The organism is Ruegeria sp. SCP10 (genome assembly GCF_040329495.1).
Lineage (GTDB): Bacteria > Pseudomonadota > Alphaproteobacteria > Rhodobacterales > Rhodobacteraceae > Ruegeria.
In genome coordinates, this window is sequence record NZ_JBDZYF010000003.1 from 288,358 (window position 1) to 401,784 (window position 113,427).

Annotated in this window: 108 protein-coding genes, 1 pseudogene and 1 riboswitch (2 of these 110 cut by a window edge); of the genes and pseudogenes, 47 read left to right on the top strand and 62 right to left on the bottom strand. The window is 56.7% G+C overall.

The window, feature by feature from the left end:
• From ABLN87_RS10440 to ABLN87_RS10455, 4 genes are all read left to right on the top strand, one after another.
• On the top strand, positions 1-458 hold the 3' portion of the coding sequence (locus tag ABLN87_RS10440) for a DUF4198 domain-containing protein (RefSeq protein WP_353009863.1). The gene continues 313 nt to the left of window position 1, outside the view; 458 of the gene's 771 nt are visible here — the last part of the coding sequence; the start codon falls outside the window, past its left edge; the stop codon is at positions 456-458.
• A complete protein-coding gene (locus ABLN87_RS10445) occupies positions 455-790 on the top strand; it encodes a hypothetical protein (RefSeq protein WP_170535336.1) in 336 nt (111 codons plus the stop codon). The genes ABLN87_RS10440 and ABLN87_RS10445 overlap by 4 nt, the downstream gene beginning before the upstream one ends.
• Before the next feature lie 2 nt (positions 791-792).
• Positions 793-1,686, top strand: a complete 894-nt coding sequence (locus tag ABLN87_RS10450; RefSeq protein ID WP_353009866.1) for a metal ABC transporter substrate-binding protein — start codon at positions 793-795, stop codon at positions 1,684-1,686.
• Between the two features lie 69 nt (positions 1,687-1,755).
• The gene (locus tag ABLN87_RS10455) at positions 1,756-3,249 is read left to right on the top strand and encodes a cryptochrome/photolyase family protein (RefSeq protein WP_353009868.1); all 1,494 of its coding nucleotides are present in this window, start codon (positions 1,756-1,758) and stop codon (positions 3,247-3,249) included.
• Positions 3,250-3,317: 68 nt separating this feature from the next.
• Here the strand turns inward: ABLN87_RS10455 and betA are convergent, their stop codons facing one another.
• The 5 genes from betA to choX all read right to left on the bottom strand — a co-directional run bounded on the left by betA (position 3,318) and on the right by choX (position 9,312).
• The gene (gene betA / locus ABLN87_RS10460; RefSeq protein WP_353010258.1) at positions 3,318-4,961 is read right to left on the bottom strand and encodes a choline dehydrogenase; all 1,644 of its coding nucleotides are present in this window, start codon (positions 4,959-4,961) and stop codon (positions 3,318-3,320) included.
• Between the two features lie 11 nt (positions 4,962-4,972).
• The gene (gene betB, locus ABLN87_RS10465) at positions 4,973-6,424 is read right to left on the bottom strand and encodes a betaine-aldehyde dehydrogenase (RefSeq protein ID WP_417750394.1); all 1,452 of its coding nucleotides are present in this window, start codon (positions 6,422-6,424) and stop codon (positions 4,973-4,975) included.
• A 33-nt stretch (positions 6,425-6,457) separates the two neighbouring features.
• Positions 6,458-7,480, bottom strand: a complete 1,023-nt coding sequence (choV, locus tag ABLN87_RS10470) for a choline ABC transporter ATP-binding protein (protein ID WP_353009871.1) — start codon at positions 7,478-7,480, stop codon at positions 6,458-6,460.
• A gap of 2 nt (positions 7,481-7,482) precedes the next feature.
• Entirely contained in the window at positions 7,483-8,313 is an 831-nt protein-coding gene (choW, locus tag ABLN87_RS10475) for a choline ABC transporter permease subunit (RefSeq protein WP_170535328.1), read from the bottom strand.
• An 81-nt stretch (positions 8,314-8,394) separates the two neighbouring features.
• Entirely contained in the window at positions 8,395-9,312 is a 918-nt protein-coding gene (gene choX / locus ABLN87_RS10480) for a choline ABC transporter substrate-binding protein (protein WP_353009875.1), read from the bottom strand.
• A 113-nt stretch (positions 9,313-9,425) separates the two neighbouring features.
• Here choX and betI point away from each other — a divergent pair, with 113 nt between their 5' ends.
• On the top strand, positions 9,426-10,010 hold the full coding sequence (gene betI, locus ABLN87_RS10485; RefSeq protein ID WP_353009878.1) for a choline-binding transcriptional repressor BetI: 585 nt from the start codon (positions 9,426-9,428) through the stop codon (positions 10,008-10,010).
• 185 nt (positions 10,011-10,195) lie between these two features.
• Positions 10,196-11,995, top strand: a complete 1,800-nt coding sequence (locus ABLN87_RS10490; RefSeq protein WP_353009880.1) for a vanadium-dependent haloperoxidase — start codon at positions 10,196-10,198, stop codon at positions 11,993-11,995.
• Between the two features lie 39 nt (positions 11,996-12,034).
• Here ABLN87_RS10490 and ABLN87_RS10495 read toward each other — a convergent pair whose 3' ends face one another.
• The gene (locus ABLN87_RS10495) at positions 12,035-12,454 is read right to left on the bottom strand and encodes a VOC family protein (RefSeq protein ID WP_353009882.1); all 420 of its coding nucleotides are present in this window, start codon (positions 12,452-12,454) and stop codon (positions 12,035-12,037) included.
• 108 nt (positions 12,455-12,562) lie between these two features.
• Between ABLN87_RS10495 and ABLN87_RS10500 the strand changes: the two genes are divergently transcribed.
• A complete protein-coding gene (locus ABLN87_RS10500; protein ID WP_353009884.1) occupies positions 12,563-13,273 on the top strand; it encodes a helix-turn-helix transcriptional regulator in 711 nt (236 codons plus the stop codon).
• Here the strand turns inward: ABLN87_RS10500 and ABLN87_RS10505 are convergent.
• The 4 genes from ABLN87_RS10505 to ABLN87_RS10520 form a co-directional block, all read right to left on the bottom strand.
• The gene (locus tag ABLN87_RS10505) at positions 13,270-13,734 is read right to left on the bottom strand and encodes a GFA family protein (RefSeq protein WP_353009886.1); all 465 of its coding nucleotides are present in this window, start codon (positions 13,732-13,734) and stop codon (positions 13,270-13,272) included. The two genes, ABLN87_RS10500 and ABLN87_RS10505, sit on opposite strands and share 4 nt — an antisense overlap.
• A 38-nt stretch (positions 13,735-13,772) precedes the next feature.
• Complete coding sequence (locus tag ABLN87_RS10510; RefSeq protein WP_353009888.1) at positions 13,773-14,144, bottom strand: VOC family protein; 372 nt, start codon at positions 14,142-14,144, stop codon at positions 13,773-13,775.
• Positions 14,145-14,215: 71 nt separating this feature from the next.
• Positions 14,216-14,509, bottom strand: coding sequence for a DUF1330 domain-containing protein (locus ABLN87_RS10515; RefSeq protein ID WP_353009891.1), 294 nt, complete (start codon positions 14,507-14,509; stop codon positions 14,216-14,218).
• Position 14,510: 1 nt separating this feature from the next.
• On the bottom strand, positions 14,511-15,614 hold the full coding sequence (locus ABLN87_RS10520; RefSeq protein WP_353009893.1) for an NmrA family NAD(P)-binding protein: 1,104 nt from the start codon (positions 15,612-15,614) through the stop codon (positions 14,511-14,513).
• Positions 15,615-15,697: 83 nt separating this feature from the next.
• Between ABLN87_RS10520 and ABLN87_RS10525 the strand changes: the two genes are divergently transcribed.
• Entirely contained in the window at positions 15,698-16,366 is a 669-nt protein-coding gene (locus tag ABLN87_RS10525; RefSeq protein WP_353009895.1) for a helix-turn-helix domain-containing protein, read from the top strand.
• A 25-nt stretch (positions 16,367-16,391) separates the two neighbouring features.
• On the opposite strand, the gene ABLN87_RS10530 is transcribed toward ABLN87_RS10525, so the two are convergent.
• Positions 16,392-17,162 (bottom strand): helix-turn-helix domain-containing protein, encoded by a 771-nt coding sequence (locus ABLN87_RS10530; protein WP_353009897.1) that lies wholly within the window; start codon positions 17,160-17,162, stop codon positions 16,392-16,394.
• A 121-nt stretch (positions 17,163-17,283) separates the two neighbouring features.
• Between ABLN87_RS10530 and ABLN87_RS10535 the strand changes: the two genes are divergently transcribed.
• On the top strand, positions 17,284-17,724 hold the full coding sequence (locus ABLN87_RS10535) for a hypothetical protein (protein ID WP_353009900.1): 441 nt from the start codon (positions 17,284-17,286) through the stop codon (positions 17,722-17,724).
• Positions 17,725-17,761: 37 nt separating this feature from the next.
• Here the strand turns inward: ABLN87_RS10535 and ABLN87_RS10540 are convergent, their stop codons facing one another.
• Positions 17,762-18,334: a hypothetical protein gene (locus ABLN87_RS10540; protein ID WP_353009902.1), complete on the bottom strand. Its 573-nt coding sequence runs from the start codon at positions 18,332-18,334 to the stop codon at positions 17,762-17,764.
• A gap of 288 nt (positions 18,335-18,622) precedes the next feature.
• Between ABLN87_RS10540 and ABLN87_RS10545 the strand changes: the two genes are divergently transcribed.
• Positions 18,623-19,474, top strand: a complete 852-nt coding sequence (locus ABLN87_RS10545) for a MipA/OmpV family protein (RefSeq protein ID WP_353009903.1) — start codon at positions 18,623-18,625, stop codon at positions 19,472-19,474.
• Between the two features lie 68 nt (positions 19,475-19,542).
• Here ABLN87_RS10545 and ABLN87_RS10550 read toward each other — a convergent pair whose 3' ends face one another.
• Both ABLN87_RS10550 and ABLN87_RS10555 read right to left on the bottom strand, forming a co-directional pair.
• Entirely contained in the window at positions 19,543-20,706 is a 1,164-nt protein-coding gene (locus ABLN87_RS10550) for a helix-turn-helix domain-containing protein (protein WP_353009906.1), read from the bottom strand.
• Positions 20,707-20,889: 183 nt separating this feature from the next.
• A complete protein-coding gene (locus tag ABLN87_RS10555) occupies positions 20,890-22,017 on the bottom strand; it encodes an aminotransferase (protein ID WP_353009908.1) in 1,128 nt (375 codons plus the stop codon).
• A gap of 221 nt (positions 22,018-22,238) precedes the next feature.
• A riboswitch (cobalamin riboswitch) is annotated at positions 22,239-22,442 on the top strand.
• 112 nt (positions 22,443-22,554) lie between these two features.
• Between ABLN87_RS10555 and ABLN87_RS10560 the strand changes: the two genes are divergently transcribed.
• Positions 22,555-23,778, top strand: coding sequence for an aromatic ring-hydroxylating oxygenase subunit alpha (locus tag ABLN87_RS10560; protein ID WP_353009910.1), 1,224 nt, complete (start codon positions 22,555-22,557; stop codon positions 23,776-23,778).
• A gap of 5 nt (positions 23,779-23,783) precedes the next feature.
• A complete protein-coding gene (locus tag ABLN87_RS10565) occupies positions 23,784-24,863 on the top strand; it encodes a hybrid-cluster NAD(P)-dependent oxidoreductase (protein ID WP_353009913.1) in 1,080 nt (359 codons plus the stop codon).
• Positions 24,864-24,910: 47 nt separating this feature from the next.
• On the opposite strand, the gene ABLN87_RS10570 is transcribed toward ABLN87_RS10565, so the two are convergent.
• Positions 24,911-26,380, bottom strand: a complete 1,470-nt coding sequence (locus ABLN87_RS10570) for a multicopper oxidase domain-containing protein (protein ID WP_353009915.1) — start codon at positions 26,378-26,380, stop codon at positions 24,911-24,913.
• 53 nt (positions 26,381-26,433) lie between these two features.
• Here ABLN87_RS10570 and ABLN87_RS10575 point away from each other — a divergent pair, with 53 nt between their 5' ends.
• Positions 26,434-26,892 carry a MarR family winged helix-turn-helix transcriptional regulator gene (locus tag ABLN87_RS10575; RefSeq protein ID WP_353009917.1) on the top strand — a complete coding sequence of 153 codons (459 nt, stop codon included), beginning with the start codon at positions 26,434-26,436 and terminating at the stop codon, positions 26,890-26,892.
• 30 nt (positions 26,893-26,922) lie between these two features.
• On the opposite strand, the gene ABLN87_RS10580 is transcribed toward ABLN87_RS10575, so the two are convergent.
• Genes ABLN87_RS10580 through ABLN87_RS10610 form a run of 7 tightly spaced genes read right to left on the bottom strand, consistent with a single transcriptional unit; the run spans position 26,923 to position 34,610 of the window.
• Positions 26,923-28,068 (bottom strand): iron-containing alcohol dehydrogenase, encoded by a 1,146-nt coding sequence (locus ABLN87_RS10580; protein WP_353009919.1) that lies wholly within the window; start codon positions 28,066-28,068, stop codon positions 26,923-26,925.
• Positions 28,065-29,444, bottom strand: coding sequence for an aldehyde dehydrogenase family protein (locus tag ABLN87_RS10585; RefSeq protein WP_353009920.1), 1,380 nt, complete (start codon positions 29,442-29,444; stop codon positions 28,065-28,067). Before ABLN87_RS10585 ends, ABLN87_RS10580 begins: the two co-directional genes overlap by 4 nt.
• A gap of 3 nt (positions 29,445-29,447) precedes the next feature.
• Positions 29,448-30,809, bottom strand: coding sequence for a glutamine synthetase family protein (locus ABLN87_RS10590; protein WP_353009923.1), 1,362 nt, complete (start codon positions 30,807-30,809; stop codon positions 29,448-29,450).
• A 57-nt stretch (positions 30,810-30,866) separates the two neighbouring features.
• The gene (locus ABLN87_RS10595; protein ID WP_353009925.1) at positions 30,867-31,898 is read right to left on the bottom strand and encodes a TRAP transporter substrate-binding protein; all 1,032 of its coding nucleotides are present in this window, start codon (positions 31,896-31,898) and stop codon (positions 30,867-30,869) included.
• A 53-nt stretch (positions 31,899-31,951) separates the two neighbouring features.
• The gene (locus tag ABLN87_RS10600) at positions 31,952-33,277 is read right to left on the bottom strand and encodes a TRAP transporter large permease (protein ID WP_353009928.1); all 1,326 of its coding nucleotides are present in this window, start codon (positions 33,275-33,277) and stop codon (positions 31,952-31,954) included.
• A complete protein-coding gene (locus ABLN87_RS10605; protein WP_170535278.1) occupies positions 33,274-33,843 on the bottom strand; it encodes a TRAP transporter small permease subunit in 570 nt (189 codons plus the stop codon). Before ABLN87_RS10605 ends, ABLN87_RS10600 begins: the two co-directional genes overlap by 4 nt.
• Positions 33,840-34,610 (bottom strand): N-formylglutamate amidohydrolase, encoded by a 771-nt coding sequence (locus ABLN87_RS10610; RefSeq protein WP_353009931.1) that lies wholly within the window; start codon positions 34,608-34,610, stop codon positions 33,840-33,842. Before ABLN87_RS10610 ends, ABLN87_RS10605 begins: the two co-directional genes overlap by 4 nt.
• Before the next feature lie 155 nt (positions 34,611-34,765).
• Between ABLN87_RS10610 and ABLN87_RS10615 the strand changes: the two genes are divergently transcribed.
• Both ABLN87_RS10615 and ABLN87_RS10620 read left to right on the top strand, forming a co-directional pair.
• Positions 34,766-35,623 (top strand): MurR/RpiR family transcriptional regulator, encoded by an 858-nt coding sequence (locus tag ABLN87_RS10615; protein WP_353010262.1) that lies wholly within the window; start codon positions 34,766-34,768, stop codon positions 35,621-35,623.
• Between the two features lie 326 nt (positions 35,624-35,949).
• Positions 35,950-36,363 carry a CHAP domain-containing protein gene (locus ABLN87_RS10620; RefSeq protein ID WP_353009934.1) on the top strand — a complete coding sequence of 138 codons (414 nt, stop codon included), beginning with the start codon at positions 35,950-35,952 and terminating at the stop codon, positions 36,361-36,363.
• A gap of 101 nt (positions 36,364-36,464) precedes the next feature.
• Here the strand turns inward: ABLN87_RS10620 and ABLN87_RS10625 are convergent, their stop codons facing one another.
• From ABLN87_RS10625 to ABLN87_RS10640, 4 genes are all read right to left on the bottom strand, one after another.
• Positions 36,465-37,598 carry a CobW family GTP-binding protein gene (locus ABLN87_RS10625; protein WP_353009936.1) on the bottom strand — a complete coding sequence of 378 codons (1,134 nt, stop codon included), beginning with the start codon at positions 37,596-37,598 and terminating at the stop codon, positions 36,465-36,467.
• Positions 37,599-37,755: 157 nt separating this feature from the next.
• Positions 37,756-38,433 (bottom strand): hypothetical protein, encoded by a 678-nt coding sequence (locus tag ABLN87_RS10630; RefSeq protein ID WP_353009938.1) that lies wholly within the window; start codon positions 38,431-38,433, stop codon positions 37,756-37,758.
• 6 nt (positions 38,434-38,439) lie between these two features.
• The gene (locus tag ABLN87_RS10635; RefSeq protein ID WP_353009941.1) at positions 38,440-39,840 is read right to left on the bottom strand and encodes a selenium-binding protein SBP56-related protein; all 1,401 of its coding nucleotides are present in this window, start codon (positions 39,838-39,840) and stop codon (positions 38,440-38,442) included.
• Positions 39,841-39,907: 67 nt separating this feature from the next.
• Positions 39,908-40,699 (bottom strand): IclR family transcriptional regulator, encoded by a 792-nt coding sequence (locus tag ABLN87_RS10640; RefSeq protein ID WP_353009944.1) that lies wholly within the window; start codon positions 40,697-40,699, stop codon positions 39,908-39,910.
• Between the two features lie 236 nt (positions 40,700-40,935).
• Here ABLN87_RS10640 and xylB point away from each other — a divergent pair, with 236 nt between their 5' ends.
• From xylB to ABLN87_RS10655, 3 genes are read left to right on the top strand one after another with little or no spacing between them, the layout of a single operon-like run.
• A complete protein-coding gene (gene xylB, locus ABLN87_RS10645; protein WP_353009947.1) occupies positions 40,936-42,393 on the top strand; it encodes a xylulokinase in 1,458 nt (485 codons plus the stop codon).
• On the top strand, positions 42,390-43,322 hold the full coding sequence (locus ABLN87_RS10650; protein ID WP_353009950.1) for an aldose epimerase family protein: 933 nt from the start codon (positions 42,390-42,392) through the stop codon (positions 43,320-43,322). Before xylB ends, ABLN87_RS10650 begins: the two co-directional genes overlap by 4 nt.
• A complete protein-coding gene (locus ABLN87_RS10655; RefSeq protein WP_353009953.1) occupies positions 43,319-44,620 on the top strand; it encodes a cytochrome-c peroxidase in 1,302 nt (433 codons plus the stop codon). The genes ABLN87_RS10650 and ABLN87_RS10655 overlap by 4 nt, the downstream gene beginning before the upstream one ends.
• On the opposite strand, the gene ABLN87_RS10660 is transcribed toward ABLN87_RS10655, so the two are convergent.
• Together ABLN87_RS10660 and ABLN87_RS10665 are read right to left on the bottom strand one after the other, a co-directional pair.
• Positions 44,621-46,132, bottom strand: coding sequence for a CRTAC1 family protein (locus ABLN87_RS10660; RefSeq protein WP_353009956.1), 1,512 nt, complete (start codon positions 46,130-46,132; stop codon positions 44,621-44,623).
• The gene (locus tag ABLN87_RS10665) at positions 46,122-47,339 is read right to left on the bottom strand and encodes an ROK family transcriptional regulator (protein WP_353009961.1); all 1,218 of its coding nucleotides are present in this window, start codon (positions 47,337-47,339) and stop codon (positions 46,122-46,124) included. The genes ABLN87_RS10660 and ABLN87_RS10665 overlap by 11 nt, the downstream gene beginning before the upstream one ends.
• Positions 47,340-47,493: 154 nt before the next feature.
• Between ABLN87_RS10665 and xylF the strand changes: the two genes are divergently transcribed.
• From xylF to xylA, 4 genes are all read left to right on the top strand, one after another.
• Positions 47,494-48,513 carry a D-xylose ABC transporter substrate-binding protein gene (gene xylF / locus ABLN87_RS10670; protein ID WP_353009964.1) on the top strand — a complete coding sequence of 340 codons (1,020 nt, stop codon included), beginning with the start codon at positions 47,494-47,496 and terminating at the stop codon, positions 48,511-48,513.
• A 62-nt stretch (positions 48,514-48,575) separates the two neighbouring features.
• On the top strand, positions 48,576-49,874 hold the full coding sequence (locus ABLN87_RS10675; RefSeq protein WP_353009967.1) for a sugar ABC transporter permease: 1,299 nt from the start codon (positions 48,576-48,578) through the stop codon (positions 49,872-49,874).
• Positions 49,874-50,677 (top strand): ATP-binding cassette domain-containing protein, encoded by an 804-nt coding sequence (locus ABLN87_RS10680; RefSeq protein WP_353010263.1) that lies wholly within the window; start codon positions 49,874-49,876, stop codon positions 50,675-50,677. The genes ABLN87_RS10675 and ABLN87_RS10680 overlap by 1 nt, the downstream gene beginning before the upstream one ends.
• Before the next feature lie 10 nt (positions 50,678-50,687).
• Positions 50,688-51,995, top strand: a complete 1,308-nt coding sequence (gene xylA / locus ABLN87_RS10685; protein WP_353009970.1) for a xylose isomerase — start codon at positions 50,688-50,690, stop codon at positions 51,993-51,995.
• A gap of 84 nt (positions 51,996-52,079) precedes the next feature.
• Here the strand turns inward: xylA and ABLN87_RS10690 are convergent, their stop codons facing one another.
• From ABLN87_RS10690 to ABLN87_RS10725, 8 genes are all read right to left on the bottom strand, one after another.
• On the bottom strand, positions 52,080-52,412 hold the full coding sequence (locus tag ABLN87_RS10690) for a GNAT family N-acetyltransferase (RefSeq protein WP_353010265.1): 333 nt from the start codon (positions 52,410-52,412) through the stop codon (positions 52,080-52,082).
• Positions 52,413-52,568, bottom strand: a complete 156-nt coding sequence (locus tag ABLN87_RS10695; protein WP_353009972.1) for a hypothetical protein — start codon at positions 52,566-52,568, stop codon at positions 52,413-52,415.
• Positions 52,569-52,646: 78 nt separating this feature from the next.
• A complete protein-coding gene (locus ABLN87_RS10700; protein ID WP_353009975.1) occupies positions 52,647-53,642 on the bottom strand; it encodes an ABC transporter ATP-binding protein in 996 nt (331 codons plus the stop codon).
• Positions 53,639-54,673: a Gfo/Idh/MocA family protein gene (locus tag ABLN87_RS10705; protein ID WP_353009978.1), complete on the bottom strand. Its 1,035-nt coding sequence runs from the start codon at positions 54,671-54,673 to the stop codon at positions 53,639-53,641. The genes ABLN87_RS10700 and ABLN87_RS10705 overlap by 4 nt, the downstream gene beginning before the upstream one ends.
• Positions 54,670-55,509, bottom strand: coding sequence for a carbohydrate ABC transporter permease (locus tag ABLN87_RS10710; protein ID WP_353009981.1), 840 nt, complete (start codon positions 55,507-55,509; stop codon positions 54,670-54,672). The genes ABLN87_RS10705 and ABLN87_RS10710 overlap by 4 nt, the downstream gene beginning before the upstream one ends.
• A 10-nt stretch (positions 55,510-55,519) precedes the next feature.
• A complete protein-coding gene (locus tag ABLN87_RS10715) occupies positions 55,520-56,434 on the bottom strand; it encodes a carbohydrate ABC transporter permease (protein ID WP_170421115.1) in 915 nt (304 codons plus the stop codon).
• Between the two features lie 68 nt (positions 56,435-56,502).
• On the bottom strand, positions 56,503-57,756 hold the full coding sequence (locus tag ABLN87_RS10720; protein ID WP_353009984.1) for an ABC transporter substrate-binding protein: 1,254 nt from the start codon (positions 57,754-57,756) through the stop codon (positions 56,503-56,505).
• A complete protein-coding gene (locus ABLN87_RS10725; RefSeq protein ID WP_353009987.1) occupies positions 57,753-58,676 on the bottom strand; it encodes an N-acetylmuramic acid 6-phosphate etherase in 924 nt (307 codons plus the stop codon). The genes ABLN87_RS10720 and ABLN87_RS10725 overlap by 4 nt, the downstream gene beginning before the upstream one ends.
• 160 nt (positions 58,677-58,836) lie before the next feature.
• On the opposite strand from ABLN87_RS10725, the gene ABLN87_RS10730 reads away from it, so the two are divergent.
• Genes ABLN87_RS10730 through nagA form a run of 4 tightly spaced genes read left to right on the top strand, consistent with a single transcriptional unit; the run spans position 58,837 to position 62,634 of the window.
• Positions 58,837-59,724: a BadF/BadG/BcrA/BcrD ATPase family protein gene (locus ABLN87_RS10730; protein ID WP_353009990.1), complete on the top strand. Its 888-nt coding sequence runs from the start codon at positions 58,837-58,839 to the stop codon at positions 59,722-59,724.
• Positions 59,711-60,466, top strand: coding sequence for a GntR family transcriptional regulator (locus tag ABLN87_RS10735; RefSeq protein WP_353009993.1), 756 nt, complete (start codon positions 59,711-59,713; stop codon positions 60,464-60,466). Before ABLN87_RS10730 ends, ABLN87_RS10735 begins: the two co-directional genes overlap by 14 nt.
• A gap of 12 nt (positions 60,467-60,478) precedes the next feature.
• The gene (locus ABLN87_RS10740) at positions 60,479-61,507 is read left to right on the top strand and encodes an SIS domain-containing protein (RefSeq protein WP_353009996.1); all 1,029 of its coding nucleotides are present in this window, start codon (positions 60,479-60,481) and stop codon (positions 61,505-61,507) included.
• Entirely contained in the window at positions 61,504-62,634 is a 1,131-nt protein-coding gene (nagA, locus tag ABLN87_RS10745; protein WP_353009999.1) for an N-acetylglucosamine-6-phosphate deacetylase, read from the top strand. Before ABLN87_RS10740 ends, nagA begins: the two co-directional genes overlap by 4 nt.
• A 42-nt stretch (positions 62,635-62,676) precedes the next feature.
• On the opposite strand, the gene ABLN87_RS10750 is transcribed toward nagA, so the two are convergent.
• The 5 genes from ABLN87_RS10750 to ABLN87_RS10770 all read right to left on the bottom strand — a co-directional run bounded on the left by ABLN87_RS10750 (position 62,677) and on the right by ABLN87_RS10770 (position 67,852).
• A complete protein-coding gene (locus ABLN87_RS10750; protein ID WP_353010001.1) occupies positions 62,677-63,501 on the bottom strand; it encodes a metallophosphoesterase in 825 nt (274 codons plus the stop codon).
• Positions 63,502-63,571: 70 nt separating this feature from the next.
• On the bottom strand, positions 63,572-64,831 hold the full coding sequence (locus tag ABLN87_RS10755; protein WP_353010004.1) for an extracellular solute-binding protein: 1,260 nt from the start codon (positions 64,829-64,831) through the stop codon (positions 63,572-63,574).
• Between the two features lie 102 nt (positions 64,832-64,933).
• Positions 64,934-65,869 carry a carbohydrate ABC transporter permease gene (locus ABLN87_RS10760; protein ID WP_353010006.1) on the bottom strand — a complete coding sequence of 312 codons (936 nt, stop codon included), beginning with the start codon at positions 65,867-65,869 and terminating at the stop codon, positions 64,934-64,936.
• Positions 65,862-66,782, bottom strand: coding sequence for a carbohydrate ABC transporter permease (locus ABLN87_RS10765; protein WP_353010009.1), 921 nt, complete (start codon positions 66,780-66,782; stop codon positions 65,862-65,864). Before ABLN87_RS10765 ends, ABLN87_RS10760 begins: the two co-directional genes overlap by 8 nt.
• On the bottom strand, positions 66,782-67,852 hold the full coding sequence (locus ABLN87_RS10770) for an ABC transporter ATP-binding protein (protein ID WP_353010011.1): 1,071 nt from the start codon (positions 67,850-67,852) through the stop codon (positions 66,782-66,784). The genes ABLN87_RS10765 and ABLN87_RS10770 overlap by 1 nt, the downstream gene beginning before the upstream one ends.
• Before the next feature lie 129 nt (positions 67,853-67,981).
• On the opposite strand from ABLN87_RS10770, the gene ABLN87_RS10775 reads away from it, so the two are divergent.
• The gene (locus tag ABLN87_RS10775) at positions 67,982-68,875 is read left to right on the top strand and encodes a LysR family transcriptional regulator (protein ID WP_353010014.1); all 894 of its coding nucleotides are present in this window, start codon (positions 67,982-67,984) and stop codon (positions 68,873-68,875) included.
• Here ABLN87_RS10775 and ABLN87_RS10780 read toward each other — a convergent pair.
• From ABLN87_RS10780 to ABLN87_RS10795, 4 genes are all read right to left on the bottom strand, one after another.
• Positions 68,866-69,684 (bottom strand): sulfotransferase domain-containing protein, encoded by an 819-nt coding sequence (locus tag ABLN87_RS10780; RefSeq protein WP_353010017.1) that lies wholly within the window; start codon positions 69,682-69,684, stop codon positions 68,866-68,868. The two genes, ABLN87_RS10775 and ABLN87_RS10780, sit on opposite strands and share 10 nt — an antisense overlap.
• A 210-nt stretch (positions 69,685-69,894) precedes the next feature.
• The gene (locus tag ABLN87_RS10785; RefSeq protein ID WP_353010020.1) at positions 69,895-70,488 is read right to left on the bottom strand and encodes a GNAT family N-acetyltransferase; all 594 of its coding nucleotides are present in this window, start codon (positions 70,486-70,488) and stop codon (positions 69,895-69,897) included.
• A 70-nt stretch (positions 70,489-70,558) separates the two neighbouring features.
• Positions 70,559-71,224, bottom strand: a complete 666-nt coding sequence (locus ABLN87_RS10790) for a hypothetical protein (protein ID WP_353010023.1) — start codon at positions 71,222-71,224, stop codon at positions 70,559-70,561.
• Positions 71,225-71,259: 35 nt separating this feature from the next.
• Entirely contained in the window at positions 71,260-72,204 is a 945-nt protein-coding gene (locus tag ABLN87_RS10795; RefSeq protein WP_353010026.1) for a homocysteine S-methyltransferase family protein, read from the bottom strand.
• A gap of 188 nt (positions 72,205-72,392) precedes the next feature.
• Here ABLN87_RS10795 and ABLN87_RS10800 point away from each other — a divergent pair, with 188 nt between their 5' ends.
• Positions 72,393-73,004, top strand: a complete 612-nt coding sequence (locus tag ABLN87_RS10800; RefSeq protein WP_353010028.1) for a TetR/AcrR family transcriptional regulator — start codon at positions 72,393-72,395, stop codon at positions 73,002-73,004.
• Positions 73,005-73,046: 42 nt separating this feature from the next.
• Here the strand turns inward: ABLN87_RS10800 and ABLN87_RS10805 are convergent, their stop codons facing one another.
• From ABLN87_RS10805 to ABLN87_RS10825, 5 genes are read right to left on the bottom strand one after another with little or no spacing between them, the layout of a single operon-like run.
• Positions 73,047-74,057, bottom strand: a complete 1,011-nt coding sequence (locus tag ABLN87_RS10805; RefSeq protein WP_353010031.1) for an Ldh family oxidoreductase — start codon at positions 74,055-74,057, stop codon at positions 73,047-73,049.
• A 12-nt stretch (positions 74,058-74,069) separates the two neighbouring features.
• Positions 74,070-74,699, bottom strand: coding sequence for a DUF3726 domain-containing protein (locus tag ABLN87_RS10810; RefSeq protein ID WP_353010033.1), 630 nt, complete (start codon positions 74,697-74,699; stop codon positions 74,070-74,072).
• Positions 74,696-76,384 (bottom strand): hypothetical protein, encoded by a 1,689-nt coding sequence (locus ABLN87_RS10815; protein ID WP_353010035.1) that lies wholly within the window; start codon positions 76,382-76,384, stop codon positions 74,696-74,698. Before ABLN87_RS10815 ends, ABLN87_RS10810 begins: the two co-directional genes overlap by 4 nt.
• 4 nt (positions 76,385-76,388) lie before the next feature.
• Complete coding sequence (locus ABLN87_RS10820) at positions 76,389-77,363, bottom strand: membrane dipeptidase (RefSeq protein ID WP_353010266.1); 975 nt, start codon at positions 77,361-77,363, stop codon at positions 76,389-76,391.
• A complete protein-coding gene (locus tag ABLN87_RS10825) occupies positions 77,363-78,808 on the bottom strand; it encodes an aldehyde dehydrogenase family protein (RefSeq protein WP_353010037.1) in 1,446 nt (481 codons plus the stop codon). Before ABLN87_RS10825 ends, ABLN87_RS10820 begins: the two co-directional genes overlap by 1 nt.
• Before the next feature lie 100 nt (positions 78,809-78,908).
• Here ABLN87_RS10825 and ABLN87_RS10830 point away from each other — a divergent pair, with 100 nt between their 5' ends.
• From ABLN87_RS10830 to ABLN87_RS10850, 5 genes are all read left to right on the top strand, one after another.
• Positions 78,909-79,781 (top strand): LysR family transcriptional regulator, encoded by an 873-nt coding sequence (locus ABLN87_RS10830; protein ID WP_353010040.1) that lies wholly within the window; start codon positions 78,909-78,911, stop codon positions 79,779-79,781.
• Positions 79,782-79,897: 116 nt separating this feature from the next.
• Positions 79,898-81,148 carry a sarcosine oxidase subunit beta family protein gene (locus ABLN87_RS10835; RefSeq protein WP_353010041.1) on the top strand — a complete coding sequence of 417 codons (1,251 nt, stop codon included), beginning with the start codon at positions 79,898-79,900 and terminating at the stop codon, positions 81,146-81,148.
• A 12-nt stretch (positions 81,149-81,160) separates the two neighbouring features.
• Positions 81,161-81,448 (top strand): sarcosine oxidase subunit delta, encoded by a 288-nt coding sequence (locus tag ABLN87_RS10840; protein WP_353010043.1) that lies wholly within the window; start codon positions 81,161-81,163, stop codon positions 81,446-81,448.
• Positions 81,445-84,405 (top strand): sarcosine oxidase subunit alpha family protein, encoded by a 2,961-nt coding sequence (locus ABLN87_RS10845; RefSeq protein ID WP_353010045.1) that lies wholly within the window; start codon positions 81,445-81,447, stop codon positions 84,403-84,405. Before ABLN87_RS10840 ends, ABLN87_RS10845 begins: the two co-directional genes overlap by 4 nt.
• Positions 84,398-84,970, top strand: a complete 573-nt coding sequence (locus tag ABLN87_RS10850; protein ID WP_353010047.1) for a sarcosine oxidase subunit gamma — start codon at positions 84,398-84,400, stop codon at positions 84,968-84,970. Before ABLN87_RS10845 ends, ABLN87_RS10850 begins: the two co-directional genes overlap by 8 nt.
• Before the next feature lie 7 nt (positions 84,971-84,977).
• Here ABLN87_RS10850 and ABLN87_RS10855 read toward each other — a convergent pair whose 3' ends face one another.
• Positions 84,978-86,012: a GlxA family transcriptional regulator gene (locus tag ABLN87_RS10855; RefSeq protein WP_353010050.1), complete on the bottom strand. Its 1,035-nt coding sequence runs from the start codon at positions 86,010-86,012 to the stop codon at positions 84,978-84,980.
• Positions 86,013-86,178: 166 nt separating this feature from the next.
• Here ABLN87_RS10855 and ABLN87_RS10860 point away from each other — a divergent pair.
• Positions 86,179-86,620: pseudogene (locus ABLN87_RS10860) on the top strand (helix-turn-helix domain-containing protein); the annotation flags it as partial.
• 19 nt (positions 86,621-86,639) lie between these two features.
• Here ABLN87_RS10860 and ABLN87_RS10865 read toward each other — a convergent pair.
• Positions 86,640-87,311, bottom strand: a complete 672-nt coding sequence (locus ABLN87_RS10865; RefSeq protein ID WP_353010053.1) for a GntR family transcriptional regulator — start codon at positions 87,309-87,311, stop codon at positions 86,640-86,642.
• 103 nt (positions 87,312-87,414) lie between these two features.
• Here ABLN87_RS10865 and ABLN87_RS10870 point away from each other — a divergent pair, with 103 nt between their 5' ends.
• Genes ABLN87_RS10870 through ABLN87_RS10890 form a run of 5 tightly spaced genes read left to right on the top strand, consistent with a single transcriptional unit; the run spans position 87,415 to position 92,270 of the window.
• The gene (locus tag ABLN87_RS10870; RefSeq protein ID WP_353010056.1) at positions 87,415-88,017 is read left to right on the top strand and encodes an amino acid synthesis family protein; all 603 of its coding nucleotides are present in this window, start codon (positions 87,415-87,417) and stop codon (positions 88,015-88,017) included.
• Positions 87,989-88,816: an alpha/beta fold hydrolase gene (locus ABLN87_RS10875; protein WP_353010058.1), complete on the top strand. Its 828-nt coding sequence runs from the start codon at positions 87,989-87,991 to the stop codon at positions 88,814-88,816. Before ABLN87_RS10870 ends, ABLN87_RS10875 begins: the two co-directional genes overlap by 29 nt.
• Positions 88,813-89,748: a flavin reductase gene (locus ABLN87_RS10880; protein ID WP_353010061.1), complete on the top strand. Its 936-nt coding sequence runs from the start codon at positions 88,813-88,815 to the stop codon at positions 89,746-89,748. Before ABLN87_RS10875 ends, ABLN87_RS10880 begins: the two co-directional genes overlap by 4 nt.
• 6 nt (positions 89,749-89,754) lie before the next feature.
• Positions 89,755-90,792: an LLM class flavin-dependent oxidoreductase gene (locus ABLN87_RS10885; protein ID WP_353010064.1), complete on the top strand. Its 1,038-nt coding sequence runs from the start codon at positions 89,755-89,757 to the stop codon at positions 90,790-90,792.
• 14 nt (positions 90,793-90,806) lie between these two features.
• On the top strand, positions 90,807-92,270 hold the full coding sequence (locus tag ABLN87_RS10890) for an aldehyde dehydrogenase (RefSeq protein WP_353010067.1): 1,464 nt from the start codon (positions 90,807-90,809) through the stop codon (positions 92,268-92,270).
• A 25-nt stretch (positions 92,271-92,295) separates the two neighbouring features.
• On the opposite strand, the gene ABLN87_RS10895 is transcribed toward ABLN87_RS10890, so the two are convergent.
• The 3 genes from ABLN87_RS10895 to ABLN87_RS10905 are packed head-to-tail and all read right to left on the bottom strand — an operon-like array spanning position 92,296 to position 96,048.
• Positions 92,296-93,834 (bottom strand): sensor histidine kinase, encoded by a 1,539-nt coding sequence (locus ABLN87_RS10895; protein WP_353010070.1) that lies wholly within the window; start codon positions 93,832-93,834, stop codon positions 92,296-92,298.
• Positions 93,819-94,511: a response regulator transcription factor gene (locus ABLN87_RS10900; protein ID WP_353010073.1), complete on the bottom strand. Its 693-nt coding sequence runs from the start codon at positions 94,509-94,511 to the stop codon at positions 93,819-93,821. Before ABLN87_RS10900 ends, ABLN87_RS10895 begins: the two co-directional genes overlap by 16 nt.
• A gap of 13 nt (positions 94,512-94,524) precedes the next feature.
• A complete protein-coding gene (locus tag ABLN87_RS10905; RefSeq protein WP_353010075.1) occupies positions 94,525-96,048 on the bottom strand; it encodes a DUF4173 domain-containing protein in 1,524 nt (507 codons plus the stop codon).
• Positions 96,049-96,448: 400 nt separating this feature from the next.
• Here ABLN87_RS10905 and ABLN87_RS10910 point away from each other — a divergent pair, with 400 nt between their 5' ends.
• From ABLN87_RS10910 to ABLN87_RS10930, 5 genes are read left to right on the top strand one after another with little or no spacing between them, the layout of a single operon-like run.
• A complete protein-coding gene (locus ABLN87_RS10910; RefSeq protein WP_353010077.1) occupies positions 96,449-99,679 on the top strand; it encodes an adenylate/guanylate cyclase domain-containing protein in 3,231 nt (1,076 codons plus the stop codon).
• 25 nt (positions 99,680-99,704) lie between these two features.
• Positions 99,705-100,583: an encapsulin gene (locus tag ABLN87_RS10915; RefSeq protein WP_353010079.1), complete on the top strand. Its 879-nt coding sequence runs from the start codon at positions 99,705-99,707 to the stop codon at positions 100,581-100,583.
• Between the two features lie 13 nt (positions 100,584-100,596).
• Complete coding sequence (locus tag ABLN87_RS10920; protein ID WP_353010081.1) at positions 100,597-101,427, top strand: DUF3237 domain-containing protein; 831 nt, start codon at positions 100,597-100,599, stop codon at positions 101,425-101,427.
• Positions 101,420-103,543 carry a hydroxysqualene dehydroxylase gene (locus ABLN87_RS10925; protein WP_353010083.1) on the top strand — a complete coding sequence of 708 codons (2,124 nt, stop codon included), beginning with the start codon at positions 101,420-101,422 and terminating at the stop codon, positions 103,541-103,543. The genes ABLN87_RS10920 and ABLN87_RS10925 overlap by 8 nt, the downstream gene beginning before the upstream one ends.
• Positions 103,544-103,547: 4 nt before the next feature.
• The gene (locus ABLN87_RS10930) at positions 103,548-104,618 is read left to right on the top strand and encodes a polyprenyl synthetase family protein (protein WP_353010086.1); all 1,071 of its coding nucleotides are present in this window, start codon (positions 103,548-103,550) and stop codon (positions 104,616-104,618) included.
• A gap of 9 nt (positions 104,619-104,627) precedes the next feature.
• Here the strand turns inward: ABLN87_RS10930 and ABLN87_RS10935 are convergent, their stop codons facing one another.
• From ABLN87_RS10935 to ABLN87_RS10945, 3 genes are all read right to left on the bottom strand, one after another.
• Entirely contained in the window at positions 104,628-105,092 is a 465-nt protein-coding gene (locus tag ABLN87_RS10935; protein ID WP_353010089.1) for a hypothetical protein, read from the bottom strand.
• Positions 105,093-105,211: 119 nt separating this feature from the next.
• The gene (locus tag ABLN87_RS10940; protein WP_353010091.1) at positions 105,212-105,901 is read right to left on the bottom strand and encodes an RES family NAD+ phosphorylase; all 690 of its coding nucleotides are present in this window, start codon (positions 105,899-105,901) and stop codon (positions 105,212-105,214) included.
• Positions 105,898-106,407: an MbcA/ParS/Xre antitoxin family protein gene (locus ABLN87_RS10945; RefSeq protein WP_353010093.1), complete on the bottom strand. Its 510-nt coding sequence runs from the start codon at positions 106,405-106,407 to the stop codon at positions 105,898-105,900. Before ABLN87_RS10945 ends, ABLN87_RS10940 begins: the two co-directional genes overlap by 4 nt.
• A gap of 143 nt (positions 106,408-106,550) precedes the next feature.
• Here ABLN87_RS10945 and ABLN87_RS10950 point away from each other — a divergent pair, with 143 nt between their 5' ends.
• Complete coding sequence (locus ABLN87_RS10950; RefSeq protein WP_353010095.1) at positions 106,551-107,336, top strand: ABC transporter permease subunit; 786 nt, start codon at positions 106,551-106,553, stop codon at positions 107,334-107,336.
• 12 nt (positions 107,337-107,348) lie between these two features.
• Here the strand turns inward: ABLN87_RS10950 and ABLN87_RS10955 are convergent, their stop codons facing one another.
• The 4 genes from ABLN87_RS10955 to ABLN87_RS10970 form a co-directional block, all read right to left on the bottom strand.
• Positions 107,349-107,987, bottom strand: coding sequence for a hypothetical protein (locus ABLN87_RS10955; RefSeq protein WP_353010098.1), 639 nt, complete (start codon positions 107,985-107,987; stop codon positions 107,349-107,351).
• Positions 107,984-108,760 (bottom strand): ATP-binding cassette domain-containing protein, encoded by a 777-nt coding sequence (locus ABLN87_RS10960; protein WP_353010268.1) that lies wholly within the window; start codon positions 108,758-108,760, stop codon positions 107,984-107,986. Before ABLN87_RS10960 ends, ABLN87_RS10955 begins: the two co-directional genes overlap by 4 nt.
• A complete protein-coding gene (locus tag ABLN87_RS10965) occupies positions 108,760-109,833 on the bottom strand; it encodes an ABC transporter permease (RefSeq protein WP_353010101.1) in 1,074 nt (357 codons plus the stop codon). Before ABLN87_RS10965 ends, ABLN87_RS10960 begins: the two co-directional genes overlap by 1 nt.
• A 113-nt stretch (positions 109,834-109,946) precedes the next feature.
• Positions 109,947-110,963, bottom strand: coding sequence for a sugar ABC transporter substrate-binding protein (locus tag ABLN87_RS10970; protein WP_170535148.1), 1,017 nt, complete (start codon positions 110,961-110,963; stop codon positions 109,947-109,949).
• 179 nt (positions 110,964-111,142) lie between these two features.
• Here ABLN87_RS10970 and ABLN87_RS10975 point away from each other — a divergent pair, with 179 nt between their 5' ends.
• The gene (locus ABLN87_RS10975) at positions 111,143-112,342 is read left to right on the top strand and encodes an ROK family transcriptional regulator (RefSeq protein ID WP_417750395.1); all 1,200 of its coding nucleotides are present in this window, start codon (positions 111,143-111,145) and stop codon (positions 112,340-112,342) included.
• 133 nt (positions 112,343-112,475) lie between these two features.
• Positions 112,476-113,427, top strand: partial view of a Gfo/Idh/MocA family protein gene (locus ABLN87_RS10980; protein WP_353010104.1) — the 5' portion only. It continues 50 nt past the right edge of the window; 952 of the gene's 1,002 nt are visible here — the first part of the coding sequence; the start codon lies at positions 112,476-112,478; the stop codon falls past the right edge of the window.

Consider the following 113,427-nt stretch of genomic DNA (forward strand, 5'->3'; position numbering starts at 1 on the left):
CGATGGAACCCAAACCTTATTGGGAACCCGCTGAAGATGCTTTCATCATTCACTACACCAAAACCTATGTAACGGCTTACGGAGATGATGAGGGTTGGGATTCCGAGCTTGGTCTCAAGACCGAGATTGTGCCCCTGTCTAAACCGTTTGGTCTGTGGGAGCACAATGTCTTTCAGGGTATCGTCAAGATGGATGGGACGCCCGTACCTTATGCCGAAGTTGAGGTAGAGTTCTTCAACAATGGCGCCGGTGCAACCGCGCCGGATGAGTTGATGATCACGCAGACAGTCAAGGCAGACGCAGATGGTGTCTTTACCTATGCGGCGCCATCCGATGGCTGGTGGGGTTTTGCTGCGCTCAATACAGCGGACTATACCTTGCCTCAGGACGGTGAAGACAAGGCTGTCGAACTGGGCGCAGTTCTGTGGGTGCTTTTCGAGGAATGGACAGGTCAGTGATCCGAACACTTGGTTTAGCCGCCCTATGCGCCGCTGCCCCCTTGGCTGCGGCTGCGCACAAACTTGTCGTTTTCGCCTCGGTCGATTGCAAAATGGTAACGGTTGAAGCGAAGTTTTCGAACGGCAAACCCGCCCAAAAGGGTGAGGTGCGCGTATTGGATGGGCAGAATGCTTTGCTGCAAACCCTCTCGGTTGACAGTGACGGCATGGCGCATATCCCCCTCAGCAGCGTTGATCATTCAACCGGTCTGGTGATCGAGGTTGATACCGGGGGCCACGATAACTACTGGATTGTCACGCCCGAAGATATCGCACGGAAATGCGGGAGTTGATCATGAAAAGGATGCTCACGTGTGGTGCGCTGATGGTTCTGGGTCTGCTCGTGGCCACGTTTGCTACCGCACAAGAACGGTCAAAAATTGTAGCAGTTAACTATCCGTTGCAGTATTTTGCCGAACGCCTTTTAGGGGATGCCGCAGATGTGGTGTTTCCCGTACCCGCAGATGTCGATCCCTCATTTTGGCGGCCCTCTATCGCCGATATCAGTATGATCCAATCGGCAGACCTGATCCTTCTGAACGGTGCCGCCTTTGCCACTTGGATTGATCGCGTGTCTCTGCCGCGATCCCGGTTGGTCAACACCTCTGCCACGCTTGAGGACCGATTCATCGCTACCGAAAGTATCACCCACAGCCATGGTGAGGGTGGAGAACACTCGCATGAGGGATTGGCATCCTACACCTGGCTTGATCCAACTTTGGCGATTACGCAGTCGGAGGCAATTGCGAAGGCCGCAACTCAGCGTGCGCTGGCCCCGCCTGAAGAGATTGCTACCCGGCTCAATACACTCCGCGCTGAGTTGCTGGCGTTGGATCAAACAGCCCAATCGCTGCTTGCGGGTGGTACAAATGTCACCCTGATCGCGACGCATCCAAGGTATCAGTATTTCGGTCGCCGCTACGGTCTGGAAATCGCATCGCTTGAGTGGGAGGCTGGGGCCGCTCCAAATTCGGAGCAATTGGCCGAACTGCTTGATCTCAAACAACAGACAGGTGCAGAGGTATTGATCTGGGAAGCAGATCCACCAATGGCAGCGTTGCGGGCTGTGGAAGAGCTGGGGATGCAGAATGTGGTCTTCCCACCTCTTGTCCATAGGCCGGAGGGTGCAGATTTAATGAACAGCTACGAAGATTCGGTTCTTGCCCTATCGACGGCATTGGCGAACTGACACAACATTCTACGCCTGTACAGGTGTGCGCCAGCTAGGACCAATGACTTTCTAGCTTGGAGATATGGATTGACCGCGGCGACACTCATTCTTCCCAATCAGCTTTATGCCGACCATCCAGGATTAGTCGACGCTTCGGCACGCGTGATCTTGTTTGAGGATCCTCTGTTCTTTGGCGACGCACAGTACCCGGCAAAGATGCACAAGCAAAAGCTTTGGTTGCACCGTGCAAGCATGTCCCGATACCACCGCAACCTGCTGGATAAAGGCCTGAATGCCAAAATCTTTTCTTATGAAATGCGAACAGATGCGTGCGGTCTCTTGTTCCAGGGGCTGTCGCAGGACGGTGTCAGTTCGGTTGTGATGGCTGACCCGGTAGACTTCATCGCAGAGAAGCGCCTGCAAAAGGCCGCGCTTCATGCAGGTATCACGCTTGAAATTCGTCCATCTCCCGGATTTCTGAATACTAAGGCAGACAATGAAATCTGGCGAAGTGGTCACAAACGCTGGTTCATGGCCGACTTCTATAAGCATCAGCGGCGCCGGCTGGATGTTTTGATGGAGGGCGATGAACCAATCGGTGGACAATGGAGCTTTGACCACGACAACCGCAAGAAAGTTCCCAAAGCCCTTCTGGGATGTTTGCCTTGGATCGACTGGCCGGAACATGGCGCGCTGGATTGCGCTGCAAGAGAGAGTATAAATACAGATTTCCCAAATGCTTATGGCTCACTGGACAGGCTGTATTACCCGACATCTCATGAGGCTGCCGAGATTTGGTTGAACCAATTTCTCGAGCGCCGTTTTGATCGGTTCGGCGACTATGAAGATGCAATTGTCGAAGGCGAAAACTGGCTTTGGCACGCGGTCCTGACGCCCGCACTGAACATCGGGTTGTTGACCCCAAAACAAGTAATCGACGCAACTCTTGACTATGCGCAATCCCGAGACATCCCGCTCAATTCCATTGAAGGTTTTGTTCGTCAGATCATTGGTTGGCGAGAGTTTATGCGTGCCACCTATGAAGACCTTGGCGTACGTATGCGGACGACCAACCATTGGGCACACAGCCGAAGGATGCCGACAGCGTTTTATGATGGCACAACAGGGATAGGCCCAATCGATGATACCATCACGAGGGTTCTTCAGACCGGATATTGCCATCACATTGAACGGCTGATGGTTTTGGGTGGGTTTATGTTTCTGTGTGAAATTGATCCAGACGACGTCTACCGCTGGTTCATGGAGATGTTCGTGGACAGCTACGATTGGGTCATGGTCCCAAATACGTATGCCATGAGCCAGCACGCAGATGGCGGGCTAATCACGACCAAGCCCTATTTCTGTGGCTCAAACTACATCCGCAAAATGAGCCATTGGGCCAAAGGGCCTTGGTCAGAGGTCTGGGATGCCCTGTATTGGCGTTTCATAATCAAACATCAGGACAATCTCGGGCGAAATCCACGCTGGGCCATGATGTGCAGAACTGCGGCCCGAATGAAGCCAGAGAGAAGAGATCGATACGTTACGACTGCGGATGCCTTTCTTGCGCGTCTATCCTGATCCAATCGTAACCTTGCTTCTACCAATCTACTCTATGCGTACCGATGTCGGAGTGCGCATTCTGACTTTCAACTCGTGTGCAACCATGGCTTAGCATTTGACGGCGGCAGGGGCGTTTGGCCCAGAATGTGATCAGACGCTTTTTCCCCCACCATGATCGAGGGTGCGTTCAGGTTCCCGTTGGTAATACGCGGGAAGATCGAGCTGTCGGCAACGCGTAGCCCGTCCACACCGATCACGCGGCATTCTGGGTCCACCACGGCTGTTTTGTCGTCCGCCCGGCCCATCTTGCAGGTGCCGCAGGGATGGTAGGCGCTTTCGGCATGTTCGCGGATGAACCCGTCCAGATCCTCATCGGATTGCAGCGCCGCGCCCGGCTGGATCTCGGATTTCACATAGGGTTTGAAAGCATCCTGCGCGAAAATCTCGCGTGTCATGCGGATACATCTGCGGAAATCGACCCAATCCTGCTCGGTGCTCATGTAGTTGAACCGGATTTCCGGTGCAGCCAACGGGTCCGCAGACTGTAGCTGGATCGACCCACGCGACGGCGACCGCATGGGGCCGACGTGGGCCTGAAACCCGTGACCTTCGGCAGCGGCTTTGCCGTCATACCGCACCGCCATGGGCAGGAAATGGTACTGTACATCTGGATAGGTTTTTGACGGGTCAGAACGCAAAAACGCAGCTGATTCAAACTGGTTCGACGCCCCAAGACCCTTTTTGAAGAACAGCCATTGCGCTCCGATCACGGCCTTGGAGAATAGGTTCCAGTGTTTGTACAGTGTGATCGGCTGCTTGCTGGCCATCTGGATATAGAGTTCCAGATGATCCTGTAGGTTCTGCCCAACCCCGGGTCGGTCGGCGACAACGTCGATCCCATGCTGTTTCAGATGCGCGGCTGGCCCAATGCCCGACAGCATCAGCAGTTTCGGAGAGTTGATGGACGAGGCCGCAACAATCACCTCTCGGTTTGCATGCAGAACCTCGGTTTTTGATCCGTTGATCACTTCGACGCCGGTCGCGCGTCCGTTTTCGATCACGATCCGTTTGGCAAAGGCGCGAACAAGGCGGCAGTTTTCGCGCTTCAGGGCTGGCCTCAGATAGGCATTCGCGGCAGACCAACGCCGACCTTTGTAGACGGTCTGCTCCATTGGGCCAAAGCCCTCTTGCTTTTCGCCATTGTAGTCATCGGTCAACTCGTATCCGGACTGCTGACCGGCCTCGACAAAGGCGTGAAACAGCGGGTTTTTTCGCGGGCCGCGCGTCACATGAAGCGGCCCGTCCGTACCCCGCCACATCGGGTCGCCTCCGTGCCCGGCGCTGTTCCAGGTTTCCATCCGCTTGAAATAGGGAAGCACGTTCTTGTAGGCCCAGCCATCAGCGCCGACATCCTGCCAATGGTCATAATCCAGCGCATGACCACGGACATAAACCATCCCGTTGATTGACGATGATCCACCGATTACCTTGCCGCGTGGCGTCGCCAGACGCCGGTTATTCAACTGGGGTTCCGGTTCGCTTTGGAACCCCCAATCGTATAGGGGCATGTTCATCGGGTAGGACAGCGCCGCGGGCATCTGGATGAAGGGTCCCACATCCGAGCCGCCAAATTCGATCACCAGCACCGAATGTTTGCCGTTTTCAGACAGTCGATAGGCCATCGCACACCCGGCAGAGCCTGCGCCGATGATGATGTAATCTGCATTCAGCTTGGTCATGATCAGTACGGAGCCTCAACCGGTGTCATGCGCACGAAAACTGTCTTGAGCTGGCTATAATGCTCGATTGCTGCCTTCGAGTTTTCGCGCCCGACGCCCGATTTCTTCATCCCGCCAAAGGGGATTTCGACCGGTGCGTCGTTGTAGGAGTTGATGAAACAAGTGCCCGCATCCAAGCGGTCAATGACCCGATGCGCGCGCGTCAGGTCTGAGGTGAATACACCTGCCGCCAGCCCCAATTCGGTGTCATTGGCGCGGGCGATCACCTCGTCTTCGGTTTCGAACTCAAGGATCGACATGACCGGACCGAAAATCTCTTCTCGCGCGATGGTCATGTCATCGTGCACATCCGAGAATATTACTGGTTGAACAAAGAACCCGTCTCTGTCGATCAGTGCGCCGCCGTAGGCCAGAGTTGCGCCTTCGGCCTTGCCTTTGGCGATGTAGCCTTCGACGATCTCAAGTTGGCGGGCCGATACCATTGGACCCATCTGGGTTTCCTCGTCCCTGGGATCGCCGATGATGATCTTAGATGTCCGCTCGATCAGGCGCTCCAAAAAACGGTCCTTGATCCCGGATTGTACAAAGACACGTGTTCCATTCGAACAGACCTGGCCGGTCGAATAGAAGTTGCCCAGCAGCGCGCCGCCAACCGCGTCTTCAAGCGACGCGTCGTCGAAGACGATCAGAGGAGATTTTCCGCCCAGCTCCATCGTCACGTGCTTCATACCCGCTGCCGCCGAGGCATAAACCTTGGCTCCGGTCGCGGCCGACCCCGTCAGTGAGACCTTGTCGATATCAGGATGCTGGGCCAGCGCCGCGCCTACATCGCCATAGCCTTGAATGACGTTGAACAGACCTGCAGGCGCACCGGCCTCGATCAGAATCTCTGCAATCTTCAATGCGCTCAGCGGCGTGAATTCGGACGGCTTGAAGACCATCGCGTTTCCACAGGCCAGGGCAGGGGCCCCTTTCCAGCACGCGATCTGGGTGGGATAGTTCCACGCTCCGATGCCGGCACACACGCCCAGAGGGACGCGTTTTGTATAGGCCCAATCTTCACCCAGCGGGATGTGTTCGCCGGTCAGGCTGGCGGCAAGCCCGCCGAAGTACTCCAGTGCATCCGCGCCCGAGGTTGCATCGGCGCAGATCGTTTCCTGCAGCGGTTTGCCGGTGTCATGGGTTTCCAACCAGGAGAGATCGTGGTTGCGGGCGCGGATCAGGTCTGCGGCGCGTCGCAGAACCCGGCCCCGTTCGGTACCGGTGTGTTTGGTCCACTGGGTTTGCGCTGCGCGCGCGCTTTTGACGGCAAGCTCGACAATCTCGGGTGTGGCCGAATGCAGGCGTGCAATTTCTTCGCCATTTGCCGGGAAGACGCAGGAAATCGGGGCTCCGTTTGCATCCTCGATATAGGCGCCATTCACAAAATGGCTGGCCTTTGGTTGAAAGTTCATCGTGATATTCCGTTATGTCGCTGGGGCTGACGTTCAGCACCGCTCGGACAGGTTTTTGACCAGTGAGGTGTTCGATATCTCGCCCAATCGCGATCCGTCGCGCATGACGATCAAAGGCGTTCCGTCATCGGGCAGAATTGACATGACGTCTTTGACCGCCATCTCTGCCGGGATCTTGCGCCCTTCAGCCTGACCGGGTGGCCCCATGACATCTTCGGCCGTCAGCACGCCCAGCGGGTTCATGTGATTGACGAATTCCGTCACATACTCGTTCGCCGGGTCCGTATAGATCTGTTTTGGCGTCCCGCTTTGCACGATGCGCCCGCCTTCGAGGATGGCGATTTTGTCGCCCAGCTTGAAGGCTTCATCCAGATCGTGGCTGACAAAGATGATCGTCCGTTTGAGTTTGCGCTGAAGTTCCAGCAACTCGTTTTGCAAGTGATTGCGGATCAGCGGGTCCAAGGCCGAAAACGGCTCATCCATCAACAGGATTGGCGCTTCGGTGACAAAGGCGCGCGCCAGCCCAACCCGTTGCTGCATGCCGCCGGACAGTTCCGAAACCTTCAGATCGGCCCATTCGGACAGGCCTACAAGCTCCAGTTGTCGATCCACACGGTCCTTGGTTTCCTTTTGCGGTGCGCCGCTCAGTTCCAGCCCAAGGCCGACATTTTCACGGACGCTGCGCCAGGGCAGCAGGCCGAATTGCTGAAACACCATCGCGACGCTGCTTTGACGGATGGATCGCAGGGTGGACGCATCTGCGCGGTTCACGTTGACCAGTGATCCCTGATGACGCAATTGCACATCGCCGCGCACCACGGGGTTCAGGCCATTCACACTGCGCAGCAGAGTTGATTTGCCGGACCCGGACAGGCCCATCAGGACGAGAATCTCGCCCTCATCCACCGTCAGCGAGCAATCGTGCACCCCCAGAACCTGGCCCGTCAGATCGCGGATCTCAGCACGATCCTTTCCCTGATCCATCTCTGGCAAAGCGCGTTTCGGGTTGTCCCCAAACACAATCGAGACATTGTCGAACTTGACTGCGGTTGTCATGGTCAGCGCTCCATTCTCAGCATCCGGTCAAGCGCGATGGCGATAACCACGATGACAAGGCCGCTTTCGAACCCAAGCGCCGTGTTGACCTGGTTCAAGGCACGTACAACCGGAACCCCCAAACCGCTGGCTCCAACCAGAGCCGCGATCACTACCATCGACAGCGACAGCATAATGGTTTGATTCAAACCAGCCATGATCTGCGGAAAGGCCCACGGGATTTCAACCTTGACCAGCTTCTGAAACGGGGTCGCGCCAAAGGCATCCACGGCCTCGAGCAGCGACTCGGGTGTTGACGAGACGCCCAGATGGGTCAGGCGGATCGGGGCGGGTAGAACGAAGATAACCGTCGCAATCAGTCCGGGCACCATTCCGATGCCAAAGAAGACGATTGCCGGGATCAGATAGACAAAGGTTGGTAGCGTCTGCATCAGGTCCAGCACCGGCCGCAAAAAGCTGAAAAATCGCGGGCGATGAGCCGCGGCAATTCCAATTGGCACACCGATTGACATGCAGACAACACAGGCCGACAGAACCAGCGTCAGGCTTTCGGTGGTTTCTTCCCAATAGCCTTGGTTGATCACAAACAAGAAAGACAGAAACACCAGCAAACTGGTCTTCCAATTGCGCTGCAAAAGATAGGATATTGCCGTAAATGCAAGCACCGTGATCAGCGGGTTGGGGGTTTGAAGAACCCACAAAATACCGTCAATCAGCGCCTCGAGGCCTGTTGCCAAGGCATCAAAGAAGAATGCACCCTTGTTCTGCACCCACAAAAAAATCTGTTCGAGAAACTTCCCGACCGGGATTTTCGAACCCTCTAGCCAATCCATGGTTTCCCTTTCACATCACAAAAAATCTCCGACCCCCACAGAGAAATAAGGGCCGGAGACAGAGTTGGTTTTCAGCTGAGATCAGAGACCCAGAGCGCTTTTGACAGCGGCATTCGCGTCACCGCCATCCAGCGTCGTGACCCCGTCCAGCCAAACCTCGACAGTGTCCATATTGCCTGCTAGCCATGCCCTGGCCGCATCTGCTGGATCCTGACCATCTTCCAGAATGGAAGCCATGATTTCGTTTTCCATCGGCAGCGTGAACTCAAGATTGGTCAGCAACGCACCAACATTGGGGCATTCGGTGACATAGCCACTGCGCGTGTTGGTGTAGACGTCGCCCTCGGCGCCGAACCATTCCTCACCGCCCGTCAGGTAGGTCAGCTCCATATTCGAGTTCATCGGGTGCGGTGCCCAGCCCAGGAACACCACGGGTTTGCCGCGACCGTCGATGCGCGATGCTTGCGCCAGCATGCCCTGTTCCGAGCTTTCGACCAAGTTCATCGCGGATAGACCAAACTTGTCTTCGGCAATCAGGTCCAGAACGATGCGGTTGCCGTCATTGCCCGGCTCGATCCCATAGATTGTGCCATCCAGAGCGTCAGCATGGGTGGCGATATCGGCAAAAGTGGCAATACCCAAGTCACGGCCCGCCGCGTTGGTGGCCAGGGTGTACTGGGTGCCTTTCAGGTTGGCCCGCACGGTGTCGACGGTGCCAGCTTCGCGGTAAGGGGCGATGTCGGCCTCCATCGTGGGCATCCAGTTGCCCAGGAAGACATCCACATCCCCCAATTCGAGCGATTTGTAAGTCACCGGCACGGATAGGACTTTGACATCCGTCTCATAGCCCAGCGCCTCAAGAATGGTTGTGGTCGTCGCCGTGGTCGCGGTGATGTCTGTCCATCCCACATCCGAAAAGGTAACCTTGTCGCAGGCGGCATAAGCTGCGTTTGCGCTCAGAAGCGCCGCCAGCGCCGTTGCAGTCACTTTAAAAGGCATGATGTTCTCCCGTTGGTTTCTTGTATATTTGTTGACGTATAATCAAAAAATTGATTCATTAGTCAATAATCAATTTGTTTGACCCTGTTTCTATGATGAACTAGGCGCTGGATATGCCAAGAACAAAAATCAAAGACATACGCAAAAACGAGATCATCGAAGCCGCCATTGCCGAGATTGGTCGGACCGGATCAACCGACATTACGGTTGCAAAGATCGCGGATGTTGCTGGGGTGTCCAGCGGGTTGGCGCATCATTATTTTGGCAGCAAGGAACAGATCCTGATCTCGGCCATGCGGCGCATTCTGACGATCTTTGGGACCGATGTGCGCAAAGGGCTGGCGCAGGCGAAAACACCCGAGCAACGACTGGAAGCCATTATTATTTCTTGCTTTTCCAGCCAGAACTTCCGTCCGGGGATCACCAATGCTTGGCTGAGCTTCTATGTGCAGGCGCAATATTCCAAAGAGACTGAACGCCTGTTGCATATCTACTATCACAGGCTGCAATCCAATCTGAAAAGCAATCTGAAACCACTTGTCGGCACGCGGGCTGAAGAGGTTGCGGTGGCGCTGGCATCTCTGATTGATGGGCTCTACATTCGATTGTCGTTCAAGGGCGGAAACCTCAGCCCGGATGACGCAACCGAAATCGCCTTAGGCTATCTGCGTCAGAGCCTTTCAGCGACTTCCGCATAACATCATCTGTGCCTGATCCGGTTATTTCCCGGTAGGCCACCGGCCAATCTATCGGCAAACGTGATCTGTTTCACGGCGGACAAACACGCTCTGTGATAGAGACCAGCACGCGTTGACGTTATTTTCGCGTCAGCGCTTTAAGACCAATTCAATTTAAATTTTTTATTTTCAAAGGAGTGTTAGACATGGCAGTCAACCGCCGAGAGGCCGCATTTGAAGGCCGGGTATCCGCTGCACGCATGGCGCATGACCGGGTGCACCCAGATCACATTGCCAATGGTGACGAGCAGAGATACGCCACTGCACATTATCCGATGAGCTTTACCAAAGGACTTAATCATAGCTCCGTCACAGGGCTTGTTGATAACAAGGGTCATTTCGAAGCGTTTCGTCAGGCCATTGACGAAGGCTGGATCGAGCCGTTCACATCCCGGGTTCCTGTTCCAACCCCGCCCAGGGGAAAGGGGCGCAGAAAGTGGGAGGCACCGACTGCCGGTGTGGTCTACGATCTTGAAGGCCCCGATGCGCAGGCCGTAACTATGCCGCCGGCGCCCGAACTCTGTAGCGACGAGCTGACCTTTGAGATGGCCGAAGTCTACGAGTTGGCCATTTTGCGCGATGTGTCATTTTCACAGTTTCAAACCGGTGGTGCTCAGCTGTCCAACTCAGTCGCGCGGCTGAATGCGCTTGATTTTGCCCAAGCCGGTTTCCCAGGTGGCAGAGGTCGCACAAGTGCGACAACAACTACGCTGGATGCTCAAACTGCCTTCAGAGGCTCGTCCCCGGGCTGTGACAAGGGACCGTACCTGTCTCAGCTCATGTTGATTGGTACCCGCGATCAAGCTGGATCCGTTGATCTAGAGGACGGGTTGATCAGCTTTGGAGCTCAGCAGGTAGACCAGCGTGTTTTGGTTGCCGCCAAAGGCGATGACTACATGAAGACATGGAAAGAGTGGCTTGATGTTCAACAGGGCTATGACGTCAATATGTGTGGCGCTGGTCAGGACTTTAGCGAGAAGAAGCGCTGCTTCATAAAAACACCGCGCGATCTGGCTACGTATGTGCACTACGACGCGCTCTATCAGGCCTATCTCAATGCTTGTCTAATCCTGCTGGGCATGGGCACGCCGTTTGATCCGGGGTTTGCAAATCTCTCGGGCATGCGCGATGTCTACGATCCTAGCTCGGGTCAGCCACAGAATGCTGGCGGGTTTGCCCTTTATGGTGGTCCGCATATTCTGACTCTGGTGACCGAAGTGGCGACACGCGCGCTGAAGGCGGTTCGGTTCCAAAAGTTCAATAACCATTTGCGTCTGCGCCCTGAAGCACTGGCTGCGCGGCTCGCAAAGGCTGATGTGATCGAGCAATATCACCCCAGTCTTTGCGGGGCTTTCAGCAAGATGTGTGATGATCTGATGTCGAACAAAGGGTGCGATGGTAAATCGACCCTCGACAAGATCGCGCACGGTAACCCAAGGCAGCCAAAGCAATTCAACAAAGGTAACTTTTTGCTGCCTATGGCCTTCGGTGAAGGTTCTCCGATGCATCCAGCTTATGGTGCCGGGCATGCGACCGTTGCGGGTGCCTGTGTAACAGTGTTGAAAGCCTATTTTGACACCAGCACAGTTCTGGGCAAAAACGCTGATCGCGATAGCTGCAATTGTGGCAAGGACGGGTTCTACCGTTCTATTTCTGAGGCGAGCGAATATTCAGCGCCAAAGAAAGGCTGCGACAAGCTTGACCGCAAGGTCGTCAAGTGCCCACTGACCCTGGAAGGTGAGCTGAACAAGCTTGCTGCCAATATCTCAATCGGGCGCAATATGGCCGGTGTGCATTATTACTCTGACTACTATGACAGCCTGCGCATGGGCGAAGAAATCGCGATTGCGATGCTCGAGGAACAGGCAATCTGCTACCCGACTGATCCCTTTGTCCTGTCGGTTCCCACGTTCGACGGTCCGGTACGCCGGATTGGAAACCGGTAACCAGAAGAAGGTGCCCCCGTTTTTATCGGGGGCACTGTTTCATTGGCTTATAAGCTGAAAAAACTCAACAAGTTGGCCGTTTGGGTCAGTGATCTTGAGCAAGTGAATGCCTGGGTCTTCAATAATCTCGGGTGCCTCAGCGCCTGTGTTTTGAATGCGGGTACGTAGCATGCTTAAGTTGCCTGAACGAATATAAGGGATCGCGCCAGTGCCTGCTTGGGCGTCAGGCGCGTATTTATTGCGTGACACGATCGCAAACCAACCGCCCGATATATCGAAGGCGACAAACCCCTCTAGTTGGATCATCGGATCCCGCGCGAATAGCGTGCGATAGAACGTTTCGGATTCTTGCATGTCATCGGAGGGCACATAAGCACCCATGGCCAAGAGCGCCGTGTCTTGTGCAGCTGAGCCGTCCGCACAGAGCATTGCAAGTGTCATAGATAGGATGTGCTTCATTCATTTATCTCCTGTTTCAGGTCTGATCTGATATCTACACACCCTCTGCTGACAGCATGTTGTCACCATAGTGTCAGCATAGGTATGTTACCCCTCAGGGAGAGTGGTATGAGACGCGGTGACAGGCTGTTTGAGATCATTGAAATTCTGCGACGAGCTAAGGTTCCGATCTCGGGGCACGCGATTGGCGCTGAGCTTGGCGTGACCAAACGAACCATCTATCGCGACATCGCTGCCCTGATGGCCCAGGGCGTACCAATTCAGGGCGAAGCCGGCGTTGGCTATGTACTGGAGGCTGGCTTTCACATGCCGCCCCTAATGCTGACTTCGGACGAGATCGAAGCGGCAATTCTTGGCGCGCAATGGGTGCGAACGCGTGGCGAGCCAGAGCTGGCGCTGGCTGCGGAAAAGTTGTTGTCAAAGATCGAAACGGTCAGCCCGGCACGGTTCGAGGCGTCGTTTGCGGCCCCCATCCTAAGCGTCGCGCCCGTTGATCCTGTGTCAGAGGTCTTGTCAGCGGCTGACATTCGCCAGGCCATCCGGCAACGTGCGAAGATTTCGCTGACCTATCGTGATAACAAGAATACTCTGACGGACCGGGTGATCTGGCCGATCCTACTGGGCTATCGGGACGCGGGCCGGATCATTGCAGCCTGGTGCGAGCTTCGTGAGGGGTTTCGATATTTCAGAACCGAACTGATCGTTCAAGGACAGATTCTGTCGGACAAAATCCCACGTCGGATGGACCTCGTGCGGGCCGAGTGGCGCGCAGCGATGGAGGCTGAGCGCAAGCGATACACCCTGGGATCAAGCAGTTAGCCACCGGTAGCGCACCAGCTCGAGTAAGCTGACATCAATGCCTGCAACTCTTCGGGGCTGGTCGGATACCTGTCGTAGCGATGGACAGAGGGAGTGTTGGACCATTCCAACTTGTCTTCACGCATAACCTCAAGAAAGGGTTCAAACTTGTCGGCCTCGTCCAACACGGATGTGCGCAGGTTGATCCGGTCCGTTTGGCCGACCTCGGAATAGACAAAGCAAAGGCAGGAACGGCAGTAGAAATGCTGTCGCTCGGCCGAGTGTCGTCCTCCTGTTACCAGCGCGCCGGTGCATTCAAAGCTGTCGCGCGGAAACATCGTGGTCAACGAAAACGCACTGGCCGTGAGTTTCTGGCAGTCGGCGCAATGACAAGCCACAGTCAGTAGGGGCGCGGCCGTGAGGGTGACACGCACTGCGCCGCAAAGACACTGGCCGGTATATGGGGGTGTTGGAATGCCCATATCAAACGGTTCCTTTTTTTCTAGGGTGAGGGTGCCCGCTAGCGAATGGGAGAGCTGATATCCACGGCTGTTCCGGTAGGGTCGCGCAACATCAGGCGTCGTTGGCCGTAGAACAGATCGGTCGGAGGCTGGATTATCTCGGCCCCGTTTGCGATGGCTTTGCGATACAACTCCTCGACGTCGTCGACGACAAAGGTGAGGATGGCACCAGCGGGGGGCCACGCCAGAATATCTGGAACCGACTCGTGATCTTTGTCAAGAATGCCAAGCTCGAATCCCGGCAGATCATCGTTGGACAAAATGATGAACCATCCAAAATCACCACTGCGCGTCAGGCCCAGCAGATCTTCGTAGAATGCGGCCGTCGCAGCGACATCATGGGTCAGGATGTTGGTAAAAGCTCGTTTCATCAAAAGTACCTTATGCAAATAGATCAATCCAAATGGATTTGATCCCACCCATTAGAGGATGGGACCGTGTATCATTCAAAGGCACTATAGGCCGTCATCACCTGACTGGAACTGGCATCTCGCAGGGCTACGATCTTTTTGTACTCGTCCGAGGTATTCCACCGCTCCAAGGTTTCGATGTCAGGGAAGCTAACAACAACGACCATGTCACCCTCGGTATCCGTGCCGTTGAGAGTGGCACTCCGCATCCCGTTGAACAGGGCTTTGGCACCGTACGGACGGGCGATCTCTTGAGTCTTGGCCATATAGTCCCGAAATCCGGCAGGATCGGTTACTTTGATGGTCGATATCATCAGTGCAGTCATGTTAGGCAACCTCTCTGGAGTTAAGATCATTGGAAACGGCATGGGTGCGGCGCCAGGCGGCGTCGTCCTGACTGAATTTGGGGATTGCGATCGGAACAAAGTCACGGTCGTTCGCAAGCTGGTCCAGATCGGGTGGCTGGGTGAGCAACATTCTGACGAAGCCGCCCATTGCCGCGATTGTACGTGATGTGCTGCGGATCAAATCCGGGCGTGCAGCGACTGTTCGCTTTGCGATGGTCAAAAAACTCTCAGGCTCTTGCCCACCTAACCGTGCGACAGCGTCTGTTGGCGCGTTCACAGCAAAAGTCCCTCGCCTGTATTCTTCGGAATAAAGAGCGAGCTGCGAGGCCGCGGCTTCGGAGTAATTTGACGGGGGCATCGCCTTGAGCGCCTTCAGCATCATCTTTTCCGAGATATCCATGTACCGCACGCGACGCCCAAGTGCCTCACCAATGTCATGAGCAATCTGGTTTGGAGAGATCAGTTCGGGCCCGGTGGGTCGATAGGTTTGACCACTATGTGTGTCTGGATCCAACAAGGCAGCAACAGCGACACGCGCAATATCCTCGTTCGAGGGTGGTGCGTTTTTGCGGGTATCTCCGTCGCCCAACGGCATCGCGAGTATCCCGAGATGTGCTGCCAGCCCAACACCCATAAGATAGTTGTCTGCAAACCATCCCGGATTGATCGTGGTCACGCTCATTTCAGGGCGCATGCCAATCAGAATGTCGCTGATATACACTTCGCGCGTGAACAGAGACGGATGATCAACGCTTGAAAGCCATTGTCCAAGTGTGACCACATGCTCGATCTTGGCTTCAAAGGCTGCCGCAGTGAAGGCAGCATTGAAGTGTAATCCGTTAGGAGCGGTCGGGGCACATTGATAGGCGCGTTGCACACCTTGCATCGCTTTGCGCAAATCGCTCATATCATATTGATTACCAACAAAAACCTCAGCGCCAGCCGCTTTCAGACGATCTGCGCGATGATCTCTGGAACGCACAAAGGCTCGGACGCGGACACCCTTGGTAAGCAACTGAAGGGCTACGGGCAGGCCGGTTTTTCCAGCAGCACTTGTCACCAAAATCCTGGGCTGTGTTGACATTGCATCGACTCCATTCCATTCGATAGTTAAGGGAATAAAGCGGTTGCTTTAAAAAATAAAGTAACGAAATCGTGAGGTGTACAATGGCTAAGCCACGCTCGTATAAACTGCTCTGTCCAATCGCACGCGGATTGGATCGCGTGGGTGACAGATGGACCTTGTTGATTTTGCGCGACCTGCATGCCGGACCAGCGCGATTTACCGACCTGCAAAGCGGGCTTAGCGGGATCGCTGCAAACCTGCTGACCGATCGGCTTGCCAAGTTGGTTGCCGATGGGCTGGTTGCCAGACGCGATGGCCCCCATGGTGCGATGCTGTATGAACTGACAGATTTAGGGCGCCGGACAGGCAGCCTGATTTTTGAGCTGGCGATGTTTGGTGCACTGTTTCCCAATGCGGGCGAAATTGCCCGACCCGGAAACCTGCGTACAGTTGCGGTGACGCTCAACGCCGCCGCGCAACGTGTTTGCACCGGGGATCTGAGTGTGGTGGCAAGCCTTGTTGTGGATGGCGAGGCGTTTGAACTGAAGGCCTCAGACGGATCTGCGACTGTATCTTATGCAGCAGCAACAGACCCTGATGTCGAACTGCGCACCAGCTATGCCTCTTTGCTGGCGCTGTCAGAAGGTGAAATGACCCGGCAATCCTTTCTAAACGACCATTCCACGATTGAAGTGAACACACCTGGAAAGGACCAGGCTTTGCTAGAGCTTATGAGTTTGATTCTGGGCGTGTTTCAGCAACATGCTTAGTCCGCCAATAGATCGTACCCCGCAGTCAGCTAGCAGCAGCGAATGCATTCAAGGCGTCGCGTGTTTCTTCATCTGCGGGAAACATCAGCTCGATATTCAGATCGGCGACCACGATGTCTTCTGCGGTGCGAAACTGGGAAAACGTGGAAAACAGGCTGAGGCGCAAGCCACCAGCTCGATATATCGTGGGGATCACAGGTGGCAACGGTCCAGTGGGTCTCCAGGCTGCAATGGCTGGATCGGCCGCCAACTGCGCGACGGCTTGGTCCAGTTCGGATACCCCGCCAGCTTGTAAACTCTCGGATCGTAGGCGGATCATCGTATGATGGCCAACCTCTCCCCAGTTTTCGATAATGCTGGGCCCCCAATCCGGGTCGCAAACTGCTTTAAGCAAGCTATCGCCCTCGGACAGTCCAGCAACCGTCAGCAACGCGCTTGCCGCTGTGTTGAGATGTCGCAATCGCCAAAGCCCATCCAGAACAATCGCGGGGTAGGGATCGTGTCTCGACAGAAGATGTGTGATTGCATCATTGATGGGTTTCAGCAAGGCGCTGTCGGGGGCTTCCTGCCTATAGAGCGCGGCAAATCCGGCCCCGTACAACAGGCGATTTCGCTCGGGTCTCGGGACATCCAGAACCTCGGACAGATGTAGCACCATATCGCGGCTGGGTCGCGCGCGACCGGTTTCCAGAAACGAAATATGACGCGCTGAAACATCCGCAAGGCCTGCCAGTTGCAGCTGGCTTAGCCCACGGGTGCCGCGCCAGCCTTTCAGCAGAGAACCGAACTGTGCCAAAAACTGTCCTCCCTCGCGGTTATGCGCCGACTAAATCACAACCCTTACCTGATAGGTAATTGCTTACATTACCTGTGCGGACTTAGATCTCAATCATCGATCTAAAAAGAAAGGACATGCCATGGACCTGCAAGAGAAGCTTTTGAAAACCGGGGCCGGGTTGGTGATTTTGTTCGGCGGCGTCATCTGGATGGGGGCCCATCCCGCCATGGATGCTGTGCCAACTTTTTTTGGCGATCTGATCTTTTGGCCGCTCGATGGCGCGCAGAGACTTACGTCCGAGGGGGCAAGACTGCTCAGCGCGATCGGCGGGGGGATCATGGTCGGTTGGGGTATCCTGCTCTGGGCTCTTGCGGGCGAGGGGATGCGTATTGCGCCTGCATTCTCAAAACGAGTCATCCTTCTATCGATTTGGACATGGTTCTGCGTCGACAGCCTGGGGTCTGTGCTGGCGGGCGCGCCGTTCAACCTGATCGGCAACCTGGTGTTCCTGGGGATGTTCACCATTCCGTTTCTGGACCGTTTCTCCTCAAAGGGTGCATCGACAGCAAAAACCAGCTAAGGGCGTTTCCAGCCGAGGGCCTCATGGACGTTCTGTTTCATGGGCCCAGATGCCGGTGGATGATATCGATATCAACGACGCACGGCGCTGAAACCCCAAGCTTTTCTGCCAGCCGGCGCGAAAATGAAACGGTCATGACGGCGGTTTGATTGATCCGTGTGTCACTGGCGACAAGGGTCTTCAGCTCAGTGGTGCTGGTTACTGCGCCGAACATAGTACGCTCGGTTTCGACCACTGTGCCGTGCCACTGATTTGGGCCTTGTTTGGTCCAGCTCACATCTGCATCCAGCACGCGGTTAAACTGTTTGAAATCGAACGGGGCCTTAAAGGTCATCGAGTCGTGATACAGGATTTCGGTCTGGGGCCCGCTTTTGATCTCTTGCTGAATCTCAGGTGTGCAACCGTTGACCTGACGAACGGTTGTTGCGCCTTGCCAGACACCATCTTTGGGTCGGATATCAGCAGCTAAGGCCTTTTGCGCCGAGGCGATGCCAAAAGCCAGGAGCATTGCAAGCAACAGCAGCAGGGCTTTTTTGGTGTCCGTATCCAGAACACGACCGGATTTGTAACGTCTTTGAATGAAAATGCGTTTTCTGTGCCTATGTTGCACGTTTCTACTCCTTTGTTTCATGGCCCCTGCGTAATCACGCGGCGATGGGGAAAAACTAAGCCGAACAACGTGTTTTAAGCGTCTCGACCCATCGGCGAGAACAGCTCGGGATGTCCCGTTCGACCGGACGAGACGGCATTTAATCGGATGAAGGATAGTTTGATGCTGCGTCTGATCAGGGCGTTTTGCCGATGCGCCCGCGATGGGGTGCATGTCGAAACGCCTTGTCAGTCACACGCCAGACGGTCCCTGACCGTCATCAAAACAGTAAGAAGATTGAGGAAATTCATGACATTGAATTCTTGTAGTTGCGGAAGGTTTGCCGCAATTGGATTTGGCGTTGTGCTGAGCAGCACGCCACTATCCGCCCAGGTTGCCAATACCTTATCGGCTTCGGACAAAGACTGGGCATTTTACATCGGCGCAGGCGGGGGATTGGTCCCCGAATATCAAGGATCGGATGAATATGAATTGGCACCGCTGGTCACCTTTGAAGGCGTCTGGCGGGACAGGTTTGTAATCTCGGATCAGGGGCTGGGCGCCTTTCTGTACGATCAGAATGGGTTTCGTGTGTCTGCGGCTGTTGGCTATGGCGGCGGACGGGACGAAGACGATAGCGACGATCTGAAAGGATTGGGCGATATCGACAATAGCGCTGTGCTATCGCTGGGTACTCAGTTCGATCTGGGTCAAAGCCTGACCGCGACGGCGGATGTCAGGAAGTTTCTGGGTGGCTCGGAAGGCACCGTTGTGTCACTGGGTCTGCAAACGCAGGTGCCGTTTGGTGTGATCCGGGGTGCGCTGGCCCCCACAGGTCGGCCTTACAACGACGAAACCAGCCAAAACGGCGTTGTTCTAATCGGCGGGGTCTCTGTCGATTGGGCGGATGAGGACTACAACCAAAGTTTCTTTGGTGTGACCTCAACACAATCCGCCCGTTCAGGTCTGCGCCAATACCGGGCAGAGTCCGGTGTAAATGCGCTGAACGTCGAACTTGGCGTCAGCAAACAGATCGGCAGAAGCTGGGGTGTCACCGGCCTATTGGCCTATTCGCGCCTGCTGGGAGATGCGGCGGACAGCCCGATTGTGAAATCCAAAGGGAACTATGCAGCCGTCGTGTCAGTTGCCTACCAGTTCTAAGACCTGACAAACGATACCTCGTCGACTGAGCCAGCACGGTGATCGTGCTGGTTCAGTTGCTTCCGAAACTAGTTGCGCACATCAGAAGGGGTTTTCCCCGTCTCGCGCTTAAAAGCCTTGTAAAAGGCTGAGCGCGAATTGAAGCCAACATCATACGCGATGTTCAGAATGGTCTCGTCGGTCGAGGTCAATTGCTCGATTGCATCATTGATCCGCCATCGGTTGATATAGTCGAAGAACGTGCTGTTCAGGTTTGCGTTCAACGTTTGCGAAACATAGTGAGACGTGACACCGATGTGTTTGGCCAGATCCCATAGGCTAAGGTTCGGTTCGCGATAAAGCAGGTCCTGGCTCATCGCCGTTTCGATTTTTTTCGCAATCCGTGCAGCGCGTTCTTCGTCAAGGGCAGATTTCTTGTATTTGCGCTCGGATGGCTCATCCGGGTCCGGCGGGTCTGAGACAGGTGTTCGGGTCAGGCCGGGACGTTGCCGTAGGCCCCATATGCCAATGACCCAGAACAGAAACAGCAGGGCAAGGCTTTCTAGGAAATCGAGCAACTCATCTTGCACCTCGAACCCGACGGCCTCGGACACTGTAAGTATGCTAACAGCCGCTGACAGAAACCAAAATGACAGGGCAGCCATAGTAATCACCCAAACCCAAGTCAGCTCTCGGTTTTCGGTGCTTGCGAACACTTCGCGCAGCCGTTTGCGGTAGGTCATCAATATTCGGATGATCAGGATCAGGTAAACGGCCATTATGATCCGAAACAATACGTCAGCGACCAAAACCGCCAAGGCGATCAACACAAACCGCAACAACCGGGGATCGTCCTCTGGAAGGTCCACATCGCTCAGATCCGTTGGCAGAAACATCAGCGATGACATGAGCAGCCCGCATATGATGATCGGGGGTAGGTGATAACGCAGCCTTGGTTTGTGCGCTTCATCGGCTTCGCTGGTCAAGGCGCGGACATAAAGCCAAAACAAAAAGGGGCTTGCGAGATCGAACACAACAACAAGCACGCTGACGCGCATCAGAAGGTTGAACTCGACCTCACTTACGGACGCGTCGGCGATCAAAGCGCCAAGAGAGGACAGGCCTTGTATAAGAAACAGCGCGGCCAGTGGCATGAACACACCGGTATCGCGCTTTCTCAGAAACAGCAGGTTAGCACAAAACAGGCATAGCCCGATAAAGGCGGTATCAACGAATTGAGTAGCGGATTCCAATATTACTTACTCTCTGAAAATCGACCACGGGTGGCCTTGCGCTGCAGCCTCTTCATGCCCTCTACAGCATGCGATCTGACATCTACCAATTTCATGGGGTTTGTCGTCTCTTTTGATCGGACAGGACGTTTGAGACGGCGCAAGACGGGTTGAATCTACATTCTTGCGCGGCCGTTTGGCGCGCTACGACTTGGCGTGGCGCGCCAGAAATTCCGAAATCCGGGCCAGACCAGCTTTCAAGTCTTCTGTCGGGTTGGTGTAGCCAAGCCTCAGCCAGCCCTCCATGTCCATTGCGCTGCCCGGCGTCAGCATCACACCTTCTTCTTGCAAAAGCGTCACGCATAGATCGCGTGAAGCCATCGGCAGATCGTATTTCAACAAGGCCGTAGTGCCGGATTTTGGTGGCACCCAGCTGAGCAGCGGCTCGCTTACGATCCAATCCTGAACGAGCCGCAGATTTTCGCGGGTGATCCGGTGCGCCCGCGCCAGTATCTTGTCGCGATGTTCCAGCGCCATAGCGGCTAGCATTTCGTCGATCTTGCCGACCGAGATCGTGTTGTAATCCCGATGGATCATCACGTCATGCAGCATCTCTTTGGGTCCGGCGATCCAGCCAACCCGCAACCCGGCCAGCGAATAGGCCTTGGACATGCCTGCCGTGCTGATCCCTTTTTCGTACAGGTCCGCGACCGCGACGGTGAAGCCGTCGCCTGTCTGATCCGTTCCGCGATAGACCTCGTCACACAGCAGCCAGGCATCAACGTCGCGCGCAATCTCGACGATTTGTTCCAGCAATGCGCGATCCATCAGCGCCCCGGTTGGGTTGTTGGGATTGTTGATCGCAATCAGGCGCGTATCGGGTCGCACCATCGCCCGCAACTCGTCCAGATCGGGCAGGAACGCGTTTTCGGGCCGCAGATGCAACAATTCGATATCGGCACCGATGCTTTCGGGAATGGAATAGTGTTGCTGATAGGTCGGGATTACAGAGATCACGTGATCACCACGCGATACCAGCGTCTGATGCACCAGAGAGTTCGCGCCGATGGTCCCATGCGTCGTTAGGATGTTATCCCGGCCCTGACTGTCATACAGGCCACAGATCGCATCGCGCAGGCGTTCTGACCCTTCAATCGCGCCATAGGTCATCTTCATGGATGACAGATCGTTCAGAATACTGTTGTGCTGGCCCGCCATGTCGAACAGTTCGCCCAGCGTGATGGACTGAATGCAGGTCTCAGCCAGATTGAGTTCGCAGGTCGTCTCGAACTCATTCATCCACATCTCAACACCAAAGGGTCTGATTTCCATTGGGGCTCTCCTACTTTCAGCATTTGGGGCGATGGCACGTAACGGACGCACGGTTATGAAGATGTCTTATACCGCCAAACCAGCCAAGCGGAAGATTGCGGGTTTGTGCCTGAAATGTATCCAGGGGTTTTACTTCACAAACCCGGGTTCGACCCGAGCATTGAGATGTCTGTTTTGAAACTGGAAATGTCGCAAGCCTCTCAGCATAAGAACCGCGCGACTCTATCCTGTGCATGTGAGGTGCCGCTGTTTGAGTCTCAGACAGCGGAGAATTGGGAAGCCGGTGAAATTCCGGCACTGCCCCCGCAACGGTAAGGAAGGTCAGGTTCGGCAATCAACCACTGGGACGAGGATCCCGGGAAGGTGTCGCAACCGGGCGGAAGCCCCTTTCAAGTCCGGAAACCAGCCTTGCAGATATGTCAAACCGCGGGTGGCGGTGGGGGCACATGTTTCGGACGTGATCCTCGCGCGCCTCCGGACGGTTCCTCCTTGTCATCTGCCCAAGCAATGCCGCGGGGCGCGGCAGGAGAGCCAGAAATGAACAGCATTCAAAGCCTGTTGGCACGTCGCATCCCTGGTTACGCGCTCGAGCAGGCGTTTTATACAGACCCCCAGGTATTTCAGGCCGATCTTGAAGTCATCCACTACCGCGATTGGCTGTTTGCCATTCCGGCCTGTGAACTGGTGAAAGCAGGTGACTACGTAACCTATACCGTGGGCGCCCACCGCGTTGTCATTGTGCGTGGTGCTGACAACCAAATCAGGGCGTTTCACAACACCTGCCGCCACCGTGGTTCGATCATTTGCAAGGCTGCAAAAGGCAATGCGCCTAAACTGGTTTGCCCCTATCACCAATGGACCTACGAGCTTGATGGTTCATTGCTGTGGGCGCGCGATATGGGGCCGGATTTCGATCCGAAACAGCATGGGCTGAAGACAGTTCATTGCCGCGAGCTTGCCGGGTTGGTTTACATCTGTCTTGCGGACAACGCCCCAGATTTCGACATGTTCGCCAACACCGCGCGCCCTTATCTGGAGCCGCATGATCTGGGCAACGCCAAAGTGGCTTTTGAAAGTTCAATCATTGAAAAGGGTAATTGGAAGCTGGTTTGGGAGAATAACCGCGAGTGTTACCACTGCGGTGGCAACCATCCCGCGCTATGCCGCACCTTCCCTGATGATCCTGCAGTCACAGGGATCGAAGGCGGTGAGACGCCGCTGCATATGCAAGCCCATTTTGACAGGTGCGAAGCCGCCGGGATGCCCTCGCAGTTCTACCTGCATGATGACGGGCAATTCCGTATGGCTCGGATGCCTCTGAAAGAAGGGGCGCAAAGTTATACGATGGATGGGAAATCCGCCGTGCGGCGCTGGCTGGGCCGGTCGCCGTTTGCGGATGCAGGGGCGTTGTTGAAATTCCATTATCCAACAACCTGGAACCACTTTCTGGCTGATCATTCCATCGTGTTCCGCGTCACACCAATCAGCCCGACTGAAACCGAGGTCACAACCAAATGGCTGGTTCACAAGGATGCCGTTGAAGGGGTCGATTACGATCTGAAACGTCTGACCGAGGTCTGGATTGCCACCAATGACGAAGACCGTCAGGTGGTCGAGGATAATCAGCTGGGTATAAACAGCCCGACCTATCTGCCTGGCCCGTATTCGCCGACGCAGGAATCTGGTGTGCTGCAATTCGTGGATTGGTATTGCAACACGTTGGCCGGTCGGTTGGCCCCCGAAACAATCGCGGCGGAGTAACGGTGATGAAAGATCTCAACGCGGTTGCGAATATCTGGCAGGACAGCGAAACACTGGAATGCGTCTCGGTCGTGCCCGAGATGGCCAATACGGCCAGTTTCACCTTTCGCGCCCCGTCTGGGTCGATGTTTGCGTACCATCCAGGGCAGTTTCTGACCCTTGAAATCCCGGCTCCTGGGCAGCCGGGTGGGGTTGTGCATCGCACTTACACGATCTCATCTTCTCCCTCGCGGCCACGGTCGATCACGATCACCGCCAAGGCCCAGCCGGACAGTATTGGGACGCGCTGGATGTTGAAGAATTTACAGCCCGGCATGCGGATCAAAGCCATCGGACCAGCCGGGCTGTTTTCAAATGTTGAAAGCACGGCTGGCAAATATCTATTCATCTCTGCCGGGTCCGGGATCACGCCGATGATGTCGATGACCACCTGCATGTGGGACGAGGGGCGTGATCTGGATATTGTCTTTATCAACTGCGCCAAACGACCGTCCGAGATCATCTTTCGTCAGCGGCTGGAGCACATGGCCAGCCGAACCCCTGGCCTAGATCTGAAATTCGTTGTTGAAGAGCCCGACCGCTATCGCCCTTGGACGGGGTATCAGGGGCAGTTCAACCAATTGATGCTGGGCCTGATGGCGCCTGACTATTTGGAGCGTGAAGTCTATTGCTGCGGCCCGGAACCATTCATGCAGGCGGTACGCGATGCTCTGGTCGGGCTGGGCTATGATATGGACAACTATCATCAGGAAAGCTTTGGCGCCCCGGTTGAAACCGAGGCCGATCAGCCAGAGCTGGACGATGTTATCCCAGATGATGACAGCAAGGCTGAGATTGTGTTCGCAAGCTCCGGCGTGACTGCCAAAGTTGCCGAAACCGACACGGTTCTGGTCGCTGCACGGTCGGTTGGGTTGAACATCCCCTCGGGCTGTACGTTTGGCGTTTGCGGGACCTGCAAGGTTAGAAAAACAGCAGGTGAGGTGCATATGGTCCACAATGGCGGGATATCCGAAGACGATATCGAAGCCGGTTACATTCTTGCCTGCTGTTCCAATCCGATCGGTAGGGTTGAGGTGGAGGTTTAGTCTCAAAACCGCCCCGGAATGCGCCCGGGGCGGTTGGTTTGATCTTACTATGACACGGTGAACTGCCCCATCATGCCGCAATCTTCATGTTCCAGGATGTGGCAGTGATACATATAGGGCGCGTCAGAAGGCGCATCATGGTCGAACCGCACCAGAACTTCGGACCAGCCATCCTCGACATGGACCATATCTTTCCAGCCTTGCGCATAGGCGGGGGCGGGGCCTCCGTTTTGTGAGAGAATGCGGAAGGAACAACCATGGATGTGAAAGGGGTGCAGTTGATCATCAACTGAGATACGCCAGATTTCGGTATCGCCTTTTCTGACCGTCTCATCAATCCGGTCCATTTTCATTGGCAAACCGTTTATGGCCATCGCTCCGGCATCGCCGCAGAAATTGTCCCACGCCAGCGCAAGTGCGGCAAGATCTGCCCCGACATTCATGTTCAACTCAAAAGATCGCGTGACTGTCGCCTCAGAGGGTTGAGCAGGGGAGAGATTGGCGAGTCTGGTCGGCATTGACCCGGTGAAACCGGTCTGTGCGGTTCTCGCCAACCGCAAAGCAGTCACTGTTTGATTCCCTCCAAAAAGGTTGGCAAAGAACCCGCCACCGTTCCCGTTAAGATTGACATTCAAGGCGTTCGCCTCAAGCGCGCTCATATCCACGAGCACCTCATACCTTTCACCAGGCGACATCAGGATGCTCTCCGCCTCGACCGGTGCGGGCAGAAACCCTCCGTCCGATGCGATCACCGTCATGGGTCCGGTTTCCATCGACAATCCAAGGAAGCGCGCGTTACAGGCGTTCAGAATGCGAAGCCGCACAAGGCCGGTCGGAACCGCTTGCGCGACGGGTGCGATGGTGCCGTTGACGATAAGGGTATCGCCTTCAAAGCCATCCTCAAAAACGGCAGCAGACACATTGTAGCTCATGCGCCCTTCTGCATCGAACATCTTATCCTGAAGGATCAGCGTGAAATCATCCACGCCATAAGTCTGTGGCAAATCGGCTGAAAGGCTGCCGTCATCTTCGACCAATAGGACACCGGCAAGCCCTTGATAAGTCTGGCGTGCGGTTTTGCCATGCATGTGCGAGTGAAACCAGTTCATCGAAGCGTGTTGAACAATCGGCACATCCGGCGACCAGACGCTGCCATGCGCGATCTCTTGATGCGGCCCGCCATCCACATCTCCCGGAATATGCAGCCCGTGCCAATGCAGGGTCGAAGTGTCACCTATGTTGTTAACTACGTCAAAGGGCAGAGTTTGGCCTTGTTTAACCTTAAGAACCGGACCGAGGTAGTTGTTATTTATCCCGAAAGTCGCACTTTGCGCGCCATTGCCAAAATCATGTGTCGATGGGTTCAGCGTCAGCGCAATACGCTCTTCGATCCCGTTTGTAAGGTCCGTCATTGGAATTAGCCGCAGGGCGCCTGAGGCAGATTGGGCCCAGGCCATGCCGCCGCGCGCAACCAAGGCAGTTGCCCCAGACGCTTTCAGAAATGTTCTGCGATCCATTGAAGTCACCAATCAATATCAACTAAGATTGATGAAATAGGTATGAAGGCAAATTGTCAACCGTGATTGATAAACGCGACAATGACTTTCTGGGTCAGAATATCAAAGGCATGATGATGACTTTGATCGCCCATTGGAACGCGCGCATGGATGATGTGCGGGCACAGACGGAGTTTGCCGCGATACGGCCCGCAGATATGCAGGTCTTTGCCCAGCTGCGCGGGCGCACGGTTAAACTCTCTGTCATTCATCGAGAGATGGGGTTTTCCCGTCAGGCCGCAAAGCAGGCGGTTGACCGGTTGGTCGCACAGGGCATGGTTAGGGTTGATGCGGGCCCCGACAGTAAGCGCGACAAAGTGGTGACAATAACGGAAAAAGGTCACCGCTGGCGCAAATGCGCCGCAGACCAGATCAGAGGGATTGAGGCGGAAATCGCCGAGACTTTGGGGGCCGATAGCAAAGAGCATCTACGCGCTTTGCTAAAGGAGCTTGTTGCAACCACCCAAGCTTAGGGGCGGCTATTCCGGGCACTAGGTTGCGTCTTATCTGGTCGCTTCGAATAAGCCTCGGATATCCTGTGCCGTGAGCGGGACTGGATTGCCACCTAAGCTTGGGTCGCGCAAAGCGGCCTCGGTCAGCGCATCGAAATCCGGGTCTTTGACACCCAGTTCGGTCAGCGTACGCGGAATGTTGAATGACGCATTGAAATCGTCGACAAAAGCACAGAACCCGTCAAAGCCGCCCTCAATTCCCAGATAAGCCGCCGCCTGATCAAATCGTGTGCGGATGGCATCGGCGTTGAACTTCAAAACGGCGGGCATAAACACAGCGTTGGTCGTGCCGTGGTGGGTATGATGAACCGCGCCAACGGGATGGCTAAGCGCGTGGATCGCTCCCAAGCCTTTCTGAAACGCCGTTGCGCCCATGGCCGCGGCGCTCATCATCTGACCACGGGCCTCCAGATCGCTGCCATCTGCATAAGCACGGGGCAGATACTCTTTGACCAGACGCATCCCCTCCAGCGCGATGCCTTGGCTCATTGGATGGTAGTGCGGACTGGAATAGGCCTCGACACAATGGGCGAAGGCGTCCAGCCCGGTCCCGGCGGTGATGAATTTGGGCATACCAACCGTCAGTTCCGGGTCCATGATGACCTGTGCAGGCAGCATCTTGGGGTGGAAGATGATCTTCTTTTCGTGGCTTTCTGAATTGGTGATCACGCTGGCGCGACCGACTTCGGACCCGGTGCCTGCCGTGGTGGGCACGGCCACAACGGGCGCGATGGCATCTGCATCCGCGCGGGTCCACCAATCGCCGATATCTTCGAAATCCCAGATGGGTCGTGTCTGACCTGCCATGAAGGCGACGGTTTTCGCCAGATCAAGGCCCGAGCCCCCGCCAAAGGCGATCACCCCGTCATAACCACCTGCATTGTAGGCTGCGACACCGGCCTCGGCATTTAGATCCGTGGGGTTGGCGTCAACTTCGGCAAAAAGCCCCGACCCGAGCCCGGCGCTTTCCATAAGCGCCAGGGTCCGCTTGGTGATCTCATTCTCGGCAAGGCCCCGATCGGTGACTAGTAGGGGTTTCGTAATCCCTGCCGCAGCGCAGGCCTCGCCTATTTCGGCGATGCGCCCCGCACCAAAGCGGATGGGGTTTGGATAGCTCCAATTGGCGGTTTGGGTCATGATTTCAGCTTCTTCAGATGGTAGGATTTGGGGCGGGTGACAGCGTGAAAGCCGAGAGCTGACAGGCCCGCACCGCGCCCGGTGTCTTTGCATCCGGTCCAACACAGGGCGGGATCCAGATAGTCGCAACGGTTCATAAACACGGTGCCGGTTTCCAACTGGCGACCAATCGCCTCTGCTGCGTCGGCATCGCGGGTCCAAAGCGAGCAGGTCAGGCCAAACTGGCTGTCATTCATCAGTTCAATGGCTTCGGCGTCATTTTGCACGGGCATGATGCCTACTGCAGGTCCAAAGGTTTCATCCCGCATGATCCGCATGTCGTGGGTCACCTCTGTGAGGATTTGTGGGGTCAGATAGGCCCCGCCATCATCGGTGGGCATGGTTGGGATGTGGGCCGTTGCACCTGCTGCCATCGCCTCATCAATCTGGGCGCGCGCCTCCTGGGCGAACCGTATGTTGGCCATTGGGCCCAGTGTGGTTTCCGGGTTGCGCGGATCACCCAGCACATAGGTTTTCACCAACGCAACCGCCTTTTCGACGAATGCATCAAACAGGCTGTGATGCACGTAAATCCGCTCAATCCCACAACAGCACTGGCCCGAGTTGAACATCGCCCCGTCGATCAGCGTCTCAACCGCTGCATCCAGATCCGCGTCGACGCGCACATATCCGGGGTCTTTTCCGCCGAGTTCGGTTGAAACCGCCGTGAACGTTCCCGCAGCGGCGCGTTCCATCGCGCGGCCCCCGCCAACCGAGCCGGTGAAGTTGACCAATCCGAAATGGCCTTCGGCAATCAGGATCGAGGTTGTGTCATGATCCAACACCAGATTTGTAAACACGGCTCCAGGCAGACCAGCGGCCGCGAAGGCCTCGGCCAGATGTTCCCCAACCAGAATGGTTTGCGACGCGTGTTTCAGAACCACCGCATTGCCCGCGATCAGAGCGGGCGCAATCGTATTGATCGCGGTCATGTAGGGATAGTTCCAGGGGGCCACGACAAAGACAACACCTTGCGGTTCACGCTCGATCTTACGCAGGAAATCATCTGAGTCTTCGATCACAATTGGGGCCAGCGCATCTGCGGCAATCGAAGCCATGTGATGCGCGCGTTCTTCGAACCCTCCAAACTCACCGCCATAGCGTACCGGGCGGCCCATCTGATGCGCAAGCTCGATCACCATGCGGTCAGTGGTCTCGCCGATATAGGCGACGGCCTTATTCACATAGGCGATGCGATCCTGCAAAGGCAGCGCCGCCCAATCGCGCTGCGCCGCCTTTGCGCGCGCAACAGCGACCCGTGCGGCGTCTACGGACAGGCAATCCCGTTCGGCATAGACTGAGCCATCAATCGGAGAGGTGCAGGTGATCTTGCTCATGTATCAGGCCTTCTCAAAACCGCGGGCGACTTCCCAGTCGGTGACGATGCGGTCAAACTCTTCCTGTTCCCATTCAGCCGCACGGGTATAGTGATCAATCACGTCATCCCCAATTGCTGCGCGCAGCATCGAAGAGCCGCGCAAGGTTTCGGTGGCCGCCCGCAAGGTGCGTGGGATTTCGGGAACGCTATCATCCTCGTACAAGTCACCTGTCGCGGCATCGGCCAATGTTAGCTTGTCTTCGATCCCCTTTAGCCCGGCAGCCAAAAGCGCAGCTTGGGTCAGATAGGGGTTAATGTCCGATCCTGGGATGCGGCATTCGACCCGGACAGCCTTGGTATCTGCCCCACAGAGCCGGAAACCGGCGGTGCGGTTGTCCACAGACCAGGCGGTTTTGGTCGGCGCAAATGTACCCTTTGCAAATCGTTTGTATGAATTGATGTAAGGCGCGAAGAAATAGGTACAGTCTGGTGCATAGGCGATCAGCCCGGCCATGAAATGCCGCATCAAATCTGACATCCCATGTGCACCATCGCCTTGGAACGCGTTCTCGGTGCCCTGCCAAAGCGACATATGTACGTGCGAGGCGCTTCCGACGCGATCTTGATGCCATTTGGGCAGGAAACTGGCGGAATGACCTTGTTGCCAGGCGATCTCTTTCGTGGCGTGTTTTGCAATCGTGTGGTGATCAGCGCAAAGCAGCGCCTCGGCATATTTGATGTTCAGCTCTTCCTGACCAACCTCGGCCTCACCTTTGGAATTCTCAATGGGAATTCCGGCGGCATACAAGTGATTGCGAAGGGGGCGCATCACATGTTCTTCCTTGGTGGTCTGAAGGATGTGGTAGTCCTCGTTATACGGCCCCAACGTGGTCAGGTCGCGATAGCCTTCGGCACGCATCTCATCGAGCGGTTTTTTGAAAATAAAAAACTCAAGCTCGGTGGCCATTTTGGGAGTCAGGCCCATGCTCTCGGCGCGGGCAATCTGTTTTTTCAAAACCTGTCGGGGTGCATGTGACACCGGTGCGTGGCTGTGGTGATCCAGTATGTCACACAGAACCATCGCGGTTCCTTCCAGCCACGGCACAGGCCATAGCGTCGTCAGGTCCGGCTTCATCACATAATCGCCATAACCCTGGCTCCAACTGGTCGAGGCGTAGCCATCCGGTGTCGCCATCTCAAGATCAGTGGCCAGAAGGTAGTTGCAGCAATGTGTTTCCTCATGGCCGCTTTCAAGGAAGTTCGACACATGGAACCGTTTGCCCATAAGCCGGCCTTGCATGTCGACAAAGCACACCAGAACAGTGTCAATCACGCCCGAAGCGGCCTGTTCTTTCAGTGCATCAAAGGTGAGCGGAGAGGTCATTTGGCAATCCTTGAATAGGGCAGGCAGCGCCCCGAACCTGTCGGGGCGCCGGTTGGTTTAGCCGTAGCGATAGGGGCGTCCGGCTTTTTGCATATCCGCGTTATACTGGCGGAAAATGTCAACGATCTTGGCTTTGGTCGGGCTTTCAGCGGCAATCTCATCCCAGAACTCGACAGCGGCGTTTTCAACCTGCGCCCATTCCTCATCGGGGATCGAGGTCAGCTCCATCTTGGTGCCGTTGACCCGAAGGTTGGCTTCTCCGCCCCAATACCACCACTGGCGATAGTAGTGGCTTTGCTCCATGCAGACCGCAAGCAGGGCTTGCAGGTCTTCGGGCAACTCGTTCCAGCGATCCATATTGGCGAAGAAGTGGCCAATCCAGGCGCCCGAGATGTTGTTGGTCAGGAAGTAGTTGGTCACATCAGCCCAGCCAACTGTGTAATCCTCGGTAATGCCGGACCAAGCGATGCCATCCAGCTCGCCGGTCTGCACCGCGACTTCGATGTCTTCCCAAGGCAGGGTCACGGGGACCACACCAAACTGGCTGAGGAACCGACCCGCGGTTGGGAAGGTAAAGACCCGCTTGCCTTTGAGATCTTCGAGCGAGCGGATTGGGTCCTTTGTGGCAAAGTGGCATGGATCCCACGCGCCGGCTGAGATGTGTTTGACGCCGACTTTCGAGTATTCCTCGTCCCAGATCTCTTTCAAGCCATATTGGTTGAACAGAACAGGCACATCCAGCGAATAGCGCGATCCAAATGGGAAGTAGCCGCCAAACACGGTCACTTCGGTGGGTGACGCCATCGAGTCATCATCGGACTGCACAGCATCTATTGTACCGCGCTGCATCGCCTGGAACAGCTCACCTGTAGGGACCAGCTGATCTGCAAAGAACAGCTCGATCTGCATGCGGTCGCCTGCGATTTTGTTGAAGGTCTCGATGGCCGGAACCACCACCTCGGCCGCGAGTGCAGCGCCCGCGTAGGTCTGCATCCGCCATGTGATCGTCGATTGTGCCAGAGCTGGAGCAGCCAGCGCGGCAGGTGCGGCAACGGCAGCACCTTTGATAAACTTGCGTCTTGTGGTCATGTGAACCTCCTTGTTCAGTTACACTCGATCTTGCAGTGCGCTCTTGTCGGCGCTTAATTTCCGTAAACTGTTTGTGGTAGCCAAAGGGCGATCTGGGGGAAGACCATGATGATCGTCAGCGCCCCCACCATCACCGCCACAAAAGGTATGATGGATCGATAGATATCATTCAGTGTGATGCCCGGGGGTGACATCGCGCGCATCAGGAACAGGTTATAGCCAAAGGGTGGTGTCATATAGGCGATCTGTGTGGTGATCGTATACAGCACGCCGTACCAGATCAGATCGAACCCAAGCGCGCCCACCAGCGGGATGTAAAGCGGCGCGACAATCACCAACATCGCCGTGTCGTCCAGAAACGTGCCCATCAGAATAAAGCTGAGCTGCATCAGGATCAGGATCATCCACGGGGACAGGCCCAGACGTTCGGTGAAAAGGCTTTCGATGGCCTTGACTGCGCCCAACCCGTCGAACACGGCCCCGAAGGCCAGGGCGGCAAGGATGATCCACATGAACATGCAGGTGATCCCAAGCGTGTTACGCACCGAGGTTTCAAACACCGTCCAGTTCATACGCCCTTTCAGAACTGCAGCGACAAAGGCAGTGATTGCCCCAATGGCAGAGCTTTCGACCAGAGAAGTCCAGCCATTCACAAAGGGGATCATCATGGCAAAGAAAATCCCAAACGGTAGAAGACCGGACAGCAACAAGCGATACTTCTCGGGCTTTGGCATCGCACGTTCTTCTTCTGATAGGACCGGGCCAAGTTCAGGGTTCATACGACAACGCACGGCGATGTAGATCACAAACATCGCAGCCATCATCAGGCCGGGGATCACACCAGCGAGCCAAAGCTGACCAACCGGCTGCCGTGCGATCATCGCATAAAGAACCAAAACGACCGATGGCGGTACCAGAATCCCAAGGCTCGACCCGGCCTGAACAACGCCCGTGACCATACGTTTGTCATACCCGCGGCGCAGAAGCTCGGGCAGGGCGATGGTGGCTCCGATGGCCATGCCGGCAACCGATAGCCCGTTCATCGCCGAAATCAGAACCATCAGCCCAATGGTTCCGATGGCCAAACCACCGCGCAGCCCACCCATCCAGACATGGAACATCCGATACAGGTCATCGGCGATCCGGCTTTCCGACAGGATATAGCCCATGAACACAAACATCGGCACGGTCAAAAGCGGATACCAGCGCATCAGCTTGATGGATTGCGAAAAGGCGATATCGAACCCGCCTCGATCCCCCCACAGCATCAACGCGGCAATCACCGCGACAAATCCTATTGCCCCAAAGACACGCTGACCGCTGAACAGCAGCACCATCATCGAGGCAAACATCATCAGGGCAATGAACTCGTAACTCATGCTGTTTCTTCGCCCTTAAGTCGCAAGATATCCTTGGCCAGTTCCGAAAGGGCCTGCAGCAGCATCAGAATGATCCCGACACACATCACAGTCTTGATGGGCCACAGATACGGGCGCCAGATCGTGCGGCTGCGTTCTAGTGTGCCGACCTCTTCCGAGCCGGTGACAAGACCGGCAAAGAAAGACAACGGCTCAGTGCCCCAATAGCCCAATGAATACGCGGTCGAACTGATCCCGCCCCACAGTAGAACCAGCAGATATGCGATCAGGCAAAGCACCATGATCGCATCTGTCGCGGCCTTTCGGCGAAGCGACCAGTTGTCGTAAAACAGATCCATCCGCACGTGGCTGCCCATCTGGATGGCGTAAGGCCCGCCCAGAAAGAAATAGGCAATCATGGCGAATTGAGCGACTTCGAGTGTCCAAAGTGACGGCTGGTCAGAAAACTTGCTGATGGTCGACCACAACAGGACGGCCATCATGGCAAAGATGCCAAACATGATCACTCGACCGATACCGTAGTTTAGCCGGTCGATCACTGCGATGTATGTTTTTAGAAGCTTCATCGAATGGCGTCCTCGACTGAGGATTCCGAGCAGATTTTCATCGCTTCGCGTAGCCAATCCGCCAACACATTACCCATCTGTTCGCATTGTTCGGGTGTTGCAATCAGATCATTTCTGATTTCGATCATGACGTTCAGCAGACCCCGGGGCAAAGCATGGTGCCGCAGCGTATGTGTGACGCCATCCGCCGGTCCGTAGGGCGCATTGCGCTGAACATCGTACCCTGCTGCAACATCGAGCATCGCATCTGCCAATCGGCTGTCGGCATCATGCAAGATTCCAATTTCAACCGATCGGTTCTGGCCCCTATAGACGGGTGTGAAACTGTGGATGGTCACAATCGCTGTGCGATGATCACGGGCGTTCAAGGTTCTGGTTAACAGAGACTCAAACGGGCGGTAGAATTGCGCGGTACGCGCCTGTCTTTGAGCGGTGGTTAGCCTTGCGTTGCCGGGCACCTGCGTATCTTCGCTGCGCTCGGGCATAGCGCTTGCGGCCTCGGGTGGTCGATTACAATCGTAAATTAGCCGCGAGACAGTGCTGTAAACCAAAGACGCATCCAGGCGCTGAGACATTGATCGTGCGGTCTGCAAGGCACCGGGGTCCCAGGCGATGTGGCTTTGCAACGCGTTTTCATCCAGCCCGAGGGAGTGAAATTCTGATGGCATCTCAGCGCTGGCATGTTCACACACCAATAGGACAGATGACGAACCCTCGGGATTTTCAACCCGCGGTGCAAACTCTGCATCTGTCGTGCACTGTTCCAATCAGAATCCCCCGTTCTGTGTAAAGTTTTCTTCAACAGCATTTCCTCTGTCAACAAATTTATGTAAATATTCGTTCAGAGTGGGGTAAGGTGGTAATATTTTGACTATCCCGGATGCAGAAGATAACATCAGTGCAAGAAACAGTCTGGGTGATCATGCAGACCATCGCTGAACGATTGCAGGATAAAACCGGTGACTTGACCCGGTCGGAGCTTCAACTGAGGGATGTCATCCTCAGAAACTATCCAGCTTCCGGGCTTGGGACCATCACCTCACTTGCGGAGGAGGCCAAGGTTTCCACCCCCACAGTTGCGCGGTTGGTTCAGAAGCTTGGTTTCGCAGGCTTTCCCGAGTTTCAGCGCGGGTTGCGGGATGAGCTGAACGAAAAGATTTCCAGCCCGCTTACCAAACGCGAAAAGTGGGTTGATGACGCGCCTGACGCGCATTTGCTGAACCGATTTACCAAGGCCATCATCGACAATATCGGCCAATCCATGGCCAAGATTGACCCCGCTGCGTTTGACACCGCTTGTGATATGCTGAGCGACACAAAGCGCAAGGTCTTTATCGTCGGCGGTCGGATCACGCGCACTCTGGCGGACTACTTCTTTCTGCATTTTCAGGTCATCCGGCCCGATGTGACTCTGATTGCGTCAAACTCAAATGCCTGGCCGCACTACGCGCTGGATTTTGATGAAAATGATGTGGTTGTCATCTTTGATGTGCGGCGATACGAAAACAGCACGCTGAAACTGGCCGAGCTTGCCCGTGAGCGGGGGGCTCAGATTGTCCTGTTCACGGATCAGTGGATGTCACCGATTTCTGACCTGGCACATGTTGCGTTCAGCAATCAGATTGCGGCACCATCAGCCTGGGATAGCAACCTGACCACCATGTTGATATCCGAGATCGTGATCGCCGAAGTGCAGGAGCGTAACTGGGAAACCACCCGCGCCCGTATGGAAGAACTGGAAGAGATGTTCGACCGAACAAAGTTCTTCCGTAAGTTTTGAAGCACCAGGGCACTGTGTTAGGCCACTTGCAGGCCTCATCACGCGTATCAGATGGGCTTTTTGTGCGTCTTTTGTGCAAACCATTGGCAGATTTTCGCCAGAGGGTTTGCAGAGCTCTTTTCTTTGCAGGTCGGATCGCCCAGAAATCTTAAGAGATTCTAAACAGGTGATGAAGTTTCGTGCAGGACAACGCCCGGAAAATGAATGCGATCTGGCAGTATCTGTCCGTTCCCACTCGGGCAATTGCAGCGCTCGGGCTTGTTGTCCTTGTCTCAGCCTGTTCTCAAAACTCACCTTATAGCGGTCTCAATCCTGAACGTCAGTTCATGGCACTCCAAGAAGTCGAACGGAAACAAGCGCTGGGGCACAGAGTGTGGTGCGTTCCCTATGCACGAAACCTGAGCGGTATCCAGATTCGCGGTAATGCCAAGGATTGGTGGGGTAAGGCGCACAAGACTTACGATCGGGGTGCAGATCCGACAGTGGGCGCGGTGATGTCATTTCGGGCAACGCGCGGAATGTCTTTGGGCCATGTCGCGGTTGTGTCAGAGATCGTTGATGATCGGCAAGTTGTCATAAATCACGCCAATTGGCACCGCAACAAAGTGTCGTTGAAAATGGGTGTGCGGGACGTGTCAAAGAATAACGACTGGACACTGGTTCGGGTCGAAAGCCAGCCCGGTCGCTACGGCAAACCATATCCGGTGAACGGATTCATATATCCGAAAGCTGACGAGTAGTTTAGCCTACACTGGTTTTGAAACTGCAGGCAGCCTGTGCTGTATTTGCCCTAGGCGTCAATCGCTCATAGCCAGTTGAAAATCTGAGACGTTGAAATCGATCAATCCTGCATCTCGGTGACGTGGGTCATCATGCCGTCTACGCGCGCATCAAGGCTCTGAGAATGCAATTGCAGCATTTCCAGGCTGGCTATTAGATCGCCCTTTTCGATATCACGTGAGATCACGACAATGCGGCTTGTCGTGTCGTTTCCGGTCCATGATTTTAGCGGCACCGGAGCGTCGAAAATGTGCTGCACCCCATGAAAAACAAAGGGCCATTCCATGCCTTGAACATGAATGATGCCTTTCATGCGCAGAATGTCTGGGCCTTTGAGTTCGACCAGCGTTTCCAGCCAAAGATCAAAAACACGTGCGGGTATCGGATCGGCGACCTCGATTGAAGCTGAACCGATACGACTGTCATGGTGGAAATGAGTGCCCGCGGGGGGCAGGGGCATAGGGTCAGATGTGATCACTTTTGGTTCGAATCCAGACAACCCAGCCAACGGGTCGGGCTTTGGTTTTTCTGACCCAAGCCAATCCAAAAGATCATTTGCTGTGGCGCTACCGCGCATCGCAGACAAGCCGAACAGCGCGCCGATCGGAACCTGCCCGTGTTGAGCGGTTATGCGTTGGGCGGTTCCGTTGATCCCTTCCAACCTAGCTTTGAACCGTTTGAGGTCGGTCGGGGTTACAAGATCGGTTTTGGTCAGGACGATCAGATCGGCCATCGCGATCTGGCTGACCGCTTCAAACTGCGCATCAAGGGTGCGAGGGCCGGTTGCTGCATCCGCTAATGAGACGACGCCATCCAAGCGAAAGTTTGGTGCGATCAGGTCGTCAATAACCATTGTATGCAAAATTGGACCCGGATCAGCGATCCCGGTGGTTTCGATGACCACGCGATCAAAGCGAAGTTCGCCCCGTTCTCGACGGACAAACAGGCTGGTGAATGTATTCGCCAAATCGCCCCGGATCGAACAACACAGGCAACCGGATTGCATCAACACCACGTCCTCGGTCGATTCCTCGATTAGATCATGGTCCAGTCCCGCATCGCCAAGCTCATTCATGATCACCGCTATGCGACCGGCTTCTGGGTCGCGTATAAGGTGGTTCAACACCGTCGTTTTGCCCGCGCCCAGAAAGCCGGTGAGCAAGGTGACTGGTATGCGATTGTCAGGGGTCGCCATCTGAGATGTTCCAATTATCAACGGATGCGGATTCTACAATTGACAGATATGAAATATTATAACGTTCGACAAGCGGAGTGATCATAACTCGCGCCGGTCAGATGCGACGCAAGGTGTTGGGAAACGGGTGGCCAACGAGGCGTGCATACATGTCATCTCAATGTCCTGCATAGGCCGACCAAATGCCGAATGCGCCCACTATGATCAGGCTGATCGCCCAGGCAACATCCAGATTAAACCAGCTTTTCGAGATGAATTTAAGGCCGAGCCAATGATAGACGAATAAAGCGATCAAAGCTCCGGCTGACGTCATGGCAAGGGTATGAACCGCAGCCACTGTGAAGGCCGTAAAGACATCATTGCTCATCAGGGTTTGCGCTGCAGCATGGCCCGTCGTGGTTACATTGCCCGGCTCAAGCAAGCCACAAATTCCCAGATATATCGGAACCAGCATCAGCCCTGCGCCGTGTGCCATCGCGGCCAGAAATGACCAAAGCGCCAAACGCGCCGGATGAACACGGGCCAATATCTTGGGGTGTTTTCGATTGATCAACAGATACACACCCATTGCAATCACGATCACGCCGGCACCCAGGCGGATTTCGGTTTCGCGCTCGACGAGAATAATCATCAACGAGAACGGCAGCAGAATGCCGATCATCGCCAGGAAATGCCCCAGCGCGAGCATCAAAAGCGCCTTGGCCATGGCCGTGGGCTTGCGCTCCATCAACGCAGCAGACACCGCTAAAGGCCAGCCCATGCCGGGGTTTATACCGTGATATAAGCCAGAGAAAATGACGGCCCACCAAAGGGCCGTCAAAGTCAGATCTTCCATCCGAACTTACACGGAAGGATAGCAGAAGCTGTCAGTCGAGCAGTCGCCGCCTTCCAGACGAATCTGATGCGCGCGCGTGTTCTCGGGGAAGTTGATGTAGAAGTCTGGATCCAGCGCAAAGCTGCCATCTTCGCCCACATTGGCCATCACCATCTGGCCGCCTTCCTGATGCGGATAGAACTGATTATCCCAAGTTGAATAGAGCGAGTTGGTCCAATACACACGTTTGCCGTCCCGGCTGATCTCAACCATTTGCGGGCCGTAGATAAAGTCTTTGCCATTGGGATGCTTAGTCTCGCGCGCGATCCCACCCAGTTCGACCTTGCCGTTTAGAACTGGATTGAACGGATCAGAGACATCGTATTGGTGCATCTCACCCAAGCCCCAGCACGCAACATACAGGTATTTGTCATCCAGGCTGAGGTCGATATCGGTGACCAGAGGCGGCACAGCACTGAACCCTTTCAGCAGTTCGGGCAGATTATCAGGGTCTTCTGGGCGGGGATCAATTGTGATCACCTTTTTCGAGTTCCAGGTCCCGTCATCCTCGCGCCACCAGGTGAAGATCGCACCTTGCAGATTTGTTGTATCCACAACGACGCCGCAGAACCCGTAGGATTTCGTCGGATCATGGGCCGGGCGGATTTCCAGTGCCATCTGGTAATTCTCGCCAAAGTCGATGGTCTGGATGTTCTTGCGTGCCCGCAGGTCCCAGAAATGGATCGAATGACCGTATTTGTTGCTCAGCAAATCCTCGGGTACAACGCCGCCTTCAAACTGTGGCGGCAAGCCCCATTCTGAACTGACCATGTAGTCTTGCGGCAGGTTCCACCAGAAATCATAGTGCTTGTCCTGCTTGCCTCGATCCATCTCGTAGCGCCCGATGATATCGAAGGTTTCACAGTCCATGATGAAAATGCCCGGAGGTCCATCTATGCCATCGGGGCCAGCGCCACCCAAGGTTGAGACATAAATCCCCTCAGGACCACAATGGATCGTGTGGGGCCGCGAGTAGCCGGTTTTGGCAAAGACTTCCTCGGGCTCTATGATTTTGTGAATTTTGGCCTTCAGCGGCTCTTTGACGTCGAAGATGTAGATGCGGCTTGATCTGATGCCTGGCACGATCAGATAGCGCCGTTCCAGAAAGGCATGACCTGAGAGCGGGGACAGGGACGAAGAACAGGCGTTCCAGCCGAAATGATGAAACTCGTCTCCGGTCGTGGGGGTCATCACCGTATGCACGATTTGTCCATAAGTGTCCGAGCCATTTCGAAGGTCGATCACGGCCAGCCCATCGTGATGGCTGGCGTCTTTGCCCAGCATAATGGTGAAGGCAAAGTTTTCGGCCGGCGCTTCCATCGCCAGTTTGGGTGACGCGTGAAACGTCGGATCTGGTCGTAAGTTCATGGTAGTCCTCCCTTTTGTTTACCCCACCTCGCTGGGGTTCGCCTGTAGGTCTTGATGAATCTCTGCTCTAGACACCTCCAACATTGCACAGTTGGATCGCGCCGCTGACCTTTGTGGCAAGGTCTTTGAGTTGCTCCCCAATTTCTTGTCTGTAGTCAGTTCCAAATCGTCGTACCGGCCCAACTGCGCCGACGCTGAATGTGACCCCGATCCGGCCAACCGCCACTGGGGCCGCAACGCTGGCGATGCCAATATCAATTTCCTGGTCGCAATCGGCAAAACCCTGTTGCTGGATCACCTTGAACGCCTCAATCAGCTCGTCGCGCGTCGTTTTGGTGTGATCTGTAAAGGCCCTGAGCGCGCCGTTCAGGATGGTGTCCTGAAAACCCGGCTCGGCAAAGGCCGCTATCGCCATCGAGCAGGAACACGCATGCAAAGGGCGTTCCCCGAGGCCAGGGTGCACAAATGCACGGGCCGGGTCCTCGGGGGTTTCGACATGTATGATTTCGATCTTGCTGTCTCGAAACCGGGCCAGAAAAACCGTTTCGTTGAAGGTCGTAGCCGCCGCGCGCAATGCCGGGGCGGACACGCGGCGCACATCGATATCGGACTTGCCGAGCAACGCGATGCGGATCAGGCGATCACCAATCACATAGCGCCCATCTCCGTTTGGGTCCTCAATCAGGCCCTGGTCCAAAAGCGATTGTACCTGCCGGTAGCATGTTGGTTTGGGAAGGCCGCTGGCCATCTGCACCTCAGCAACCGAAACAGGCCGACCCATGACGGCGATAGTTTCTAGCAAGCTGATCAAACGCTCTAGGTGCATATAGTCGGTATACCATCGAATGGTGAGACTCATTCTCATATAACGAGACATCACCCACAGAGATCAAGCTTTGTTTGCCATATGATCAAAAACCGGATTGTGGATGTTTGAACCGAACGCCCTGAAACCGGTTGATGCTAGTTGATACGCAACAAAAAACTTGGGCTTGTCGTAGACGGCATGCGATAGAGCATCTGTCAGAGACCGATGTTGACAACGCGCGCATAGGTAATAATTTTAGTTAATAAAATAATAAGGGGGAGATCGCCGTGTATCTCGGACTGGACTTGGGCACCTCAGGGCTCAGGGGTGTTCTTATTGAGGAGGCTGGCACCGTCATCGGCAGTGCCGAACATGAGATTGCAACCTCCTATCCGCGATCCGGATGGTCCGAGCAAGCGCCTGAGGATTGGATCGATGCCTGCAGAGCGGTGATTGCCCGGATCAGGGCAGAGCATGAAACGGAGTTTTCCAAGCTGCGCGGCATTGGCCTAAGCGGTCATATGCATGGGGCAACCTTGTTGGATGCCGATCTGAATGTGCTGCGCCCCTGTATTATGTGGAACGACACGCGTGCCGCGCAGGAAGCAGCCAAGTTGGACCAGATCACAGACATGCGGGCCATATCCGGCAACATTGTCTTCCCGGGCTTTACGGCGCCCAAGCTGGAATGGGTGCGGACGCACGAGCCGGATGTCTATTCCAGAGTAGCGAAGGTGCTTCTGCCCAAGGATTATTTAAGGCTTTGGCTGACTGGTGAGTGCATCAGCGATATGTCTGATAGCGCCGGCACGTCGTGGCTGGATGTCAGTAGCCGCACGTGGTCAGAAACCGCACTGCGGCTAAGCCATATGCGTCTGGACCAGATGCCCCGGCTGGTTGAAGGCAGCGAAGTGGGTGGAGACCTCAGGTCAGAGCTGAGGCAAGACTGGGGTCTTACTGGGCCGGTGGTTGTTGCTGGTGGGGCAGGGGACAATGCAGCCGCGGCCTGCGGGATTGGCAGCGTTGAAGATGGGGCGGGTTTCCTGTCGCTTGGCACATCGGGCGTTTTGTTGGTGGCCCGCGACAGATACGCGCCCAAGCCCGAGACGGCGGTCCATTGCTTCTGCCACGCAGTGCCCGACCGGTGGATTCAGATGGGGGTCATTCTGTCTGCGACAAACTGCATGAACTGGTTATCTCGAAATCTTAGGCAATCCGTCGGTGACCTGGCCGGCGCGTTGCCAAAGTCCCCAGAAGGGCCATCCGCGGCACGCTTCTTGCCCTATCTGTCCGGAGAACGAACGCCCCATAATGATAGCGCCATTCGAGGCGCTTTTCTGGGCCTTGATGTCTCTTCGGGGCCCGTTGATCTGACACAGGCGGTTATGGAAGGCGTCGGTTTTGCTATGCGGGATTGCCTTGAAGCGCTCAGAAGCACGGGAACCGAGCCCAGCAGCCTGATGGCCGTTGGCGGCGGGGCGCAATCCCAGTATTGGCTGGAAACACTGGCGACCGTGTTGCAAATACCCCTGGCTCTGCCAAGAGGCGGCGAATTCGGCGCGGCAATTGGGGCTGCACGCCTTGCAATTTGTGCAGCCAGTGGTGCTGAACCCACCGATGTTATGTCGCCGCCTGAGGTGGGCAGCATTATCGAGCCACGCGCCGATCTATTTGCCGCATACGAGCAGGCGTATCAAAGCTATCGCCAATATTATGCGGCGCTGGCTCCGCTTGCGCAAAGATGACCGGACAAGTGATCCAGCAAGTCACTCTCGAAAGTGGTGAAATGCGCGCATGCCTGCTGAGCTATGGGGCGATCACCCAAGGCTGGTGGTACAAGGGCATCCCTATGATCCTGGGCTATGATGATCCGATGGACTACCTGTCGGATCGTAATTATCTGGGCGCCATCGTCGGTCGCGTTGCCAACCGCATCGCAGGCGCGTCATTTGCATTGGACAAGGCGCTGTTCGCGCTGGATGCGAATGAAGGCCGGAACACTCTGCATGGCGGGCGCTTGGCCCTTTCGCACCAACATTGGACCCTCGCTCAGGTTGCCGAGAATGAGGCAGTGTTGTGCCTAAACTCACCTGATGGAGATTGCGGCTTTCCGGGGCAGGTGCAATTCGAACTGCGCATCACACTCGAATATCCACGTCTGACCTATTCGATCACTGCTCAGACAGATCGTCCAACACCGATCAGTATCGCGCAGCACAATTACTATTCGTTGGGCAGCACAACTGGCGTTTCCGATCACCTTCTAAAATTGGCCTCAGACCGATATCTAGACACCAACGATCAGGGAACAGCGTATGGCCCGGTGTCTAAGAGCGTCGGAGGGTCGATGGATTTCTGCTCTGCCAAACCTATCAAGGAAGCGGGGGCAGATTTGGATCATTTCTTTGTGTTCGGAACGGACGCCAAACAACCCGCCGCCGAAGTCACCGCACCGAATGGTTTGAAACTGAAGCTATGGTCCGATCAGCCCGGTGCGCAGATTTACACAGGTGGAGGTCTGTCTGACCCTTTCGCTCCCAGAGCGGGCCTGTGTATCGAGCCGTCGGGATACCCCAATGCGCCGAATGTTGCGGCCTTTCCGTCAATTCTGTGCACTCCAGAGCGCCCTTATCGACAGACCCTGACCTTAGAAATCACCGAGGGCGCAGCATGAGGTTGATCGCGACACTGGCTACCGGGGGCTTCGCCCTAGCATCAGCCGCAAACGCTACATCGCTCGATTTGGGCCCGCGTCCGGTATTTGTTGAACCCGACCTCGAAGCCGTCGAATTGGGCCAACTATTGTTCTACGACCCGATCCTGTCGGGCAACAGAAACATAAGCTGTGCGACCTGTCATCATCCTGACCTCGGAACATCCGATGGTTTGTCGCTGGGGATCGGCGAAGGGGGTGTGGGTCTAGGGCCCGAACGCGCGCTTGATCCGAACAACTTGCCCGAACAGCGCATTCCGCGAAATTCACCTGCACTTTGGAACCTCGGCGCGACCGAATTCACGACGTTCTTTCATGATGGTCGGCTTGAGGCTGATCCGACGCAGCCGGATGGCATCCGCACCCCACTGGGCACGAATATGCGACCCGGGTTCCAATCGTCATTGGCTGCGCAGGCGATGTTTCCTGTGCTGTCACCGGATGAGATGGCAGGTCACTATTCTGAGAATGATGTCAGTCAGGCTGTGCGTCTTGGTCTGCTCACTCAGGAAGGTGGGGCCTGGGATCTGATCGCAGCCCGTGTTGCGGCGATCCCAGAATATCAGGCGCGGTTTGATCGAGTAACGCCGGGGGAGGAGATCACCTTTACTGCTATCGCCAACGTGATCGCGGATTTCATCGCCTTTGAATGGCGCGCTGACAACAGCCCGTTTGACCGGGCCATGCGCGGTGAGGAACTTCTGTCGCCAGATGCGCAATTGGGGGCCGATCTGTTCTACGGTCGGGCAGGATGTAGCAGCTGCCATTCGGGCTGGTTTCAGACGGATCATAGCTTTCACGCTATTGCCATGCCTCAGATCGGGCCCGGAAAAAGCGCCCGATTTGAAAGCCATGTCCGCGATGACGGCCGGTTGCGTGTCACAGGGGACGCGAATGATGCCTTTGCCTTTCGCACGCCGTCGCTGCGCAATGTGACACTGACGGCGCCGTATGGGCATAGCGGTGCTTATATGCGGCTTGAAGATGTGGTGCGTCATCACCTTGATCCCGAAGCATTGCTGCGCAGTTACGCGGCAAACATGGCGCTGCTGCCGGAGTTTCCCGGCACGGCCGACCAGACAGCCTTGCTGGACCCGGATCACGTAGACGCGATTGCCAGCGCTAATGAGTTGGCTCCAATCAGCCTGACAGATCAGGACGTCAATGCAATTCTGGCCTTCCTGGCCAGTCTTGAGGACCCTGCCGTGCGGCTGGGTGTTCCGGATCAGGTACCCAGCGGGTTGCCAATTGACCGTTGATTACCGTTCGATCTGAACGGTCTGGTTGGCGCTGAAAGCCTGCCAGTCTCCGATCTGGCCATCTGGCCAGATAACCCGCGCTTCGACTGAGTCGGTCGCACCTAAACCAAAGTGATGCGGTCCGGCGATACCGCTGGCATGCCCCCCACCGATGGTGATTTCACGGGCTTGTAGGCCCAAGGGCGTCTTGATCTCGATAAACCCGCCCACAGCAAACCGGTTTGAACGGTCCTGAGAAACCTCGACTTCTAGCCAATTTCCGCTCTGGGGTAGGCTTTCATACAGCTCAAGCGCCGAGCCTCGATTGACAACCACCAGGTCTAGCCAGCCATCAGCGTTGAGATCCGCCAAAGCCGCACCGCGCGATTTTGCCATCGAGGCGATGCCTGCCGCCACCGACGCTTCTGCGAACTGACCCTGCGGGTCTTGCAAAAGCAGGTTGTTTGGGTCGTTCAGGGCCGCATCGGGCATCTGTTCTACATTGCCTTTGGCCACGAAAATATCATCCCGTCCGTCATTGTTAACGTCCCCGAACTGCGCGTGCCATCCGGTTGAGGGGCGACCATCCCCACCCGTATGGGGTCGATGGGCCGTTGTGCCCCGATCATAGGTCGCGTCGCTCCAAGTCGGCCCCGTGGCTTCGGGGTCGAACATCTGCAATTTCTGATCACCCATCGAAGTCAGATAGACTTCGGGGAAGCCATCTCCGGTCAGATCACGCGACGCGATGCCCATGCCCCAGATTGAATAGGGCACCCACCCATCCTCGGCAGAGTAGAGTGTGGGGTCTGGTTCCATTGCCCATAGCTGCTCCTGACCTCCCTTTACATAGTAGTGGCGATCATTGCTGACACGCAGGTCCGCGCGTCCGGACCGAGACCAGTCGGAGAACAGAACTGATAGAGAACAATAGCCCGGTTCCAGATGCGCCGGTGGCAGATAGCTGTCGCCCTGTGGTTGGTACAAAACCGTTGGGCCGCAGGCTTCGAACGGGCCATCTGGATTGCTGCGGTCAACATATGTGCCAAAGGCAAGGGTCGGTAGGCTTTGCCCATCCTCCCAAGTCGCTGAAAACCCGGTTGTCCAATGATCGTCTGATTGGAACCCAAGCGTGGTAAAAGGGCTGAATCGACAATCCGCCGCGCCCTTCAACAGCAGATCGGGGCCGACCCGCAATATGGCGAGGTCCAGAATGCCATCGCTGTCGATATCCAGCGGATAGGCGCCAGTTACACCCGTTAGTTTCAGTTCTTCGGGCGTATTGGCATCGTATGAAATGCTGCCTTCCGAGGTGTTTCGAAACAGCTGCGACGGGTTCGCCCCACCAGCCGCGAACAATTCAGGCAGACCATCCCCATCGCATTCAAAGACGGCGACACCGCCACCGACGAAGTGTTCCCACCCGCCATCGTAGATATGGCTCGCAATCTCGACGGGCGTGAAACGCGGGGGTTGCACCTCTGCCGCAAGCGCCGTGGGCAACATCAGAAGGACATACAGCTCAGGACGCATGTGCAGGGATGTCCTTGACCTTGAGGATCGAGACCTGCTCGATCGCATAGGCCGCTGCGCCCTTGGCCCACATCTGATCGCCCCAATGGTGAACTTTGATCTCGGGCAGAGGGGTATCCACATTCACAACGCCGCTGCGGATACGGGTCATCACCTCATCCGAATAAAGATGCTCCAGCCCTTTTTGACCCCCGGATAGAATGATGCATTCGGGGTCAAACAGGTTGATTAGGTTGGAAATCCCCAGACCAAACATCTGGCCCGCGCGCCCCAGAACCGAGGCAGCCATCACATCGCCGCTTCGCGCTTTGTCGTAGATATCAGCAACGGTCCTTGGGTTTTGGTTTTGATCCACAACTGTCATCTCGCGGATCAGTGCGTAATCGCCCACATAGGCCTCAAGACACCCGCGCTGGCCGCATTGGCAGAGCGCACCGTCTAGCTGAACTTTGGCATGCCCGAATTCCGCCCCGCAGCCCCGTTCTCCGCGATAGAGCTGGCCATCTAGAACGATGCCAAGACCCACGCCATGTTCGATGGTTACAACAAGGAAGTTCTTTAAACCTTTGCCATAGCCAAAATGCTGTTCGGCCTTGGCGACGAGATTGGCGTCGTTTTCTATAAAGGCCGGGCAGGGGATCTCCTTTGGGAGGATCTGACCGAAATCAATGTTTCTTTCCGTCAGGGATGACGACCAATGCACAAAGTTGTTTTCCGCGTCAACAAGCCCGGCAATGCCAATTGAGACCCCGGACAAATCCTCTAGCGTTTTGCCAATCTGTGCGCTGGCTTCTTGCAGCGCATCGCGAATAGTTCTGACAAAAACCTCGGGCGTCATCTGTGCATCCGCCAGCGGATGGTTATACGAAGCCAAAGGCGTGCCCTGAAAGTCAACCAGGATCACCGACATCGCATGACGCGCAACCTTAAGGCCCGCCACAAGGTAAGACCCTCCATCCAGTTGCAGCAAAACCCGCGGACGCCCCCGCTTGGATGATTTCAAGGGTGGATCGCCTGGAACCTCTTTGATTAAACCGGCGGAAATCAGGTCGGCAGTGGCTGATGTAACCGTGGCAGGGCTGGTCTGAAGCGCGCTGGCAATATCGATGCGCGAGACTGAATCCCGGCTTCGGATATGGTCGAGAACCCGCATGCGGGTCGTGTTTCGCTGTTCTATCGAAGTTTGAGAAGCTTTGCTTTTCAGCATCTTGCCCATCCGAATCTGATCTTCCTGTCAATTTATGGGCATTTTTGAGTTTCGAACAGACTAAATATTTTACTGACTGAAATAAATGTGCTACTCCCGAATCTGAAAGCCACGAATCGAGTTCGAGATGGCTTGAAAAAAACGGGAGGAAATCATGAAAAAACTTCTCAGCCTTTCGGCTGCGGTTGCATTGATGGGATCGGCGGCCTTCGCTGAACCGGTTGTCGGCGTAAGCTGGTCCAACTTTCAAGAAGAACGTTGGAAGACCGACGAAGCTGCCATCAAATCGGCGTTGGAAGCCGGTGGTGCTGAATACATCTCGGCTGATGCACAATCGTCTTCGGCAAAACAGCTGTCTGATATCGAAAGCCTGATCGCTCAGGGTGTAGACGCTCTGATCATTCTGGCGCAGGACGCACAGGCCATCGGCCCCGCCGTTCAGGCCGCCGCCGATGAAGGTATTCCTGTGATCGCCTACGACCGTCTGATTGAAGACGATCGTGCCTTTTATCTAACCTTTGACAATGTCGAAGTGGGTCGGATGCAAGCACGCGCGGTCTTTGAGGCTATGCCCAAGGGCAACTATGTCATGATCAAAGGCTCGCCGACCGATCCAAACGCAGACTTCCTGCGTGGCGGTCAGCAAGAAATCATCGGCGCGGCTGTCGACAGCGGTGACATTGTGATCGTGGGCGAGGCCTATACCGATGGCTGGCTGCCCGCAAACGCGCAGCGGAACATGGAGCAAATCCTGACCGCCAACGAGAACAACGTTGACGCGGTCGTCGCCTCGAATGACGGTACTGCTGGTGGTGTTGTCGCGGCACTGACCGCGCAAGGGATGGAAGGTATCCCTGTCTCAGGCCAAGATGGCGACCACGCCGCTCTGAACCGCGTTGCTCTGGGAACGCAGACTGTGTCTGTTTGGAAAGATGCTCGTGAACTGGGTAAGGCTGCCGGCGAAATCGCTGTTGCGCTCAGCAGCGGAACCAGCGCTGGGGATGTCGACGGCGCAGTTAGCTGGACCTCGCCCGGTGGAACTGAAATGACATCTGTCTTTTTGGCCCCGGTTCCGATCACCAAAGACAACCTGAGTGTTGTTGTGGATGCCGGATGGATCTCGCAGGACGCCCTGTGCCAGGGTGTCGAGAACGGACCTGCACCTTGTAACTAAACCTAAATTCCCTGGCCCTCTTGCTTGGGCCAGGGACCTTTGCTGATATTGAAAGATCGGAAATGACCGAAACTTCGTCTCAGCCGGTACCCCAAAAAAACAAGCCCAACCTGTTCCAGCAATTGGAACTGGATATGAGGCTTTTGGGCATGATCGGCGCCTTTGTCATTCTATGTATCGGGTTCAACATCGTCACGGATGGGCGATTTCTGACACCCCGAAACCTGTTCAACCTGTCGATCCAGACCGTCTCGGTCGCCATCATGGCCTGCGGTATGGTGTTCATCATCGTGACCCGCCATATCGATCTATCTGTCGGTGCGCTGCTGGCGACAACTTCGGCTGTAATGGCGATGACGCAGACGGAGCTGTTGCCGCATATGCTGGGACTGGGGCTGAACAACCCGCTGACATGGGCGATTACAATCGTTGTTGGTCTTCTTGTCGGTACGCTGATCGGTGCTTTTCACGGATGGATGGTTGGCTATCTGACCATACCGGCATTTATCGTAACACTGGGCGGCTTTCTGGTTTGGCGAAACGTGGCCTGGTACATGACCAGTGGCCAGACCATCGGACCGCTGGACAGCACCTTCCTGATGTTTGGCGGAACCAATGGGACCTTGGGCACGACCGTCAGCTGGCTGTTTGGACTGTTTGCAACTGTCATCGCAATTTGGGCCTTGTGGAGCGGGCGTCGCGCCAAAGCAGCGCATGGGTTCCCGGTCAAACCAGTCTGGGCGGAATCAACCCTCGCTGCGATCATTGCCATCGCCATTTTGGGATATGTGTTTGTCGTAAACAGCTATGCCATCCCAACCCGCAGGCTGGAGCGTATGTTCGAAGCACGCGGAGAGATCATGCCAGAGGGGCTGGTTGTCGGATATGGCATCCCAATCTCGGTCCTCATTCTGATTATCGTCGCGGTCAGCCTAACCGTGGTGGCGCGCAAAACACGGTTCGGTCGATACATCTTTGCCACCGGAGGCAACCCGGACGCGGCAGAGCTTTCAGGCATCAACACCCGGTTGCTGACTGTTAAAATCTTTGCCTTAATGGGGTTTCTGTGCGCCGTTTCGGCTGTTGTTGCATCGGCCCGGCTGGCCAACCACTCAAACGACATCGGCACGTTGGATGAACTGCGCGTCATTGCCGCCGCCGTGATCGGAGGTACGGCATTGTCTGGCGGGATCGGTACCATCTATGGTGCCATTCTTGGAGCCCTGATCATGCAGGCGCTTCAATCTGGCATGGCCATGGTGGGCGTCGATGCACCGTTCCAGAATATTGTTGTCGGCAGCGTGCTGGTGCTGGCCGTCTATATCGACATCGTCTATCGCAAGCGATTGGGGGCTAAATGATGCAAGCTCGGGAAACGCAAAATACACCCTCGTCTACTGGTAGAGGGTCCGGGGCTGCACCACTGGTCGAGATGCGGGATATCTCCATCTCCTTCGGTGGGATCAAGGCTGTCGATCAAGTCTCTGTCGATCTTTATCCCGGAGAAGTTGTTGGACTGTTGGGTCACAACGGGGCTGGAAAATCCACTCTGATCAAGGTTCTGTCTGGTGCCTATCAGATGGACCACGGTGAGATTTTGATTGACGGCAATCCCGTCGAGATCGGCAATCCAAGGGACGCGCGGGCCAACAATATCGAGACGATCTACCAGACGCTGGCCTTGGCCGACAACCTCGATGCCACCTCGAACCTGTTCCTTGGGCGTGAAATGGTAACGCCTTTTGGTCTGGTCAATGACGCAGCGATGGAGGCGGAGTGCCGCAAGATCATGGCGCAGCTCAACCCGAACTTTCAGAAGTTCAACGATCCGGTTTCCGCCTTATCCGGGGGGCAGCGTCAATCCGTGGCCATTGCGCGTGCTGTATACTTCAATGCGCGCATTCTGATTATGGACGAGCCGACCGCCGCACTGGGTCCGCATGAGACTCAGATGGTGGCTGATCTGATCCACCAGCTCAAGGCCCAGGGGATCGGGATTTTCCTGATCGACCATGATGTGCACGCAGTCATGGATCTGTGCGACCGCGCATCGGTTATGAAGAACGGCAAGCTGGTCGGAACCGTGGATATTGCGGATGTCACCGATGACGATCTGCTGTCGATGATCATTCTGGGCAAGAAACCCGGTGAAAAGGCAGAATGAGGTGAAGGATATGACAAGCGGTTTCTTCGAGGGGATCGGACAGGTAGAGTTTGAAGGCGCAGACAGTGCAAATCCTCTGGCCTTTCGTCACTACAATCCAGACGAAGTCGTCCTGGGCAAGCGGATGGAAGATCACCTTCGCTTTGCCATTGCCTGGTGGCATTCATTTGCTTGGGAAGGTGGCGATCCTTTTGGAAGCGCTACCTTCACACGACCCTGGCACCCGCAGGACGATATGGGCCGAGCTCGCCTGAAAGCGGACATCGCATTTGAGATGTTTGATATCCTTGGTCAGCCCTATTTCTGCTGGCACGATGCAGATGTCAGGCCCGAGCAGGGGAATTTCGCCGATAATCTGAGAACGCTTGAAGAGATCACGGACTATATCGGTGAAAAGATGCAGGTGTCTGGCACCAAGCTGCTGTGGGGGACAGCCAATATGTTCAGTCACCGGCGCTGGATGTCGGGGGCAAGCACGAACCCTGATCCTGAGGTGTTTGCCTTTGCTGCGGCCACGGTGAAATCCTGCATCGACGCAACCCACAAACTGGGCGGAGAGAATTATGTGCTGTGGGGGGGACGCGAAGGGTATGAAACCCTGCTGAACACCGACATGGGCACTGAGCTGGACCATATGGGCCGGTTCCTGAACATGGTGGTCGAGTATAAGCACAAGATCGGGTTCAAAGGTGCGATTTTGGTCGAGCCCAAACCTCAAGAGCCCTCAAAACATCAGTATGATTATGATGTGGCCACCTGCATCGGGTTCCTCAGGAAATATGGTCTCGAAGATGAGGTGAAGCTCAACCTTGAACAGGGTCATGCCATTCTGGCCGGTCACAGTTTCGAGCATGAAATTGCGGTTGCTTCGGCAGAAGGGATGTTGGGGTCCATCGATATGAACCGGAATGACTACCAGTCGGGCTGGGACACGGATCAGTTCCCCAACAACACACCCGAGGTGGCGCTGGCCTATTACTACATTCTGAAATCTGGTGGGTTCACTACAGGCGGCACGAATTTCGACGCAAAGATTCGGCGTCAATCCATCGATGCCGAGGACCTCATAGTTGCACATATTGGGGGAATGGACATCTGCGCCCGTGGCCTGAAAGCCGCCGCTGCGATGATCGAAGATGGCGGGTTAGAGGCCGCCTTGTCCGACAGGTATGCGGGTTGGAACACACCTGAGGCCCAAACCATGCTGACCAGCAATTTGGATGACATCGCCGCGCGTGTCCTGTCCGATGGCATCAACCCGGCCCCAAGGTCGGGTCGTCAGGAAAAGCTGGAAAACTACGTCAATCGGTTCGTTTGATAGCAACTCGTATTGCGTGAGGCGGCTGCCAAAGCCGTCTCGCGTATGCGACCCGCCGCCGCCGATCGAAACTAAAACAAACGTCTATCGCGCCGCCACCATAGGCAGGATCAAACCCCACCGGGTTTCTCGGGCGGGCCCGAGCGCCTTAAACCCAAGCTTCTTGTAGACAGCTATTGCCCTTGCATTCTCCGGGTGCGGATCGGTGCCAATCACAGGTGCACCAGCCTGAAACAGAGCTTGCATCCTTGCGCCAATGAACCGCGTTCCGTGCCCAAGTCCCACCATGTCGGATGGGCCGATGAATTGGTCAATCCCTCTCGATCCGTGGGGAAGATCAATGAAGTGATGGTCCGGCCAACCGTGCACCGTGTAGTCTTGTATATAAGCAAAAGGCTTTGCATCGATGGATACGATTCACTTATCTACCCTGACATCGGTCAGTTCCGCCGCGCTATTGGGCTCATCACTGTCCCACCATTCCTGAACATGCGGATTTGACCGCCACTGCTTGAGCAGGGGCAGATCATCCATGGTCACTTTACGGAAACTGTAGCTATGCGGCTTGCTCATAGCACGAGTCTAGCAGAAACTGTTATCGGGTGCAGTCCGTTGCAGATCTCTGATCGCCAACAGCGGACCGGGCTGCTCTTAGCCCAATCGCGCGCCTTCCGCGTCAAAGCGATAAACCCGACCGGGTTCATATCCGAAGCGGATCGTCTGGCCCGCACCAACCTGGTGCTGGCCGAACAGGCGCGCGGTGATCTGGTGGTCTTGCATCATCGCGATGACATTGGTGTCGCCGCCCAAATGCTCGACATGGGTGACATCTGCGGTAACCGGGCCGTCATCTGACAAGAAAAGATCCTCAGGCCGGATACCCGTTGTCACATCCGCGCCCTCGCCGATCAGGCTGGCTGGGAAGAAGTTCATCGACGGCGCGCCGAGGAAACCAGCCACAAACTGGTTCGCCGGGTTGTTATACAGCTCCATCGGGCTGCCAATCTGTTCGACGCGTCCGTCGCGCAGGACGACGATTTTGTCGGCCAGCGTCATCGCCTCGGTCTGGTCATGGGTGACATAGATCATCGAAGCATCAAGCTGTTGGTGCAGGTTGGCGATTTCCAGCCGCGTGTTCATGCGCAGGGCGGCGTCCAGATTGGACAAAGGTTCGTCGAACAGGAACAGCTTGGGCTCGCGCACGATGGCACGACCGATGGCCACCCGTTGGCGTTGACCGCCAGACAGCTCGGACGGGTAGCGGTCGATATAGGGTTCAAGGTTGAGCATCTTGCTGGCTTTGGAGACACGCTCTTCGATGACCTGCTTGCTTTGACCTTCCTGTTTCAGAGCCAGCGACATGTTTTTGCGCACGTTCAGGTGGGGGTAGAGCGCGTAGCTTTGGAACACCATCGCGATGCCGCGTTTCGAAGGTGGGGTTAGGTTCATCAGCTCTCCGCCGATGCGGACCTCGCCTGAGGTTACATCCTCCAGCCCTGCGATCACGCGCAGCAGCGTGGATTTACCACAGCCCGATGGGCCGACGAAAACGACAAATTCGCCGTCTTCCACTTCAATGTTAATATCTTTCAAGACCTCAACAGTGCCGAAGGACTTGTTCACGTTTGTAAGCGTCAGGGCGGTCATGGGCGTGCCTCTTTCAGCGAAATAGGTTGGCCGGTGCGGATGCTTTCATCTGCTGCCAGGCAGATAGCCAGCGACTGCACGGCGTCGTTCATGTGGCGGGTCAGGTCGATGTCTTCAGCAATGGCGCGCAGCATATAGGCTTGCTCGGCGTCGCAGAGTTCCTGATGGCCGGGTTCATCGGGCATGTCGATTGTCTGGTCGCTCTCGGGGCGGTGGATAAGAAGGCCGCCAACTTTGGTGTGGCCGTCGATATCTGCTGAAGCGCCCTTATTGCCATCGGTGATCGAAACCGATCCATTGGGCGAGACGATGTCTTTCACGAAGAACGCGGTTTCTGACATCATCGGACCCCAACCGGCCTCGTACCAGCCGACTGAGCCGTCCTCGAAGATCACCTGAAACTGGCCGTAATTGTACATGTCCTCGGCGATCTCATCGCTCAGGCGCAAGCCCATGCCATGCACGCGGACGGGATCGGAGCCAGTGATCTGGCACATCACATCGACATAGTGCACGCCACAATCGACGATGGGTGAGGTGGTCTGCATCAGGGCCTTGTGCGTCTCCCACTCGGCACCTGACGACTGTTGGTTCAGGTTCAGTCGGAACACATATGGCCCGCCAAGGTCGCGCGCTTCCGAGATCAAGCGCATCCACGACGGGTGGTGGCGCAATATGTATCCGATCACCAGTTTGCGGTTTGTCTCGATGGCTTTTGCGAGAACACGTTTGGCGTCGGCTACTGTGGTCGCCAGTGGCTTTTCCACAAAAACATGCGCCCCGGCCTCCATCGCGGCACAGGCGAAATCGGCGTGGCTGTCTGAGTAGGTGGCGACCACGACCAGATCGGGGTTTGTCTCGGCCAGGGCCACCTGAAAATCCGAAAAAGCTGGGTAGTCTGACAGCTCAGGATGATCCACGCGACCGGACCGGTTCACCAGACCCACGATCTGTGCGTCCGGGTGATTGTGATGGGCCAGCGCGTGGCTGAGGCCCATATTGCCGAGACCGGCGACCAGAACCCGGGTCATTTGACAGCTCCGGACGTGATGCCCCGGATCAGCTGGCGCGAGAAGATGACATAGAGCACCAGCACCGGCAGGATCGCCATGGACAGCGCCGACAGAACAGCGTTCCAGTCGGTCACGAATTGACCGATGAAAACCTGGCTGCCCAGGGTCAGGGTCTTGGTTTCCTCAGCCGGGGCGAGGATCAACGGGAACCACAGGTCGTTCCATATGGGGATCATGTTGAAAACAGCCACGGTCGCCATGGCGGGGCGAACCAGCGGCAAGACCAGCCGGAAGAAGATGGTGTATTCCGACAGCCCGTCCACGCGGCCCGCGTTTTTCAGGTCGTCCGAGACCTGCCGCATGAACTCGGATAAGATGAACACGGCCAGCGGCAGGCCTTGTGCGGTGTAGACCAGGATCAGCGCCCAAAGCGTGTTCACCAGACCGGTGGCAACCATCATCTCCAAGATAGCCACGGTGCCAATGCGGATCGGGATCATGATCCCAAGCGCAAGGTATAGGCCCATCAGGGTGTTGCCCTTGAACTTGTACTCGCTCAACGCAAAGGCGGCCATGGCGCCGAACAGCAAGACAAAGGCCAGCGAAACCACGGTCACGATCAGAGAATTCTGGAAATAAAGGAAGAAATCCCCTTGTTTCATCACCGTCTGGTAGCCGATCAGCGAGAAGCTTTCGGCATCGGGCAGGGCGAGTGGCTCGCGGAAAATCGAGCGTCGGGTTTTGAAGCTGTTGATGATGATCACAAAGACCGGGAAGAGGGCGATCAACGTGTAGAGGATCAGCGCCCCGTGCATGGCGACCGTGTTCAGCGGGTTATGGCGTGCTTTGTTCATGCGTTCACCCTCACAGTTGATACCGGCGCATCCGGGTCTGGATGCCGAAGAGATAGATACAGACACCCACCAGAATGATTGCAAACATGGCCCCAGCGATGGCCGATCCCATATGCGGGTCGCCCAGTTGCAGCTGGAAGCCAAAGAAGGTGCGGTACATGAAGGTACCAAGGATATCGGTCGAGAAATCCGGCCCCGCCAGCGCGCCTTGCGACACATAGATCAGGTCAAACGCGTTGAAATTGCCCACAAATGTCAGGATCGAGATGATCCCGATCGAGGGGATGATTAACGGTAGTTTGATCTTCCAGAAGGCCGAGGCTCCGGTGATGCCGTCGATTTCTCCGGCCTCGAGGATTTCTTCGGGGATCGAAAGCAGGGCGGCATAGATCAGCATCATCGGGATGCCGACGAATTGCCAGACTGAGACCAGCGCTAACGTGGTCAGGGCGTATTCCTCCTTGCCCAACCATGGCGCAAACAACGACTTAAGGCCAATAGCGTCCAGCATCGAAGGCGCGATACCCCACAGTGGCGACAGGATCAGTTTCCAGGCAAAGCCCACGATCACAAAGCTGAGGATCGTCGGGATGAAAATCGCAGACCGGTAAAGCGCCGCAAACCGCAGGCGGGGATGTGAAAGTAGTGCCGCCAGAGCGATACCGATGGGGTTCTGAACCAGCATGTGGATCAGGAAGAACCAGAAGTTGTTGCCCAAAGCGTTCCAGAACTGCTCGGACCAGATCGGATCGAAGAACAACGTGCGGAAATTCTGCAGGCCCACGTAGATACGTGTCTGATCCACCTCGGTGAACAGTGCGAGGCGCAGCGTGTTGAACAAGGGGAAGATCATCACCGCCGTGTAAACCAGCACCGCAGGGGCGAGGAAAACAGCAATGTGCCAGCGTATGCGGCGGGTTTGCATGGGACTCTCCGGGGAAAAGGTCCGGACGCGACGCGGGCCGCGTCCGGTTAGAGTGAGTGGCCTAGAGTTTACTGGTGCGGCGCGTACCAGCTGGCCAAGCCGTCCTGCAGTTTCTGACCAAGTGCTTCGGGTGTTTCAGCGCCTTTGATGGCGGCCACGGATGCACCCCAGGTCTCGTTTTCCAGGTTCGGCGTGCCGCGCGACAGGATCTGATAGGTCGAGCGGATGGTGCTTTCGCATTCCTCACGCCAACCGACAATTTCCTTGGCCAGCGGATCTTCCAACTCGACCGGAGTGTTGGAGAGCGGGAAGAAGCCGGGCAGGGCGTTTCCGAAGATACTTGCAAACTCAGGGCTTGCGACCCAGGCCAGGAATGTGCGGGCCGCTTCCGGGTTTTCGCTGGCGGCATTCATGCCGATTCCGATATCGGTGTGATCCGAGATATAGCAAGTGTCGCCCGCGTTCTGGACCGGCGGCTTGAAGGCGCCCATTTCGAAATCGGCCTGCGTGTTGAAGCCCGAGATTTCCCAGCTGCCCGCAGGATAGACCGCTGCACGACCCAGCGTGAACAGGTTCTGGCTGTCGGGATAGGTTTGTGCTTCGTACCCGTCTCCCAGATAGTCGGCCCACTTGGCCAGCGTCGCATAGGGGGCAACCCACTGGGCATCAGTCAGTTTCTGATCACCCTTGATCAGAGCAAGACGGCCTTCTTCACCTTTCCAGTAGTTCGGGCCGATGTTGTTGTAGCCCATGGTGGCGGCTTCCCACTGGTCGTTGGTGCCCATGGCCATTGGGATATAGGTGCCGTCTTCCTTGATCTTGTCCAATGCGGCAAAGAACTCGGCCTCGGTGGTAGGGGCTTCAATGCCCAACTCATTAAACGCGTCTTTGTTGTAGATGAAGCCGTGGATCACAGAAGCCATTGGAACGCAGAAGCTGGCCGATGCATCATCGGTCTGCCATGCAGATTTGGCGACGTCCGAGAAATTGCTCATCGCATCCAGATCAGACAGATCGCTCAGATGGCCTGCTTCATAAAGGGCCAGCGACGCATCGAACGGGCGGCAGGTGATCAGATCACCGGCAGAGCCTGCTTCAAGCTTCGAGTTCAGAACAGCGTTGTATTCCGCGGGGGCCGACGGGGAAAACACGACTTTGATGCCGGGATTGGCGGCTTCAAACGCGGGGATGATCTTTTCCTGCCACAGGGCAAGGTCGTCGTTGCGCCAGCTTTCGATCGTGATCGTTGCATCCTGCGCATAGGCGCCACTTGCGACAAGCGCGGTGCTCATCAAGGCAAGGCTTAGGACATTACGTTTCATTTGGTCTCTCCCAGGTTTGTAGTTTCGTTGTTTTGCTTCAGCCGGTTCATGGCAGGGCGCAAATGGCCCGCTGTCTCTGTCAGCAGCGCCTCGGCCGCTTCGACGGATAAGGCGCCGGCAGCAACGAGTGCGGCGCTTTTCAGCGCGCCATCGGTGGATCCGAGCGCCGCATCGGCGCGTTCGGCCGTCACGCCTGTCAACTGGCAGACGATCCCGTTGGCTCGTGCGCGCAACTTGTCATTGTCTGCACGCAGATTGATCATCATACCGTCCTGAATGTGTCCAAGCTCCACAGCCATCAGTGTCGACAACATGTTCAGCGCGATTTTCTGCGCGGTTCCCGCTCCCATTCGGGTTGAGCCGGAGATCAATTCGGGCGGCGTCGGCAACAACACGGCATGATCCGCCAGTTGCAGCAATAGTGATCCCGAATTGTTGGCAATCCCGATGACAGGAACGCCTTTCGCCTGCGCCATCTTGGCAGCAGCTATCGTATAAGGCGTCGTTCCGCTGGCCGAAACCGCAATCAGAGTGTCATCCGTGTGCAGGTCAGCCAGTTCATACTCCAGCGTATCCGCCGCGTCTTCCACGTCGCCCGGCATTTCAGCTGTAGTTGGCAGGCCGCCTGCCATGTGAATGGCAATCTGTTTAGTCGGGATTGAGAATGTGCCCCCCAATTCCAATGCATCTGATGCGGCCATCAGGCCGGAAGACCCCGCTGCCAGATAGCGAAGCTTCCCGCCTGACCGGATGGAATTAGCCATCGCCTGTGCGCCGCCGCACAATGGGGCCAAGGCCTCCAGCGGAGCCTTCGCCGCCGATGCCTGCGAAGTTGCCAGCAGGTTTGCCACCTCGATCAGCGGACGGGTATCCAGCCCGTGTGCGTCCTGATGCAGTTGTTCCGTTACTGGCGTGTTCACGTGATTCTCCCCCAAGAGTTCCCATGATCATACCTTTTAAATACCATTAGTCTACCATTTATTTTCATACTCTGGTTTTGATGCCAAATTGAGCATATATCAGGCATTTGGTCATAATTGGGACTTTGATTCTGATCATAGGTATTATATAGGTCTCTATATGACTCGATCTTCGAAACCACTGATTCTGGCTGTAGACGGGGGCGGTACACGCTGCCGACTTGTGCTTTCTGACGGAGAGACGCGCCATAAGGTCGAGGTTGGCGCGGCAAATGTGTCCACTGACTTTGACGCCGCCTGTCGCGAATTGCAGCGGGGACTAGAGGCCCTGATATCTCAGTCTGGCCGCTCCGTTGATGACATCATGCACGCGCCAACCTATCTGGGTTTGGCAGGGATCACGGGGGACGCAATCGCGCAAAAATTGGCGTCGGCTTTGCCTTGCCGCCACGTGCGTATCGAAGATGACCGCGGGGCCGCCTTGCGTGGGGCGCTAGGTCCGGCAGACGGGTTTGTTGCGCATTGCGGAACGGGGTCTTTCATCGCGACTCAACAGGCTGGCACAGTCCGGTTGGCCGGAGGGTGGGGGCCGGTGCTGGGTGATCAGGCCTCGGCGCAATGGATCGGCAAACGTGCGCTGTCCAAGGCTTTGGATCATGTCGATGGGGTAATCGCATCTTCGCAGTTGGCGCAGGATTTACTATCTCACCACGGCGGCGCACCTGGATTGGTCAGAGCAGCGGCTCAGATGACGCCAACCGAATTCGGCGCAATCGCCCCTCAGGTGACGGAACTGGCCAGCCATAAGGATGCGCTTGCAGTCACGCTTTTGCAGGACGGCGCCGATTATCTGGCAGGCATGATGAGAACGATGGGCTGGTGCCCAGGCCTACCAGTTTGCCTGACCGGAGGCATCGGGCCGCACTATGCTCCCTATCTGCCGCAAGACATGCAAGCCGCGCTGACCCAGCCTTTGGGCGATCCATTGTCTGGTGCATTGGCCTTGGCGCGTGCCTTTCAGGAGGAGATCGAACATGAATGTAGCTGATTTCCTGCGACCCGACGGATGGCTGGGCCAAAGCGCAGGCCCGCGCTATGTGCAGCTACGCCAACGGTTGGAACAAGGGATTCAGGACGGTGTCCTGCCGCCTAACAGTTCACTTCCACCCGAACGAGAGATTGCGGAACTGACCGACCTGTCGCGCGTAACCGTGCGCAAGGCCATTCAGGAACTGGTACGTAAGGGAGCGGTTGAACAGCGGCAGGGTTCGGGCTCATTCGTGCGCGAACCCGTTGCACGGGTCGAACAGTCGCTGTCTCATCTGACTTCGTTTACCGAAGATATGGAGAGACGGGGCCTCAAGACCACCTCAACCTGGTTGGAACGCGGGATTTTCCTGCCCTCACCCGAAGAGATGATGGCACTGGGTCTGTCGACCAACGAACAGGTTGCCCGCATCCATCGCCTGCGTGCAGCAGGGGGGCGGCCAATGGCGCTCGAACGCGCGGCACTGCCGTTGGACATCCTTCCAAATCCGACCGAGGTGACCGGATCGCTCTACGCTGTTCTCGAACAAACCGGGTTTCGACCGGTGCGCGCGATCCAGAAAATCTCGGCCATCAACCTCGAAGCGCCAGAGGCCGAGCTGCTGGATGTTGCCGAAGGCACCGCCGGGCTTCGGATTCAACGCACCTCTTATCTGGAAAGCGGGCGGGTCGCTGAATTGACCCGTTCAATCTATCGCGGTGACGCCTACGACTTTGTAGCCGAATTGCGCCTGTCTAATTGAAAGCCTGGGACCATGTCTGACAAAACCACTCAAATGCGTCTGGAAATCAACGAGATACCCGACTCTGTTGACCGCCTACTGACTGAAGGCGCAAGCCGGATTGCACAATCGGCTGACGAAATCCGGGCCCGTGATCCACGGTTCCTGATCTCAGTCGCGCGGGGGTCTTCGGATCACGCCTGTAGCTATCTGAAATACGCATCCGAGCTGCTGTTGGGCTTGCCCATGGCCTCGGTCGGGCCATCGGTCAAATCGATCTATGGCGTCGATATGCGTTGCGAGGATGCGGTTTGCATTTCGGTCTCACAATCGGGGCAAAGCCCCGATATCGTGCAACTCACAGAATCTGTGACATCCGGCGGTGCCTATTCGGTAGCGATTACCAATAACACGGCCTCGGCCCTGGCCGAAGTCTCGACCGCGACGCTGCCGATCCATGCGGGCCCCGAGCTGAGTGTGGCGGCAACCAAGACATTCGTCACTTCTTTGGTCGCAGGCCTGTGGCTTATCGCGCAGGTGAAACGCGACGAGCTATTGTTGCGCGCTATTCACGGCCTGCCGGACAGCCTGTCTGCGGCGATTGCATGTGATTGGAGCGCGGTAGCTGATGCGGTGGATGGCAGTTCGCTGTTTACACTGGGGCGCGGCCTGTCGCTGGCAATCTCAAACGAAGCCGCTTTGAAATTCAAAGAGACCTGCCAGATTCACGCCGAAAGCTATTCGGCGGCCGAGGTTTTGCACGGCCCGGTTTCCATCGTCGATCAGGGCTTTCCGGTGCTGGCCTTGTCCTCAGGCGACGCGGCTGAATCCAACCTGGCCGAGGTTGCAGATAAGCTTGCCGCTAAAGGGGCGGACGTTTTCGCCACCACCAGCCGCGTAAAGCAGGCAACAGTGCTGCCGCATGTCAGAACCTCGCATTGGATGACCGATCCGATCCCCACAATCGCGTCTTTCTATGGAATGGTTGAAAGCGTGGCCACCAGACGCGGAGTTGACCCCGATATGCCGCGCCACCTGAAGAAAGTGACTGAAACGGTATGACCGACGCTTCGATCACCTTTGCAGGCGGTCCGATCTTCGACGGAAGCGACCTGCATGTCGGTTACGCTGCGCGGTTCCGAAACAGTGTGTTGGACGCATTGATTCCCGAGGCGCAGGCCACCGGCGACCAGGTCGAGGATTTGGCTGGGCGCATCCTCAGCCCCGGTTATGTGGATTTGCAGGTCAATGGTGGGGACGGTGTTATGTTCAACGACGACCCATCCGTTGACACACTCAGCCGGATCGCAAAGGCGCATCGTGGATTGGGCGCGACCCGCATCCTGCCCACCCTGATCACGGATACACCCCAGAAAACCCAAGCTGCGATTGACGCGGCGATCAAGGCCGTTCAGGCGGGTGTGCCGGGTATTGCTGGCCTGCATTTGGAAGGCCCGCACCTGTCGGAACGGCGCAAAGGGGCGCATGACGCAACCCTGATCCGCCCGATGGAGCAGACTGATCTTGAGACCATTGTTTATGCGGCAGGGCATTTGCCCACTTTGATGGTTACAGTTGCCCCCGAAACGACAACGCCCGAACAGGTCAAGGCACTGACACAGGCTGGCGTGATTGTCTCGCTCGGCCATAGCGATGCATCCTTCGACACCTGTTTGGCTTACGCCGAAGCAGGCGCGCGCTGTGTTACGCATCTGTTCAACGCCATGAGCCAACTTGGCAACCGAGAGCCGGGCTTGGTCGGTGCCGCCCTGGCCAGCGGGACGATGTCAGCGGGGCTAATTGCGGATGGTGTGCATGTTCATCCCGAAACCATGCGCGCCGCCTGGGCTGCCAAGCAGGGGCGGGGCTGCATTTTTCTTGTCAGCGATGCGATGGCTGTCGCAGGTACAGATTTGACAGAATTCCAATTGGAAGGCCGCCCGATCCAGCGCAGAGAAGGCAGGCTGACCTTGCAGGATGGAACTCTGGCCGGGGCCGATCTGTGTCTGACGCAAGCGGTGAAGGTTCTGACCGAACAGGTCAATATCCCATTGCCACGGGCTTTGGCCGCAGCCACCAGCATTCCGCATCAGTTCATTTCAAAACAGGGCGACGGGATGTCGATGGACCTATCACACATGATCCTGATCGCGCCGGATTTGTCGGCGGCCCAGCCGGTTCTGGCCTGATCGACCCTTTCAGGGGTCGATCACCGACCAATTATCAGCCTGTTACCGCACCATCGTGAGCTTATTCCAATCGGCATAATCGGGGGTGCCTTCGCCCTTGATCTCACCCGCGTATCCGAACTCAACCATGTGGGTCATCGTTGTGGTCTCGGTTGCAAAGATCACCGCGTAGCTTTCCGGCAAGTCCGAAGACGACAGAAAACGCGTCGCCGAGAAATCAGCCCATCCGGCGTGATTGGTGCCTCTAGGGGCAGAGAAGGGCACACCCAGCAGAGACCCCGTCAGCGGCAAATGGCAATGCCCGTGGAATATGTGCCGGATTTTAGCCTTATGCGGCGCGATCGTTTCAGCAAACAAATCTGCATCCAGCAACATGATCTCATCCATCGGCGCAACTTCGATTGGAACCGGGTTGTGATGCATGAAAATCCAGACCGGACCTGGCAAGGTTGCCAACTGACAAGAGAGCCAATCCGCTCGTTTCGCGCAGAAATGACCTGCATGCGTGTTCGGGCCCCAGGTGTCCAGAAGCACCGCGTGACCCAGGCTCAGCGGGACAGTGCGATGCACAAATCCGCCTTCACCTTCCAGTTCCGGGAAACAACGCAGAAAGGTCGAGCGGTCATCGTGGTTGCCGATCAACAGCTCGACCGGAAGTGGGATGCTTCCTATCCGTTCCTTGAGCAAGGCATAATCAGGGGCTTCGCCCCAATCGGATAGATCACCCGTGATAAACAGCGCCTCGGCGTCACTGTGGCTTTGCATCGCGTGATCCAGCGCTTTATTCAGATTGGCCAATGGATCGCGGCCGCTGATGGTATCGCCCGGCGTTGTCAGGTGGATATCGGTGAATTGAAGCAGCTTCATAGTCGGCGCCTTTAAAGTAGTATTGTAAGAAGAAGTGGCCCGCGCCAGCCTATGGCGCGGGCCTTGAGTTTTAGGACCCGGAGGGCAGCAGATCCTGCACTTCTTCGGTCAGGTCTTGCTGCAACTCTTCCATGTCATCATATTCGCCGGTCACGATGCCTTCGATCCCGTCATAGATGACCTGCGTCGCGGCCAAACCATTGTCGCCCGGATAGGCCTGCCATTCACGCAGCAGGGGCAGCTGACGTACAGCTGTCGCCTTGGCCGGGTTCTCGGCGTAGAAATCGGCCAGAATGATCTCATTGGCGGCCTGGTTCGGAGGCATATAGCCCGTGGTCCGGGCCACGTCGGCAGCGCCTTCACCCGACGTGATGAACTTCAGCCATTTCCAGGCGGCTTCCAGTTCTGCCGGGTCCTCAGACGTTGACACCAGCAGCGCCGAGTTTCCGCCCGCAGGCAGACCCATCGGTCCTTCTGCTGTAAAGCCCGGATATTCGTGCGTCACCAAGGTGAAATCACCCATCGCGCGCTCAACTGCGCCAACGGCGGATGTGGACCAGTACATCATGCCAATCTCACCGGCCGAGAACGAGGCCAACGCGCCTTTCCATTCCAGGTTCTGCATTTCGCAGCCCTGAAACAGGTCTTTCATCGTGTTCAATGCTTGCAGGCCTTCGGGCTCGTCCAGAGTGAAGTCGGTGCCCATGACGGTTGGTTTGTCCTGGCTCCACATCAGGGCTTGCAGGAACCAGTTGCCGGTGATGTTCCAGCCCCAGAACATGGGGTTTTCGACACCGGCTTCTTTCAGGCGGCTGCAGGCTTCGATTACTTCGGCCCAGGTCGTGGGCAGGTTGGTTTCATCATAGCCAGCCTTGGCCATGGTCTCCATGTTGTAGTAGCCAACCGGCAGCGAGATCGAGAAGGGCAGGCCGTAGACATCTTCGTTGAAAGTGCCAAGGTCCAGCATCGCCTTGTGGTAGCCGTCTTTCGCAAAATCGGCCTCTTGCGCAATGAAAGGCTCTAGCGATTTTGCGATGCCTTTTTCCACCAGGATCGCCTGACGGTTCAAGCCCTGCATGGTCACGTCTGGCAGCGTGCCGGCAACGGCTTCGCGCAGGATCGTGTTAGTGCCGTCTTCATAGCTTTCGTAGGTAGCCCGCATCTTGATTTCGATATTCGGGTTCTCAGCATAGAATTTCGGCAGGATTTTTTCGTAAGTTACGTCAAAGAGATGGCTATAGGGATAGGCGAACTCGACGACGATCTTGTCTTCGGCGGTGGCTGCCCCTGCAGCAAGTACCAAAGCCATTGCAGTTGTGAGGGTTTTCATTACTCTCTCCAGTTGAACTGAGGGGTCTGACGGTTTGGCGATTGGCAGCCCCTGGTGGGTATCCCGATTTGGGATGTCGTGGTGGGGCGGGAATTTCCCGCCCTACTTCATTCCGGATAGTGTTATCCCTTCGATAAAGCGGCGCTGTGCCAGCAGGAAAACGACGATCAGCGGGGTTACGATGATACAGGCCGTGGCCATCATCGGGCCGAAATTGTCGCCATCCGCGTCCCCTTTAAATTCTCGCAGGCCCAGCGGTGGCGTGAACAGCTCGCGATTGCCGGTGATCACGATGCGGGGCCAGAAATAATCATTCCAATGCGCGACTACTGAAAAGATGCCAAAGGCCAACAGGGCCGGGATGGCCGTAGGCAGCATGACGTTCCAGACGATGGAGTACTCGCTCATTCCATCCATCCGCGCGGCATCGATCAGATCGTCCGGAACGGTCATAAAGAACTGACGCATCAGGAAAATCCCGAAGACCGAGATGGTCCAGGGCACAATCAGCGCCGCATAGGTGTTCGTCAGTCCCGCTTTGGCCAGCATGATGTAAAGCGGCAGGGCGATTGCGTGCACAGGGATCAGAAGACAAAACAGCACCAGCGCAAACACCGCCTCGCGCCCCCAGAACCGTAGCTTGGCCAAAGCATAAGCGCAGGGCAGGGCGACGATGACCTGGATCAGAAAGATCGACAGGGTCACAAAGATCCCATTGGCCAGATAGCGCAGCAAGGGCGCTTTGGCGAAAGCGGTTGTGTAGTTGTAGACGGTGGGATTGACCATGCAATCCGCCGCAGCATTGCCGAGCTTGACGCAGAAATCATCCCGGAAAGGTTGCTGGCTACCGAAGAAACCACCAAGGTTTTGCATGATCTCATGCGGCGCTTTGAACGAGTAGCTGACCATCACGTAGAAGGGCAGCAAGACAACGATTGCACCCAGGATCAGGATGACATGTCTGATCGTTTCGGCGGTGGAAAACCGAAACCCGATCTCGGGTAATGCGGTGGCGGGGGTGGAAGTTGTATCAGACATAATGGGTCCTCCGGTCCACCAGCCAGCGCTGCACCAGCGTCAAAAACATGACAAAGGCCAGGAACACCACGGTGATGGCAGCGCCGATCCCCATCAGGTTTTGCTGGATCGCCTTTTCGTAGATCGCAAACATCATCACATAGACCGATTTCGACGGCCCACCGCCTTGCGGATAGAATGCCTCGACCGTGTCAAAAACCTGAAAGGATCGGATGAATGAGATTGTGACGACAAATACGGTTGTGGGGCCCAGCATCGGCCAGGTCACCAGTCGGAAACGCCCCCACCCGGTGGGTGCGCCATCCATTTCGGCTGCATCATAAAGCGAGGGCGGGATCGAGCTGAGCCCGGCCAGATACAAGACCATGTTAAAGCCGAAACCCTGCCAAACGCCGATGAACGCAACCGTCCAGATCGCATAGTCCCGATCAGTCAGCCAAAGCGGGAAGGTCTTGGCGCAACCTTGCGCGTACCAGCCCCAAGCCTCAAGCCACGTGCCGCATCCTTTTTCCAGCGTTGCATTCACAATGCCAATGGTCGGGTGCAGGGCAAATTCCCACACGATCGCCATAGCGATCAGCGCAGCCATGACCGGTAGAAAATAGATCGTCTTATAGAGGTTGCCAAAGCGGGTGAGCGAATGGATCAGGAGAGCTGCACCCAATCCCAGCAGGACCGTCAGTGGTACAACAACAAAGACGTATCGGAACGTAGCCCCGAACATCTTTTCATAGCTACGCCGGGTGAGGATTTTCTCGAAATTCTCCCATCCGACATAATCCATGCTCGCATTGCCCAACGAATAATTGGTAACGCTCAGCACACCCGCGATGCCGATTGGTACAATCAGGATCACGATCATCAAGATCAGTGCGGGCGCTATGAACCAAAGATAAGCGCGCGAACCAGGCATCAGGCGACCTCGAGCATTGTCTGCTCGGGCAGCCGCGCACCGCTGCTGTCAAACATCATGATTTTGTCCCGGATCGCAGAAAACCGGAGGGTTTGCCCAATCTCTGCCCGCGCGTCCGGGGTGGCCCGCACCACGATCTTTTGCTCTAGCCCGTTGACACCAAGATGGATGAACAGATCGGAGCCTAAGTTTTCCCGATGGGTCACGACCCCAGAGAACGCGCCAGCGGGATCAATGCTCAGGTGTTCAGGCCGGATGCCCAATGTGACGGGACCTGCCTGGGCGTTGGTGCCCAACAAACTGACATCCAGTGCCCGTAATGCACCGGCACAGTCAATCTCGGCGGGCATGGTGTTGATTGCGGGTGATCCGACAAAGCGGGCAACGGCCAAAGACTGTGGATTGCGGTAGATATCATCCGGTTTGCCAAGCTGCAGAATATGACCATCCATCATGACAGCCATCCGATCCGACATGGTCAGCGCCTCGGCCTGATCATGGGTGACATAGACAAAGGTTGTTTCCAGACGGCGGTGCAGATCAGACAGTTCCGCCCGCATGTGAACCCGCAAGGCTGCGTCGAGATTGGACAGCGGTTCATCCATCAAGAAGGCAACCGGATTGCGCACCATGGCCCGGCCCAAAGCCGCGCGCTGACGTTGACCACCCGACAACTGGCCCGGTTTGCGATCCAACAGGTTTTGGATCTGCAAAGTCTCAGCCGTTTCATTGACCTTGGTCCGAAGCCCGCGGTAAGCCGAGCGGGCAATCAAGGGACCCAGCACAGGCAATCGCCCGGCTGTCCCGATGTCCCGCAGTTTGAGCGGGGTCATCATGTTTTCCGCAACCGTCAGATGCGGGTAGAGCGCATAAGACTGGAACACCATCGCCAGATTGCGGCTGGCCGGGCGCATCCGGGTTACGTCCTGCCCGTCAATCATCACCTGGCCTGCTGATGGGGCTTCGAGCCCTGCAAGGATGCGGAGCAAGGTGGATTTACCGCAGCCCGAGGGGCCTACAAGGGTCAGGAACTCACCCTCTTCGATTTCGAGATCGACACTCTTAAGCACAGGTGTTTGCCCGAATGTTTTCTGAATACCTTGAAGGCTTATTTGACCCATAGCGCGGTTACCCCAACTGACCGCGCGCAGCTTAAGAAGTTCATGTCTCGATTCTGTGACGACATATAAGTGTTGCTTATGCAGGCTAAACTGCGCGGCGACATGAACATAAATCCGTATCAGTTCAAAGCCTTCGCATATGTCGTGCGAGAAGGCAGCCTGACCAACGCGGCGCGCGCGTTGGGTGTGTCGCAATCCGCTGTTTCACAGCATATTGCCAAGCTTGAGGCACATGTGGGTGCACGTCTGCTGGTGCGGGCTCGCGATGGGGTCGAGTTAACCGCAACAGGGCAAGAGTTCTTTGATCTCGCCGACAGGTTTGCGACACTGCACACGATCATCGAAGAAAAGGTTCAGGGCTTTTCCGAACTGGAACGCGGCCATCTGAAGATAATCGCAAACGCCCCGCAACCCGCATTGGATCTGATCGCCCGCTTCGCCGACACATACCCCAATGTCGATATCGACTTTGCGCTATGCGATTGGAGCAGCGCCATTGAATTGCTACAGAAACGCAAGGTGGATTTTGGCGTCATCACCGAGCCTACAATCAGCACTGAGTGGTATCTTCAGCCGCTCTGCACATCTCGCTTTGTGCTGTATGTAAGGGAAACGCATGACTGGTCGCGGCGCCAAGTGATGAGCCTCACCCAGATCGTGGACGAAACGCTTTTGTTACCAGAAAGCGGATCACTGACTCAAAGGGTCGTAACCACCGCGTTGGACAAACTGCGACTGGCGCCGCGCCGGATTGTCAAAACCACCACATTTCCGGTGATGAAAGAGGCGATCATGGCCGGATTGGGCGTCGGTGTCTTTCTGGAAAACAGCGCAGGGTCCGAGGCCGGGCTGACTCAGATACCAATCCAGGAGTTGAAGAAGCACTACGAAACCAACCTGGTTGTGCCACGTCACAGAATGGATTTGAAACTGGTACGGAGTTTCTGTCAGGTCGCCGAAGATCAGCTTTGACCATTTTCAAGCCAAAATCGGTCTTCCCGGTTCAGGTGTTCGTCCATGATGGCGTCGTAAGCGGCAAGTTCCTGATCCGACAGTTGATCATACCACTTTCCGTTGGAACCGCTGTGAAAGAACTCTGTATCTGACTTGAAGAAGCCTTTGCCCCCACTGGGGGCATACCGTTCGGCATTCTCTTTCATATGGTCGAATGTCGCGGCCGCGATGAGCTGTTGCATCACCGGGTTTGAATGAGGCGTATTCAGAAGTTCCGAAAGCTGCGCGAACACGCCTGCCAAATCTCGTTTCATATCAGAATAGTGAAACAAAGAGACATTTGGCCGATCAGACATGGCCTTTGCCGCTTTGTAGTGTTGCAGGATATGCGCAAGCGGCATGGCGTCCGCATCGAACCCTTCGGCACCACCATCCAGAAACCGGCGGAATGTGATACCGTCGTCATCATGTTCAGGATACCAGTGATCGAACCACGGTATGGGAATGTTCCGAATGTGATTCCGGAATGAAAAATGCGCGTCCAGCGGATGCCGGAATACGCAGATATAATGCGCGTGATCATCCAGCGGCAGGCCATCCAGCGGAGTATGGCTTTTCATACTGCGGCGGCAGGTCATTGCCTCAAGCCGTGCGGCAATCTCGGGCATTTCGCGCAGGCGAATATCGACCCAGGGCATCTTGATCGACAGCTCTGTTTCGACCTCGGGATCGCCCGAAAGCAACAAGGCCACGATGGTCTGCATCCAGGTCGTGCCGCATTTCGGGGGTGTCACAACAAACACATCATCAGGTCGAATATTGACCATATCCCAGCGCCTGTTGTCTGTCAGGGGACCAAGATAAAGCTTTCGATGCGTCAAGCGTGCTACCTCTGCCTAGTGACCTGGCTCTAAGAACAGATCTGCGTCCCATACCAGTGCGATCAAATGAAGTGTAACAATTGTAGAAGCGCCAAAAGGTCCCAGCAACACGTTCGCGGCTTGGGCCCGCCAAAGCAACCAAACACGAGAAATGACCTAGATGTTTTTCATCAACAGCAGAACATCCCCAGTATAGTAGGGCGGGCAGGGGTGCAGACGCACGGGTTCGCGCGCCACCAGCGTATATCCCAGCCTGTCATACAAGCGAACCGCGCCCGTGTTCTGGGCGTAAACCTGAATGCTCATCTTACTGAACCCATGCATCTTTGCTTGGTCTTCGGCTGCGGCCATCAGCTGCGTCCCGATGCTCTGGTCCCGTCCTTCAGGGAAAACGGCCAGCGCGTTGATGAACCAGGTATCGACCGATAGCTTTTCAAGCGCCACAAACGGCGCAATCGGGGCAGGTAGGTCGTTTGGGTTGTCGGTTGGCACCTCGGCAATCGCGTAGCTAAGAACCATACCTAGGGTCTGTCCCGCACGCTCCGCAACCAGCGCATTTGTATAGGAAAAGCCGCCGGTTTTGCGTTTGGCACGCTCGATACCAACCTCTAGCGGTGTTTGCCCTTCGATGCAGGAACGGGTCCACAGCCAATTAGGGATACCTTCGCCCGCAAGGTTGATCAGCTTGGTGAGGTGCTCCGCATCAGAAACATCCGCTTGGCGGATAAGGGTTTGATTTTGAATATTCATCTTCGTGCTCTTTGTGAAACAATAGATCAGATCGGACCAGCATTCGGCCCGATCGCTCTTTTTGGAAAGGTTAGGTCGATGGGCTCAGGCCGTCGTCAAAGATCGGGCCAACGGGCACGCCCGAGTCCCATTCCAGATGATCCGTTTTATCAATCTGGTCAGTGCCATAGCTGGCGTGATCCGGCCCTGATGCGGGATCAGGCGTGCGGTCTTCAAACACATAGGTCGCACTCAGCCCCCAAAAGTCGTTGAAACCAAGCGTTGTCTGGATCAACCCACCATTGATGTCGGCGAATTCACCTGTTGCGCCAGTCACAGGCCGCAGGTTTGGCTGCCCTATATCTGCGATTTCGGTGCCTTGGGTCACGACCGTTGCGCCATCATCGAAGGCAAATGTTTGGCGACTGATGATCCAAACTCCGGTGGTGGCATTGCCACCTTCGCCAACGAAATACCCGTCACATGTCCAAGTGCCCAGAACCAGGTCGGGAAAGGCAGGGCTGCCATCTTCGAGAACACCAACAGCGCCTTCGGCAAGCGTGCCCGCAGGATAGATATAACCCTGGCTGACAAAGGCATTGCCATGTGCAGGCATGCCGTTTTCGTGCAAAGGCGCGGTTGCCATATGGATACGTGTGTGATCCTCGGCCACGTCAAAGGCCATGGGCGCTTCAGCCTTGGCATAGGTGGCCAGCGACAACATCAGCGCGGTCGAGGTTAGAAATGTCTTAAACATTGGTTTTCCTTTCAGGGAGGTAGATTTGAGAAAGCTCAGGCCGCAGGACGCGATGGATCATGCCCCGCAATGCAACCAACATGCCGGTGGTCGGTGCCACAGCAGCCGCCCAAGACCCGGATGTTCGGAAGGTGCGCCAAGAGATCAGCGCTCAGCTGGCCCAGTTCGACCGGATCGCCATCGTCGAGAACCTCTGCCGCGTCGAGCTCGGCGTGACTTTGACGAGAGGCATTGGCGCGAACACCGCCGATCCGAAGGGCCCAGTCGGCACCCGCATCGAGCACGTCGCGAAAATGGTCCGGATGCGCGCAATTGATCATGTAGTAAAGCGGGCCCTCGTTAGTTGCCGCATCCACTTCGGCAATCGCGTCTTGCAGTCTTTGGCCGGAAGGCAACCGGCCATCTGTTTCCAGCGTAAACGCGATGACGACAGGTAGATCGATTTCCTTTGCAGCCTGCACGATCCCGATGGCCTCAGCCGCGTGGGTCAAAGTCATCGCGCTGATCATGTCGACCCCGGCCTTGCCCAAGGCCTGAATCTGAGGCGCATGGATCAGCAGCGCCTCTTGCGCCGAAATCTCGGTATCTGGCGCATAGGCGTCGCCTGCGGGCCCAACCAAGCCGTTGATCAGAATGGGGCAACTCTCGGTCTCGTGCCGCGCGCGCAAGTTGGATACGAAGGAAACCGCGCGGGTATTTGTATCCATCACCTCTTTCAGCGTCTGACCCAGCGGTCCGGCCCAAGCGGTTCCTGCACGCCAGGTCGGCGCATCCAGAATGAAACCGCGCCCGGTTGATTTCGCAATATCGATGAAACGGGTGAAATATGCGGCCAGATCCGCACGCCCCTGTTCTGTATCCAACAATACGGCAGCAGAAAAGCAGGGCAGATCATAGCCTTTGTCGAAAATCAAAAAAGTCTCCAACCCTCCGTCTGAAAGGAAGAAGCGTTGCGTGTCTTTGAAAGCGTTCAGTCGCATCGAAGCAATCCTTGTCCGTTGATGCGAAAGTGGTACTCTTGAACCCGACCGGGCCGATAGTTGCCGCGTGGTTCGGTTGCTGTGGCTAATTTTTTACTGTCATTTCAGGCAGTAACCCAAAATGTGACCGCCAGGCCAAGCTTGAAGGTCGAGTGAACTGGACTCGTAGTACAGTAACGAGGGGCGCAATGGATCAAAAACTGGATACACGCAGCCGAATCCTAGACATTGCTGAGGCTTCGGTGCTGGAAAAGGGGTTCGAGGCGACCTCGATCGAAGAAATCGTTGCCGGTGCAGAGATCTCGCGCGGTGGGTTTTTCTATCACTTCAAGGATAAGAACGCTTTGGCGCGGGCCATGCTGGAGCGCTATATCGAAGTCGAAAACAAGCTTTATGATGATCTGTTCGCTCGCGCGCGCGAGTTAAACGACGACCCGCTGCATTGCATGCTGATTGGTCTGAAACTCTTGGCGGAGATGCTGGAAGAAATGCCAACTGGACATCCCGGATGTGTTATTGCATCAACCGCCTATCAGGATCGACTGTTCGACGAGGGCGTGCGCGAGCTAAACCGTCAGGCCATCCTTGGCTGGCGAAAGCGATTCCGCGGAATGTTCGAAGAGATTGCCGAAATTTACGAGCCGCGCGAAGCCGTCAACATGGATGCGCTTGGCGATATGGTCTCTGGCGTGGTTGAAGGTGGGCTTGTGCTGCAACGGGCCTTGCGAGAACACAACAATGCCTCGGAACAAATCATGCTGTTCAGAACTTATCTGAAGCTGCTGTTTGCTCCTAAATAGCGCAGAGGCAGAAGCGTCCAACCTCCGCTCTGTATCATTTGCTCATCCCAAAATTGCTTCGACCTTCGCCAGTGTTGCCGCGTTCACCGCAACACCCTCGGTCTGAGCGACGATACGTTTTGAACCGCGACCGTCCCCTGGCAGATGCGCTCCTTCTTGCGACCGTATCGCCTCAATCAGGTTTGAGATCCCGGCATCGAACGCGCCACCTCCGGTTGCGGCAGGATCAATTGCAATAAAGAACTGACCGGTTTTTGGCGGGCCGCCTGCGGTTCCTGAAAACGGCGAGGCATTGATGCCCAGCGTGGCCCCTGTCATCGCGGCGGCCAAAAGCTCGACCATTAGCGCGACGCCAACGCCTTTGTAGCCGCCCGAAGGCGCCATGGACCCCTTGAGGCCCACTTCTGGATCGGTGGTCGGATTACCGTCAGCGTCCAGCGCCCAGCCGACCGGGATCGGCTTGCCTTCGCGGGCGTGTTTCATCACCTCACTTTTGGCGATGGTACTGGCGCTTTGGTCGATCAATAATGCGGGCTGGCCATCTGGGCCCGGTGCCGCGATTGAGAACGGGTTGGTCCCGACCACAGGTTTAGAGCCACCTGATGGCGCGATTGATGCCGGGGCGTTGGTAAAGCCCAAGCCAACCAGACCGGCCTGAGCCAGCCGATGCGTATGATAGCCCAGAACACCGCAGTTATAACTGTTTCGGATCGCCAATACCGCGACGCCCTGTTCGCGGGCAGCAGGGATCAGCGCCTCGAACCCCGTGTCGATCGCGGAATGCGCAAAGCCGGTAGCGGCGTCCACGGCCACAACACTGGGCTTTGGGCGTGACACTACGGGCTTCGCCATCCCATCGACCTTCCCGCATTGCACATGCTCGCAATAGATCGGGATATAGGCCAGCCCGTGACTGGCAACACCATCTGCTTCGGTCGCTGCCGTGGCTTGCGCCAGTGGACGGGCATTTGCCTCGGAGGTCCCGGCTGCCACAAGGGCGCGGAACGAAAGGTCTTCGATTTCTGCGAGGGTCAGGGTGCGAGTTTCGGTCACGTGTGTCTCTCTTTAGTCATTGTCAGAAAGCCCGGCGCCGGCACCCAGCAAACGGGATTCCTCGGTCGCGGGGGCATAAGTGCGGTGGGCGAAAGTGAGTAGCGTCTGCCAATCTTTTTGGGTCGGGACAGCGCGCGTATACGGATCGCGGGGTGAAACTGGTTCTGTGCTGCGTCGAACTGTAACGCGTTTTGCCCGGGCCGCTGGCATATCGAGTGCCGATAGAGTAGCACCATCTGTGGTAGTGTGGATCCCGTCGATCTCTACGGCGATGGCACAATTCAGCGCTCGTGCGGCATAAGACGCAAAAGGCAATATCAAGGCAGAAGCTGCAAGATCATGGATCTCAATCGGGCCGTCGTCCAACATGTGAACACAGTCTGAAAGCAAGGGGCCGACTGAAAGCGGACAGAGGGCTGCGTCGCCTGTCCAAATTCCTTCAATTTTCTTGGGGCGGTGCAAATCGGGATTGGATGCGAAGCCAAGGTTCAACAACGCGGCGAGCGTTCCGGCCCCATCCAGGCCTTTTTCACAAAGCCATCTTGTTGCCTTGGCCGCTTCTTCGGCCTGACCCCAGGTATAGCCCGCACCACGGGTGGCGCGCTTGGCAGTCGCCTCCATCTCGTTCAATGAAAAGTTCATGCGGGTTCCTGCGGATAAACCCATAGGTCGGCGTTCTCAGCCGTCAGCTCCTCGGGATAAGGCGCGCCGGAATACATGCAGATGCGCACCCACCGATCCGAGCGCGGATCGAAATGCGTCGCGCCAAAGAAAGACAGTTTTGCCCGCAACATATCGATGGGCAACACTGCGTCTCCGATCGTATTGTCGCGGATTTCCCCATACGGTGTGGCACGCGCCAGTTGCGCGCGACGGATCGTGTGGCGGTGTTCGGGGTGGCGCAGTAGAAATTCGGCAATGGTCTGGCTGTCATCCCACTCGCTTAGCGCGGTGTACGCTGCAGCCGCATCGCGGGCTGGGGCGAGGGGTTGTTCATACGCCTCGATAGGCTCTTCGAACCGTTCGCCCAGTCGGGGTTCCAGCTTTTCTTCGGACACGTACCAGGCGCGGGCACAGTGTTCCCGTGCTGTCCAATCCAGATCAAGCGCCCATCCATATGTTTCTCGGATCAGACGACAGGCTTGGCCGATGGACATTCTGCCATTGATCACAAAAGCCTCTGTCCGGCTGTCCGCCATGCAGGATGTCAGCCCGTCGACAAGACCCGGATAGGGTTCGAGGACAAGCGAAGCCACAAACTCCTGCCCTTCCTCACTAAGCGCGATTTCAGACCAACTGACGAGTCGGTTCCACGGATTTGCACCGCTCAGGTCATCATCGTCGAGATAGGCCTCAATCGCCTTAAGATCGGTGTTCAACTGCGCGAGTTTTTTGATCTGTATCGGATGTTCAGACTGCCACCATGAAATCGACAGCTGGCTGCGACGGAACAGGTTGCAGAACTGATCTACTTCGTCCCGCGTTGCTGTAGCGACCGAGCGGACACGAGCGATCGCCTCTTCCCGCGCCATGATCCAGTTGTTGAACAGAACCGGGTGGTTGACGATGAAGGGGGCCATGCCCAACCCTGTGGAGTTCCCAATCCCCAGCCAACGTGCGATGTCGGGATCCAGTTGCGCGGCTTGATCGTCGCCTTTGGCATTGGCCATATGCTGTACCAGGTCACGCACAAAGGTACGGGTCAGAAACACCGACAGCATCTCAATCTGAAATGGCGCTTGTGCCTCAGGGCGATTTGCGACCTTCTCTCGATCAGCCGCCCCGAACTTGCCCGATCCATAGACGGCGGTCGTGCGCATCAGGTAACCGACCTGATGTATCTGCGCCAAATCCGGTTGCTTCCCTGCCGCCAGAGCATCCACAACATGTTTCCACAGCCGGACCGAACGGTTGGCGCGGGACAGGGACAATTCGTTCTCGCTGATGCGCCCGGCCTCTTGCAAGGGCACGTTTCGGGACAAACGGTCGATATCGGCTTCGGTCGGGACGCCATCGAAGAGGGTAAAGGTGGCGTCCCAGGCTTCGGCAATCACCCGGTCGGATCGTTGTTCTGGCGGCAGGTCATGGGCAAAGGCGACCAACGAATAGGCGCGTTCCGGCCCTTGCGCCGTATATACGGCCCGACCAACGCCATTGGCATCAATGTCAAAGACCGGGCGTGTGAAGGACCAGTTCTCTTGCGCAAGACGGCGCGTCAATTGCCGCATGAAGCTCAAACGACATTGATGCAGCGACCCCAACCGCGACAGGCGCATGACCGTTGCTGGGTCTCGTCTTTCGATCTGTGTCTCGGTCTGAGTTTCCATCCTCTCACCCCTGAGCGACGAAGTTTTCGGCAAAGAACCTGTACCAGTTGCCCCCCATGATCCCGGCCACCTCGTCATCATTCAGGCCGGTCGCGCGCAACCCCTCCTCGATATTGCCAAAGTCACGGTTGTCATTGAACCAGCTGGGCATCGGGGGAAAACCTGCATTGCTGGCTGACCCTTCGCCGTAGTCAATCTCCTTAGTCCAGCGCCCAACGCGCATCCATTCGACCACGCTGTCGGGCTGATCCTGGCACAGGTCCGTGCCGATCCCCAAATGTTCGGCGCCGAACTTCTCAGCCGTTCGCGCGATCATTTCGCAAAAGCTTTCCAGCGTGCAGTCGGACTTGTCTTTCAGATGATGAGGATAGACCGAAAAGCCGAGCATCCCACCATTTTCTGTCACCGCACGGATCACGTCGTCACGCTTATTGCGCAAGGCGGGTGACCATTCATGCGGGTTGGCGTGAGTGATGGCGATGGGACGTTCGGACAGGTCGGCAGCGTCGATGGTCGACCGATCCGCCGAATGGCTCATGTCGACAACAAGACCTACACGATTCATCTCTTTGATCACCTGCTTGCCCATGCGGGTAATGCCGGTGTCCTCGGCTTCATAGCAACCCGTCGCGAGCAGGGATTGGTTGTTATAGGTCAGCTGCATGAACCGCGCGCCCAGATCATGCAGGATTTCCACCAGGCCGATATCGTCTTCGATGGGCGAAGGGTTCTGAAACCCAAAAAAAACCGCCGTCCTGCCAGTTTCCCGCGCCATGTCAACGTCGCTGGCCCAACGGCCTTTCATAATCAGGTCCGGGTATTGTTCGAACCAGCGGTTCCACTTTTCAAAGTTCAGAACCGTTTCGCGGAAATTCTCATGATAGGCGATGGTGACATGGATCGCGCCCACGCCACCTTCGCGCAATTGCCGAAAGATCTTTTCCGACCAATTGGCGTATTGCAGCCCGTCGATCCGCATCACATCGGCTTTCCAGCGCTGATATAAGCGGTTTTGACGGTGGTGTAGAACTCGGCTGCCGCCTTGCCCTGCTCCCGCGGGCCGTACGAGCTGTCGCCGCGGCCACCGAAAGGCACGTGATAATCAGTGCCTGCGGTTGGCAGGTTCACGGTCACAACCCCGGTGCGGGCGTTGCGGCGGAAATGCGTTGCGCGCGCAAGGTTCTGCGTCACGATGCCCGAGGTCAGTCCGAAATTGGTGTCGTTGACGGTAGCCAGCGCCTCATCATAGCTGCCCACCTTGATGACTGAGGTCAGCGGCGCAAACATTTCTTCGCGGTTGATACGCATGTCATTGGTGGTGTTCAGGAACACGCCGGGCGACATGTAATAACCGTCATGGGGCATGTCCAAACGTTGGCCGCCACAGGCCAGTTCGGCCCCTTCGGATTTGCCCAGATCAACATAAGCCAGGTTTTCCGACAGCTGCTGTTCACTGACAACCGGACCCATCTGAGTGCCGTCTTCTAGCGCATGGCCAACCTTCATTGACTGCGCACCAGCCACCAGTTTTTCGACAAATGCATCGTGAATGGCCGCATGAACGATCAGTCGAGAGGAGGCGGTGCATTTCTGACCAGTGCCCCCAAAGGCCCCACCCAACGCCAGCGAGACGGCAAGGTCGAGATCGGCGTCATCCATCACGGCCAGAGCGTTCTTGGACCCCATCTCCATCTGCACTTTGGTCAGGTTCTGGATCGCAGCTGCAGCAATTCCCTTGCCCACTGGAACCGACCCGGTGAACGAGATGGCGTTGACCTTGGGGCTCTCCACCAACCTCTGCCCAATTGACCGGCCTGAGCCCATCACGAGGCTGAACAGACCCTTGGGGATGTCCTGGCGGTTGATGATTTCGGTCAGGGCCACAGCCGAGGCCGGGGTGATGTTGGCAGGCTTCCAGACCACTGCGTTGCCATAGCAAAGTGCAGGCGCAATCTTCCATGACGCGGTTGCGGTTGGGAAGTTCCACGGGCTGATTACGGCGACGACGCCAACGGCCTCGCGGCGCACATCAATTTCGATATCCGGGCGCACAGAATCGGCGTTCTCACCAATCTGGCGCAGGCATTCGGCGGCATAGTAGGTAAAGAACTGACCGGCCCGGAATACCTCGCCCTTGCCTTCGGCCAGCGGCTTGCCTTCTTCGCGGCTGAGCAGGGTGCCCAGCTCTTCGGCGCGGGCCATCAGCTCATTGCCGATATTCATCAGAACGGCCTGCTTGCGCTCCAGCCCATAGGCAGCCCATTCTGTCTGCGCTACACGCGCCTGATCCAGCGTCGCTTCCAGCTGATCGACACTGGCCTGCGCATAGTGTCCGATCACGTCGGTCAGATCAGACGGGTTGCGGTTTTCGATTTCGCTTTCGCCAGCCAGCCATTCGCCGGCGATCAGGTTCAGATTGGTCACGATGGGCCCCAGGGTCAAAGAAAGTTTGAGGCAGAATGGACTCGGCAGGCAACATCAGTCAAACTCAAATAAATTGACCCAACTTCAGAAAAGCTGAAACATGGCCATAAAAATTGAAATGCTGCGCTGTTTCTGTGCGGTCGCACAAACGGGCAACCTGTCCGAGGCCGCGGACAGGCTGGGGCGCACGCAATCGGCTGTTTCGATGACCCTCAAACACTTCGAAAGCCACCTGGGCAAAAAGCTGTTTGTCGGTGAGCGCAAGAACCATCTGTCCGCATTGGGTGAGCAGGTATTCGAGATATCCCAGAAACAGGTGCGTCAGTTCGACCAGACAGTACAGTCGATCGAGGCCGCGGCAGATGCCTCTCACGGGTTGATCCGCATCGCCTCGGTACCTTCCGTTGCAGCGCTGATCTTCCCCTCGGTGCTTGAACACATGACACAGCGGTTTCCGGGCGTGAAAGTTGAGTTGCGGGATACAGACACGCAACAGGTTCTGGACGCGCTATCGGAAGGCAAAGCCGATATTGGCATCGCATCGGGCTTCCACCCGCTTAAGGGCATCAATGCGATCCCCTTGTTCGAAGACCAGTTTGGTCTGGTCTGCGCCTCGGATCATCCCTTGATGGCGCAACCTGAACTACCCACTGTTGAGGATGTGATTGCCGCCTCATTCGTTCGCAACGCACTGTGCGATCTGATCCAGACGCCAAGATTTGTGACGGCCATTGCCGACGCAGAGGTCACCATTCACAACACCCATTCGCTGATCACGATGGTTCGCACTGGCAAGTGGGTCACCATATTGCCCCAGACCGTCGCGCGCTTCATCCCGGAAACCACAGCGTTCCGCCTGTTGTCTGACCTGCCGGACAAGCGACAGGTGTACCTCTACAAGAAAGAAAAATCGCGCTTCAAACAGCTGACTAACGAATGCAGCGCCTTCATTCTAAGCCAAAAACTGGGCTGAGGCGCCAACACGGCGACCCGACATCAGGTCGCAAAAAGACAAGTCTAGACCGCATTTCATCTAAGCCATCCTCCCTCGAATCGCGCATGTTGTTTTCAAACTGACACGAGTGAGCCATGCAGTATTCCGGATTTCGGATCATCAAAGAAGCTTTGACTGGGCACAAAGGCTGGCGACCAGCCTGGCGCGACCCCGAGCCCAAAAGCGAATATGACATCGTCGTTGTGGGCGGCGGTGGCCACGGTTTGGCCACCGCCTACTATCTGGCAAAGGAATTCGGCGAGGCGCGGATCGCCGTGCTGGAAAAAGGCTGGATCGGTGGCGGCAACGTGGGGCGAAACACGACCATCATCCGCTCGAATTATCTGCTGGATGGGAACGAGCCATTCTACGAATTCTCGCTGAAACTGTGGGAGGGGTTGGAACAGGATTTCAACTTCAACGCTATGGTCAGCCAGCGGGGGATCCTGAACCTTGTGCATACCGATGCCCAACGCGATGCGGCGCGGCGGCGGGGCAATGCGATGATCCTGAATGGCTCGGATGCCGAATTGTTGGACACCGAAGGCGTTCGCGCTTTGTACCCGTTCTTGAACTTCAACAACGCGCGGTTCCCAATCAAGGGCGGGTTGCTGCATCGTCGCGGTGGTACAGTGCGCCATGACGCGGTGGCCTGGGGCTATGCGCGCGGTGCCGATATGCGTGGCGTGGATATCATTCAGAACTGCGAAGTCACGGGCTTTCGCATTGAAAATGGCCGGGTATTGGGGGTTGAGACTTCACGCGGGTATATCGGGGCCAAGAAGGTCGGTGTGGCCGTCGCGGGTTCGTCCAGCCGGGTGATGGAGAAAGCGGGCATGCGCCTGCCCATCGAAAGTCATGTTTTGCAAGCCTTTGTCTCGGAAGGGCTGAAGCCGCTGATTGATGGAGTGATCACCTATGGTGCCGGGCACTTCTATTGCAGCCAGTCGGACAAGGGGGGGCTAGTCTTTGGCGGTGATATCGACATGTACAACACCTACGCCCAGCGGGGGAACCTGCCGGTGATCGAGGATGTCGTAGAAGGCGGTGTCTCTCTGATCCCGGCATTGGGCCGTGTGCGCCTATTAAGGGCCTGGGGCGGCGTCATGGACATGTCGATGGACGGCTCACCCTTTATCGATCGCACCGGGATTGATGGGCTCTATTTTAACGGCGGCTGGTGCTATGGCGGGTTCAAGGCGACCCCAGCCTCGGGCTGGTGTTTCGCGCATCTTCTGTCCACAGACCGCCCGCATGAGGTGGCAACCGCCTATCGGCTGGATCGATTCCGCACCGGTCACATGATCGATGAAAAAGGGATGGGCGCGCAGCCCAACCTGCACTGAGGGAGTTTGAAGATGATCATTAATCACCCTCTCTTGGGTCCTCGTGATGCACAAGAATTCACCTATCTGGGCGATGCTGCAATGATTGATCGCCCTGACTGGCAGGCGGAAAACGCGGCCGAAGCGTTTCATGACTATCTCTATTTGCGCGATAACCCGGCGGGTGAGCATCGCGAGCTTTGGTTTCACGAGCAAGGTGACCGGTCGTGGCTGGTGGTCACGCGTAACACGCTGACTCATGAAATCACCAACGTTGAACTGGCCCGCGACGTGGCCCGGGCACAGGGGCGTGGCAGATGAGCAGACAGATCAATCGATTGAAGGGTGGTCTGGTCGACCACGGGCAAAACCTAAACTTCACCTTTGATGGCAAAAGCTATCAGGGGCTTGCAGGCGATACGCTTGCTTCGGCCTTGTTGGCCAATGGCGTGCGACTGATGGGTCGTTCGTTCAAGTACCACCGACCGCGCGGGGTGCTGACCGCCGGGTCAGAAGAACCCAACGCGCTGGTCGAACTGCGCCAAGGTGGGCGGCAGGAGCCAAACACGCGTGCGACCGTAGCAGAGCTTTATGAAGGATTGGAGGCGCAGTCTCAAAACCGCTGGCCGTCACTTCAGCGCGACGTGATGGCGGTGAATGACCTGTTCAGCAATTTCCTGACCGCTGGCTTTTACTATAAAACCTTCATGTGGCCCAAGGCGTTTTGGGAGAAGCTTTATGAGCCCATCATCCGCCGCGCCGCCGGGCTGGGCAGTGTGTCGGGCGAAGATGACCCGGACGTTTATGACAAAGGATTTCTTCATTGCGATCTGCTGGTGATCGGAGCGGGTCCTGCGGGTCTGTCAGCCGCCCTTACGGCTGGCCGTGCCGGGGCGCGGGTCATCCTGGCGGATGAGGATTTTGCCCTTGGTGGGCGGCTGAACTCCGAGAGTTTTGCCATCAGTGATATGGCCGGGTCAGCTTGGGCGGCTCAGACCGTGGCGGAACTGACGTCGATGGATAATGTGCGACTGTTGCCGCGCACAACGGTGGTCGGGGCCTTTGACCACGGCATCTATGGCGCGGTCGAACGGATCGCGGATCACAAACCGCAACCCGGTACAGCCGAACCGCGCCAGATCTTCTGGCGGATTTATTCAAAACGGGCGGTTCTATGTGCAGGTGCTACGGAACGCCCTATCGCCTTCCCGAACAATGATCGGCCTGGCATCATGATGGCGGGGGCCGTGCGCTCTTATGCCAACCGTTGGGCCGCGACGCCACATGAACGCGTCGCTGTCTTTACAAACAATGACGATGGGCACCGGACGGCTACGGACCTGATGGCAAAAGGCGTTCAAGTAGCGGCTGTGATTGATACGCGGGCCGATGCTCCTGCGATCGACGGCACCGAGTGCTTCGCCGGAGCGCAGGTGATCGACAGCAAAGGCCGACTGGGTCTTGAGACCGTCACGATCCGTACCGCGCAGGGCTTTACGAGTGACATCATCTGCGGCGCGCTAGCCCTGTCAGGTGGTTGGAACCCGAATGTGCATTTGACCTGCCATCAGCGCGGACGGCCCCAATGGAGCGAAGCGCTGGCAGCGTTTGTGCCGGGTGAACCTCTTCCGATTGGCTTGTCGGTCGCCGGTGCGGCAGCAGGTGCGTTGTCAACCCACGGCGCAATGGAAACCGGGGCCGCCCGTGCCGTCGAGGCGTTGGCCGATCTGGGCATTCAGGCCACGCCGGGCGACTTGCCACAAGCCGAGGATGCGCCGGTCAATCTGCAGCCCTTCTGGTATGTGAAAGACGGCAAGGGCCGGGCCTGGATCGACCAGCAGAACGATGTAACCGTCAAGGATGTGAAGCTGGCGCATCAGGAGAATTTTGTCTCGGTCGAGCACCTGAAACGCTACACGACCCTTGGGATGGCGACCGATCAGGGCAAGACCTCGAATATGGGCGGTCTAGCGGTGATGGCCGAGATGACCGGCAAGTCGATCCCCGAGACCGGTACAACTATTTTCCGCCCGCCTTATACGCCCGTGGCGATGGGCACTTTGGCCGGGCGCGCGGTCGGCAAGCAGTTCCACCCCACCCGAAAAACACCCAGCCACAAATGGGCCACCGAGCAGGGTGCCGTGTTCACCGAGGTCGGAGACTGGCTGCGCGCGCAATGGTATCCGCAGAAGGGTGAAACTCATTGGCGGCAGTCTGTGGATCGCGAGGTTCTGGCCACCCGCAATTCGGTTGGCGTTTGCGATGTGACCACGCTGGGCAAAATCGACGTGCAAGGCGCAGATGCAGCGGAGTTTCTGAACAAGATTTACTCGAACGGTTTCGCCAAACTGCCTGTCGGCAAGGTGCGTTATGGTCTGATGTTGCGTGAGGATGGTATCGCCTATGACGACGGCACCGCCGCGCGGTTTGCCGAGGATCATTTCGTCGTCACTACGACGACCGCAAATGCAGTGTTGGTCTATCGCCAGATGGAATTTGCGCGGCAATGTCTGTGGCCTGATCTGGATGTTCAATTGATCTCAACCACCGAGGCCTGGGCACAATATGCCGTTGCAGGACCGAATTCGCGCAAGCTGCTGCAAAAGATCGTCGATGCCGAGTTCGACATCTCAAACGACGCCTTCCCGTTCATGGCCTGCGGCGAAATCACGGTTTGCGGCGGTTGCCGCGCGCGGCTGTTCCGCATCTCGTTCAGTGGGGAGCTGGCCTATGAGATCGCCGTGCCAACCCGCTATGGCGATGCGCTGATCCGCGCACTTATGGAAGCGGGTGAAGAGTTTGACGCAACCCCCTACGGCACCGAAGCCCTGGGTGTCATGCGGATCGAAAAAGGCCACGCCACGGGCAATGAGATCAACGGAACAACAACGGCGCTGAACCTCGGCCTTGGGCGGATGGTCAGCAAAAAGAAAGACTGTATCGGCAACACACTCAGCGAACGGGATGGTCTGAACGAACCGGACGCGCTGCGGTTGGTGGGGCTGAAACCGGTCAATGCCACACAACCAGTCACTGCGGGCGGGCATCTGATGAACAAGGACGGGCCGGTCGATGCGGCCCATGATCAGGGCTATGTCACCTCGGCAGCGTATTCGCCAAACCTGGGTTCCTCGATTGGGCTTGGTTTCCTAAAAAATGGGGCTGACCGGATCGGAGAAGTCATCCGTCTGGTTAATCCGCTGGAAGGGTCTGAGACCGAGGTCGAGGTCGTGAGCGCCCATTTTGTCGATCCGGAAGGGGAGCGTCTTCGTGCATAAACTGAAAGCCATCACCGCACTCGGCGCAAGCGACCTAAAGGTCTCGACCATTGGCGACATGACCCTGACCGAGGTTACCGACCGCGCGCTCGCCTCGTTGTCGATGCGATTGGGTCAGGACGCCGAATTCGCCAAACGGGCAAAAGACATTCTGGGGATCGAACTCCCTCTCCCTGGGGTCGCAGAGGTCGGGTCGCCGTACTCGGCCTTTTGGATTGGCCCTGACAGCTGGATGATCGACGCTAGCTATACCTCGCATCAAACATTGGCCGCAGACCTCAAGTCCGCCATGCAGGACACCACGTCGGTGGTCGAGCAAACCGATGGCTGGTGCCGTTTTGATGTAACTGGCGCCTCAGCTTGCGACCTTTTCGAACGGCTGTGCAATGTGGATATTCGCACCATGCAAGCGCAGACCGCGACCAGATGCGCCATCCATCACATCGGCTGTTACCTGTGGTGCATCGAGGCCGGAACACGCTTTGCCGTTTTGGGGCCAAGGTCCTCGGCGGGTTCGCTCTATCATGCGATGGAAGAGGCGGCGCAGTCGATCGCGGCGCGCTAAACAGCATTCAGTGCAGGAAGCTGTCGCGCGTATGCCGAAACTGGTTACGTGCCTGACGGTCCTGCCTGGGCGAAGCGCCAAATTGCTCGGCATATTGCCGCGACATCGAGGTCGGGTTGGTATACCCAACCGCCTGCGCGATCGATGTAAGCGAGTCCTGCGTATAGATCACCAGCTGCCGCGCTGCGCGCAGGCGCAGTTGCCGATAATATTCGCCGGGGCTTTGGCCTACGGCCTGGCGAAAACTGCGCTCTAGATGACGGGCCGATACACCAACCTGCTGCGCGATCTCACGCGTTGTTAGTGGATACTCAAGGTTCTCGGAAAACAGCCGAACCGCGTGTGAGACCACGGTTGGTAGATGATCAGCGGTTTCATCAGTTTGAAAGGTCGGGGTTTTCTGGCGGATATTCGGGCTGCGGATCGCGGGGTGCTGAAACCAGCACGCAACCTCGGTCATGATCGCATCACCCAAAGTGGTTTCGATCATATGCAACGTGAGATCAAAAGCCGCCGCCGCGCCCGAGGCCGTAAAACTGCGTTGGTTCACGGCAATCACATCATCGCTAACCTCGATCTGAGGAAAAGCGTGCTCGAACGCGGTGCGATATAGCCAGTGCACTGAACAGGTTTGCCCGTCCAGAACACCAGACTTAGCCAATGGAAACACCCCGCCGCTGATCGCGCATAGCCTGGTGCCATGGCGCGACAGGTAGCGCAGTTTGGCGGACACGTCATTTGGCGCGTTGAACTGCCCGTCGGGTTCGGACAGCACAACAAGAAAATCAACGCTTTCAATATCTTTCAGCGCGCCGCAGGCCTGAAACTGAATGCCAGCACTACAATCAACCGAAGCGCCATCCTCGGAATACAGTGTCCAGACAAACAGATTTCTCTGTGCGATTTCATTGGCCGCGCGCAACGGTTCGATCACTGATGACAGACAGGCCATCGGAAAGCTGGGAAGCAGTAGAAAACCGACGGAAATCTCTTCACGCCCTTCCAAGCCCAGATCTTTCAGGGGCGGCGCTGTTTGGGGCATGTCAGCCTCCGTTACTCGTAGTTCAGGCACAAGCCTCAGAGGATCGTACCTGTTTCACACCAAGATGCAAAAAATATTCCCCTCAAGACCATCTAACCAAGAGGGAGCATCTATGTGACATGGTTAGGCGGAATTAACAAATAACGTCTGGGAAGCGGGAATAACTTTGGCAAAGATAAGCGAAGACAAAGCGACCCTCTCACAGAATCCGCATCGGTTGCACGACAGCGGTGAAAAGGACCTCAAAACCGCGATTGGCCGCGAAATCAAAGCGCTTCGATTGTAATTGGGAACGACGATATCCGAGTTGTCTGCTCTGACAGGCTCGTCGATCAGTATGTTGTCGAAGATTGAAATTCGTCTTCTCTAATCACATTACAAACAATGGCAAATGCGCTGCGTGCCCCGATCACTTCGTTCTTTCGTCGCTATGAGGAAACCAGAAACGCCGTGCACACCAAAGCGGGTGAGGGAGGTGAGGTCAACTATCGCTATGGCGATAGGATCTACCTTCACAAACCCGGTTAACACTGTTCTTTGATGCGTACGAATCACACGGGTCCGAAGTCCCGGTGGAGCTACCTGCTGAGTATCTGTCGATCATATCTTGTACTGAAACGGCATCAGTCATCCAGCAAAAAGCCGTTCCGCGATTTTCGTGGTGTCATCCAGGTGCCGCTCGACCGCATTGCGGGCGGCGGCAGGATTGCCCGATACGATAGCCTCGCAAATCTGTTCCATATGCGCGATGCCGGGCTGATCTCGGTCTTTAGACGACAGGGTCATCATGCGCAGGCGGCTGATCCGGCCGTTCAGGCGCTGGACGATATCCCAGGCGATATGATGCCCCGCGCCGTCAAAAATCTCGGAATAAAAATCCGCTGTGGCACGAAACACAGCGCCAGAGGTTTTGCCCTTGAACCCGCGTCTAAGGCGGTCCAGAGCGTGCCTTAGTGCCTTTTCACGATCCGGGGTCATGTTGCGTGCGCAATTCTCGGCGGCTTCGGTTTCCAGCATGCGGCGGATATCATAGATTTGGCGCGCATCCTCCCAGGTCATGATCGCGACGATCGGTCCGCGTCCCGGAAGAATCTCTACCAGACCTTCCGCTTCGAGATATCGGATAGTCTCGCGAACCACCGTCCGGCTGACGCCCAACTGGTCACAAAGCGGACGTTCCACTAGCCGCTCGCCGGGCTCGAAAGCACCTTCGATGATCGCCTCGCGCATCCGTTCTTGCACCATGTCGCGCAAGGTGGCCGGAGGGTGATCTATCTTCGTCAGTTTCGATGCCGTCATGGCCAAAGCAGTAGCGGTTTGGTGATTTCTGCACAAGGTATGATTGACAGTTTGTATGATGGTATACCATCTTCTTCTCAATCGAATCGCAAGGACCTGCCAAATGCCCGCCGAAATCCGCAAAACCCTGCTGCATGTTGAAAACACCTTGATCGAAGGGGGGAAGGTGGCGGAAACTCCGCTTAAGATGATTGCTGCCGTTGCAGTCATCAGAAACCCCTGGGCCGGGCGCGGTTTTGTTGACGACCTAAAGCCCGAAATCCACGATTGCGCGCCGGGTCTGGGCAAGATGCTGACCGACATGGTGCTGGAGGCTGCTGGCGGTGGCGACAAAGTCGAAGGCTATGGCAAAGCCGCCATCGTTGGTGTGAATGGCGAGGTCGAGCACGGCTCGGCCCTGATCCACACGCTGCGGTTTGGCAATTTCTACCGCGAGGCTGTAGGCGCGAAATCTTATCTGGCGTTCACCAACACACGCGGTCCGGCCGATGCGGCGATGCAAATCCCGCTGATGGACAAGAACGATGGCGGGCGGCGTAGTCACTATCTGACCATTCAGTTGCAGGTGGCAGATGCCCCCGCTCCTGATGAGATCATGATCGCATTGGGGGCCTCCATCGGGGGCCGACCGCATCACCGTATTGGCGACCGGTATCAGGATCTGAAGGAACTGGGTCATGACGTCGACAACCCTGCAGCTGTCTGAGCCCTTCGGACAGGTCTCATACCGTGAGGCCGGGCAGGCCCATGTGGGGGTCCGCGCAACCGTCGTGCTGATCCACGGGGTTGGCATGCAGTCGGCGGCCTGGGCTCCTCAGGTCACGACGCTATCGAAGTCGCACCATGTGGTCGCTCTGGATATGCCGGGACATGGGGGCAGCGACCCGATCCCCGCAGGCTCGGAGCTTCCGGTCTTTGTTGATTGGTTGCGCGCCGTGCTAGATGCGCTCGGGCTGCAGCAGGTGAGCCTGGTGGGGCATTCTATGGGCGCATTGATCGCGGGCGGCTTTGCCATTGATCACCCTGATCGGGTGGCGCGTGTTGCTTTGTTGAACGGCGTGTTCTGCCGCGATGCAATCGCCAGAGCGTCAGTCATCGTGCGGGCCGAACAGATCAGGGCAGGATCGTTCGATCTGGAAACACCCTTGCAACGCTGGTTCGGGGATACCCCCTTGGAAAAACAGGCCCGAAAGGATGTGGCTCAGTGGCTGTCGCAAGTGGATATCGATGGCTACGCGACAGCCTATGGTGCGTTTGCCCGTGGCGATGCGCTTTACGCGGATCGGTTTGACAAAATCAGATGCCCCATGCTGGCTTTGACAGGTGAGGACGATCCGAACTCTACCCCGGAAATGTCACACGCGATGGCCAGCGCGGCCCCCAATGGGCATGCGGTCGTCATCCAAGATCACAGGCATATGGTGAACCTGACCGCGCCGGATGAAGTCAACTCAGCCCTGATGGACTGGCTGCATATGCCCGCCGAACAGGACGTGCTGACATGATTGAATTTGACCCAAGCACACTCGATGACCCGCGTGCCCTGCGCAACGCCTTTGGCAGTTTCATGACAGGGGTGACCGTTGTCACCACCCATGACGATGCAGGGGAACCGTTGGGCTTTACCGCGAATTCTTTCACTTCAGTCTCGCTGGATCCGCCCTTGGTTCTGGTCTGTCTGGCCAATACCTCCAGCAACTACGAAACCTTCGCCGCGACCAGGCGATTTGCCATTAACATCCTGTCCGAGGCGCAGATCGAGGTGTCCAACACCTTTGCCCGCCCGGTCGAGGATCGGTTTGCAACCGTTGACTGGCAGCCGGGTCCCCACGGCTCGCCCATTTTGGACAGAGTCTCTGCCTGGTTCGACTGTGCGATGCACAAGACCGTCGACGCGGGCGATCACCTGATCCTGATCGGTCAGGTCAAAGCCTTTGATCAGGATATCGCGCCAGGTCTGGGTTATGCGCGCGGCGCCTATGTCACACCAGCGGCCGAGGCGCGGGCACTCAGCAAACGGTCCGACATGGTGGTTTCCGCCTTGATCGAGAGGGATGGCAAAATCCTGCTGCAGGATGATGGCAACGGTCACCTGACCATTCCCAAAACCGATGATGTGGCGGGCGGTGCAAATGCTGCACTCGCGCAGCTGATCCGGGAAAGCGGCATCCACGCCGAGCCCGGGTTCATCTATTCGGTCTTTCAGGACGAAGCGCGCAAACAGCAGCACATCTCGTTCCTGTGTCAGGCCGATAGCGGCGATCCGGCAAACGGTGTGTTCACCGAGATCACCGCCTCGACGCTGATGGATGTCTCTGATCCGGCACTCTGTACAATGCTGGAGCGGTTTGCGGCGGAAAGCCAGCTCGGGAACTTTGGGGTGTATTACGGCAATGAGGTCAGCGGTGAGGTCAAGCCGCTGTCCGGCAGGAGGTAAAGGCGCATGAAATTCTCGCTCTTTGCGCATATGGAACGGATCTCGGAAGATCAGGATCAGAAGCAGCTCTATGATGAGTTCATCCAGCTTTGCAAAATCGCTGATGACGGTGGCATGCATGCGGTCTGGACGGGTGAACATCACGGTATGAATTTCACCATCGCGCCGAACCCGTTCCTGAATCTGGTCGACGTGGCGTGTCATACCAAAAACGTGCGGCTGGGCACGGGTACGATCATCGCACCGTTCTGGCATCCGATCCGACTGGCGGGTGAAGCGGCAATGACCGACATCATCACAGACGGTCGTCTGGAACTGGGCATCGCCCGTGGGGCCTACAGCTTTGAATATGAACGTTTGATGCCGGGTATGGACGCTTGGGAAGCCGGGCAACGCATGCGTGAGTTGATCCCAGCCGTTCAGAACCTTTGGCAAGGGGATTACGCACATAAAGGCGAGTTCTTTGAGTTCCCAAAAACAACCTCGGCCCCACAACCGGTGCAACAGGATGGACCCCCGATCTGGGTTGCGGCGCGGGATCCAAACAGCCACGAATTTGCGGTGTCAAATGGCTGCAATGTTCAGGTGACCCCGCTGTGGAACGGCGATGAAGAGGTCATAAGTCTGATGTCCAAATTCAACGATGCTTGCGCCAAATTCCCCGACATCCCGCGCCCTCGCATCATGCTGCTGATGCACACTTATGTGGCCAGCGATGAGGCGGATGTGAAACAGGCGGCGATCGAGTTGAACCGGTTTTACAACTATTTCGGTGCCTGGTTCATGAACAAGCGCGAGATCAGGCAAGGCTTGATCGATCCGCTGAGCGAGGAAGAGATCGCCGCGCATCCGTTTTACTCTCCCGAAAACATCAAGCGCGATCTGGTCATCGGCACGGTTGACAGTGTGATTGACCGTCTGCGCAATTACCAGGCGTTGGGGTATGACGAATACTCGTTCTGGATAGATTCCAGTATGCCGTTCGAGCGCAAGAAAGCCTCGCTTGAGCGGTTTATCAAAGACGTCATGCCGGCGTTTCAATAAAGAGGTGCCGAAAGATGCAGCGGTTTCAACAGTATATTGACGGCGCATTCTCGGACGGTGCGGCGCAGTTTGACAGTCTGGACCCGGCGACCGGCGCGGTCTGGGCACAGATGCCCGAGGCCAGTGCGGAAGATGTCAATCAGGCTGTCGAAGCCGCAGATCGTGCGTTTTGCGCGCCTGAATGGGCGGGGATGACGGCCACTGCTCGGGGTAAACTGCTGTACCGGCTGGGTGATCTGATCGCGGAAAACGCCCCGCGTCTGGCTGAGCTGGAGACCCGCGATACGGGCAAGATCATCCGCGAAACCTCGGCCCAGATTGCCTATGTCGCCGATTACTATCGCTACTATGCCGGACTAGCGGACAAGATCGAAGGGGCGCATCTGCCCATCGACAAACCGGATATGGAGGTCTGGCTGCGCCGTGAACCCATCGGCGTTGTGGCGGCGGTGGTGCCTTGGAATTCGCAACTGTTCCTGTCGGCGGTCAAAATCGGCCCTGCTTTGGCGGCAGGCTGCACGGTTGTTCTGAAAGCCTCGGAAGAGGGGCCAGCCCCGATGCTGGAATTTGCCCGCATCTTCGATCAGGCGGGCTTTCCGAACGGCGTGCTGAACGTCATCACCGGAGGACCCGTCGTAGGCGCGACCCTGACCAGCCACCCGAAAGTGGCGCATGTTGCCTTTACCGGAGGGCCAGAGACCGCGCGCCATATCGTGCGAAACTCGGCCGAGAACCTGGCCTCGACCTCTCTGGAACTGGGTGGAAAATCACCGTTCATCGTGTTCGAGGATGCCGAAATCGAAAGCGCGGCAAATGCACAGGTTTCGGGGATTTTCGCGGCAACAGGGCAAAGCTGCGTGGCGGGGTCGCGGCTGGTAATACAGACCTCGATCAAGGACGAGTTCCTTTCACGGCTCAAAACCAAGGCCGAAGCGGTCGTGATCGGCGCGCCCGATGACATGGGCACCGAGGTTGGTCCGCTTTGCACCCTGCGCCAGCGCGATCATGCGGTCGATCTGATCCAGCGATCTGTCGCGCAGGGGGCCAAGTTGATCACCGGTGGGCACCCGATTGACCGGGATGGGTTCTATTTTCCACCCACTATTCTGGATTGTTCGGACGTGCCAGACGCCGATAGCCTGACAAACGAATTCTTCGGCCCGGTCCTGTCGGTTGTTTCGTTCGAGACCGAGGCCGAAGCCATCGCCATTGCCAACGATACAAAGTTCGGCCTGGCCTCGGGCCTGTTCACGCAGAACCTGACACGTGCGCACCGCATGATCCGCGCCATTCGTTCGGGCATCGTCTGGGTCAACACTTACCGCGCCGTCAGCCCCATTGCCCCGTTTGGGGGCCACGGCCTGTCCGGTCATGGGCGCGAGGGTGGCCTACAAGCGGCGCTGGACTACACCAAGATCAAATCCGTGTGGCTGCGCACCAGCGACGACCCCATCCCGGACCCGTTTGTCATGCGTTGATCACGCAGGCGCCCAAAACCATCCGTCACGTCCGAGCAGGTTTCTGATCGAACGTGATTAGGAAACAGGCCCCTTCTTGGCTTGGACCCAAACTCAACTCTGCCTCAACCGCCTCGGCGGTGGCCTTGACGATGTTCAGACCCATGCCGGTGCCGCCACTGTCCCGGCGCGTCGTGAAGAACGGTTGCAGCACCTTCTCGATGTTCCCCTCGCTTATCCCCGGTCCGTCATCCTCGATTCTAAGACCCGCCTGATCGATGCTCAGGCGCACACGGCCTGCGCCATGTTGATGCGCGTTTTGCAACAGGTGGGTCAGCATGATTAACAGGGTGCTTTTGTCGACCGGCAGAGGCTGGGTGCTGTTTTCAATCTCCAGCGTCAGTTGCGGGAAGGCCTGCCTCAGCTCGGTGGCGATATCGTCCAGACAACAGGTTCCGGTCAGGGCGCTCTGATCGGCCAGGCTGAAAGCGCGCATGTTGGACAGCAAATCCTCCATCCGCGTGCTGCTTTTGTCCACGGCATCCAAAAGCCTGTGCTTTTGGGATTTGGGCAAACTGTCGTCGCGCAACAGCTCAGCCGCGCCTTTCAGCGCGGTCAGGGGCGATTTCAGCTCATGGGTCACATGGGCCGTGTAGGTTTTCAGCGCATCCTGCTTGCTTTGCAGACGCTCGGTTAGGGACTGAAAGCTGCGGCTCAGATCCTCCAATTCGCGCGTGCCCAGTTGATCGGGCGGTTCCCACGGTTGGCCTCCATACCCGGCGGATTGGCTGCGTTGGATCAACAGCCGAATGGGCTGCGTGATAAAGCGCCAGAAAACATAGCCAATCAGAGCGGTCGACAGCGCGACAAAGGCCGCCGCCTTGATCAGATTGAACCGCTCACCATAGAGGAAACGGAAAATATGGTTCGGTGTCCGGCTGAGATAGACAGCACCAATCAGCGTTTCGCCGTTGAAAACCGGCATCGCCACAAAAACCCGCACCCGCGCGCCGCGGCTCAGAGTATAAAGGGCAGGGGGCCGGTCCTCGCGCAGTCGTGTCCGCGCGACCGAGGCCGTTTCGCCAGACAGGGCAAGCTGCACCTCAGCCACATGGCCCAGTCCCTTATCGATCTCGGCAGTGCCGGCAAAAACATTGCCGTCGGTGTCCAGAAAGCGATACCCGGCCAGCGTGCGCGCCTGTGCAGCGTCAGAGATACGGGTCAGCGGCGCAGCGATCGCCTGATACACCCGTCCGGACGACGCGGAAACCTGCGTCGTATCCGGGCGCGGCGGCAGGATCGTCTCTCGATTGACCGACAGCGACGGGAAGACCGGGTCGTAGCTTGCACCTGGCCCCGCGTCGGACGATTGAGATGCTGTTTGCTCGGCATAGAGCTCGGCAAAGGTGGCAGACATCACTGCCGCTTGGGACAGTAGGCTTTCCTCGGTTTGTTGTACCAGCTGGCTGTCATAGAACCGGAACAGGATCAGCCCGGCAAAGGGCAGACACAGGACAATCCCCAGCACCAGCAAAACCACAGTCCAAAGCCGGGGCCGCCACCTGCGCACTAGCCCGAGGTGCATGGACCCATCCTGAGGCCAACACCATGCACCGTCACGATCCCCTCGGCGCATCCCACAGCTGTCAACTTGGCGCGAATGTTGCGGATATGGCTGTCGATGGTGCGGTCCGAGACATGGATGTTGTAGCCATAAAGCGCGTCGACCAGCTGTGCGCGTGACAGAACGTGATCGGGCCGGGCCATCAACGTGGCCAGCAATCTGAACTCCGACCCGGTCAACGCCACGTCGGTCGCGCCAAACCGGCAGAGATGCCGGTCGGGATCAAGCGCCAGATCGCCATGCGCCAACCCCTGTTCCGGCGGCGGGCTGGAGGGCCCGGTGCGTTTCAAAATGGCCCGGATACGCGCCACAAGTTCGCGCGGCGAGAACGGCTTGGTCAGATAGTCATCGGCGCCAATTTCCAGACCGACGATCCGGTCAACCTCATCATCCCGTGCGGTCAGGAACAGGATCGGCACGTCCGAGGATTTGCGGATTTCACGGCAAACCTCCAAGCCATCTTTCTCGGGCAGGCCAATGTCCAGAACGATCAGATCCGGGTTTTCTGTCTGGCTGCTTTGAATGGCGGTGACGCCGTCGGTGGCAAACAGCGTCTCGTATCCGGCTTTCTCAACCGCGATTCCCGTCACGTCCAGGATATTGGGGTCGTCATCGACGACAAGAATGCGAGAAGGCATCAAACGCGGTCCTTTAATTGTGTTGCTGATAATAGGCTTGGATCCGCCATCTCCGAAAGCCCCATTCGCGCCAGGTGTCGATCCGGTTTTGGTTCAGATAGTAGCGCATTGATCGGCCGCATAGGTCCTGGTCCGCTTCAAGCTCGTAGGCGTGAATGGCAGGGTAGGCGTCGGCCCCCAGACTACAGATATAGTAGCCGTCACGCGAGGCCAGATCGCCGTGCCGCAGGTTGTAGCGGGCAATGATCTCGGCAAAATTCACGAAACAGCAGGCGTATAACGTCACCAGCGTCGCCACGAAACATCGCCGCAACAGCCAGCCCCGGCTTTGACCGCGATGGATTTGCAGCAGGGTCAGAACCAGCCCGACCATCACCAGTGCCATCCAAATGAACGCCGCAACCCGCAGATGGGTCAGCGCATAGGCATCGACATAGAGCTGCAGCCGAAACGCGGCGGTCACCACCAGAAACACGTTCTGTGCAAGCCACAGATAAACCAGCACCCGCAAAGTGGTGTCGGTTTTGATCATGGTATGGGTCATCAGGGTGAACAATCCCGCCAGCAAGGCGGTCACCACCAGCGGATAAGCGCCGCGATGCGCGTAGGACGCATAGCTCATCCCCTCGGGCAGCGCGACGCCGCCGGTCAGGATGCCCAGATCCATAACCGTTTGAACAAGAAACAGAAGATTGAACAACAACAGCGAATTGCGCACCGAAACCGGGTTGATCAAAAACGAGGATCGGGCCGGCCCGGCCTTCGGGGCAACGGGTTGGCGGACCCTTGGCCCCAGCCATGGATCACTCAGGTTCAGGTAGGGCCAGATCAGGCAAGCGCACAGGCCCCAGAACAGGACCCGCATCCAAAATTCCCATTCGAACAGATATCCTGGATCAAGTTCGGCAATCACGTCTTCAAGCACCGGATTGGCACTGGCCAGAAGGGCCAGAAACACCACGCCCATGATCAGCGGCAGCAACAGCGACGTGGCATGGCGGCGCAGGCCAGAGTTGATATTGACAGTCTGCGTATCCAGCAGAGCATCCCGGATCAGCAAAACCGCCCCGACGGTCGGCAACCGCACGGCCAGTCGCACTGCGGCTCCTTCGCTCGACTTTCCGCCATAGATGACCCAGAGCGCCAGACAGATGATCCCGCCCAGACTGAACAGCACCGAGAGAAACTGGAAATCGATCGCCACCGGAAGATTGCACAACAGGGTAAATCCGGTCACCCAGATCCATTCCGATCTGCTGGGCCGCGCGCGTTTGGTGACCATGATCGCTGCGGACAGGATCAGGGCAAACACCGCGACCGAGATGCCCAAAGGCTGTTTCCAGAACAACCAGTCCGCCACCGTGATCAGGGCAGCCAGTACCGGAATCGCATGTTGCATGCGAATAGAGCTCAGCAATGGCCCGTCTGATGTTGTGCTCGGGTGGTGATCCTGCTGCGGTGTGCTGATCGTTTCCAGCCACCATGCGTCGCGTTTGATCCGGTCGGGAACACCTTGGATGATCAGCTCTTGCCTCATGTTCTGCCCCTTGATTGCAGTCTGATTGTTAGCAAACCTGCCCGTGCCAAATGCAGCTTTACCGAACTGTGCGCGTAGGGATCGGGGGGCTTTTGTGCAGGTTTCGTGCAGGTTGGGAAGATGGTCGGGCGTAGAACTGACCCCGTCATCCAGAACCGGACTTGCCGAAGAATCGGCATCGATCCTGCAATATCGAATAACGTCGATACATAAGTCACTAATATTTAGTGAATTGACGTTCGCGTAACTTAAAGTCTGGAAATTTCCTGTAACTTCTGCAAGATACGTCGACACTTTTGGAAATACGCTCTTCCAAAAATATGGATTCGGTGGGGTATTGCCGATATTCTGGCGCAAAGAGCGAGCGTCAGCAGGGGGACACTATCATGGGCGAGGGGTCATGACAAAACTTGTCACCCATTCAACCCGTCTTGGCAAAATCCTTGCCCAGGCCGGGCTGGAAGAGTTTTTGTCCCGATTTGCCGAAGAAGAAGTCTCGGATGATATTCTCGATGATCTGACCGACCCAGATCTGCGCGATCTGGGCCTGACGGTTGGTCAGCGAAAGCGCTTTCGCCAAGCTCAGATCGTATTGAAAACACTGGATATTGCGGATGACCCGCAGGTTTCTCGCGTAGCCGAACGGCGCCAGTTGACGCTGGTATTTTGCGATCTGGTGGGGTCAACCCAACTGGCTCAGCGCTATGATCCAGAAGAGCTGATGCAGATCATGACGCTGTATCTGGATACCGCCATCGGCACGATGAAACGGCATGGTTGCCACCTGGCATATCGCCAGGGCGATGGGATCATGATGTATTTCGGCTACCCCAAAGCGATGGAAGATGATGCCGAGCGCGCGGTTCGGGCCGTTCTGGAAACCATCGAAGCCGTGCAGAATCTGGATACGAAGTTCGGCGAAAACCTGAATCTGCGCGCCGGTATTGCCACGGGCCTTGTCGTTGTGGGTGTCGTCACCTCAAAAAGCCTAGGGACAGAGGATTTTCTTGTCGGTGAAACTGCCAACCTGGCCTCGCGCCTACAAGGACTTGCCAATCCGGGCGAGGTAATCGTTTCTTCGGAAACGCAGCAGCTGACCAAAGGCACGTTCGAATTCGAGCCGCGCGGCAGTCATGAACTCAAAGGGTTTCAGAACGAACGCACCGTGTATCGCGTGGTGTCCGAGACACTGTCACCCAGCCGCTTTGATGCGCGGTCAGGGCCATCGGCTGTGACGCTTGTTTCTCGACAGAACCATCTGTCGACGCTGACGGACCTGTGGGAGCGCGCCAAGGCTGGCACAGGTCAATTGGCCTTTGTTGGCGGCGCGCCGGGAATTGGCAAGTCGCGTTTGATAAAATCACTGTCCGAAACGCTGGGCACTGAACCCATTACGCTGCAATGTGTGCCCCATCTGGCCAGTTTGCCACTGCACCCGCTTCAGGGAAAGCTGCGCAGCCTGTCACGCCATGGCTCTGACGAAGCGGACGTTCGCGCTGCGATCTCGAAGTTTGCTGAGCGCTCGTCCCGGCTGACCGAAGCAGATGTTCCCCTGTTGGTGGACCTTGCGGGACTTGCTACGGAAACACCAATCGAATCCGACCCGATGAAAAAGGCGCGCATGTCGTTGGACATGTTGATCCGATGCACGGCCAGCATCTGCGACTACAACGGCTCGATGCTGCTGGTATTGGAAGATGTGCATTGGGCGGACGCCACAACACTAGATGCGTTGGATGCGCTGTTCGGCGTTTTGGAACAATTCCCGATCCTTGTGGTCATGTCACACCGTCCAGAATACCAACCGCCCGAGCATTTCACTGGTCGGGCGGAGTTCATTGACTTGACCCCGCTGGGTAAAACCGAAGCATCTGAACTGGTGCGTCGCGTAGCGGAACCGCGCAGCCTGCCCGTGATCCTGATCAGGCAGATCATCGAAAAGGCGGATGGTGTTCCGCTTTATATCGAGGAAATGACCAAAGCCGTTCTGGATCAGCTGCCACAGGACGCGCCGATCGATACCGCTGTTCTGGATGCATTGAGCATTCCGACGACCCTGCAAGATTCGCTGATGTCACGTCTTGACCGCATGGAAAATGCGAAACCGATTGCACAGCTTGGATCAGTGATCGGCCGCAGCTTCACCGCGCCGATGATCCGTGCTGTTGCACCAGAAGATACCGATGTGGATGCGGCTTTGATCCAGTTGATGGCTGCCGGGCTGGTGCTTGCCACAAGCAAGGCAGGCACCGCCACATACACCTTTAATCACGCGCTTGTTCAGGACACCGCCTATAGCTCGTTGCTGCGTGATGATCGCGAGAAGATCCATCTGAAGATTGCTCAGGCCCTGTTGGACGGCAACAAGGCCTTTGGCACGCCCGCCCCAGATACGGTTGCCCACCACTGCGATCTTGGCGGGCTGAATGATGAAGCGGTGACGCATTGGGTGACCGCCGGGGAGCAAGCCCTCTCGCGGCTTGCGAACCTACCTGCCATATCGGCCTTCCGGGCCGCACTGCGAAACATAGAAACGCTGCCCGGTGCCGCCGAACGGGATGGGCTGGAATTGCGCGTTCAGATGAACGTTCTGCCTGCATATATGGCAATCTACGGCTGGTCCTCGGATCAAGTTGCCCAAACCGCCGCGCGCGCCATGGAACTAGCGCAGGCGCTTGGCGACGGCGAAACGCTGTTTGCGGCCACCTTCTGCCGCTGGACCCATTTCTTCGTGGCTGGTGAAATGAGTCGCGCGATGGAAATGGGGCAGGCGCTCGATGGGATGGCAAGCGTGGCAAAGGACCCCGTTACCAACGTTCTTGCGGCGCGCGCACTGAGTTTCACTCACTACTTCCAGGGCGATTTCGAGGCATGCCAGGCTCAGGTCGCCCGGGGGCTTGATCTGATCTCGCCGGAACTGGATGCAGCGACGCTTCCAATGACGCAGTCCTCGACCGCCGCGTCCCTACATGCGATCCGGGGCTGCCTGTTATGGCAATTGGGCCAGTTTGACGAGGCCGAAGCCGCCCGTTTGGAATCGATCGAGATCAGTCGATCCCTGAAGCACGCACCCAATCTGGTTTACATCATGGGCGCTTGTTCGATGTTCCTGCCTTATGCGGGTGAATGGGAACGGATGGACAAAACGATGAAAGAAGCCCGCCAGATCGCGGATGAAGAAGGGTTTCTGTATCTGCACGCGATGCAGGACATCTATATGGGGCTTGCACAGGCCGGGATGGGCGATGTCGACGGTGGTGCAGCGCGGGTTGAAACCTATATGGACATGGTCTCGAACGCAGGTGGCAATTTTACCTTCCCGCAAAACCAGATCGTTTTGTCCGAACTACAAATCGATCAGGGGAATATCGAACCTGCCTTGGACCGGCTGGAACGTATTTGCCAGCCCGGATGGGCCCGTGGAGAGCTGTTAAACAAGCCTGAATATCACCGCGTCCGGGCCAAGGCCTTTGCCGCTCTGGGCGATATAGACAAAGCTATGTCCGAAGCGGAAATTGCGCTACAATTGGCCCAAGATACTGGTGCCATTGTATTAGAAGATCGTGCCCGGCGGCTGTTGGAATCGCTGAGCGCTGAAACAACAATAGATAAAGCTGCCAATATTAGTTGAGCAGTCCCAACAGGAGGGATTTTTGATGACCGAAGCACTTGATTGGAGTCAAGAGCAGTGGAGTACAATAAGTCAGGTTGTTCACGATGAAGCGTTGCGCGCGCGTGTTGCGGCCAGCTTCCTGCCGCTTTATGGGCCTCTGCCCGCCGATACCCAAGCCGTTCCCTTGAACAGTCTTGAACTTGCCGCATCGCCGGGCGGGGCCGCGAAGCGCTTTGTCGTGAATGACTACGACACAACCCGACTGTCGACAGTGTCGGTCAATGTTTATCTTAAAAACGCCCAGATGTCGGATCCTGAATTGTCCGCGGCACAGATCATGTTCCGCCGCGCAGCCGCAGTAGTTGCCCGCGTAGAAGATCTGATTGTCTTCATCGGCCAACCAGGCACCGGAAAAGGCCCGACCCCAGTAGGCCCCGAAAAGCTGCCCGAAGTCTATACGGTCAGCGGTGGCGGCAAGTATGATGGCCTGTTGCAAGAAGGGGCAAAAAACCCGACCACAGGCACCAAAGCCGGGGCTACCCCGACTGGGGACGAAGTCTTTCAGGCGGTTGTTGCCGGGATCAATAAGCTGGAAACCGAAGGACATCTGGGGCCATTTGCCTGTGTGATGGGCAACGCTCTGTTCCGGGCGATAACGACGCCTTTGCCAAACTCGATGGTTTTGCCGCGCGACAGCATCCTGCCGTTCCTGGATGGTCCACTGCTGCGCTCGGGCGCTATTCCAGAGGACAAGGCCATTCTGGTCTCGCTGCAGGGTGCACCGATTGAGATCGTCGTGCCATCGGATATCTCGGTGAAATATCTGCAAACTTCGGCCGATGGTGACAATATCTTCCGTGTCCAGCAGAAGTTCCGCCTGAGGGTCAAAGAAGGCGAGGCCGTCACCACAATCTCGTTCTGATCTGGACATGGTCATGCGCGAGTTCACCGATAAAGGGGTTACTCTGCGTTGGTCAGAGGCGGTCACGCAGGTGGCCAGTGGTGTACAACGGGTGCTGGTTGAGGCCGGACCTGCCGTGTCATCGCATGACACGCTGCGTCTGATCTTCTCAGAAAACGGCGGGCCAGAACGCGCGGTCCGGGGGTGGCCTGTAGGCTGTGATCCGCAGACTGGAATGCAGCAATTTGCGGCAGCTTTGCCAATGGCCATGAAAGGGCACCCTTTGGCGTGGCGGCCGGTTCTGACCGCCAGTGGACGAGAGGTCGACCCGGGCCAACAGACGATAGCGAAACCAGGACCTGCCAACATAACTGAGACGGATCGGCCCTCACCGTCTCTGGAACATATTGCGCATTTCGTCGTGCCCTTCGAGGCGAATTTCCATGCAACCGGCGAAACCCCGGATGGCGTTTGGCTGCATTTTTCCATCCGCGAAGGCGGCACAGTAACGGGTCCAAAGCTGAGCGGCACAATTGAACCCGTTGGCGGCGATTGGATGCAGGTCCGCCCGGACGGTGTTGGTAACCTGCATGCCAAGGCGATGATCAAACCCTCAGATGGTGGCGCGCCGATCATGTTCGATGACAGCGGCATCTGCGACTTTGGGCAATCTGGGTTCGCTGCGCTTTGCAACGGGCAGTTGCCCGCCACGGCCCCGGCGCGCATCGCCTCTCGATATCTGACGTCAAACGCGCGCTATACTTGGTTGAACCGGGTGCAGGGATTTGGGATTGGGCAAGCCAGCCTGTCTGATGTGACTCTACGTTTTGACGTCTATTCCGCGAAAGGAACATCCGATGGCTAAGAAGGTCGTCATACTGGGCGGAGGCGTGGCCGGGATGAGCGCCGCGCATGAGCTGATCGAACGTGGCTTTGAAGTTGAAGTTCACGAACGTCAGTTGATTGCAGGCGGCAAGGCTCGCAGCATTCCCGTGATGAAAAGCGAAGATGATCGCGGATCAAAGGCTAAGCATATCAAAGCGTTACAGCAATGGGTTGATATGGACGGCGCTGATTTCCCGCCCGGCGTCAAACGCCCATGGCTACCGGGCGAGCACGGGTTCAGGTTCTTTCCGAATTTCTATCGGCACATCACCGATACGATGGCGCGCACGCCCTATTACGATAAAGGCACCTGCTACGACAATCTGATGCCAACCACTCAGGTACTGGTCAGCCAGTTCGACAAACCGGGCATTATCGTGCCCGAACGGTTCCCACGCTCGTTGAAGGAATTCGCCGACGCACTGAAGACGTTCGCCTATACGATCTCGCCTCGAGACCAGATTGGTTTTGAAGATGTCGAGCATTTCCTTAGCTGCATGTGGCGCATCGCCACTTCGTGCAAAGAGCGTCGCGATGACGAATATGAGCGCACCGGCTGGTGGGATTTCATAGGAGCCGAGGAAAGGTCAGAGGCGTATCAGAAATTCCTGGCCATCGGTCTGACGCGATCGTTGGTGGCCGCCAAGGCGAACACGGCCAGCACAAAGACCGTCGGTGACATCGCAATTCAGTTGCAGATGGGGATCGCCACACCCGAACCCCATTGTAACAGGCTGCTGAATGGGCCGACCAATCTGGTCTGGATACAACCCTGGCTCAACTACCTTGAAAGCAAAGGGGTGGTCTACAAGTTCGACTCGAAAGTGACCGGGATCGAATGTCAGGACGGGCGCATTGTCAGCGCGACGGTTGAACGCGACGGGCGGCAGGAAACCGTGACCGGAGACTGGTTCATCAGCGCCTTGCCGATCGAACGGATCGCTCCACTTGTGACCCCGGCCATGACTGCCATTGACCCCGCCTTGGCCAAGCTGAAACTGCTGGCCGAAAACGTGCAGTGGATGAATGGCATCCAATACTACCTGACCAAAGAGGTTGAACTGACCCATGGTCATGTGATCTTTATCGACAGTCCTTGGGCCTTGACCGCCGTGTCGCAAAAACAGTTCTGGCCCGATATCAACTTCGAGAATTGGGCCGAGGGCAAGACCAAGGGCTTGCTGTCCATCGATATCTCTGAGTGGGATAAGCCGGGGTTGAACGGCAAGACTGCACGCAATTGTACCCGACAGGAGATTGCGGATGAGGTCTGGGCCCAGCTCAAGCGCAGCCTCAATGTGGATGGTGAAACCGTTCTGCGGGATGAGGATATGCACTATTGGTTCCTCGATCCCGATATTGTGGCCGACCCGGAACATCCCTCTCGCATGACCAATGTCGAGCCATTACTGGTCAACCGCATCAACACGTGGCGCCTGCGTCCGAACGCGGCCACTTTGATCCAGAATTTCTTTTTGGCGTCGGACTATGTGCGCACTTACACCGACCTCGCCACGATGGAAGGCGCGAACGAGGCCGCCCGTAGGGCGGTCAACGGCATCCTGCGGCGCAGCGGGTCGGATGCCGAACGCTGCAAGATTTGGGATCTGCACGAACCTGACATCCTGCGCCCGTTGCGCGCCTATGACTACGCGCGGTATCAGGCTGGCTTGCCCTGGGATGAGAGGTTTTCCGAGGCAGTTCAAGCCTCGTTGCGGTCTGCACAGGATACTACCGGGACAACCGGCGGTGGCGAGGGACCTTTGGCTGCGGTTGGACCAGCGGCCAACGAGTACTCGAAACCTGGTGGAGTTGTCGAAGAACCTGCCGTGGCAGACGCGCTGCGCATGGTCTGCCCACCAGAAGCCTTGTACGATCTGATGGCGTCTTACGTGCCAGGCGTCGACGTTCCGATACCCGGCGCTGAACAGGCCGAGACAGCTGCCCTGGATGTCGTCGGAAATAGTGCCGAGCCCTCATCCTTGCCCGGGATCAATCGGGTGATGGGGACGTCTTTGAACTCGAAGTCTAACCCGGGCGGCGGCGCTGCAGGTGGCACCTCGGGTCGCAAAGTCATTATCACACAGAAGGGCTGAACCGGTGGGCGCATCAACCGCGCAATTGGATCCGGCGGCAACGCAGGGTTTTCTTGAGCAACTGACCCGCTATGGGGATCAGGCGCGTCAGGCGTTGATGGCGCGTTTGCCCTTGAGCGAGCCGCAGGACTATCTGTACGGCCCGATGCGCGACTACATCGAAACCTCTGGCAAAGGCTTGCGCCCCGCGCTGCTGCTGGCCACATGCGAGGCGTTCGGGGGTAAAACCGATGACGCTATGGTCTCGGCTTCGGTGATCGAGCTGCTGCACAATGCCTTTCTGATCCATGATGACATCGAAGATGTCAGCGACTTCCGGCGGGGCAGGGAGTGCATGCATAAACGCCTTGGCGTACCGATGGCCATCAATACCGGCGACGGTATGCAGGCGATGGCCTTACGTATGTTGCGCGACAATCTTGACCCCCTCGGTCCGGAAACATCTGCCCGCGTTCTGGATGAGTTTGACCACCTTCTGATGCAATCTATCGAAGGCCAGGCGATTGAACTTGGCTGGATCCGGGACAATCGGCTGGATGTGACCCCTGCCGACTATCTGAACATGTGTCTGAAAAAAACCTGCTGGTACAGCTTCATCCATCCGATGCGGATTGGGGCGCTGATCGCACGACCGGAAGATGTCGCCTCGGGCAAGCTCAATTTGGACGACTTCAACGCGTTTGGCTTCTTTCTGGGTGCTGCATTTCAGATACAGGATGATGTTCTGAACCTTGTCGGCAGTCAGGACAAATATGGTAAGGAAATCGGCGGCGATATCTACGAAGGCAAACGGACCTTGATGCTGAGCCAGTTGAGCCAGCATGGTGAAACGCGCGAGAAAGACCGGTTGACTCAATTCCTGTCCAACCCAAGGCAAGACAGGTCAGCCCATGATGTAGACTGGGTACTGGATCGGATGCATCACTATGGATGCGTCGAATATGCGCAACGTGGCGCAGATGATCTGTTACAATCCGCCCGTCAGGAATTCGAACATGTCTTTGCTGGCGCTGAGGGCGGGCCGCGTGCTTTCCTGGGTCAGTTCATGGATTATCTTGTCGAAAGGCAGGTCTAGCGGGCGAGATCACCCGTCCACAATCTCGAAGATCACCACCATGGCAGATGTCTCTGACCCAAAGCTGTGAACCCGCCCGTGATAACGGCCCGGTTCGGCCAGATCATGCACCGTCAGTATGACGCGCACTTCACCCACTTCGCCCGGTGCAAGCCGCACCGCTGGTGGGTCGACACGCAGCCGATCTGCCGGGATCACCGCCCCGTCCTCATTGGTCAGATCACCGGGTTCAAACCGCAACTCCACCGTTTCACCATCAGCCGGGGCTGCAACCGATAAAACAATTGTTCCTTTGCTGCCCGGTGTGCAAACCGTGCGGCATTGAAACGGCCCGTCCAGCGGCAGTTTCTGACCACTTTCCGCATCCAATACGCGCCGGGCCAGTTCAGATATCGGTGTCTGATCCGACACAGGCGCAGTCGGGGCGACGGCGTCAATCATGCTGGCATAGGGTTTTCGCTCAAAATAAGGCATGTCTAAATGTGCACCGGTCGCGGCGGTCAGTAAATAGGATTCTCGCTGAATTTACTTGGAAATTGCGGTTTTCAGTCGAACCCGATCAGTTCAGTTTGATGCGACTTTTACCGCGCCACCTACCGAAGCTCTTCAACGGTGACTTTACCGCTCGGCCGCACATCAATCTCAAAATGACGAGCCTGCACAACATCCTGCACAGCAGGCGGCACAAAACAAACCCAGTTCTCATGACCCGGTCGGCGCACACTTTCGTACCGGATACCTACGCGCGCAACTCCGGGCCCTGTCTGCCGAACATAGTCGCCAAAACGTTGAGGGGTAGGATAGGTCGCATCATCGGGGTCATGAAACTCGGGGTGTCGACCGAAAACATCGACAAAGGTTCCAACCAACCGCGCCTCATACTCCCGATAGGCTTCGCGCTTATGCGTCAAACCAGACAAGGCGATTTCCTTGCGCAACCCATTGGCAACCTCGAGCACCGAGGTCATAAGGTCGGTCGCGGCATACCATGCCCCCAAAACCGCTGAGGTAAAGCGCATGCCCGTGACCGACCCGTGCAGAAACGAGGACATGACAATGCTTGCATTCGGTCGACCATAGACCCATTGCGACCGATCCAGCCGCGACAGGCGCGTGGCCACCAGCCGGTCATTGGTCCAGCCTTCAAGCTCAAAGATATCCGCGAGATCGTCCTCGCTGGTCACGGCCTCGAAGGCTGGAACAGGGGGAAACCGGGTTGGGATGATACGACGGGTGTGTGTTGGGGCTTGCGCGCCGGGATAGGCGGTCAAATCCCAGCTCACAGAAAGACCACATCGTCTTCGGCAACCAGCTCGAAACTGCCCTCGGGCGCACCATGACCCATCTGACCCCCGCGCCAGGCATCCAGATACCGGCGCACACTCATCATTCCGTCCTGCCCGCCGTCGACAATCAGGTCCAGCGGCGCGGACCCGGCAAAGATCGTTCCCTGATGCGAGCTGCTCAGCCATTTCACGGCCTGATCCTGATCCAGAAACAGGATCGCCAGGGCCTTGTAGATTCCCAGAACAGCTGAAATGCGCACCAGAGTGTCAAAGGGCAAAGAAATCGGTTTGTGATCCACAGCTTTCTTGATCCAGGCATGATAGGTCGACCGACCAGGATGCCCCAGCGCCGCGATTCTTTGTGCCTCGCTCAGCTCCCAAGCTTCGGCGATGTTACGAAATGTACGCAGCCCTGGCCCGCTGAGACGCGCGCGATCAGCCGTGCCAACCGGGATCAGTAGCGGGGCTGTTGCAATATCCTGCGGTAGGGATGCGATTTCCATGGCTCAATGTCCTATCATGGATATAATGTCTATATATAGACAACATGTTTGGAAATCAACCATCGCGCGCGTTGACCACGCAGGCCGGTTTGCCTATCCCGTCTAGGCCGAAGGACGCAAAGACAAAGAGATTGGGCAGTAGCTTGAATAAAACCAGCCTTCTGGACCATGCAATCCTGATGATCGGCGCGGTTGTGATGACTGGTCCAATTGTGGTTTTGGGCTGGCAACTGGTGGCCAGCGTCGGTGTGGAACAGCTGGGCGCGCTATTCACGAATCTTTGGATCAACGGCGTCAGTAGCAATGCGATCAGCGCTGGCGCAATGCTGTGGAACTCATTGGTTGTGGCCATTGGCGTTGCTATTCTGAAATGCACCGTTTCCGTGCTGGCGGCCTATGCATTGGTGTTTTTTCGCCTGAGGTTGAGCAACCTGATCTTCGGAGTAACCCTGTTGGCTATGTTCTTTCCAATCGAAAGCCGTATGCTGCCTACTTTTGCAGTGACCAGCGATTTAGGACTTCTGAACTCCTACGCCGGGATGATCCTACCCGTCACCGCCAGCGGGCTGGGCGTGTTGGTTCTGAACCAGTTCCTAAGGCAGATTCCTGTGGAACTGATGGAGGCTGCCCGAATGGACGGTGCAGGGCCAATGCGCTTTTTTCGCGATACGGTGCTGCCCCTGTCCCTGCCGATGATTGCTGCTCTGTTTGCGATCCTGTTTGTATTCGGCTGGAACCAATACGCTTGGCCAATCATCATCACGACCACCAGCCTGACACATAGCACACTGGTCAGCGGAATGACCTATGCCGGGGTGGGCAGCCCATCCGGAATGGCGCTGGCCTTGATGGCCTTGGGGCCACCGGCCATTGTCTTGTTGCTGGTTCAGCGCCATCTCGTGCGGACCCTGACCGCTGGAATTCACTAACAGCGGGGCGGCTTAGCTTAGAACCAGATCAGCGAGGCGCGAATTTGATAGAATGCGTTTTGCGTTCGGGATGTCATTGGCGAATGCCCGATCTCTGGCCGCGTCTGGGGGCAGACCATGATCAAGCCAACGCTGTTGCAGCCGAATTTCGAGCGTTTCGAGATCAACATCGAGGAAAACACTCAGCGCCCAATGCTCGGACAGATCCGACCAGCCGGGTTCTTGCAGCAACAAATAATTGCCTTCGACCAGAATAAGCTGCTGATCAGGTGTCACCAACGCACGGGCGGCGATGGATTTGTCGATTTCGCGGTCAAACTCCGGGACGGCAACCTCGCCCTCAGTCAACAATCGGTGCAGCAAGGCTTGAAACCCTGCTACATCGAATGTCTCAGGCGCGCCTTTGCGAGGAAGCAGATCGCGGCCGGAAAGAATGGCGTTGTCATAGTGAAATCCGTCCATCGACACGAGACCTGTCGCGACCCCTTGTTGCTGCAAAAGATCACGCGACAGCGCTGCAACGGTTGATTTCCCTGCCCCCGGCGGACCTGCAATTGCCACCAGATTTCGCGTCTGAGACTGTGGCAACGCCCGGACTGCTTCGGCAATACGATGCGCCAGTGTCAGCGCACTAGAGCGGTCATTGCTCACGCCCCCATGCCTTCACTCGGGGGTTCTTTGGCACCGGTCATGAAGGCCACTGCGTCCGACATGGTGTGGTCTTTGGGATCAATGACACAAAGCCGTTTGCCAAGACGATGAACATGAATGCGGTCTGCGACTTCGAACACATGGGGCATATTGTGGCTGATCAGAATGATCGGAATGCCGCGCGATTTCACATCCTGGATCAGTTCCAGAACCCTGCGACTTTCTTTGACGCCAAGCGCCGCTGTCGGCTCGTCCAGAATGATGACCTTCGATCCAAAGGCTGCGGCACGCGCTACGGCGACGCCCTGGCGCTGACCGCCCGACAGCGTCTCAACCGCCTGATTGATGTTCTGGATGGTCATCAAGCCCAGCTCGCTCAGCTTGTCGCGCGCGAATTTTTCCATCGCCGGCCGATCGAGCATGCGAAAGAGCGACCCCATCGGGCCCTTGCGCCGAATTTCGCGCCCCATGAACATGTTGTCAGCAATTGACAGGGCGGGGGACATGGCCAGCGTCTGATAAACCGTTTCAATCCCGGCTTCGCGCGCATCGATGGGTGAGTGAAAATGGACCTTCTGCCCATCCAGCCAGACATCGCCTTCATCTGGAGTGACCGCACCCGAAACCGCCTTGATGAGCGTGGATTTACCTGCGCCGTTATCCCCGATCACCGCCAGGATCTCACCCGGCATCAGGTCAAAGTTACACTGGTCCAGTGCTGTGACCTTGCCGTAGCGTTTTACAAGGTTGCGTCCTTTGAGAATGGGTTCCATCAGGCTGATACCTTTCTGATCCATTGGTCGACCGCGACCGCTGCAATGATGAGGATACCGATCAACAGGAAGGTCCATTGCGCATCCGCCCCTAGCAGGCGCAGACCCAGCGTGAACACCCCAACGATGAGCGCCCCAAATAGCGACCCTAAGATCGAGCCACGTCCGCCGAACAGAGAGATGCCACCAATTACGACCGCTGTTATACTTTCGATATTCGCGAGTTGGCCCGAGGTCGGCGATACGGAACCGATGCGACCAATCAAGGCCCAGCCCGCAAAGGCGCAGATCAGACCGGATAGCATATAGACGGACATCAAGGTGCGATGCACATTAACACCGGACAGTTCAGCCGCTTCAGGATCATCGCCCACTGCGTAAACATGTCGCCCCCAGGCCGTATGCCTGAGCGCGTAGGCCAGCACCAATATAAGCACCAACATGAAGACCACGCCGACCGTAAAGACGGCACCGCCTATGTTGAACTTTTCGCCAAATATTTGAAGGATTGGCGCGTTTGCCTCGATGTCTTGCGACCGGATCGTTTCGTTCTGCGAATACAGGAAATTCGCCGCCAGAACGATCTGCCACATACCCAGCGTTACGATGAAAGGCGGCAGTTTGATCCGGCTGACCAGATAGCCATTGATCGCGCCGATCATAGTCCCAACCGCCAGGCCACAGACAATCGCGACTGTGGGTGGCAGTCCATAGCGAAAGGTGAATTGCCCCATCACCACCGATGACATGACCATGATTGCACCCACGCTCAGGTCAATGCCAGCGGTCAGGATGACAAGGCTTTGCGCGGCGGCGACGATGCCAACGATTTGAACCTGCTGCAGGATCAGTGTCAGCGCGAAGGGTGAGAAGAACTTCGAACCCAAAAGCAACCCGAATATGATAATGGCAACCACAAGGACGATCAGCGGAACAAGTGACGGGTTCACGTGCAGGAAATGCTGAACCGTCCCGACAAATCCCCGGTGATGATCTTCAAACTCAGCGACCTGTTCCGGGCTGCCCTGTGCAGCAGATTCGAAATCATCGGAGTGTCGTGGCGTATCGGACATAAATGGATCCCCCAAGCGTCAAGAGTCCGTCTGCGGACCATTTTAGCAAGTTTTTTGGGTGAGAATGTGATGAGATGGCAGGAGGCCACTTCGCAGCCTCCTACATGATCAGTTTAGCCCCAGCAGAGGTTCATGCCTTCTTCGACCGTGATGGACTCGACCCCATCCGCAGCTGCGCCCGTGACAAGTGCGACGCCGGTGTCAAAAAAGTCCTTGCCCGGTGTGTTTTCAGGTTTCACGCCTTCATCGGCCCATTTCTTGACAGCTTCAACACCAAGTGAAGCCATCAGCAGCGGGTATTGCTGCGATGTTGCGCCGATCACGCCATCCGCCACGTTCTGAACGCCGGGGCATCCACCGTCGACAGAAACGATCAGCACGTCATTCTCACGTCCAATGGCTTTGAGCGCCTCATACGCGCCCGCGGCGGCTGGTTCGTTGATCGTATGGACCACATTAATCGTCGGATCTTTGGCCAGCAGGTTCTCCATCGCGCGGCGACCGCCTTCTTCGTTGCCAGCGGTCACATCGCTGCCAACCAGACGCGGATCATCTTCATCACCGATCACGTTGGGGTCGGCCAGATCAACACCAAACCCCTGCAGGAAACCCTGATTCCGCAAGACGTCCACTGTTGGTTGGCTTACAGCCAGATCCAATGTGGCGATCTTGGCGTCATTTGCGGCATCGCCCAGCGTTGCCTTGGCCCATTGGCCAATCAGCAGACCCGCCAAGAAGTTATCGGTGGCAAAGGTGGCATCCGCCGAGTCAATGGGCTCCAGCGGAGTATCCAGTGCAATCACCAGGACACCCGCGTCCCGCGCTTGCTGTACGGCGGGGACGATCGATGAGGTATCAGAGGCCGTCAGAAGAATGCCTTTGGCGCCGTCCAGAATGCAGGTCTCAATCGCCTGAACCTGGGTCTCGTGGTCGCCATCCACCTTGCCCGCAAAGGCTTTGAGCGTCATGCCAAGTTCTTCTGCTTTGGCAGTCGCACCCTCTTTCATCTTCACAAAGAAGGGGTTGGTATCGGTCTTGGTGATCAAACATACGGTGGTATCTGCAAACGCACTGCCCGCTGTGACTGTCAACGCCAAAGCTGTCGCGCCTGCGAAAGTCGCAAGTTTCATGAAGTATCCTCCCAGTTTCTCCCATGCCATGTCGGCATATGCGCAATCGGCCGGGTTGGGGCTGATCACACCCGAAAACCATCACAAGAATCTCAAAATGAGTCAATAAATAAATCACTCTTATTTATTATTGACAGCATGACCGCTTATTCTCATCCTTTGAACGGGGAGGATCATTCGTGTCTGTTGAAGCGTCTCAGGGCGGTACACCTTTGGATCGGGTGTCAGAGGTGCGCGGCACAAATCAAAGCGGGATGCGCGCGCGCAATGAGCGTTTGGTCCTGACTCTGGTCCGCAGGCACGAAGCACTGGCAAAGGCCGAGATTGCGCGAATGACAGGCCTGTCCGCCCAGACCGTTTCGGTGATCATGCGACAGCTTGAAAAAGACGGGCTCTTGCTGCGGGGTGAGCCTGTGCGGGGCAAGGTCGGCCAGCCATCAATCCCGATGCGCCTCAACCCGGAGGGGGCTCTGTTTTTCGGGCTAAAAATCGGGCGACGCAGCACTGAGCTGGTATTGATCGACTTTCTAGGCCGGGTGCTCATGCATGAGCGGCAGACCTATGAATACCCGCAACCACAGGCAACGTTGAACTTTGCCAAAAAGGCCTTAGACCAGATGATGTCCGCGCTGACATCTGAGGCCCAAGACCGCATCGCCGGGCTGGGAATCGCCATGCCGTTTTACCTGTGGGATTGGGCCCAGACCTTGCAGGTACCGCAGGAAGAAATGGACCCTTGGCGCACAGCCGACATCCAGTCGGAACTGGCAGATATCTATGATTTTCCGGTGTTTCTGCAAAACGACGCCACTGCCGCCTGCGGGGCCGAACTTGTATTTGGGCCAACGGGTGGCCCACGTGATTTTCTGTATTTCTACGTCGGATACTTCATAGGCGGGGGCATAGTCTTGAATGGCGCGATCTATTCGGGCCGTGGAAATGCGGGCGCTTTGGGTCCGATGCCAGTCGCAATCGGGGCCGGTGACGTGAAGCCTTTGATCGACCTCGCCAGCCTCTATACGCTTGAACGCACCATTGCGGGGGAGGGTCAAACCGCGGGGCTAATTTGGGAGTCTACCGATCACTGGGACATCCCAAAGGAGGAATTGAACAGCTGGCTGCACCATGCGGCGATTGGGCTGGCCCATGCGATTGTGTCTTCGTGCAGCCTGATCGATTTTGAATGCGTCAAAATCGATGGCTGGATGCCCGCCGATGTCAAAGAACAGCTGATCACCAAGGTCGAATCACAAATCCTGCGTCTCAACCTTACTGGCTTAGAACGACCGGCGATTGCAGCTGGTACCGTGGGTCCGAATGCGCGATCGCTCGGTGCGGCCAGCTTACCTTTGTCCGAGCGATACTTGGTAGAAGCCTAGACCTGCCAACAAGAAACCAGACTGAAAGCGACGCGAAACTCACACCAAAAGAGTCGGTTCCAAGATTCATCTTGATCATTATGGAACGTTCCAGTAAGCATACTTCTGGAACGTTCCAGTAATGAGGGCTGCAATGAACTGGGTATTTGTGGGGGCAAGCACGATTGCGTCACAACACATGTTGAACGCCGTGCGAAAGCAGCCTGGCAATGATGTCACTTGGGTTGTCAGCACATCACCCGATCGGGTGGGGGTCTGGGCCAAGGATCACAGCATTGCAAACGCCACGACCAATCTAGCCGAAGCGCTCGCTGACCCGGACATGCAGGCGGTCTACATCTCATCAACCAATGAAAAGCACCATGCCCAGGCTATGGCTGCGATTGCCGCCGGCAAGCATGTTCTGTGTGAAAAACCCCTTGGAATAACGCAGGCTGAAGCGGTCGAAATGGTCCGTGCGGCAGAAGCCGCTGGTGTCATTTTTGGCACAAACCACCACCTGCGCTGCTCGGGCACCCATCGCGCGATCCGTGATCTCATCGCGACGGGCCGCGTTGGCAAAGTGCTGTCGCTGCGCATTCATCACGCGGTTCACCTGCCGGGCCACTTGCAGGGCTGGCGGATCAATGACGCGGGCGCCGGTGGCGGCGTGATACCCGACATCGTCGTGCATGACGCGGACGTCACCAGGTTCCTGCTACAGGAAGACCCGACGAGCGTTGTGGCGCAGATGACAAGTTCCGGCATGGGGCAGGGGGTCGAGGATTCCTGCATGTCGGTCTGGACCATGCCCTCGGGCGCGATGGTGATGACCCATGAGAGCTTTACACACCCCTTCGCCGGTTCCGGGCTTCAGGTGCACGGGACAGAAGGATCGATCTTTGCTAACGGCGTCATGACCCAGCAGCCGGTTGGTGAAATCACGCTCGTTACCGGCGCGGGCACCGAGGTCATTCCCTATTCCAACCATGACCTTTACGTGCAGGGCGTTTCCGAATTTGTCGCTGCCTCAGCAGGGCAGGGGCGCCCTGCCGCAGATGGCTCGGATGGGGTCAGATCCCTGTCCGTCGCGCTCAGCGTACGCG

Excerpts from the sequence above, each read along its gene's own strand:
- ABLN87_RS10450 (WP_353009866.1), top strand. The coding sequence starts at position 793 with ATGAAAAGGATGCTCACGTGTGGTGCGCTGATGGTTCTGGGTCTGCTC.
- betB (WP_417750394.1), bottom strand. The coding sequence starts at position 6,424 with ATGAACTTTCAACCAAAGGCCAGCCATTTTGTGAATGGCGCCTATATC.
- choV (WP_353009871.1), bottom strand. The coding sequence starts at position 7,480 with ATGACAACCGCAGTCAAGTTCGACAATGTCTCGATTGTGTTTGGGGAC.
- choW (WP_170535328.1), bottom strand. The coding sequence starts at position 8,313 with ATGGATTGGCTAGAGGGTTCGAAAATCCCGGTCGGGAAGTTTCTCGAA.
- choX (WP_353009875.1), bottom strand. The coding sequence starts at position 9,312 with ATGCCTTTTAAAGTGACTGCAACGGCGCTGGCGGCGCTTCTGAGCGCA.
- betI (WP_353009878.1), top strand. The coding sequence starts at position 9,426 with ATGCCAAGAACAAAAATCAAAGACATACGCAAAAACGAGATCATCGAA.
- ABLN87_RS10490 (WP_353009880.1), top strand. The coding sequence starts at position 10,196 with ATGGCAGTCAACCGCCGAGAGGCCGCATTTGAAGGCCGGGTATCCGCT.
- ABLN87_RS10495 (WP_353009882.1), bottom strand. The coding sequence starts at position 12,454 with ATGAAGCACATCCTATCTATGACACTTGCAATGCTCTGTGCGGACGGC.
- ABLN87_RS10500 (WP_353009884.1), top strand. The coding sequence starts at position 12,563 with ATGAGACGCGGTGACAGGCTGTTTGAGATCATTGAAATTCTGCGACGA.
- ABLN87_RS10505 (WP_353009886.1), bottom strand. The coding sequence starts at position 13,734 with ATGGGCATTCCAACACCCCCATATACCGGCCAGTGTCTTTGCGGCGCA.
- ABLN87_RS10510 (WP_353009888.1), bottom strand. The coding sequence starts at position 14,144 with ATGAAACGAGCTTTTACCAACATCCTGACCCATGATGTCGCTGCGACG.
- ABLN87_RS10515 (WP_353009891.1), bottom strand. The coding sequence starts at position 14,509 with ATGACTGCACTGATGATATCGACCATCAAAGTAACCGATCCTGCCGGA.
- ABLN87_RS10520 (WP_353009893.1), bottom strand. The coding sequence starts at position 15,614 with ATGTCAACACAGCCCAGGATTTTGGTGACAAGTGCTGCTGGAAAAACC.
- ABLN87_RS10525 (WP_353009895.1), top strand. The coding sequence starts at position 15,698 with ATGGCTAAGCCACGCTCGTATAAACTGCTCTGTCCAATCGCACGCGGA.
- ABLN87_RS10535 (WP_353009900.1), top strand. The coding sequence starts at position 17,284 with ATGGACCTGCAAGAGAAGCTTTTGAAAACCGGGGCCGGGTTGGTGATT.
- ABLN87_RS10545 (WP_353009903.1), top strand. The coding sequence starts at position 18,623 with ATGACATTGAATTCTTGTAGTTGCGGAAGGTTTGCCGCAATTGGATTT.
- ABLN87_RS10555 (WP_353009908.1), bottom strand. The coding sequence starts at position 22,017 with ATGGAAATCAGACCCTTTGGTGTTGAGATGTGGATGAATGAGTTCGAG.
- ABLN87_RS10560 (WP_353009910.1), top strand. The coding sequence starts at position 22,555 with ATGAACAGCATTCAAAGCCTGTTGGCACGTCGCATCCCTGGTTACGCG.
- ABLN87_RS10565 (WP_353009913.1), top strand. The coding sequence starts at position 23,784 with ATGAAAGATCTCAACGCGGTTGCGAATATCTGGCAGGACAGCGAAACA.
- ABLN87_RS10570 (WP_353009915.1), bottom strand. The coding sequence starts at position 26,380 with ATGGATCGCAGAACATTTCTGAAAGCGTCTGGGGCAACTGCCTTGGTT.
- ABLN87_RS10580 (WP_353009919.1), bottom strand. The coding sequence starts at position 28,068 with ATGACCCAAACCGCCAATTGGAGCTATCCAAACCCCATCCGCTTTGGT.
- ABLN87_RS10585 (WP_353009920.1), bottom strand. The coding sequence starts at position 29,444 with ATGAGCAAGATCACCTGCACCTCTCCGATTGATGGCTCAGTCTATGCC.
- ABLN87_RS10590 (WP_353009923.1), bottom strand. The coding sequence starts at position 30,809 with ATGACCTCTCCGCTCACCTTTGATGCACTGAAAGAACAGGCCGCTTCG.
- ABLN87_RS10595 (WP_353009925.1), bottom strand. The coding sequence starts at position 31,898 with ATGACCACAAGACGCAAGTTTATCAAAGGTGCTGCCGTTGCCGCACCT.
- ABLN87_RS10600 (WP_353009928.1), bottom strand. The coding sequence starts at position 33,277 with ATGAGTTACGAGTTCATTGCCCTGATGATGTTTGCCTCGATGATGGTG.
- ABLN87_RS10605 (WP_170535278.1), bottom strand. The coding sequence starts at position 33,843 with ATGAAGCTTCTAAAAACATACATCGCAGTGATCGACCGGCTAAACTAC.
- ABLN87_RS10615 (WP_353010262.1), top strand. The coding sequence starts at position 34,766 with ATGCAGACCATCGCTGAACGATTGCAGGATAAAACCGGTGACTTGACC.
- ABLN87_RS10620 (WP_353009934.1), top strand. The coding sequence starts at position 35,950 with ATGGCACTCCAAGAAGTCGAACGGAAACAAGCGCTGGGGCACAGAGTG.
- ABLN87_RS10625 (WP_353009936.1), bottom strand. The coding sequence starts at position 37,598 with ATGGCGACCCCTGACAATCGCATACCAGTCACCTTGCTCACCGGCTTT.
- ABLN87_RS10630 (WP_353009938.1), bottom strand. The coding sequence starts at position 38,433 with ATGGAAGATCTGACTTTGACGGCCCTTTGGTGGGCCGTCATTTTCTCT.
- ABLN87_RS10635 (WP_353009941.1), bottom strand. The coding sequence starts at position 39,840 with ATGAACTTACGACCAGATCCGACGTTTCACGCGTCACCCAAACTGGCG.
- ABLN87_RS10640 (WP_353009944.1), bottom strand. The coding sequence starts at position 40,699 with ATGAGTCTCACCATTCGATGGTATACCGACTATATGCACCTAGAGCGT.
- ABLN87_RS10650 (WP_353009950.1), top strand. The coding sequence starts at position 42,390 with ATGACCGGACAAGTGATCCAGCAAGTCACTCTCGAAAGTGGTGAAATG.
- ABLN87_RS10655 (WP_353009953.1), top strand. The coding sequence starts at position 43,319 with ATGAGGTTGATCGCGACACTGGCTACCGGGGGCTTCGCCCTAGCATCA.
- ABLN87_RS10660 (WP_353009956.1), bottom strand. The coding sequence starts at position 46,132 with ATGCGTCCTGAGCTGTATGTCCTTCTGATGTTGCCCACGGCGCTTGCG.
- ABLN87_RS10665 (WP_353009961.1), bottom strand. The coding sequence starts at position 47,339 with ATGCTGAAAAGCAAAGCTTCTCAAACTTCGATAGAACAGCGAAACACG.
- xylF (WP_353009964.1), top strand. The coding sequence starts at position 47,494 with ATGAAAAAACTTCTCAGCCTTTCGGCTGCGGTTGCATTGATGGGATCG.
- ABLN87_RS10675 (WP_353009967.1), top strand. The coding sequence starts at position 48,576 with ATGACCGAAACTTCGTCTCAGCCGGTACCCCAAAAAAACAAGCCCAAC.
- ABLN87_RS10680 (WP_353010263.1), top strand. The coding sequence starts at position 49,874 with ATGCAAGCTCGGGAAACGCAAAATACACCCTCGTCTACTGGTAGAGGG.
- xylA (WP_353009970.1), top strand. The coding sequence starts at position 50,688 with ATGACAAGCGGTTTCTTCGAGGGGATCGGACAGGTAGAGTTTGAAGGC.
- ABLN87_RS10695 (WP_353009972.1), bottom strand. The coding sequence starts at position 52,568 with ATGAGCAAGCCGCATAGCTACAGTTTCCGTAAAGTGACCATGGATGAT.
- ABLN87_RS10700 (WP_353009975.1), bottom strand. The coding sequence starts at position 53,642 with ATGACCGCCCTGACGCTTACAAACGTGAACAAGTCCTTCGGCACTGTT.
- ABLN87_RS10705 (WP_353009978.1), bottom strand. The coding sequence starts at position 54,673 with ATGACCCGGGTTCTGGTCGCCGGTCTCGGCAATATGGGCCTCAGCCAC.
- ABLN87_RS10710 (WP_353009981.1), bottom strand. The coding sequence starts at position 55,509 with ATGAACAAAGCACGCCATAACCCGCTGAACACGGTCGCCATGCACGGG.
- ABLN87_RS10715 (WP_170421115.1), bottom strand. The coding sequence starts at position 56,434 with ATGCAAACCCGCCGCATACGCTGGCACATTGCTGTTTTCCTCGCCCCT.
- ABLN87_RS10720 (WP_353009984.1), bottom strand. The coding sequence starts at position 57,756 with ATGAAACGTAATGTCCTAAGCCTTGCCTTGATGAGCACCGCGCTTGTC.
- ABLN87_RS10730 (WP_353009990.1), top strand. The coding sequence starts at position 58,837 with ATGACTCGATCTTCGAAACCACTGATTCTGGCTGTAGACGGGGGCGGT.
- ABLN87_RS10735 (WP_353009993.1), top strand. The coding sequence starts at position 59,711 with ATGAATGTAGCTGATTTCCTGCGACCCGACGGATGGCTGGGCCAAAGC.
- ABLN87_RS10740 (WP_353009996.1), top strand. The coding sequence starts at position 60,479 with ATGTCTGACAAAACCACTCAAATGCGTCTGGAAATCAACGAGATACCC.
- nagA (WP_353009999.1), top strand. The coding sequence starts at position 61,504 with ATGACCGACGCTTCGATCACCTTTGCAGGCGGTCCGATCTTCGACGGA.
- ABLN87_RS10750 (WP_353010001.1), bottom strand. The coding sequence starts at position 63,501 with ATGAAGCTGCTTCAATTCACCGATATCCACCTGACAACGCCGGGCGAT.
- ABLN87_RS10755 (WP_353010004.1), bottom strand. The coding sequence starts at position 64,831 with ATGAAAACCCTCACAACTGCAATGGCTTTGGTACTTGCTGCAGGGGCA.
- ABLN87_RS10760 (WP_353010006.1), bottom strand. The coding sequence starts at position 65,869 with ATGTCTGATACAACTTCCACCCCCGCCACCGCATTACCCGAGATCGGG.
- ABLN87_RS10765 (WP_353010009.1), bottom strand. The coding sequence starts at position 66,782 with ATGCCTGGTTCGCGCGCTTATCTTTGGTTCATAGCGCCCGCACTGATC.
- ABLN87_RS10775 (WP_353010014.1), top strand. The coding sequence starts at position 67,982 with ATGCAGGCTAAACTGCGCGGCGACATGAACATAAATCCGTATCAGTTC.
- ABLN87_RS10780 (WP_353010017.1), bottom strand. The coding sequence starts at position 69,684 with ATGGTCAATATTCGACCTGATGATGTGTTTGTTGTGACACCCCCGAAA.
- ABLN87_RS10785 (WP_353010020.1), bottom strand. The coding sequence starts at position 70,488 with ATGAATATTCAAAATCAAACCCTTATCCGCCAAGCGGATGTTTCTGAT.
- ABLN87_RS10790 (WP_353010023.1), bottom strand. The coding sequence starts at position 71,224 with ATGTTTAAGACATTTCTAACCTCGACCGCGCTGATGTTGTCGCTGGCC.
- ABLN87_RS10795 (WP_353010026.1), bottom strand. The coding sequence starts at position 72,204 with ATGCGACTGAACGCTTTCAAAGACACGCAACGCTTCTTCCTTTCAGAC.
- ABLN87_RS10800 (WP_353010028.1), top strand. The coding sequence starts at position 72,393 with ATGGATCAAAAACTGGATACACGCAGCCGAATCCTAGACATTGCTGAG.
- ABLN87_RS10810 (WP_353010033.1), bottom strand. The coding sequence starts at position 74,699 with ATGAACTTTTCATTGAACGAGATGGAGGCGACTGCCAAGCGCGCCACC.
- ABLN87_RS10815 (WP_353010035.1), bottom strand. The coding sequence starts at position 76,384 with ATGGAAACTCAGACCGAGACACAGATCGAAAGACGAGACCCAGCAACG.
- ABLN87_RS10820 (WP_353010266.1), bottom strand. The coding sequence starts at position 77,363 with ATGCGGATCGACGGGCTGCAATACGCCAATTGGTCGGAAAAGATCTTT.
- ABLN87_RS10830 (WP_353010040.1), top strand. The coding sequence starts at position 78,909 with ATGGCCATAAAAATTGAAATGCTGCGCTGTTTCTGTGCGGTCGCACAA.
- ABLN87_RS10835 (WP_353010041.1), top strand. The coding sequence starts at position 79,898 with ATGCAGTATTCCGGATTTCGGATCATCAAAGAAGCTTTGACTGGGCAC.
- ABLN87_RS10840 (WP_353010043.1), top strand. The coding sequence starts at position 81,161 with ATGATCATTAATCACCCTCTCTTGGGTCCTCGTGATGCACAAGAATTC.
- ABLN87_RS10845 (WP_353010045.1), top strand. The coding sequence starts at position 81,445 with ATGAGCAGACAGATCAATCGATTGAAGGGTGGTCTGGTCGACCACGGG.
- ABLN87_RS10855 (WP_353010050.1), bottom strand. The coding sequence starts at position 86,012 with ATGCCCCAAACAGCGCCGCCCCTGAAAGATCTGGGCTTGGAAGGGCGT.
- ABLN87_RS10865 (WP_353010053.1), bottom strand. The coding sequence starts at position 87,311 with ATGACGGCATCGAAACTGACGAAGATAGATCACCCTCCGGCCACCTTG.
- ABLN87_RS10870 (WP_353010056.1), top strand. The coding sequence starts at position 87,415 with ATGCCCGCCGAAATCCGCAAAACCCTGCTGCATGTTGAAAACACCTTG.
- ABLN87_RS10875 (WP_353010058.1), top strand. The coding sequence starts at position 87,989 with ATGACGTCGACAACCCTGCAGCTGTCTGAGCCCTTCGGACAGGTCTCA.
- ABLN87_RS10880 (WP_353010061.1), top strand. The coding sequence starts at position 88,813 with ATGATTGAATTTGACCCAAGCACACTCGATGACCCGCGTGCCCTGCGC.
- ABLN87_RS10885 (WP_353010064.1), top strand. The coding sequence starts at position 89,755 with ATGAAATTCTCGCTCTTTGCGCATATGGAACGGATCTCGGAAGATCAG.
- ABLN87_RS10890 (WP_353010067.1), top strand. The coding sequence starts at position 90,807 with ATGCAGCGGTTTCAACAGTATATTGACGGCGCATTCTCGGACGGTGCG.
- ABLN87_RS10895 (WP_353010070.1), bottom strand. The coding sequence starts at position 93,834 with ATGCACCTCGGGCTAGTGCGCAGGTGGCGGCCCCGGCTTTGGACTGTG.
- ABLN87_RS10900 (WP_353010073.1), bottom strand. The coding sequence starts at position 94,511 with ATGCCTTCTCGCATTCTTGTCGTCGATGACGACCCCAATATCCTGGAC.
- ABLN87_RS10905 (WP_353010075.1), bottom strand. The coding sequence starts at position 96,048 with ATGAGGCAAGAGCTGATCATCCAAGGTGTTCCCGACCGGATCAAACGC.
- ABLN87_RS10910 (WP_353010077.1), top strand. The coding sequence starts at position 96,449 with ATGACAAAACTTGTCACCCATTCAACCCGTCTTGGCAAAATCCTTGCC.
- ABLN87_RS10915 (WP_353010079.1), top strand. The coding sequence starts at position 99,705 with ATGACCGAAGCACTTGATTGGAGTCAAGAGCAGTGGAGTACAATAAGT.
- ABLN87_RS10920 (WP_353010081.1), top strand. The coding sequence starts at position 100,597 with ATGCGCGAGTTCACCGATAAAGGGGTTACTCTGCGTTGGTCAGAGGCG.
- ABLN87_RS10925 (WP_353010083.1), top strand. The coding sequence starts at position 101,420 with ATGGCTAAGAAGGTCGTCATACTGGGCGGAGGCGTGGCCGGGATGAGC.
- ABLN87_RS10935 (WP_353010089.1), bottom strand. The coding sequence starts at position 105,092 with ATGCCTTATTTTGAGCGAAAACCCTATGCCAGCATGATTGACGCCGTC.
- ABLN87_RS10945 (WP_353010093.1), bottom strand. The coding sequence starts at position 106,407 with ATGGAAATCGCATCCCTACCGCAGGATATTGCAACAGCCCCGCTACTG.
- ABLN87_RS10960 (WP_353010268.1), bottom strand. The coding sequence starts at position 108,760 with ATGGAACCCATTCTCAAAGGACGCAACCTTGTAAAACGCTACGGCAAG.
- ABLN87_RS10965 (WP_353010101.1), bottom strand. The coding sequence starts at position 109,833 with ATGTCCGATACGCCACGACACTCCGATGATTTCGAATCTGCTGCACAG.
- ABLN87_RS10970 (WP_170535148.1), bottom strand. The coding sequence starts at position 110,963 with ATGAAACTTGCGACTTTCGCAGGCGCGACAGCTTTGGCGTTGACAGTC.